This is a genomic window from Mesorhizobium sp. M0761 (assembly GCF_040320205.1).
Taxonomy (GTDB): domain Bacteria; phylum Pseudomonadota; class Alphaproteobacteria; order Rhizobiales; family Rhizobiaceae; genus Mesorhizobium.
Map to the genome: position 1 here is coordinate 111,483 of NZ_JAMYPF010000007.1, position 109,523 is coordinate 221,005.

The 109,523-nt window shown below is 63.0% G+C and carries 118 protein-coding genes, 3 tRNA genes, 4 pseudogenes and 1 riboswitch (2 of these 126 cut by a window edge); of the genes and pseudogenes, 52 read left to right on the forward strand and 73 right to left on the reverse strand.

Going from position 1 to position 109,523, the window contains the following annotated elements; all coding sequences use genetic code 11:
• A protein-coding gene (locus NKI32_RS14035) for a LexA family transcriptional regulator (RefSeq protein ID WP_353002860.1) crosses the window boundary here: on the forward strand, positions 1 to 389 show its 3' portion. The gene continues 274 nt to the left of window position 1, outside the view; the window shows 389 of its 663 coding nt (coding positions 275-663); the start codon falls outside the window, past its left edge; it ends in the stop codon at positions 387 to 389.
• A gap of 172 nt (positions 390 to 561) precedes the next feature.
• Here the strand turns inward: NKI32_RS14035 and NKI32_RS14040 are convergent, their stop codons facing one another.
• The 4 genes from NKI32_RS14040 to NKI32_RS14055 form a co-directional block, all read right to left on the reverse strand.
• A complete protein-coding gene (locus NKI32_RS14040) occupies positions 562 to 1,569 on the reverse strand; it encodes an ABC transporter substrate-binding protein (RefSeq protein ID WP_353002861.1) in 1,008 nt (335 codons plus the stop codon).
• Positions 1,566 to 2,348, reverse strand: a complete 783-nt coding sequence (locus NKI32_RS14045; protein ID WP_353002862.1) for an ABC transporter ATP-binding protein — start codon at positions 2,346 to 2,348, stop codon at positions 1,566 to 1,568. Before NKI32_RS14045 ends, NKI32_RS14040 begins: the two co-directional genes overlap by 4 nt.
• Positions 2,345 to 3,187 (reverse strand): ABC transporter permease, encoded by an 843-nt coding sequence (locus NKI32_RS14050; RefSeq protein ID WP_023735462.1) that lies wholly within the window; start codon positions 3,185 to 3,187, stop codon positions 2,345 to 2,347. Before NKI32_RS14050 ends, NKI32_RS14045 begins: the two co-directional genes overlap by 4 nt.
• Before the next feature lie 255 nt (positions 3,188 to 3,442).
• Positions 3,443 to 4,051, reverse strand: coding sequence for a YkoF family thiamine/hydroxymethylpyrimidine-binding protein (locus NKI32_RS14055; RefSeq protein ID WP_023670364.1), 609 nt, complete (start codon positions 4,049 to 4,051; stop codon positions 3,443 to 3,445).
• A riboswitch (TPP riboswitch) is annotated at positions 4,042 to 4,154 on the reverse strand. It overlaps the preceding gene by 10 nt.
• Before the next feature lie 210 nt (positions 4,155 to 4,364).
• On the opposite strand from NKI32_RS14055, the pseudogene NKI32_RS14060 reads away from it, so the two are divergent.
• Together NKI32_RS14060 and NKI32_RS14065 are read left to right on the forward strand one after the other, a co-directional pair.
• Positions 4,365 to 4,754 (forward strand): annotated as a pseudogene (locus tag NKI32_RS14060) (GSU2403 family nucleotidyltransferase fold protein); the annotation flags it as partial.
• A gap of 265 nt (positions 4,755 to 5,019) precedes the next feature.
• The gene (locus NKI32_RS14065; protein ID WP_023684826.1) at positions 5,020 to 5,271 is read left to right on the forward strand and encodes a hypothetical protein; all 252 of its coding nucleotides are present in this window, start codon (positions 5,020 to 5,022) and stop codon (positions 5,269 to 5,271) included.
• 156 nt (positions 5,272 to 5,427) lie between these two features.
• Here NKI32_RS14065 and NKI32_RS14070 read toward each other — a convergent pair whose 3' ends face one another.
• From NKI32_RS14070 to NKI32_RS14085, 4 genes are all read right to left on the reverse strand, one after another.
• Positions 5,428 to 5,667, reverse strand: a complete 240-nt coding sequence (locus tag NKI32_RS14070) for a DUF2934 domain-containing protein (protein WP_353002863.1) — start codon at positions 5,665 to 5,667, stop codon at positions 5,428 to 5,430.
• Positions 5,668 to 5,759: 92 nt separating this feature from the next.
• Positions 5,760 to 5,975 carry a hypothetical protein gene (locus NKI32_RS14075; RefSeq protein WP_023670360.1) on the reverse strand — a complete coding sequence of 72 codons (216 nt, stop codon included), beginning with the start codon at positions 5,973 to 5,975 and terminating at the stop codon, positions 5,760 to 5,762.
• Positions 5,976 to 6,073: 98 nt separating this feature from the next.
• Complete coding sequence (locus NKI32_RS14080; protein ID WP_023670359.1) at positions 6,074 to 6,403, reverse strand: DUF1236 domain-containing protein; 330 nt, start codon at positions 6,401 to 6,403, stop codon at positions 6,074 to 6,076.
• A gap of 341 nt (positions 6,404 to 6,744) precedes the next feature.
• Complete coding sequence (locus NKI32_RS14085) at positions 6,745 to 7,047, reverse strand: hypothetical protein (RefSeq protein ID WP_023684824.1); 303 nt, start codon at positions 7,045 to 7,047, stop codon at positions 6,745 to 6,747.
• A 160-nt stretch (positions 7,048 to 7,207) separates the two neighbouring features.
• Between NKI32_RS14085 and NKI32_RS14090 the strand changes: the two genes are divergently transcribed.
• Positions 7,208 to 7,537 (forward strand): hypothetical protein, encoded by a 330-nt coding sequence (locus NKI32_RS14090; RefSeq protein ID WP_023705173.1) that lies wholly within the window; start codon positions 7,208 to 7,210, stop codon positions 7,535 to 7,537.
• Positions 7,504 to 7,638, forward strand: a pseudogene (locus tag NKI32_RS31560) (PRC-barrel domain containing protein); the annotation flags it as partial. The gene NKI32_RS14090 and the pseudogene NKI32_RS31560, both read left to right, overlap by 34 nt.
• Positions 7,639 to 7,938: 300 nt before the next feature.
• Here the strand turns inward: NKI32_RS31560 and NKI32_RS14100 are convergent.
• The 3 genes from NKI32_RS14100 to NKI32_RS14110 form a co-directional block, all read right to left on the reverse strand.
• The gene (locus NKI32_RS14100) at positions 7,939 to 8,160 is read right to left on the reverse strand and encodes a hypothetical protein (protein ID WP_023670355.1); all 222 of its coding nucleotides are present in this window, start codon (positions 8,158 to 8,160) and stop codon (positions 7,939 to 7,941) included.
• A gap of 258 nt (positions 8,161 to 8,418) precedes the next feature.
• A complete protein-coding gene (locus NKI32_RS14105; RefSeq protein WP_023684822.1) occupies positions 8,419 to 8,826 on the reverse strand; it encodes a heme-copper oxidase family protein in 408 nt (135 codons plus the stop codon).
• Between the two features lie 154 nt (positions 8,827 to 8,980).
• Positions 8,981 to 9,217: a hypothetical protein gene (locus NKI32_RS14110; RefSeq protein WP_352762996.1), complete on the reverse strand. Its 237-nt coding sequence runs from the start codon at positions 9,215 to 9,217 to the stop codon at positions 8,981 to 8,983.
• 233 nt (positions 9,218 to 9,450) lie between these two features.
• Between NKI32_RS14110 and dinB the strand changes: the two genes are divergently transcribed.
• A complete protein-coding gene (dinB, locus tag NKI32_RS14115) occupies positions 9,451 to 10,692 on the forward strand; it encodes a DNA polymerase IV (RefSeq protein ID WP_353002864.1) in 1,242 nt (413 codons plus the stop codon).
• Positions 10,693 to 10,718: 26 nt separating this feature from the next.
• Here the strand turns inward: dinB and NKI32_RS14120 are convergent, their stop codons facing one another.
• Positions 10,719 to 11,681, reverse strand: a complete 963-nt coding sequence (locus NKI32_RS14120; RefSeq protein ID WP_353002865.1) for a LysR family transcriptional regulator — start codon at positions 11,679 to 11,681, stop codon at positions 10,719 to 10,721.
• 111 nt (positions 11,682 to 11,792) lie between these two features.
• Between NKI32_RS14120 and NKI32_RS14125 the strand changes: the two genes are divergently transcribed.
• From NKI32_RS14125 to NKI32_RS14150, 6 genes are all read left to right on the forward strand, one after another.
• Positions 11,793 to 12,416: an SDR family oxidoreductase gene (locus tag NKI32_RS14125; protein ID WP_353002866.1), complete on the forward strand. Its 624-nt coding sequence runs from the start codon at positions 11,793 to 11,795 to the stop codon at positions 12,414 to 12,416.
• Between the two features lie 11 nt (positions 12,417 to 12,427).
• Positions 12,428 to 12,703 carry a hypothetical protein gene (locus tag NKI32_RS14130; protein WP_352521046.1) on the forward strand — a complete coding sequence of 92 codons (276 nt, stop codon included), beginning with the start codon at positions 12,428 to 12,430 and terminating at the stop codon, positions 12,701 to 12,703.
• 2 nt (positions 12,704 to 12,705) lie between these two features.
• Positions 12,706 to 13,296, forward strand: coding sequence for a DUF924 family protein (locus NKI32_RS14135; protein ID WP_352443676.1), 591 nt, complete (start codon positions 12,706 to 12,708; stop codon positions 13,294 to 13,296).
• Positions 13,297 to 13,497: 201 nt separating this feature from the next.
• The gene (locus tag NKI32_RS14140) at positions 13,498 to 13,596 is read left to right on the forward strand and encodes a hypothetical protein (protein WP_023670351.1); all 99 of its coding nucleotides are present in this window, start codon (positions 13,498 to 13,500) and stop codon (positions 13,594 to 13,596) included.
• Positions 13,597 to 13,654: 58 nt separating this feature from the next.
• Positions 13,655 to 13,753, forward strand: a complete 99-nt coding sequence (locus NKI32_RS14145) for a hypothetical protein (protein ID WP_023684816.1) — start codon at positions 13,655 to 13,657, stop codon at positions 13,751 to 13,753.
• Between the two features lie 73 nt (positions 13,754 to 13,826).
• A complete protein-coding gene (locus NKI32_RS14150) occupies positions 13,827 to 13,919 on the forward strand; it encodes a hypothetical protein (RefSeq protein WP_023689018.1) in 93 nt (30 codons plus the stop codon).
• A gap of 90 nt (positions 13,920 to 14,009) precedes the next feature.
• On the opposite strand, the gene NKI32_RS14155 is transcribed toward NKI32_RS14150, so the two are convergent.
• The 8 genes from NKI32_RS14155 to minC all read right to left on the reverse strand — a co-directional run bounded on the left by NKI32_RS14155 (position 14,010) and on the right by minC (position 20,337).
• Entirely contained in the window at positions 14,010 to 15,179 is a 1,170-nt protein-coding gene (locus tag NKI32_RS14155; protein WP_353002867.1) for a hypothetical protein, read from the reverse strand.
• A gap of 144 nt (positions 15,180 to 15,323) precedes the next feature.
• Positions 15,324 to 16,205: an EamA family transporter gene (locus NKI32_RS14160; RefSeq protein ID WP_353002868.1), complete on the reverse strand. Its 882-nt coding sequence runs from the start codon at positions 16,203 to 16,205 to the stop codon at positions 15,324 to 15,326.
• Positions 16,206 to 16,369: 164 nt separating this feature from the next.
• Positions 16,370 to 16,951 (reverse strand): dihydrofolate reductase family protein, encoded by a 582-nt coding sequence (locus NKI32_RS14165; protein ID WP_353002869.1) that lies wholly within the window; start codon positions 16,949 to 16,951, stop codon positions 16,370 to 16,372.
• Positions 16,952 to 17,115: 164 nt separating this feature from the next.
• Positions 17,116 to 17,652 carry an SRPBCC family protein gene (locus tag NKI32_RS14170; RefSeq protein ID WP_353002870.1) on the reverse strand — a complete coding sequence of 179 codons (537 nt, stop codon included), beginning with the start codon at positions 17,650 to 17,652 and terminating at the stop codon, positions 17,116 to 17,118.
• Complete coding sequence (locus NKI32_RS14175) at positions 17,649 to 18,080, reverse strand: ArsR/SmtB family transcription factor (protein ID WP_050588166.1); 432 nt, start codon at positions 18,078 to 18,080, stop codon at positions 17,649 to 17,651. Before NKI32_RS14175 ends, NKI32_RS14170 begins: the two co-directional genes overlap by 4 nt.
• Before the next feature lie 292 nt (positions 18,081 to 18,372).
• Positions 18,373 to 18,645 (reverse strand): cell division topological specificity factor MinE, encoded by a 273-nt coding sequence (gene minE, locus NKI32_RS14180; RefSeq protein ID WP_023684809.1) that lies wholly within the window; start codon positions 18,643 to 18,645, stop codon positions 18,373 to 18,375.
• Complete coding sequence (minD, locus tag NKI32_RS14185; RefSeq protein ID WP_023670342.1) at positions 18,642 to 19,457, reverse strand: septum site-determining protein MinD; 816 nt, start codon at positions 19,455 to 19,457, stop codon at positions 18,642 to 18,644. The genes minE and minD overlap by 4 nt, the downstream gene beginning before the upstream one ends.
• A 49-nt stretch (positions 19,458 to 19,506) precedes the next feature.
• Entirely contained in the window at positions 19,507 to 20,337 is an 831-nt protein-coding gene (gene minC, locus NKI32_RS14190) for a septum site-determining protein MinC (protein ID WP_353002871.1), read from the reverse strand.
• Positions 20,338 to 20,583: 246 nt separating this feature from the next.
• Between minC and NKI32_RS14195 the strand changes: the two genes are divergently transcribed.
• Positions 20,584 to 21,636, forward strand: a complete 1,053-nt coding sequence (locus NKI32_RS14195) for a Bug family tripartite tricarboxylate transporter substrate binding protein (RefSeq protein WP_353002872.1) — start codon at positions 20,584 to 20,586, stop codon at positions 21,634 to 21,636.
• Positions 21,636 to 23,594, forward strand: a complete 1,959-nt coding sequence (locus NKI32_RS14200) for a tripartite tricarboxylate transporter permease (protein WP_352510901.1) — start codon at positions 21,636 to 21,638, stop codon at positions 23,592 to 23,594. The genes NKI32_RS14195 and NKI32_RS14200 overlap by 1 nt, the downstream gene beginning before the upstream one ends.
• Before the next feature lie 8 nt (positions 23,595 to 23,602).
• Here NKI32_RS14200 and NKI32_RS14205 read toward each other — a convergent pair whose 3' ends face one another.
• The 6 genes from NKI32_RS14205 to NKI32_RS14230 all read right to left on the reverse strand — a co-directional run bounded on the left by NKI32_RS14205 (position 23,603) and on the right by NKI32_RS14230 (position 31,982).
• The gene (locus NKI32_RS14205; protein ID WP_352510902.1) at positions 23,603 to 24,544 is read right to left on the reverse strand and encodes a class I SAM-dependent methyltransferase; all 942 of its coding nucleotides are present in this window, start codon (positions 24,542 to 24,544) and stop codon (positions 23,603 to 23,605) included.
• A complete protein-coding gene (locus NKI32_RS14210; RefSeq protein ID WP_023695521.1) occupies positions 24,493 to 25,500 on the reverse strand; it encodes a hypothetical protein in 1,008 nt (335 codons plus the stop codon). Before NKI32_RS14210 ends, NKI32_RS14205 begins: the two co-directional genes overlap by 52 nt.
• Positions 25,501 to 25,764: 264 nt before the next feature.
• Complete coding sequence (locus NKI32_RS14215; RefSeq protein WP_352510903.1) at positions 25,765 to 26,082, reverse strand: DUF2934 domain-containing protein; 318 nt, start codon at positions 26,080 to 26,082, stop codon at positions 25,765 to 25,767.
• An 87-nt stretch (positions 26,083 to 26,169) separates the two neighbouring features.
• Positions 26,170 to 26,769, reverse strand: a complete 600-nt coding sequence (locus NKI32_RS14220; RefSeq protein ID WP_352510904.1) for a BA14K family protein — start codon at positions 26,767 to 26,769, stop codon at positions 26,170 to 26,172.
• Between the two features lie 131 nt (positions 26,770 to 26,900).
• Positions 26,901 to 30,710, reverse strand: a complete 3,810-nt coding sequence (metH, locus tag NKI32_RS14225; protein ID WP_352510905.1) for a methionine synthase — start codon at positions 30,708 to 30,710, stop codon at positions 26,901 to 26,903.
• A gap of 150 nt (positions 30,711 to 30,860) precedes the next feature.
• Positions 30,861 to 31,982, reverse strand: coding sequence for a KamA family radical SAM protein (locus NKI32_RS14230; protein ID WP_352510906.1), 1,122 nt, complete (start codon positions 31,980 to 31,982; stop codon positions 30,861 to 30,863).
• Between the two features lie 201 nt (positions 31,983 to 32,183).
• Between NKI32_RS14230 and NKI32_RS14235 the strand changes: the two genes are divergently transcribed.
• The 3 genes from NKI32_RS14235 (at position 32,184) to NKI32_RS14245 (ending at position 37,844) form a co-directional block, all read left to right on the forward strand.
• On the forward strand, positions 32,184 to 33,830 hold the full coding sequence (locus NKI32_RS14235) for an acyl-CoA synthetase (protein ID WP_352626524.1): 1,647 nt from the start codon (positions 32,184 to 32,186) through the stop codon (positions 33,828 to 33,830).
• Between the two features lie 278 nt (positions 33,831 to 34,108).
• Positions 34,109 to 34,960 carry a hypothetical protein gene (locus NKI32_RS14240; protein WP_352626522.1) on the forward strand — a complete coding sequence of 284 codons (852 nt, stop codon included), beginning with the start codon at positions 34,109 to 34,111 and terminating at the stop codon, positions 34,958 to 34,960.
• 262 nt (positions 34,961 to 35,222) lie between these two features.
• The gene (locus NKI32_RS14245) at positions 35,223 to 37,844 is read left to right on the forward strand and encodes a bifunctional diguanylate cyclase/phosphodiesterase (protein WP_352534990.1); all 2,622 of its coding nucleotides are present in this window, start codon (positions 35,223 to 35,225) and stop codon (positions 37,842 to 37,844) included.
• Positions 37,845 to 37,889: 45 nt separating this feature from the next.
• Here NKI32_RS14245 and NKI32_RS14250 read toward each other — a convergent pair whose 3' ends face one another.
• Positions 37,890 to 39,512: an ABC-F family ATP-binding cassette domain-containing protein gene (locus tag NKI32_RS14250; protein ID WP_023670331.1), complete on the reverse strand. Its 1,623-nt coding sequence runs from the start codon at positions 39,510 to 39,512 to the stop codon at positions 37,890 to 37,892.
• A gap of 226 nt (positions 39,513 to 39,738) precedes the next feature.
• Here NKI32_RS14250 and NKI32_RS14255 point away from each other — a divergent pair, with 226 nt between their 5' ends.
• Entirely contained in the window at positions 39,739 to 40,053 is a 315-nt protein-coding gene (locus NKI32_RS14255) for an EthD family reductase (protein WP_023814884.1), read from the forward strand.
• Between the two features lie 52 nt (positions 40,054 to 40,105).
• On the opposite strand, the gene NKI32_RS14260 is transcribed toward NKI32_RS14255, so the two are convergent.
• On the reverse strand, positions 40,106 to 40,849 hold the full coding sequence (locus NKI32_RS14260) for a 2OG-Fe(II) oxygenase (protein ID WP_023705198.1): 744 nt from the start codon (positions 40,847 to 40,849) through the stop codon (positions 40,106 to 40,108).
• A gap of 65 nt (positions 40,850 to 40,914) precedes the next feature.
• Here NKI32_RS14260 and NKI32_RS14265 point away from each other — a divergent pair, with 65 nt between their 5' ends.
• Positions 40,915 to 41,373, forward strand: a complete 459-nt coding sequence (locus NKI32_RS14265; RefSeq protein WP_050586866.1) for a hypothetical protein — start codon at positions 40,915 to 40,917, stop codon at positions 41,371 to 41,373.
• A 46-nt stretch (positions 41,374 to 41,419) separates the two neighbouring features.
• Here the strand turns inward: NKI32_RS14265 and NKI32_RS14270 are convergent, their stop codons facing one another.
• Together NKI32_RS14270 and NKI32_RS14275 are read right to left on the reverse strand one after the other, a co-directional pair.
• Positions 41,420 to 41,959, reverse strand: coding sequence for a carboxymuconolactone decarboxylase family protein (locus tag NKI32_RS14270; protein WP_023684792.1), 540 nt, complete (start codon positions 41,957 to 41,959; stop codon positions 41,420 to 41,422).
• Positions 41,960 to 42,003: 44 nt separating this feature from the next.
• Positions 42,004 to 42,426 carry an OsmC family protein gene (locus NKI32_RS14275; RefSeq protein WP_023670326.1) on the reverse strand — a complete coding sequence of 141 codons (423 nt, stop codon included), beginning with the start codon at positions 42,424 to 42,426 and terminating at the stop codon, positions 42,004 to 42,006.
• A 200-nt stretch (positions 42,427 to 42,626) separates the two neighbouring features.
• On the opposite strand from NKI32_RS14275, the gene NKI32_RS14280 reads away from it, so the two are divergent.
• The 8 genes from NKI32_RS14280 to NKI32_RS14315 all read left to right on the forward strand — a co-directional run bounded on the left by NKI32_RS14280 (position 42,627) and on the right by NKI32_RS14315 (position 49,744).
• Positions 42,627 to 43,352, forward strand: coding sequence for a 3-keto-5-aminohexanoate cleavage protein (locus NKI32_RS14280; protein ID WP_023805623.1), 726 nt, complete (start codon positions 42,627 to 42,629; stop codon positions 43,350 to 43,352).
• Positions 43,353 to 43,421: 69 nt separating this feature from the next.
• Complete coding sequence (locus tag NKI32_RS14285; RefSeq protein WP_353002873.1) at positions 43,422 to 44,567, forward strand: acyltransferase family protein; 1,146 nt, start codon at positions 43,422 to 43,424, stop codon at positions 44,565 to 44,567.
• Between the two features lie 319 nt (positions 44,568 to 44,886).
• A complete protein-coding gene (locus tag NKI32_RS14290; protein ID WP_023670324.1) occupies positions 44,887 to 45,396 on the forward strand; it encodes an Lrp/AsnC family transcriptional regulator in 510 nt (169 codons plus the stop codon).
• Entirely contained in the window at positions 45,393 to 46,556 is a 1,164-nt protein-coding gene (locus NKI32_RS14295; protein ID WP_023733917.1) for a saccharopine dehydrogenase family protein, read from the forward strand. The genes NKI32_RS14290 and NKI32_RS14295 overlap by 4 nt, the downstream gene beginning before the upstream one ends.
• A 108-nt stretch (positions 46,557 to 46,664) precedes the next feature.
• Positions 46,665 to 47,453 (forward strand): ABC transporter substrate-binding protein, encoded by a 789-nt coding sequence (locus NKI32_RS14300; protein ID WP_023684789.1) that lies wholly within the window; start codon positions 46,665 to 46,667, stop codon positions 47,451 to 47,453.
• 143 nt (positions 47,454 to 47,596) lie between these two features.
• Complete coding sequence (locus NKI32_RS14305) at positions 47,597 to 48,274, forward strand: amino acid ABC transporter permease (RefSeq protein ID WP_023693902.1); 678 nt, start codon at positions 47,597 to 47,599, stop codon at positions 48,272 to 48,274.
• Positions 48,271 to 48,945: an amino acid ABC transporter permease gene (locus NKI32_RS14310; RefSeq protein WP_023684787.1), complete on the forward strand. Its 675-nt coding sequence runs from the start codon at positions 48,271 to 48,273 to the stop codon at positions 48,943 to 48,945. Before NKI32_RS14305 ends, NKI32_RS14310 begins: the two co-directional genes overlap by 4 nt.
• A 70-nt stretch (positions 48,946 to 49,015) precedes the next feature.
• Complete coding sequence (locus NKI32_RS14315; protein WP_023670319.1) at positions 49,016 to 49,744, forward strand: amino acid ABC transporter ATP-binding protein; 729 nt, start codon at positions 49,016 to 49,018, stop codon at positions 49,742 to 49,744.
• Between the two features lie 208 nt (positions 49,745 to 49,952).
• On the opposite strand, the gene NKI32_RS14320 is transcribed toward NKI32_RS14315, so the two are convergent.
• The 9 genes from NKI32_RS14320 to NKI32_RS14360 form a co-directional block, all read right to left on the reverse strand.
• On the reverse strand, positions 49,953 to 51,020 hold the full coding sequence (locus NKI32_RS14320) for a cyclic nucleotide-gated potassium channel (protein WP_023684786.1): 1,068 nt from the start codon (positions 51,018 to 51,020) through the stop codon (positions 49,953 to 49,955).
• 144 nt (positions 51,021 to 51,164) lie between these two features.
• On the reverse strand, positions 51,165 to 52,235 hold the full coding sequence (locus tag NKI32_RS14325; RefSeq protein WP_023821290.1) for an adenylate/guanylate cyclase domain-containing protein: 1,071 nt from the start codon (positions 52,233 to 52,235) through the stop codon (positions 51,165 to 51,167).
• Between the two features lie 3 nt (positions 52,236 to 52,238).
• Complete coding sequence (locus tag NKI32_RS14330; protein ID WP_023670316.1) at positions 52,239 to 52,733, reverse strand: Rab family GTPase; 495 nt, start codon at positions 52,731 to 52,733, stop codon at positions 52,239 to 52,241.
• An 11-nt stretch (positions 52,734 to 52,744) separates the two neighbouring features.
• The gene (locus NKI32_RS14335) at positions 52,745 to 55,423 is read right to left on the reverse strand and encodes an OmpA family protein (protein WP_353002874.1); all 2,679 of its coding nucleotides are present in this window, start codon (positions 55,421 to 55,423) and stop codon (positions 52,745 to 52,747) included.
• A gap of 7 nt (positions 55,424 to 55,430) precedes the next feature.
• Positions 55,431 to 56,096, reverse strand: coding sequence for a hypothetical protein (locus NKI32_RS14340; protein ID WP_023670314.1), 666 nt, complete (start codon positions 56,094 to 56,096; stop codon positions 55,431 to 55,433).
• Between the two features lie 196 nt (positions 56,097 to 56,292).
• Positions 56,293 to 56,694 carry a GFA family protein gene (locus NKI32_RS14345; protein WP_352497189.1) on the reverse strand — a complete coding sequence of 134 codons (402 nt, stop codon included), beginning with the start codon at positions 56,692 to 56,694 and terminating at the stop codon, positions 56,293 to 56,295.
• A gap of 21 nt (positions 56,695 to 56,715) precedes the next feature.
• Complete coding sequence (locus NKI32_RS14350) at positions 56,716 to 57,774, reverse strand: Gfo/Idh/MocA family protein (RefSeq protein WP_353002875.1); 1,059 nt, start codon at positions 57,772 to 57,774, stop codon at positions 56,716 to 56,718.
• Between the two features lie 103 nt (positions 57,775 to 57,877).
• On the reverse strand, positions 57,878 to 58,663 hold the full coding sequence (locus NKI32_RS14355) for a ThuA domain-containing protein (RefSeq protein WP_023701869.1): 786 nt from the start codon (positions 58,661 to 58,663) through the stop codon (positions 57,878 to 57,880).
• A gap of 173 nt (positions 58,664 to 58,836) precedes the next feature.
• Positions 58,837 to 60,399: a DUF2778 domain-containing protein gene (locus NKI32_RS14360; RefSeq protein WP_502897952.1), complete on the reverse strand. Its 1,563-nt coding sequence runs from the start codon at positions 60,397 to 60,399 to the stop codon at positions 58,837 to 58,839.
• 482 nt (positions 60,400 to 60,881) lie between these two features.
• Here NKI32_RS14360 and NKI32_RS14365 point away from each other — a divergent pair, with 482 nt between their 5' ends.
• The 3 genes from NKI32_RS14365 to NKI32_RS14375 all read left to right on the forward strand — a co-directional run bounded on the left by NKI32_RS14365 (position 60,882) and on the right by NKI32_RS14375 (position 62,384).
• Positions 60,882 to 61,433, forward strand: a complete 552-nt coding sequence (locus NKI32_RS14365; RefSeq protein ID WP_031201257.1) for a cytochrome c — start codon at positions 60,882 to 60,884, stop codon at positions 61,431 to 61,433.
• A 130-nt stretch (positions 61,434 to 61,563) separates the two neighbouring features.
• Positions 61,564 to 61,986: a hypothetical protein gene (locus NKI32_RS14370; RefSeq protein WP_023684778.1), complete on the forward strand. Its 423-nt coding sequence runs from the start codon at positions 61,564 to 61,566 to the stop codon at positions 61,984 to 61,986.
• A 212-nt stretch (positions 61,987 to 62,198) separates the two neighbouring features.
• Positions 62,199 to 62,384: an FCD domain-containing protein gene (locus NKI32_RS14375; protein WP_353002877.1), complete on the forward strand. Its 186-nt coding sequence runs from the start codon at positions 62,199 to 62,201 to the stop codon at positions 62,382 to 62,384.
• Between the two features lie 324 nt (positions 62,385 to 62,708).
• Here the strand turns inward: NKI32_RS14375 and NKI32_RS14380 are convergent, their stop codons facing one another.
• Together NKI32_RS14380 and NKI32_RS14385 are read right to left on the reverse strand one after the other, a co-directional pair.
• Positions 62,709 to 63,641, reverse strand: a complete 933-nt coding sequence (locus tag NKI32_RS14380) for a dimethylarginine dimethylaminohydrolase family protein (protein WP_023693913.1) — start codon at positions 63,639 to 63,641, stop codon at positions 62,709 to 62,711.
• A 19-nt stretch (positions 63,642 to 63,660) separates the two neighbouring features.
• On the reverse strand, positions 63,661 to 65,262 hold the full coding sequence (locus NKI32_RS14385) for a zinc-binding metallopeptidase family protein (RefSeq protein WP_353002878.1): 1,602 nt from the start codon (positions 65,260 to 65,262) through the stop codon (positions 63,661 to 63,663).
• 83 nt (positions 65,263 to 65,345) lie between these two features.
• Here NKI32_RS14385 and NKI32_RS14390 point away from each other — a divergent pair, with 83 nt between their 5' ends.
• The 6 genes from NKI32_RS14390 (at position 65,346) to NKI32_RS14415 (ending at position 71,019) form a co-directional block, all read left to right on the forward strand.
• Positions 65,346 to 66,242, forward strand: coding sequence for a LysR substrate-binding domain-containing protein (locus tag NKI32_RS14390; RefSeq protein WP_023705214.1), 897 nt, complete (start codon positions 65,346 to 65,348; stop codon positions 66,240 to 66,242).
• Positions 66,243 to 66,345: 103 nt separating this feature from the next.
• The gene (locus tag NKI32_RS14395; protein WP_023727814.1) at positions 66,346 to 67,437 is read left to right on the forward strand and encodes an ABC transporter ATP-binding protein; all 1,092 of its coding nucleotides are present in this window, start codon (positions 66,346 to 66,348) and stop codon (positions 67,435 to 67,437) included.
• Between the two features lie 83 nt (positions 67,438 to 67,520).
• Positions 67,521 to 68,636, forward strand: coding sequence for an ABC transporter substrate-binding protein (locus tag NKI32_RS14400; RefSeq protein WP_353002879.1), 1,116 nt, complete (start codon positions 67,521 to 67,523; stop codon positions 68,634 to 68,636).
• 21 nt (positions 68,637 to 68,657) lie between these two features.
• Positions 68,658 to 69,491 (forward strand): ABC transporter permease, encoded by an 834-nt coding sequence (locus tag NKI32_RS14405; RefSeq protein ID WP_353002880.1) that lies wholly within the window; start codon positions 68,658 to 68,660, stop codon positions 69,489 to 69,491.
• Positions 69,491 to 70,297 (forward strand): ABC transporter permease, encoded by an 807-nt coding sequence (locus tag NKI32_RS14410; RefSeq protein ID WP_023695543.1) that lies wholly within the window; start codon positions 69,491 to 69,493, stop codon positions 70,295 to 70,297. Before NKI32_RS14405 ends, NKI32_RS14410 begins: the two co-directional genes overlap by 1 nt.
• 137 nt (positions 70,298 to 70,434) lie before the next feature.
• Positions 70,435 to 71,019, forward strand: a complete 585-nt coding sequence (locus NKI32_RS14415) for a LysE family translocator (RefSeq protein WP_353002909.1) — start codon at positions 70,435 to 70,437, stop codon at positions 71,017 to 71,019.
• A 46-nt stretch (positions 71,020 to 71,065) separates the two neighbouring features.
• Here the strand turns inward: NKI32_RS14415 and NKI32_RS14420 are convergent.
• Both NKI32_RS14420 and NKI32_RS14425 read right to left on the reverse strand, forming a co-directional pair.
• Positions 71,066 to 71,955: pseudogene (locus tag NKI32_RS14420) on the reverse strand (alpha/beta fold hydrolase).
• Positions 71,955 to 72,290 carry an antibiotic biosynthesis monooxygenase family protein gene (locus NKI32_RS14425; RefSeq protein WP_031195175.1) on the reverse strand — a complete coding sequence of 112 codons (336 nt, stop codon included), beginning with the start codon at positions 72,288 to 72,290 and terminating at the stop codon, positions 71,955 to 71,957. Before NKI32_RS14425 ends, NKI32_RS14420 begins: the two are co-directional and overlap by 1 nt.
• A 130-nt stretch (positions 72,291 to 72,420) precedes the next feature.
• Between NKI32_RS14425 and NKI32_RS14430 the strand changes: the two genes are divergently transcribed.
• Positions 72,421 to 72,494 (forward strand) — tRNA-Cys (locus NKI32_RS14430).
• 20 nt (positions 72,495 to 72,514) lie between these two features.
• On the opposite strand, the gene NKI32_RS14435 is transcribed toward NKI32_RS14430, so the two are convergent.
• Both NKI32_RS14435 and NKI32_RS14440 read right to left on the reverse strand, forming a co-directional pair.
• A tRNA-Arg gene (locus tag NKI32_RS14435) sits at positions 72,515 to 72,591 on the reverse strand.
• 60 nt (positions 72,592 to 72,651) lie between these two features.
• Positions 72,652 to 72,957: an ETC complex I subunit gene (locus NKI32_RS14440; RefSeq protein ID WP_023670294.1), complete on the reverse strand. Its 306-nt coding sequence runs from the start codon at positions 72,955 to 72,957 to the stop codon at positions 72,652 to 72,654.
• A gap of 173 nt (positions 72,958 to 73,130) precedes the next feature.
• Here NKI32_RS14440 and NKI32_RS14445 point away from each other — a divergent pair, with 173 nt between their 5' ends.
• The 4 genes from NKI32_RS14445 to NKI32_RS14460 all read left to right on the forward strand — a co-directional run bounded on the left by NKI32_RS14445 (position 73,131) and on the right by NKI32_RS14460 (position 75,584).
• Positions 73,131 to 74,315: a flavin-containing monooxygenase gene (locus NKI32_RS14445; protein WP_023826949.1), complete on the forward strand. Its 1,185-nt coding sequence runs from the start codon at positions 73,131 to 73,133 to the stop codon at positions 74,313 to 74,315.
• Between the two features lie 51 nt (positions 74,316 to 74,366).
• Positions 74,367 to 74,443 (forward strand) — tRNA-Pro (locus NKI32_RS14450).
• A gap of 177 nt (positions 74,444 to 74,620) precedes the next feature.
• On the forward strand, positions 74,621 to 74,932 hold the full coding sequence (locus tag NKI32_RS14455; RefSeq protein ID WP_023689055.1) for a hypothetical protein: 312 nt from the start codon (positions 74,621 to 74,623) through the stop codon (positions 74,930 to 74,932).
• A gap of 391 nt (positions 74,933 to 75,323) precedes the next feature.
• Positions 75,324 to 75,584, forward strand: coding sequence for a hypothetical protein (locus NKI32_RS14460; RefSeq protein WP_023701878.1), 261 nt, complete (start codon positions 75,324 to 75,326; stop codon positions 75,582 to 75,584).
• Positions 75,585 to 75,592: 8 nt separating this feature from the next.
• Here the strand turns inward: NKI32_RS14460 and NKI32_RS14465 are convergent, their stop codons facing one another.
• The 5 genes and pseudogenes from NKI32_RS14465 to NKI32_RS14485 form a co-directional block, all read right to left on the reverse strand.
• Complete coding sequence (locus tag NKI32_RS14465; RefSeq protein ID WP_023819147.1) at positions 75,593 to 75,976, reverse strand: type II toxin-antitoxin system VapC family toxin; 384 nt, start codon at positions 75,974 to 75,976, stop codon at positions 75,593 to 75,595.
• Complete coding sequence (locus tag NKI32_RS14470) at positions 75,973 to 76,230, reverse strand: type II toxin-antitoxin system Phd/YefM family antitoxin (RefSeq protein ID WP_023711889.1); 258 nt, start codon at positions 76,228 to 76,230, stop codon at positions 75,973 to 75,975. The genes NKI32_RS14465 and NKI32_RS14470 overlap by 4 nt, the downstream gene beginning before the upstream one ends.
• Before the next feature lie 320 nt (positions 76,231 to 76,550).
• The gene (gene hdaA / locus NKI32_RS14475) at positions 76,551 to 77,255 is read right to left on the reverse strand and encodes a DnaA regulatory inactivator HdaA (protein WP_353002881.1); all 705 of its coding nucleotides are present in this window, start codon (positions 77,253 to 77,255) and stop codon (positions 76,551 to 76,553) included.
• Positions 77,256 to 77,257: 2 nt separating this feature from the next.
• Complete coding sequence (locus NKI32_RS14480; RefSeq protein WP_023695549.1) at positions 77,258 to 78,451, reverse strand: AI-2E family transporter; 1,194 nt, start codon at positions 78,449 to 78,451, stop codon at positions 77,258 to 77,260.
• Positions 78,423 to 78,967: pseudogene (locus NKI32_RS14485) on the reverse strand (CDP-alcohol phosphatidyltransferase family protein). Before NKI32_RS14485 ends, NKI32_RS14480 begins: the two are co-directional and overlap by 29 nt.
• 187 nt (positions 78,968 to 79,154) lie before the next feature.
• Between NKI32_RS14485 and purM the strand changes: the two are divergent.
• Genes purM through NKI32_RS14500 form a run of 3 tightly spaced genes read left to right on the forward strand, consistent with a single transcriptional unit; the run spans position 79,155 to position 81,470 of the window.
• Positions 79,155 to 80,234, forward strand: coding sequence for a phosphoribosylformylglycinamidine cyclo-ligase (purM, locus tag NKI32_RS14490; RefSeq protein WP_023738653.1), 1,080 nt, complete (start codon positions 79,155 to 79,157; stop codon positions 80,232 to 80,234).
• Positions 80,231 to 80,938, forward strand: a complete 708-nt coding sequence (purN, locus tag NKI32_RS14495) for a phosphoribosylglycinamide formyltransferase (protein ID WP_352510923.1) — start codon at positions 80,231 to 80,233, stop codon at positions 80,936 to 80,938. The genes purM and purN overlap by 4 nt, the downstream gene beginning before the upstream one ends.
• A gap of 7 nt (positions 80,939 to 80,945) precedes the next feature.
• Complete coding sequence (locus tag NKI32_RS14500) at positions 80,946 to 81,470, forward strand: SixA phosphatase family protein (RefSeq protein ID WP_353002882.1); 525 nt, start codon at positions 80,946 to 80,948, stop codon at positions 81,468 to 81,470.
• A gap of 192 nt (positions 81,471 to 81,662) precedes the next feature.
• Here the strand turns inward: NKI32_RS14500 and NKI32_RS14505 are convergent, their stop codons facing one another.
• The 6 genes from NKI32_RS14505 to NKI32_RS14530 form a co-directional block, all read right to left on the reverse strand.
• Positions 81,663 to 81,896, reverse strand: a complete 234-nt coding sequence (locus tag NKI32_RS14505) for a DUF680 domain-containing protein (RefSeq protein WP_352510925.1) — start codon at positions 81,894 to 81,896, stop codon at positions 81,663 to 81,665.
• Between the two features lie 237 nt (positions 81,897 to 82,133).
• Entirely contained in the window at positions 82,134 to 82,907 is a 774-nt protein-coding gene (dapB, locus tag NKI32_RS14510) for a 4-hydroxy-tetrahydrodipicolinate reductase (RefSeq protein WP_352510926.1), read from the reverse strand.
• Between the two features lie 63 nt (positions 82,908 to 82,970).
• Positions 82,971 to 83,774, reverse strand: coding sequence for an agmatinase (gene speB / locus NKI32_RS14515; protein ID WP_352510927.1), 804 nt, complete (start codon positions 83,772 to 83,774; stop codon positions 82,971 to 82,973).
• A 97-nt stretch (positions 83,775 to 83,871) separates the two neighbouring features.
• Complete coding sequence (locus NKI32_RS14520) at positions 83,872 to 85,044, reverse strand: amidohydrolase (protein ID WP_353002883.1); 1,173 nt, start codon at positions 85,042 to 85,044, stop codon at positions 83,872 to 83,874.
• Positions 85,045 to 85,056: 12 nt separating this feature from the next.
• Positions 85,057 to 86,283, reverse strand: a complete 1,227-nt coding sequence (locus NKI32_RS14525; RefSeq protein ID WP_353002884.1) for a Zn-dependent hydrolase — start codon at positions 86,281 to 86,283, stop codon at positions 85,057 to 85,059.
• 2 nt (positions 86,284 to 86,285) lie between these two features.
• Entirely contained in the window at positions 86,286 to 87,488 is a 1,203-nt protein-coding gene (locus NKI32_RS14530; protein WP_353002885.1) for a diaminopropionate ammonia-lyase, read from the reverse strand.
• Positions 87,489 to 87,591: 103 nt separating this feature from the next.
• Here NKI32_RS14530 and NKI32_RS14535 point away from each other — a divergent pair, with 103 nt between their 5' ends.
• A complete protein-coding gene (locus tag NKI32_RS14535; RefSeq protein ID WP_023689068.1) occupies positions 87,592 to 88,068 on the forward strand; it encodes an Lrp/AsnC family transcriptional regulator in 477 nt (158 codons plus the stop codon).
• Between the two features lie 58 nt (positions 88,069 to 88,126).
• Here NKI32_RS14535 and NKI32_RS14540 read toward each other — a convergent pair whose 3' ends face one another.
• From NKI32_RS14540 to NKI32_RS14565, 6 genes are all read right to left on the reverse strand, one after another.
• On the reverse strand, positions 88,127 to 90,235 hold the full coding sequence (locus tag NKI32_RS14540; protein ID WP_353002886.1) for a molybdopterin-containing oxidoreductase family protein: 2,109 nt from the start codon (positions 90,233 to 90,235) through the stop codon (positions 88,127 to 88,129).
• Between the two features lie 158 nt (positions 90,236 to 90,393).
• Positions 90,394 to 92,271, reverse strand: a complete 1,878-nt coding sequence (locus NKI32_RS14545) for an ABC-F family ATP-binding cassette domain-containing protein (protein WP_023743824.1) — start codon at positions 92,269 to 92,271, stop codon at positions 90,394 to 90,396.
• Positions 92,272 to 92,406: 135 nt separating this feature from the next.
• Positions 92,407 to 92,853 carry a Ros/MucR family transcriptional regulator gene (locus NKI32_RS14550; protein ID WP_023670270.1) on the reverse strand — a complete coding sequence of 149 codons (447 nt, stop codon included), beginning with the start codon at positions 92,851 to 92,853 and terminating at the stop codon, positions 92,407 to 92,409.
• A 166-nt stretch (positions 92,854 to 93,019) separates the two neighbouring features.
• Positions 93,020 to 93,253, reverse strand: a complete 234-nt coding sequence (locus tag NKI32_RS14555) for a hypothetical protein (protein ID WP_023733893.1) — start codon at positions 93,251 to 93,253, stop codon at positions 93,020 to 93,022.
• Positions 93,246 to 94,202, reverse strand: a complete 957-nt coding sequence (locus tag NKI32_RS14560; protein WP_245259943.1) for a DMT family transporter — start codon at positions 94,200 to 94,202, stop codon at positions 93,246 to 93,248. The genes NKI32_RS14555 and NKI32_RS14560 overlap by 8 nt, the downstream gene beginning before the upstream one ends.
• A gap of 25 nt (positions 94,203 to 94,227) precedes the next feature.
• Positions 94,228 to 95,061, reverse strand: coding sequence for a hypothetical protein (locus NKI32_RS14565; protein ID WP_023684748.1), 834 nt, complete (start codon positions 95,059 to 95,061; stop codon positions 94,228 to 94,230).
• A 111-nt stretch (positions 95,062 to 95,172) separates the two neighbouring features.
• Between NKI32_RS14565 and NKI32_RS14570 the strand changes: the two genes are divergently transcribed.
• Positions 95,173 to 96,141 carry a LysR substrate-binding domain-containing protein gene (locus NKI32_RS14570; RefSeq protein ID WP_023735479.1) on the forward strand — a complete coding sequence of 323 codons (969 nt, stop codon included), beginning with the start codon at positions 95,173 to 95,175 and terminating at the stop codon, positions 96,139 to 96,141.
• Between the two features lie 241 nt (positions 96,142 to 96,382).
• On the opposite strand, the gene NKI32_RS14575 is transcribed toward NKI32_RS14570, so the two are convergent.
• Positions 96,383 to 96,535 (reverse strand): hypothetical protein, encoded by a 153-nt coding sequence (locus NKI32_RS14575; RefSeq protein ID WP_023693936.1) that lies wholly within the window; start codon positions 96,533 to 96,535, stop codon positions 96,383 to 96,385.
• Between the two features lie 159 nt (positions 96,536 to 96,694).
• Between NKI32_RS14575 and NKI32_RS14580 the strand changes: the two genes are divergently transcribed.
• The 3 genes from NKI32_RS14580 to NKI32_RS14590 all read left to right on the forward strand — a co-directional run bounded on the left by NKI32_RS14580 (position 96,695) and on the right by NKI32_RS14590 (position 99,451).
• A complete protein-coding gene (locus tag NKI32_RS14580; protein ID WP_023684745.1) occupies positions 96,695 to 96,862 on the forward strand; it encodes a hypothetical protein in 168 nt (55 codons plus the stop codon).
• A gap of 50 nt (positions 96,863 to 96,912) precedes the next feature.
• Positions 96,913 to 98,994, forward strand: coding sequence for an ATP-dependent helicase (locus NKI32_RS14585; RefSeq protein WP_353002887.1), 2,082 nt, complete (start codon positions 96,913 to 96,915; stop codon positions 98,992 to 98,994).
• 154 nt (positions 98,995 to 99,148) lie between these two features.
• Positions 99,149 to 99,451 (forward strand): DUF982 domain-containing protein, encoded by a 303-nt coding sequence (locus NKI32_RS14590; protein ID WP_023684743.1) that lies wholly within the window; start codon positions 99,149 to 99,151, stop codon positions 99,449 to 99,451.
• Between the two features lie 34 nt (positions 99,452 to 99,485).
• Here the strand turns inward: NKI32_RS14590 and NKI32_RS14595 are convergent, their stop codons facing one another.
• The 4 genes from NKI32_RS14595 to NKI32_RS14610 all read right to left on the reverse strand — a co-directional run bounded on the left by NKI32_RS14595 (position 99,486) and on the right by NKI32_RS14610 (position 103,434).
• Positions 99,486 to 99,989, reverse strand: a complete 504-nt coding sequence (locus NKI32_RS14595) for a hypothetical protein (protein ID WP_353002888.1) — start codon at positions 99,987 to 99,989, stop codon at positions 99,486 to 99,488.
• A 647-nt stretch (positions 99,990 to 100,636) separates the two neighbouring features.
• Entirely contained in the window at positions 100,637 to 101,422 is a 786-nt protein-coding gene (locus NKI32_RS14600; RefSeq protein ID WP_023705331.1) for a GGDEF domain-containing protein, read from the reverse strand.
• 393 nt (positions 101,423 to 101,815) lie between these two features.
• On the reverse strand, positions 101,816 to 102,475 hold the full coding sequence (locus tag NKI32_RS14605; protein ID WP_353002889.1) for a hypothetical protein: 660 nt from the start codon (positions 102,473 to 102,475) through the stop codon (positions 101,816 to 101,818).
• Positions 102,476 to 102,921: 446 nt separating this feature from the next.
• Positions 102,922 to 103,434, reverse strand: a complete 513-nt coding sequence (locus NKI32_RS14610) for a DinB family protein (RefSeq protein ID WP_023673440.1) — start codon at positions 103,432 to 103,434, stop codon at positions 102,922 to 102,924.
• Positions 103,435 to 103,717: 283 nt separating this feature from the next.
• On the opposite strand from NKI32_RS14610, the gene bluB reads away from it, so the two are divergent.
• Positions 103,718 to 104,353, forward strand: coding sequence for a 5,6-dimethylbenzimidazole synthase (gene bluB / locus NKI32_RS14615; protein WP_352462883.1), 636 nt, complete (start codon positions 103,718 to 103,720; stop codon positions 104,351 to 104,353).
• A gap of 470 nt (positions 104,354 to 104,823) precedes the next feature.
• Positions 104,824 to 105,246 (forward strand): nucleoside-diphosphate kinase, encoded by a 423-nt coding sequence (gene ndk / locus NKI32_RS14620; RefSeq protein WP_023673443.1) that lies wholly within the window; start codon positions 104,824 to 104,826, stop codon positions 105,244 to 105,246.
• Positions 105,247 to 105,332: 86 nt separating this feature from the next.
• On the opposite strand, the gene NKI32_RS14625 is transcribed toward ndk, so the two are convergent.
• Complete coding sequence (locus NKI32_RS14625; RefSeq protein ID WP_353002890.1) at positions 105,333 to 105,788, reverse strand: MarR family winged helix-turn-helix transcriptional regulator; 456 nt, start codon at positions 105,786 to 105,788, stop codon at positions 105,333 to 105,335.
• A gap of 64 nt (positions 105,789 to 105,852) precedes the next feature.
• Here NKI32_RS14625 and NKI32_RS14630 point away from each other — a divergent pair, with 64 nt between their 5' ends.
• Positions 105,853 to 106,329: a cupin domain-containing protein gene (locus NKI32_RS14630; protein WP_023673445.1), complete on the forward strand. Its 477-nt coding sequence runs from the start codon at positions 105,853 to 105,855 to the stop codon at positions 106,327 to 106,329.
• Between the two features lie 3 nt (positions 106,330 to 106,332).
• On the opposite strand, the gene NKI32_RS14635 is transcribed toward NKI32_RS14630, so the two are convergent.
• The 5 genes from NKI32_RS14635 to uvrC all read right to left on the reverse strand — a co-directional run.
• Positions 106,333 to 107,100, reverse strand: a complete 768-nt coding sequence (locus NKI32_RS14635; protein WP_023814922.1) for a YbaY family lipoprotein — start codon at positions 107,098 to 107,100, stop codon at positions 106,333 to 106,335.
• Between the two features lie 69 nt (positions 107,101 to 107,169).
• Complete coding sequence (locus tag NKI32_RS14640) at positions 107,170 to 107,643, reverse strand: molybdenum cofactor biosynthesis protein MoaE (protein ID WP_353002891.1); 474 nt, start codon at positions 107,641 to 107,643, stop codon at positions 107,170 to 107,172.
• 4 nt (positions 107,644 to 107,647) lie between these two features.
• Positions 107,648 to 107,905 (reverse strand): molybdopterin converting factor subunit 1, encoded by a 258-nt coding sequence (gene moaD, locus NKI32_RS14645; RefSeq protein WP_352889447.1) that lies wholly within the window; start codon positions 107,903 to 107,905, stop codon positions 107,648 to 107,650.
• A 1-nt stretch (position 107,906) separates the two neighbouring features.
• Positions 107,907 to 108,503 carry a CDP-diacylglycerol--glycerol-3-phosphate 3-phosphatidyltransferase gene (pgsA, locus tag NKI32_RS14650; RefSeq protein ID WP_023831127.1) on the reverse strand — a complete coding sequence of 199 codons (597 nt, stop codon included), beginning with the start codon at positions 108,501 to 108,503 and terminating at the stop codon, positions 107,907 to 107,909.
• Positions 108,504 to 108,673: 170 nt separating this feature from the next.
• Positions 108,674 to 109,523 carry the final stretch of an excinuclease ABC subunit UvrC gene (gene uvrC, locus NKI32_RS14655; RefSeq protein ID WP_353002892.1) on the reverse strand. Its footprint extends 1,226 nt past the window's final position, so 850 of the gene's 2,076 nt are visible here — the last part of the coding sequence; its start codon lies beyond the right edge, outside the window — the gene reads right to left on this strand; the stop codon is at positions 108,674 to 108,676.

Sequence of the window (109,523 nt, forward strand, 5' to 3'; positions counted from 1 at the left end):
TGGCCACCGTCGACGTGCCCATTGTCTCATGGATCAGCGCCGGCGAACTCGGCAGCCAGGACATGGTGGTCAATCTCAGCGACTATCCGACCATCCCCACCACCGATCTGGAGCAGGGCCAATGGATTGCGCTACGCGTCGACGGCCCGTCGATGAACAAGATCTCGCCACCGGATTCGATCATCTTCGTCAACCTCAGGGACAAGCGGCTGGTGACCAATGGCTGCTACGTCATTTCGGACGAATCCGGCCAGGCCACCTACAAGCGCTACCGCCCCAACGAGAACCCGCCCTTCCAGCCGGCCTCCTACATGGACATCCCGCCGCCGGCGCTCGAAGGCGCCATCACCATCATCGGCCGGGTGAAGCGCTCGATGATCGATATGTGAGGGAGAAGGCGGTGAGGCGCAATCTCCCGCCTCGAGGGGGAGATGGCCGGCAGGCCAGAGGGGGTCGCGGCGCGTAAGGCGCTGACGTCCTCTGTCCGCGATAGGAAGTCGCGTCAGGACGTATCGACCCCCTCTGTCGCCTTCGGCGACATCTCCCCCTCGAGGGGAGAGATTACGCGCCCAAAAACTCGTTCGTGAAATACGCTCTAAAATCCGGCTTCTCCTTCAGAACCTTGCCATCGCCATCGAGCAATATGCTGGCGTTGAAGAGATAGGTTCCCATCGCCTCGATCTTGGCCCTGTCGATGGTGCCGATGACGCCGTCCTGGCTGCGCAAGAAATGCCCGTCGACGAGCATCTTCAGCGAAGCGTGGACCAGCGCCGGGTCGGTCAGCGCGTCCTTGTTGGACGCGATCAGCAGATCGCCGGCTTCCTGCGGGTGATCGCAGGCAAATTGGTAGCCGCGCCGCGTTGCCTCGACGAAGGCCGATGCGGCCTTCGGGTTTGCCTGGAGATATGCATTGCTGGAGGCGATCAAGGTGGTGTGCTCGTCGGGCACGCCGTAGTCGGCGTAGCGGAAGCTGCGCTGCCTGACGCCTTTCAGCTCGGCAGCGACTCCTTCCCAGGTCGAGACCTCCAGCGTGAAGTCGACCGAGCCGTTGGCCAGCGCCTCATAGGCCGAGGTGCCGAGCGTCACGGTCTCGAAAACGCCCTTGCCACCATCGTGGCGGATGATGGTCGAGATCAGCGTGTTTTCCCAGGCGCTGCCGAAACCGCCATAGGTCAGGCCGTCAAGGTTTTTCGGGCCTTTGATCTCACTACGGTCCGCGTTGAAGACCAGCCGTCCGGTCTCCTGCTGGACCACGGCGTAGACCGCTTTGAGGTCGGCGCCGGCGGCCCGCTGGGTGAACAGGCCGACGCCGGCAATGCCGAAATCGGCGATGTGGTTGGCGACCAGCGTGCCGGCGCCGGTATCGCCATAGGGCAGGATCTCAACATCGAGCCCAGCCTCGTGGTAGAACCCTTTGTCGCGGGCAACGAACAGGCCGACATGGTTGGTGTTGACCGTCCAGTCGAGCGCGACGGTGATTTTTTGCGCAGCCGCATGAGCGCGCGAGGCCAGCGGCAATCCGGCGGCCAGCGTCAGCAGCAAAGCCTGCCGGCGTGTGAATTCCGTCATGAAAAACTCCTTTGAGCGGTCTGCGGGAACAAGCCCCGGTCAGTCCCGGGATTGAGCAGCGTGTCGAGGATGTCGGCTTCGAGCGCGGCGGCCTGGCGCGCGGCATCGCTGCCGGTGGTGCGCGGGCGCGGCAGCGGCACGGCGATCTCGCCGGTGATGCGGGCCGGCCGCGCCGACATCAGATAGATTCGATCGGAGAGGTAGACGGCTTCGCGCACGTCATGGGTGATCAGCAGCGCGGTCCAGCGGTGGCGCTGCCACATGCCTTCCAGCCAGCGCTGCATACCCGCGCGGGTCAGTGCATCCAGCGCGCCAAAGGGCTCGTCGAGCAGCAGCATGTCGCGCTGCTGCACCACGGTGCGCAAAAGGGCGGCGCGCTGGCGCATGCCGCCGGAAAGCTCGGCCGGCCAGGCGCGCTCGAAACCGGCAAGGCCGAACTCAGCGAACAACGGCGCGACGCGTTCGCGCGCCGCCTTGCGGCCAAGACCCTGCACTTCCAGCCCCAGCGTCACATTGTCGATGACGCGCCGCCACGGCATCAGCGCGTCGCGCTGCGGCATGAAGGCGAAGGGGCTGCCCTGCAATGGCGCGCCGTCGAAGCGCATGTCGCCCTCGCCTTTCAGCGCGCCGGTCAGCAACTGGAACAGCGTCGACTTGCCGGCGCCGGAAGGGCCGAGGATGGAGACGAACTCGCCGGCCGCGACATGAAGCGAAATGCCGGCGAGCACCTCAAGCGCGCCGAAGTTCTTCCTGATGTCCCGGAGTTCGAGCCGCGTCATTGACGGTTCTCTTCTGCAGCTTCAACCTTGCCGTCGCGGCTTTCGCTCCCTGCATTCTCCCAAGGCATGGCGAAGCGCTGGACGAGCACCGCAATGGCGAACAAGACAAGCGTGAGCGCGGCGCTGACGGCGACCGCGGCGAGCACCAGATCGGGCCGAAAGTTGTTCTTGGCATTGAGCATGTAGATGCCCAGCCCCTTCGCCGCCCCCGCATATTCGGCGAAGATCGCGCCGACGACGGCGTAGGTGATGGAGATGCGCAGCCCGGCGAAGAAATAGGGCAGCGCCGAAGGCAGGCGCGCCAGCCAGAAGATGCGCCAGCGCCCTGCCCCCATGGTGGCGAGCATCTGCGAAATCGCCTTGCTGGTCGCGGCAAAACCCTCGACCAGCGCCACCATCATCGGGAAGAAGGTAACGAGCGCCACAAGCAAGATTTTTGGCATCAGCCCGAAGCCGAACCACAGTACGATGAGCGGCGCAATCGCGACCAGCGGCAAGGTCTGGCTGACAATCAGCAGCGGAAACAGCGCGCGGCGCAGCGGGGCCAAGAAATCGACCACCGCCGAAAGCACGAAGGCAGCGACCAACGAGCAGGCGAAGCCGGCTGATGTGGCGCGGATGGTGGGCAGCGTGTTGTCGGCAAGGGCAGCGCGATGCTCCCAGGCCTGCTGCAGCACGCGCGACGGCGCCGGCAGCATGGTGGGCGCAGCGCCACCATAGCGGGCGTAGAGCTCCCACGCCGCGAGGAGCAGGGCGGAGGCGCAGGCGGCGGGGATGGTCTTGGCGATGGCTGCGGCTAATCTCCCCCCTCGAGGGGGAGATGTCGCCGAAGGCGACAGAGGGGGTCGTCTCGCATAGAGCGCCCACGCCTTGCCGATGCGAAAAGGACGTCGGCGCTCCACGCGCTGGGACCCCCTCTGGCCTGCCGGCCATCTCCTGCTCGAGGGGGGAGATTCGTGGGCATCGCGGTCTTCGCCAATCGCCAATGGCTCCCCTCCTCTCTGTGCTGAGGGGTCAGAGGCATCTCCTCCACGCAATGGGTCAGATAAACCAGCCACGGCAATATCCTCAAGGAACGACGCTTGAGCCGCGGCTCAGACGGCGCTCGGGCTGTTCGCCGAGATCGTGATGTCGAGGGTGACGTGGCCGGCGCCGGGGCCGAAGCGGCAGAAGGCCTCGTTGAGCGTGGCAAACACCGCACCGGCATCGCCACGCAATTTGGTGCAGAAGTTCTTTGAGCGCTCAAAGACGCCGGACTGTTTCAGGAAATCGATGCAGCCGTAGATCTCGTCCATATGGTCGCCCGTGCCCATAACGTAGAGCGAGAACTGCGCCGCCACCGGCTGGCCGGTCGACGGCGTGGCCTGGACAGCGCGGATCGCGGCGATCTTGCGCTCGTCCAGCGGAATGGCGGGGCCGCCGGTCTCGTCGGAGCGGCAGATCGGATCGTCGGGCTCGCCCGGACAGCCGCGCGAGACCGCCGCCGAAAGCACGCAGTGCTTGCCGCTTTTGGCCGCCGCGACGAACAGGTCGCGCATGGCGGGAAACAGCACCTCGGGCGGCCCGACCATAAGGGTCGAGATGTCATCGGTTTCGATCCGCAGCCGGTCGCGCCAGGGATCGAGCGCGCCGAGCGCGCCGAGGATGACGCCGACGAAATCGTCGGTCATGGGATAAAGGGAAATCTGTGCGCCTGAAAACATCGCCCGCCTCGCTCCGCTGGTATTATCCAGATCAGCTTTAGGGTCCGAAGGCTTGCCGCCCTCATCTCAGCCCCGACGATACGGAGCACCCCTGTGGATGGGCGGGTTAAAGCACCGTTCGCGGCATTGGGGAAGCCGTTTGTTGAGGCACTGCGGGAAAGTGTTTTGGGCCAGACGTGCCGGGCGCCCGGGCGTTAACAGACGACTCGTCAGTTCGTTGCGTTATAACGTTTCCACGAACTTCTTATAACTGCGTTGAAATTCAAGCTGATAAACGTAATTATAAGAAAACGGCAGAGACTCCGCGCAGCCCTTACGGTTTCTGGATTTCCTTATCCGCGACCCCATCCGGACTGTGCTCCTGCATCGCTCGGGCTTGCCTGTGCTGGTCCCCTCGCCCCAGCGCTACGCCATCCACAAGCTGATCGTCGCCTCGCGACGCGGGCCGAGCGCTGGCGCCAAGCGGGAGAAGGATCTCCATCAAGCGCGCCTGCTGACCCAAGCGCTCGAAGCCACGCGTCGCCAGGACGACCTTGCCTTCGCCTTCATGGAAGCGTGGGACAAGGGCGAAAACTGGCGCGAGACGATCCGGGGCGGCTTGAACCTGTTCGACGCCGCCACGAGGGAAAACAGTCACACCATCCTGGGGAAATCCCTCCGCGAAATTGGTGCGACTCCTGAAGGATTCACGATGCGGGATTAGCTGAAGCGACCGCTGCTATATTCATTTCCATCGTCCCAACCGTACGAAATTGGCTTGACGCTTATTCGTACATAAAGTACGATATCTCTTTTCGCAGAGAGGAATGTCCTTGAGCACAGCGAACCATGTTGCCTTCGCCGATCTCTCTCGGCCTTTGCTGTCACCCCCGTCGTTGCCGCCGCCTTTGTTGCCGCCGCCTTTATTGCCGCCCCCTTTGTTGCCCTTGTCATTCGATCAGTGCGAACGCCTCGCCGGGGCTTGGCGAATGGCCAGCCAAGACATCGCCGACGACATCCGCTTCATCCGCCAATATCTGAAAGTCGTTGCCGAGAAGGACGAGAGGCTGTCGACCGGCACCCTTGTTCACAGCCGCGCCTATGTCGAGGCCTGCGCCGGCTGGCTGCCACAGACTGTAACGCGCTATCTGCGCCACCTGCGCCAGATCACCGAATGCGAACTGGCCATGACAGCTGCCGGCATTCGCTTTGCGCTGTCGAGTTATGCCTGGGAGGCATGAGGGCGCCTGTCGCCAAACACACGGAATTGCGCTGCCCGTCGCAGGCGCAATTCGTCAGGTTGAGAGGCTCGGGCGCGCCTGAACGGCGGGCGCCAAGGATGGCCCCGGCCAGCGAATTCCGGCCTTGCTTTATTTCGACTGGCCTTATTTCTGGCCTTATTTCGATTTGGCTTTGCCGGACTTTGCGGCGGCAGGCTTCGCCGCCTTTGGCTTGGCGGCTGCCTTGCGGGGCTTGGCGTCAGCTTTCTTCGCCGCCTTTTTGGGCTTGGCGACCGCGCCATCGACTTCAGCCGTGGCCTGCTCCCAGTGTTCCTGATGCGCGCCTTCAGGCCGGCCGGCCTTTTCCCAGATCTCGTGCGCGCGCTGGCGAATGCGGTCCTGTTTGTCGTCCGTCACTTAAGCCTCCGTGGTTGGGTCCGGTCGGTTGGTCCAGATTCCACGAAAACATTAGCCGAAAATTCGACCGGCGTCTTGAGTGACGAGACATCTCAGCGCGGGTCGGAAATCACCGCAACGCCGAGCAGCGCCGCTTTCTTGACGATCAGCCCGGCGAGGTCGGCATCCGAACGATCGGTGCCGGTGCGCTCCCGCAGGAGCGCGATCGCTTCCTTCATCGATAACAGCGCCGTGTTGCGCTCGGCCAGCAACTTGTCGCAACACGCCGCAACATTGGCGGAGTTCGGGGTCTCGACATGCGGCAACATGGCAATTCTCCTTTCATCATGTTCGTCATTCGGCCCTGCCGCCCTTTTGGGAAGAACGACAGGGCCGTATCACCGATGAATGGTTAGGTTGTCGAGCGTTACTCGACCACCTCGACAATCCTGCGCGTGCTGGGGTCGACCAACACGGTATGGTTGTCGACGACGGCGTATCTGTACTGAACGTCGGGAACCTCCTGCAGCTCGACAGTGTCAGGCAAGGCAGTGCCGACATTCAATTCGACGCCGAGCAGATTGACCGAGGCAAGCGGATGTTTCTTTACGTACTGGTGCACGACCGTGCGCTGTTCCGGGGTGATGATCACCTGCTGCTGTGCCGGCTGCGTGACGATGACCTCGTCGGCGGCGGCAATGCCGATACCAGCGATCATGGCGAGCCCGGCGACGGCGGGAATAAGGATGGTTTTCATCTTCGTCTCCTGTCGTTGTTGGCGAGCTCCGCCGTGTTCCCGCATGAGGCGAAAACAGCGCAGATCGAGGTGGCGGGCTCCTGGAGGCAAACGCAGCCGGTACGGTCTTGTTCCGCAAGCGGAGACTAAATTGATCGGCTTCCCGGTCATGCCAGCAGAACCCGCACCCGCAAGATTCGCATTGAAGCACAATCCCTCAGGAGACCTTCGACATGGATGATGCATGGCTCCAATTCCGGTGGCGATCGCGGCCGGCGCCGGCATTGATCCGGTGACCGCGTCGCCCGGCCAAGACCGGAACCGACCGCCTTCGTGCCACGCCGTGAAGTTTCAAGCAAAGGTCATTGCTTCGGCGGCTGCGCAGGCACCTCGCCAGGCTTGATCACCGGCGTCTTGCCCTGATCCGGCGGCGGCTGCGTCATACCCTGGTCACCACTGGGCGGCGGCTGCAGCACGCCGCCGCAGGGACCGAGCGTGCTGGTCGATTCGCCGCCGCCATTGGCGACCGGCGGCTTCTGACCATCGTCCTGAGGCTGCGCCTGGCAAGGCGCGGCAGGGCCGTGCTGGTCGCCATTGTCCTGCGCAGCCGCCGGGTCGGCCAGCGCCAAGAGCAGCACGCATGGGATGAGGGGGAAAGTCTTCATGGTCCAGCTCCTCTGGATTCATCTCCTTGGCAAAGCAGACTAGTCCTTGGCAAAGCAGACTGGCGGCAATTGGTTCCACGGAGATGGAGTGGTTGCCGGAACCTGACAGCCGGAAGTGAGTTCCACCTTCTCGACGCAAAGCCGCCCGGAGGAGGCAATCATGGAAGAACGAAACAGAAAACCCAATGACGAGGTCGAGGCGCCACCGAGCAAAAACGATGCCCGCGACAGGATCGCCAATGACGAGGTGGAAGCGCCGACGCCGCGCCGGCAGGATTGGGATGCGCTGCGTGGCGCAACGGTCCTGCCCGACGGAGCAGATGAGGAAAGCCTGCCGGACACCACCGGAGTCGAGAAGGAAGGCGAACTGCCCGAGGAGGATGACGACAACCCCTACCAGGACAGTGACGATGCCTTGCCCGACGACGCCGAGGAAGCCGCCATTGGTCACGACCTGGCGAGGCGCGGCGGCCCGTTCGACGACGTGTAAGGGCAGCGACCGCGGACTTTCGAGAGGTTTCCCGGGACGTCCACGCCGTCACCAGTTGGACCAAGGATGAGCTGAAGGCGATGCCGGAGCATCGCGATTGATATTTCGAAGGATCCGGCTGGTCGGATCCTTCGTTTAAGGCGCCTTGGCGGTTTGGTTGCTTTAGCCCTTGTGGTCAAGGACTGGACGGCGACGGCGACACACCTTCGACAGCCGCGAGGCAGCCGAGAGCACGAACGCGAAGTCCAATGTTCCAAGCGCCGTTGAGGCCGCTCGCCTGAAATCTTCAAAGTGCGCAAGAGATTGTCCGCCGCAGGCGGTGCGCACACGCTCCAGTATCGCAGACGACCGGCGTAACGGCCCATCGACCGCCGGCACTTAGTGCCGACGGGCGCATGGCTTCAATTCGACCCGGGATCGCCGAGCGCCTCGGTGACGAAGGACGCCGCGATCAGGTCGTCGGCGTCGAGGCGTAGGGAGCCTTCGACACCTCCCATGATGGCTGCGACCTTCTGGAAGGTCTGCATCTCGTGTTCAGTAACGCTGGCGTCTCGCATCCTGGCCTTCAGATCGGCGATGCGTCGGCCCAGCGAGGCCGACGTTCCGATTTCTCTGTTCGACATGGTGTCCTGCTCCTCCCCCAACCCATGCTGTGGACGTACTCAAGGCTGCCTATATATAAGGCAGCGCGAATACAGTCGCCGCAACGCGCGATATCTGGGAAGGTTCCGGCGCCAAATAGTCACGAAATAATACGTGTGGGGCTCAGTTATGGTCGCCCACGCGGCGGTAGACACCGCAAACCAGCGGCTGTCCATCGGGCTGGCCAACCCGCGTCGCGGGTCGCGAACGCGGGTCGGACTTGATCGCTGCGCGAACAGTCAGCGAGAAGCCGGCACCACGCCGGACACCGAGCGCGCCGTTTCGGGCGAAAACACCACGAAAGCAAAAACCAGAACGGCAGCGGCGACGATGAGCGAGCCGCCGGCGACGATCGGTTCAAGCGCCGGGTTTCCCTGCAGCATCACATACAGCGCCGGCAGCATGATCACCAGGCCGAGTGTGTAGAGCCCGTAGTGGATCATGGCGATGCGACGCGCCGCCTTTTGCGGATTGAGCGCGTAGTAGCCGCCGAAGATGGCGCTCGTCACCCAACCGAGCAGATTGATATGCGCGTGCGCCGGAAAAGCGGCGTGGTCACCCGAGATCGCCATCTGCAGGCCGGCCGCAATCCCCAACATCAGGAACAAGATGGCAGTTTTGAAAAAGAGTTCTGAAACCCTCGGCATGTCATTTCTCCCCCTATGCGGTCTGCGACCGCTTGCGACCTGGAGAATACACCCACGCGCAGAACTTTTCCACGCCCCGGTTATGGGGCCATGCCTGCACAGCTTTTTGCACGCTGTTCGACTTTTCTGGCTGCCACAACCCGGCGCCGCCGCGCTACGGCGTCAGCAAGATCTCGGCGCCCGCTCGCTCGTCGAACACCACCGCGCAGCCGCGCCCCAGCGCCACTGCCGACAGCGCGTTGGCCACCGTCTCGTCCGGCGATACGAAATCACCGGTCAGCACTCGCAACTCCTCCACCGCCCTGGCCATTGACACGCAGTGCCCGGCAACGCGATCGCTCGTGCAGGCGTCAATGACGCTGACGAGGTCGATCATCTCGAACTGGCCCATACCGGCCTCCACAAAAACAGCGTCCCGTCGCGGATATGAACGCCGAGGCGAGAGACAATGTTCCGCAGGTCCGATGCCCAGGCGGAGCACTCGACAGCCCGACCTGGAACGGGCCGGCCGGCGACAACCGCTTCGCTTGACAATAGGCCCTGTTTGTTCTCTATTTGTTCGGCAAAAACGCCTCTCACAACAGACGCGGCTAATGCTGCAACGCCGCAAAGGGAACGGTCGGGATGGAGCCCACCATCCTGCATGCGGATCTCGACGCCTTCTACGCCTCGGTCGAGCAGCTGCTCGACCCGGCGCTCAGGGGCAAGCCGATCGCCGTCGGCGGCGGCGTCGTGCTTGCCGCTTCCTACGAAGCCAGGGCTTTCGGCGTGCGCGGCGGCATGCCCGGACGACGCGCGCGCGAGCTTTGCCCCGGACTGATCTTCGTCGGCGGCCATTTCGCCGACTATCAGCGGCTGGGCGACGCCGCCATCAAGGTGCTCGACGATTTCACGCCGCTGGTCGAGCGGATTTCCATCGATGAAGCCTTTGCCGATGTGGCCGGCTGCACGCATCTGTTCGGACCGCCGGCCGAGATCGCCGCCACGGTGCGTCGGCGCGTCCGGGCAGAGCTCGGCCTGCCGATCTCGATCGGCGTGGCGCGCACCAAGCATCTGGCCAAGATCGCCTCGCAGGTGGCCAAGCCCGAGGGCCTGGTGGTGGTCGATCCGAACACCGAACTTGCCTTCCTGCATGATCTGCCGGTCGGCCTGATGTGGGGCGTCGGCCCGGCGACCAAGGCGCGGCTGGCCGAGATCGGCATCGAGACCATCGGCCAGTTGGCAAAGACGCATAGCGGGGCGCTGCGAAGGTTGCTCGGGCCCGCCACCGGCGAAAAGCTGGCGTCGCTGGCATGGAACCGCGACCCGCGAAAGCTCGAAACCCACAGGCGGTCGCATTCCGCCGGCGCGCAGTCGGCGCTTGGCAGACGGCCGGCCGAGGCGCGTATCTTCGGACCCGTGCTGCTGCATCTGGCAGACCGGGTCGCAAGCCGGCTCAGGGCGAAATCACGGCCCGGGCGCACGGTGACGGTGCGCGTGCGTTTCGCCGATCTGCACGCTGTCACACGCTCGCTGACGCTCGATCAGCCGATTTCGGCAACCGCGATGCTGGCCGAAATCGCCGGGGAGCTGGTGCGCGGCGTGCTGGCCGCCAACCCTCGGGAGAAGACCATCTCGCTGCTGGCGATCTCGGTGTCGCAGCTGGAAGAAAGTGCCGAGCTGCAGCTGGAGCTGCCGCTCGGGCTTGCCGATGAAAAGCAGCGGGCCGGCAGCAGGCAAGGCCTGGCGCGCTTTGGCGCCGACCGCGCCATCGACAAGATCCGCCAGCGCTTTGGCAGAGAGGCTGTCGGCTATGGCGCCGTGGCGCTGGAAGCCCGGCGCTCGGTTCCCGATGCCTTCCGCGAACTGGCGGAGAAGGAACTGTGAGTGCGGCGCGACGGCAAGGCCAATGTTTAGGCTGGGCCAGTCCGCGCTGCATTGCCGCTCTGTTTGAGCAGGCCGACCAACCAGGCCAGGCCGGCATCCATCAGCGCAACCTTCGGCACGATGCTGTTGATGTTGAAGTGGCCGAGCCGGATGGGCGTATCGACGCCGACGACACCGAAACGGCCGCCATACATGGCGAGGAACCGGCGCGGATAGGCCGATATCAGATCAGTCTGCGCAAGCACGGCCAGTCCGAACATGAAGTTGGGGACAGTCAGCGCGACGCGACGCGACAGGCCGCGTTCAGCCAGCACCCTGTCGACAAACCCGTTCGGATCGCCATTGCTCGAGACGACCATATGCTGCACGCTGCAATAGGCGTCGAGGCACGGATGGCCGGCGAAGCGGTGGCCGGCGCGCATGGCGACAACGAAATCCTCCTCATAGAGCTTGTCGACGGTGAAGCGTGCCGGCAGGCCGTCGAACGGAATCACCGCGACATCCATGGCGCGCGCTTCGAGTTCGGCGACACAGTCGCTCCAGGCAGTAGTGGGCGACGGTTCACCTTGGCGTGGCAGCAGTTGCCGGATGCCGATGTCGATGCCGGGGGCCAAAAGGCGGATCTGGTCGAGCAGCGGCGGCAGGAGCACCGACGACACCGCATCCGGCGCACCGATGGTGAAGCGGCGCGTCGAGCGGGCCGGATCGAACGGCTCGGCGCTGGCGATCACCCGGCGCACCCGCGCCAGGATCTCGGCCACCGGTTCGGCAAGCTCCGTTGCCCGGTCGGTGGGCACGACGCCGCGCGGCGTCTTCAGGAACAGCGGATCGCCAAGCACCTTGCGCAGCCGGCCAAGGCCATGGCTGACCGCCGAGGCCGACAGGTTTAGCCGCTCCGCCGAGCGACCGACATGCCGCTCCTCCATGATGGCCTGGAACAAGACCAGCAAATTGAGATCGGCGCGCGCCAGGTCAATTTTGTTCAGCATATTCCTGAAATCATATCACTGGATTCAGCAGAGTAAAGTTGCGAATGCCTTCTTCGACGCGAAGACGGTGGTGCCGGTTTCGTCGGCACTCATTCAGAGAGGAGCAAATCCATGCCAAACTTTCCCAATTCGGTTCTGGTCACCGGCGCCTCCGGCGCCCAAGGGTCGGCCATTGTCAGCGCTTGCCGCGCCGCCGGCGCCACGGTGGGTGTCCTGTTACGCAAGGGCTCGCCCGATCCGTTCGGCGATGGGGTCAACATCGTGCGCGGTGATCTCGCCGACCCCGGCCGACTGGCCCTCGCCTGCCTCGGCGTTGATGCGGTGGCGCTGACCTTGCCGGTCGGTGCAAGCCCTGAAGAGATCCTGCGCTACGGCCGCAACATTGCGGATGCGGCGCAGCAAGGCGGCGTCAAGCTTCTGGTGTTCAACACCAGCGGCCATGTGTCGGGCCATTCCGGCACGGCGGTGATGGACGCCAAGGCCGAACTCATCGACTACATCAAGACGTTCGGCCCGCCATCTATCGTCCTCAAGCCGACGCTGGCCATGAGCAATATCGCGGCGCCCTGGAGCGCGCCGGCGATCATGCATCAGGGCGTCCTCGCCTATCCGCTGCCGGCCAACTTCCAGACCTCCTGGATCTCCTGGCAGGATATGGCGGCCTACGTGTCGAAGCGCTGCGGCATCCGGAGCTTGCCGGTGCCAGCTTCGACATTGGCGGGCCGCAGGCGCTGACCGGACCGGAGATGGCCGTCATCCTGTCAGGCATTGTCGGCCGCGAAGTCAGCTATTATCCGGTGCCGCTGGCGGACTTCGCCGCCGCGCTCGAAACCGTGCTCGGCAAGGACGCCGCCGAACAGACTGCCGCCAGCTATGCCTGGATCCACAACCAGAAGCAGACCGTGCTTGCCGTCGATTTCGGCCAGACGACCCGTCTGCTGCCGGTGAAGCCGACCTCATTCGCCGATTGGGCAAGAGCGCTGGACTGGGCGGCACTGGCCGGCGATGCGAAGGCGGCCTGACAATGGACGCCATCGCAACCGTCGAACCGGGCGGCCTCGCCGCCCGGAAGAATGTGCCGGATGCCGCTGCCGCCGTGGTCGGCTTCTGGTGGCAGGCAGGACCTGCCGCGTGGTTCGCCAAGGATGCGGCCTTCGACCGCGAGTTTCGCGATCGCTTCCTGCGGCTGCATGAGGCCGCAGCGCGCGGCGACTGCGATGGCTGGATGGCGACGCCCTACGGGGCTCTGGCGCTGCTCCTGCTGCTCGACCAGTTCCCGCGCAACGCCTTTCGCGACACGCCGCGCATGTATGCCAGCGACGGGAAGGCCCGCGCGATCGCTACTGAGGCGATCGATGCCGGGTTCCAGCGGATGGTCGATCCCTCGCTGCGGCTGTTCTTCGGGCTGCCCTTCGCGCATTCCGAAGCGATTGCCGACCAGGACCGCTCGGTGGCGCTGTCGCGCGACATCGGCCCGTCCGACCTGAAGCGGGCCGAACATCACCGCGACATCATCCGCCGTTTCGGACGTTTTCCGCACCGCAACCCGATCCTCGGCCGCGCCATGCACGCCCAAGAACAACGCTTTCTCGATGAAGGTGGATTTGCGGGTTAGAGCATGATTCCAAAAAGCAGGCCCGGTTTTTGGAAAAGATCATGCTCCAACAAAGGGTTAGATCATGATGAGATTGCAACCAAATATCTCATCATGATCTAGTGCATCGGGACCAAGAAAACCCGGGGCGGGACGACGGCGCCGCGAAGGTTGACAGTGCCGATCCGTCTGGCATTATCGCGTAAGCTTGGAGGATTCACTATGAAGAAAACCTATTCGAAGCCTGTTCTGGTCAAAAAAGGCAAGCTTTCGCAGGTTACGGCGCTCGCCAATGGAGCGGGTTCCGGCCCGATCGAGTGAAGTTGTTGAGTCGGACTTTCGCCTGATCTGGCGGCCCGCCTGACACTGGAGATGCGGCATGAAGAAGACCTATTCGAAGCCGGTGCTGGTCAAGAAGGGCAAGCTCTCGCAGGTTACAGCCGACAATGGTAACGGCTCCGGGCCGGTCGCCGTCTAGCAGCCGATTATCCGACGCCTCGTGCCGTCTGGCCGGGAACAGGGCTTTGGGTGCCCGACGTGGAGAGTGGAAAATGAGGAAGACCTATTCCAAGCCAGTGCTGGTAAAAAAGGGCAAGCTCTCGCAGATCACCGCGAACGGCGCTTCTGCTCCTATTCCGGGCTAAACTCGTTCCCCGGTAGATCGAGATCCTCCTGGCAGAGTCGGGCGGCTTGATCGTTTCCGGAGCATGATCTCCCGCAGGCGGCGGGACCGTTCAGCGCACAACCACCAGATCGTCGAGCACTAGCTGCCAATAGTGGCTCGTGGAGAGGCGTACGCGCGTCACCGCCGCCAGCATCGGCGCATAGTGGACGGGCGCCAGTGCCGACAGGACGATCGTGTCGCTGGCGATCAGCCGGTCGCCAAGCCAGCTCTCGACCAGTGCGGTTTCGCCTTCGGACTTCAACCATGCCGCCGTCAGCATCACGGAATGGAACCCGAACGGTTTGTCGCTCGAGAATTCGGCCGGGTGTCCGCTGCTCGTATAGCAGACATGGTCTCCCGAGATATTGCCGTTGACGTAGCCTTCGCTGCCTTCGGTGTGATCGCGCGCCAGTGCGTTCAGGTTGAACCAGGTCAACCCGGCATAACCGGACGGCACCTTGCGCAGGCCGCGCGTCGTGACATCGTCGAAACCGATGGCCTGCAAGGACGCGGCGCTGTCGACTGCCGCATTCTCGGGCGACAGCAGACCGAGCTCGGTCGGGTAGGCCGACAAGGCCAGTCGTCGTTCCATGCCACCGCCGGTGATTTCGATCGCGTCGGCGTCATCGGGCAGATCGAGGCGGAAGCCATCGCTGAGCGGATGCACCGCCACCTCTTGCCCTTTCGCCATCACCGAGATGCTCGTCGAAACACCGTCCGCTACGCGGCCGCTGAGCCGGCGTATCGCAAACAGGCCGACCGGCTGCAGCATTGCGTCCGACACCAGCCCGGTGGGCGAGCCCGGCAGCGGCCGGAGGTGCTGCGACTGGACCTCGTTGGCGCTGCTCGAGCGCCAGCCGGGCGGAACCGACACGGTGAAGCGGTAGCTGCCCGGCACATGGATGGGCGCGGCCCGACGTTTCGTCGACGCCAGGAAATTGGCAAAGCCGCCGCGATTGCTCCGCGCCGCGGCGACGAAGCGGCCGTCGCCATCATGCAGTCTGACCATGATGCCAGCCATCGGGCGGTCGCCGAGCCCGTAGCGACCGTCGCGATCGGCATCGAAATAGACAAAGGTCGAATGATTGAGCTTGCCGTGGTTGCCCGACCAGTTCCGGCGCACGGCGTAGTCGTTGGCCGGATCTTCACGAAGCCGGGCCTGGCGACGCGACCGCGCCAGCCGCCAGGCGAGAGCCGCAACGACAGCGGCGATCCCGACAAGGAGTATTGCCTTGATCACGGACGGCTCAAGCAATGCTGTCGGCCCTGCTCATCTGGATCTCCTGCGCATACATCGATCATATATCGATGCTGCAGGCGCTTGAGCAACCGGACACGGGACCGGCGGACCACGGCATCGGCGTCACATACCCATTTCAGGCACCTATTCCGGCGATGGCACCGGCGGCCTGGTGGTCAGCGCGGCTCCGAAGGCGGCGACGACCACGGCGGCGATGCCCGCGCATTGCAACGGGCTCAGGATCTCGTGCAGGAACAGGAAGCCGGCCAGCGCGCCCAGCGCCGGCTCCAGACAGGTCAGCGTGCCGTAGAGCCTGGCCGGCATCCGGGTCAGCGCCACCATCTCCAGCCAGAACGGCAAGGCGCTGGAGAACAGCCCGACCAGCAGCGCGCTGACCAGGATCGCGGGTGCGATGAGGTTCGTGCCCGCCTCGGCCAGACCGAACGGCAGGCCGACGGCAGCGGCAATGACCAGCCCGTAAGCCGTGGTCTGGCTGCCAAGCTCGGCGCCGGCCTTTTGCGCAAAGACGATGTAGAGCGCCCAGCAGCAGCCGGCGGCCAGCGCCAGCATCACGCCGACCGGGTCGAGTGCACTGCCGGAGTGGATGAAGGGCGACAACAGCAATATGCCGGCAACGGCCAGCACCACCCAGACGAAGTCGGTGGCGCGCCGCGACGACAGCGTCGCCACGAGCAGCGGGCCGGAGAATTCGAGCGCCACCGCGACGCCGAGCGGGATTCTGGCGAGCGCTGCATAAAACAGCAGGTTCAGCGCCGCGAGGTTGACGCCATAGGCGATGAGCCAGGGCAGCACGGCGCGCGACGGCCGCACCCGCCACGGCCTCAGCACCGCCGCCAGCATCAGCGCGCCCACGGCCAGCCGCAGCGCCGTGGTGCCATTGGCGCCGATCAGCGGAAACAGGCTCTTGGCGAAGGTGGCGCCGATCTGGATCGACACCATGGCGCCAAGCAACGCGCCGATCGGCAAGGCCTTCGCTTCAGCTGCGGCAATCGACGTCGACGTCAATTCCAGTCCCTCCCCACGCGACCAGCAGGCCGTAGCGCAGGCTGGAGATAGGGATAAAGGGCCTGGCTGTCGTGTGGCACGAGCGGGCTGTTGATAGGGCAAGGGTGGGAGGCGAACGCCGACGCATTTCCTCTCCCCCGTCGATCGGGGGAGAGGAAAAGAAGCTAGCTCGCCAGCCCATACACCAGGCTCACACGTCCATCCGACAGCGCCTCGGCCTTGCGCAGCTCCAGTCCGTGCCGGGCGTGCACCGTGCCGAACAGCGCCTTGCCTTCGCCGGCGAGCAGCGGATAGACGATCAGCCGCATTTCATCCACTAGCCCCGCCTCGATCAGGCTGGCGGTGATGCTCGCGCCGCCCATGAGGTAGATGTTCTTGCCGGGCTCGCGCTTCAGCGCCGCGATGTCGTCGAGGCTGCGCAGGAAGCGCGTCGAGGCCCAGGCGGCCGAAGTCATGGTGTTCGACAACACATAGTGCGGTGTCTTGGCGGCAAAGCGCGCCCATTCGAGTTCGGCCGGGTCGACCAGTCTGCCGGTCATCGGCAATGGCTGGTCCGGCTCGTTCTCAAGGATCGCGCTCCAGTAGCGCTCATAGCCGGCATACATCACGCCGCCGAGCAGGCAGGCGTCGATCTCGGGCATCAGGCCGTATTCCTCCGACCAGTTGTCGACCCAGTCGGCGAAGCCTTCGGGGCCTTCCATCTTGCCGTCGATGGAGATCTTCATTCCGGTGATCAATTTACGCATGACTTCCTCCTTCGGGCTTGCGGGATGCAAGCACGTTGCCCGTTTCACTTCTGATGACGCGCCGCGGTGTCTGGCGAAGGCGCGTGTTTCGCCGGCCCTTGCGCCGGCATCCGGCGCAAGGGATCGATGGTGCCCGGTTGGACCGGGCGATGCGTTAGGTCAGGTCAGGCCGGCAGGCGCCGGTCGTATTCCGCCACGATACGGCTAAAGCTGTCCCAGAACGGTTCGGGCTTCTCGGCCGCCACGCGGGCAACCAGGAGGTCGAGATGCACGTGCCAGCCTGCGGCATGCATCATCAGGCTCGAGCGGTCCGGCAGGCGGCGGTGGATCAGGGTGAGCAGAACGTCGTCGCCGCGCTGCGCCAATTCGAAGGTGACATTGCCGCTGCCGTTCCAGGTGATGGTGAGCTTGCGCGGCGGATCGCACTCGACGATCTGGTTGTGCATCCGCTGCTCGCCGCCACTGAAGCTGGCCGGCCTGTCGCCGGGCGGGTCGGTCAGTTCGTCATTGCGCCAGACCAGCTCGAAGGAAGAGCCTTCCTCCATCTCCATGTCGCCGGCCGCCAGCCATTGGCGGCGCAGATCGCTCTGCGTCAGATATTCCCAGACGCGCTCCCTAGTTCCGGGCAAAAGCCGTTCGATCCTCAAAGTGGCCGGCTGGATCAGCTGGGCGTAGCCGTCGAAGCTGTTCATCTGGTTCATCGGTCGTCTCCCTTGGAAGGTGTTGGCCTGGGTGATTCCGGCTTCGATGGTTCTGGATTTGCCGGTGCCGGCGTTGTCTGCGCTGCCGGCGTTTTGCGCCCCGCCTCCTCGCGCAAAAGCTGTTCGAGCACATCGAGGCGGCTGTTCCAGAAACGCGCGTATTGGCCGAGCCACTGATAGGCGGTGGCCAGCGGGCGGGCCTCGAGGCGGCAGACATGGGTGCGCCCGCGCACTTCGCGCCGGATCAGCCCGGCATGCTCCAGCGCCTTGATGTGCTTGGAGGCGGCGGCCAGCGACATGGCAAAGGGCTGCGCCAACTCGCTCACCGTACGCTCGCCGCCGGCGAGGTGGTTAAGCATGTTCCGGCGCGTGGCGTCGCCAAGGGCGTGAAAAACCTGGTCCATCTGGGGCGCCTCTAATTCAACCATGTAGTTGAATATAGAGGCGAGATTTTAGATAGTCAACTAGTTGGTTGAATGTTTTTGGAGAGGGTGGCTGATCGGCGAAGCCGCGAAGGAGTGCCCAATCTCCCCCCTCGTGGGGGAGATGTCCGGCAGGACAGAGGGGGGCGCGAAGGATCGCTACGTTCGACAAGTCGTGTCGGCTAGGACCGACTTCGGCCCAAGCCGTTGCCAAACAATCGACAGGCCGGCGGGACAGCGGCTCCCTCTGGCCTGCCGGCCATCTCCCCCACAAGGGGGGAGATCAGCAGCTTCAATCTCACCCCGCCATGGCCAGCGGCACCGCGCTCTTGTTGGGGATCTGGATGTCGATCTCCAGCGTCGACATGGTCTCGCCGCGGTCCATCGAAACTTGCAGATAATCCTGGTCGATCTGCACATGCTTGGCGATCACCGCCATGATCTCCTCGCGCAGGATGGAGACGAGATCGGGCTGGCTGCGGTTGCGGCGCTCATAGGCGAGAAGCACTTGCAGCCGTTCGCGCGCCACCGGCGCGCTGGTGCGCCGCTTGAAGATGTCGAGCAGGTTCATGCCGCCCTCCTTCCCAAAAGACGATCGAGGAAGCCCTTGCGCTCGAAGGGCACGATGACCGGCAGCTGTTCGCCCTCGAGCCGCTTGGCCGCGTCGATGTAAGCCTTGGCGGCGGCGTTCAGCGGCTCCGACAGCGTCACCGGCGAACCGAGGTTGGAGGCGCGCAGCACATCCTGGCTTTCCGGAATGATGCCGAGCAGCGGCACCGACAGTATCTCCAGCACATCGTCGATCGACAGCATTTCACCGCGCGCGGCGCGTCCCGCATCGTAGCGCGTGACCAGCACATGCTTGGCGATCTGCTCGCCCTCCTCGGCCCGCAAGGTGCGGGAATCGAGCAGGCCGATGATGCGGTCGGAATCGCGCACCGACGACACTTCCGGATTGGTGACGATGACCGCCTCGTCGGCAAAGCGCATGGCGAGTTGCGCGCCGCGCTCGATGCCGGCCGGGCTGTCGCAGAAGACATAGTCGAACACCGAGCGCAGCTTGCCGATGACCTCGGCCACGCCCTCCTCGGTCAGCGCATCCTTGTCGCGCGTCTGCGAGGCCGGCAGCAGGAACAAAGTCTCGACCCGCTTGTCGCGGATCAGCGCCTGCGACAGCTTTGCCGAGCCCTGGATGACGTTGACGAGGTCGAACACCACGCGCCGTTCGGCGCCCATGATCAAATCGAGGTTGCGCAGGCCGACATCGAAATCGACCAGCGCCACCTTCTTGCCGGTCTTGGCGACCGCCGCCCCCAGAGCCGCGGTAGAGGTCGTCTTGCCGACGCCCCCCTTGCCCGAGGTGACCACCACTACCTTGCCCATCAATAAAGCCTCCGTTGTTGTTCGTTATGTCGTTGTCGGGCGAGACGCATTAGCTGAAAGGGGCGATGCGCAGCATGCCGTTGTCGAGAAATGCCTGCACAGGCTTGCCCCGGACTGACGGGTCCATCTCCTCGGCCGTGCAATACCAGCCATCCACGGACAGAAGCTCGGCCTCATTCCTGCGGCAGAAGACGCGCGCCGCCGTGTTCCCTTGAGCGCCTGCCGAAGCGCGGCCGCGCAGCGTGCCATAGACATGGATCGAGCCGGTGGCGACGATCTCGGATCCGGACGCGACCGAGCCCAGCACGATGACATCGCCATGCGGATGGAAGATGAGCTGGCCCGAACGGATCGGCGAGCGGATCATCAACGTGCCGGCGTCGGGTGCGGCAATTTTGGCGTCTTTCGGCTGTGCCCTGGCATCGCTCGCCGGTTTCAAATCGCCCGCCTTCAAATCGCCGGCCTCTGCCTTGATGTCACCGGCCGCCTTCGTATCGCCTGCCGGCGTGGCGTCCTCCGCCCTGCCCGCCTTGCGGCTCGGCTGCAGCAGACCGTCGGTGGTCGCCTCCTTGGCGCCGACCAGCACCGGCGGCAGATGCGCGCCAAGCTCAGTGCCGCCGTCGAGTTCGATGGCATAGATGCGGATGCCGCGCTGGCCGAGCAGATCGACCAGCGCTTCGATGGCCACGACATCGGGCTTCAGCGTGTTCAGATCGAGCACCACCGGGCGCCCGGCAAAATAGCCCGGCGAATTGCCGACCCAGCGATCGAGGCTCTCCAGCCAAACATCCAAAGGCGCCTCCGGCGTCAGCGTGAAAGCGACGAAGGAGCGGGCGCGAAAGCGAATGGATTTGGCCTCTAGGGGAGCGGCAAAGGTCACGGCGGGCGATTCCTTACTGAGAGGTAAACGCTAGCGGTGGTATGGTTAATGAAAGGTTAATGGACTGAATAACCGCATGGCAGATCGCAAGAAATTTGAAGATCGGGGTAGACGCCGGTTGCGGACGCCAATTGGCCACACAGACCGCGACATTCACGAACCTAAGCGCGATTGCTAAGGAACAACGCTGGCGTTGCAAGGGCTTTCTAAAGTAACACCACTGGGTGAAATGTGGGGCTTGGCGAGATGAACTTCTTTCGTGTGGCGTTGGCGGCAATCGCCGCCGCGGCAATCTACCTGCCGTCCGCGGCAAGCGGCGGCGAGATCGCTTGCGCAACCACCTACGCCGGCCGGCGAATCACCCTCGTTGTCCCCAACGCTGCCGGCGGCGGCTATGATACCTATGCCCGTGCATTTGCGCCGGCCCTTGCCAGCACGACCGAGCTCGATGTCAGGGTCGTCAATATGCCTGCGGCAGGCGGATTTGCGGCGCTAAAGCGTGTAACCAATGCCCCGTCCGACGAACTGGTCCTTATGATTGAAAGCGTCTCAGACATAATTTCGCAAGGTGACATTCCGGCTGGCGTCGACAACTGGATGAATCGGCTAAATCCGATAGGACTGATTCACATCGATCCCGAAGCGTGGATTGTTCGGAACGATGTCGATTTGCAAAGCGCCAAACATCTGGTCGCGTCGGTTTCATCGCTTGAAGCCGGCATCCTGCCGATAGTGCTCACCGCGCACCTCCTCGATATCAAGGTCGACGTGGTCTCGGGCTATGAAGGCAGCGGCGCACTCATGTCCGCGCTCCTGCGTGGCGAAGGCGATATGACATCCAATTCATTGACGACAGGCTTGCGCTCGACCGCCGCAGGCGAAGCCAAAGTCGGTCTGGTTCTCACGGAGGGACCTGACCCGAACGCGCCAGGCGTGGCTTTCCTGGCGGGTGAAGGAGGGTTGGTGTGGCAGCGCAGCCAAGGCCTTTCCAAGGAGAAGCAGGAAGAACGATTGCGGTTGGCCATCGCCGTCGCGAAAGCTTCGGCGACAGCGCGGGGATTTTTTGCCCCTGCCGACATGGAGCAGAAATCGCTAGGTTGTCTTCGTGACGCCGTCTCCGCCGCGGTCAAGAGCGATGGGTTCAAGGTGGCGCTTGAAGCTCAGAAACGTCCAATCGAGCCGCGCGACGCCGACCAGACCGTCATCGTGATCAACGATATGCTCAGTGCCTTCCATGAGGCGGAAGCGTATCTGAAAAAACACCCGGAACTCGAGCGGGATGCGCGAGCAACGCGCTGATGACCGGATATTGGGCTGCCCTCGGCACTGGACTGGGCAATGTATTCTCCTGGCCGAACATACTGATCCCGGTGCTTGGCACCTTGGTTGCCATGGCTACGTCCTTTCTTCCAGGGATTGGCGGCGCCAGCCTTGCAACCCTTCTGCTGGTCGCAACCGTGCATTGGGATCCGGTATCGGTGTTGTTGCTGTTTGGCGCCCTGACCGGCGGCGCGACCTTCATGGGATCTATAACGGCTATCCTCTTCAACATACCTGGCAACGCGCCAAGCGCGGCAACCCTGCTCGACGGCCATCCGATGTCCAGGGCCGGCCTGCCTCGCACCGCGATAGCCGCCGCGGCAACGGCCTCGGCCGTCGGATCGGTTTTTGGCGTCCTCGTCCTCATAGCGCTCATGCCGATCATTCGGCCGTTCATCCTGCAATTCGGACCGTTTGAATACGTGCTGCTCGGCGTGTGGGGCCTGTCGACGATCATTGCGGTTCCAAGCGCGTCCCGTCTGAAAGCGCTGGCGATGGCGCTGCTGGGACTTTTGGTCGGTCTTGTCGGAACTGATCCGACCTATGGCCAACCACGCTGGACGTTTGGGAGCATCGCTCTCTTCGACGGCGTCGACATGGTCGCGCTGCTGCTTGGCTTTTTCACCGTTTCTGAAATCATCTCGTGGCGAAAAAGATTGCAGCTTGAAAAAGCGGCTGGCCTGGAAAACGCGAACGACTCGATCTGGACCGGTATGCTTGCTGTCTTTCGTCATTGGGGACTGACAATGCGATCGTCGGCCATCGGCGTGTTGGTCGGCATCATTCCAGGTGTTGGAGGAACGGTCGCCAGCTTCGTTGCCTACGGGCAGGCGATCCAGACAACCCCCAAGGACCAGCGCTCAAGGTTCGGATCTGGTGACATCAGGGGCATCATTGCGCCGGAAGCGGCCGTCGATTCGAAGGACGGAGGCTCGCTTCTGCCGACCGTTGCCTTCGGCCTTCCCGGCAGCGAGGGCGGCTTGATCCTGCTGACAGTCCTGACGGTACACGGCATCGTTCCGGGCATACCGATGCTGACGACCGGCTTGCCCCTGACGTTCACGTTGATTACCGCGCTGCTGGTGTCGAACCTGCTGACGTCCGCAGTGGGATTGGCGTTGACACCATATTTTGCGCGCCTGACTGCTCTCAGGATCGACCGCATCGCGCTCCCGATCATTGTCGTCAGCTTCGTGACGATCGTGCAGCTAAACGGGCTGCTGATCGATCTGTACGTAGCCGTCGCTTTCGGGCTGGCCGGCTACATGCTGAAGCGCCTCGACTGGCCGCAAATTCCTTTTGTCATATCATTCGTCCTGGGCGGCTTCATCGAGCGAAACCTGGCGCTCAGTGTGGAGTTGGCCCGTGTCGGCAGGCTGAACCCTCTACAACGGCCGGCGTCGTTGACGATCATGGTCATAATCGCGCTTTCCCTCGCATGGATCGTGCGCGGTGGTGTTTTGCCGCCGCGACGTGTCAAGCCAAAGCGTGCCGATGCCGCAGTCGCATGGCTGTTGACCGGTGGATGCGCTGTGCTGGCAGCGATATCGCTCCAAGGGCAGCCAGGCTATTCGATCTTCGCGCAGGCCGTGGCCTGGTGTTGTCTGTTTGCGATGCTCGCGGTCGCCCTTGTGCAAACGATCTCGCTTGTTGGCCACGAGAAACAGGGAGGCGAACGGACCTATACGATCCCGGAAAGCCATCGTGTGCCGTTGATGATGATGCTCCTGTTGCCGGTCGCTGTCTGGCTGGCGGGCGTCCCGGCGGCGCTGTCCCTGTTTACCCTGGCATGGATTGCAGCCGGTCAGAAGCTGACCTTGAAGTCGGCGACACTGGCATCTTGCACCTCGGTTGCGGTCGCAGTGGCGACCTGGTTTTATCTCGATCGGATAGCCGCTATCGACCTTCCCGCTTCTGCGATGTCGCACTTATTCTAGTGGTCGGGCTACATCCTGACGGCGACGATTTCGTATCTTGGAATTGTCTGGACGCTGTCGGCAGCGGCAAGCGGGGAAACGCTTTTCCCGGTATGATGCTGCTCCGAGCCGACAATCGTCAGGTTGGATTGCTTCAGCATATCCGCAAGGTCTGAATATGTAGTGCGATCTTCATGCAGCGGTTCACCCCAGAGCGCTTCGACGGCCGTCTTCAGCTCCGCCACGGCAGCGGCAGGAAAATGCGCCGCGACGGCGGCCTTCTCGATGGTCGAAAGCCTGCGGCCGATTTCAGCGCTGCCGCGAGGCCCCCTCGGCTGGTCTTTTTCCGATAGCAACCTCTGGGAGAGAAGCAGGCGTCCGCCAGGCTTGAGACTACGCGCCCAACTGTCGACCACCTGCTGGCGTGCGCTGCGGTCGAAGAAATTAAGAACGCTATGGGCGACAACTGCCTGCACCGGCGCACAGTCGCAACCGCGAATGTCGGCGCGGTGGGTCTCGAGCGCAAAACCGGCGGAGCGGGCAAACAGCCTGTTCTGTTCGACCGTCGTTTCACAGCGATCGATCAGCACAAATTCGGGCTCGATGCCGACCGGCCTCGTTTGGCCCAGAACCATTGCCGCCAGGCCGGTGTCGGCCGCGCCCGACAGGAGAATCCGACAGCGTCCCTCCTGGGCCACGGCAGCCAATTCACGTCCAAAGAACGCCCCGCCGGCCGGCTTGGCACCTTTCGATTCCAGCAGGCGGATCATGCTCCACGTGCGATGGTAGGGCATACACCCATGGCTCGGGTCACACAGCACCTCAGCCCAATCAAACGAAAAACGGGCAAGTTGCGTGAGTGGTTCGTCGGTGTAAATCGAGAGCCGTTGTCCTGCCGGTGGGCTTTCTCGCGGGCCGTTCATTGCGATTGCATCTTCCTTCGCCGGGCCATTCTTGTTCTCCAAAGCCATCTCACCGGCCATATCCAGCGGCCCGACTGAATGAATTGGTAAGATCCGGCTGAAGGCAGGAAGTCGATTCTCCCGGTGCCGGAACTGTCGATTGCCTCGAATGCAACTTTCAACGCCGCGATAATGTGGCCACGTCGTTCCTCACGGGCGGCTGCGCCACCTTTGAACTTCGGAAAAGTCGGATTGGGGTTGACCTCGAATATCACCAATGCGCCGTCTCGCAACGTGTAGTCCACGCGGCCGAACTGGATATGGCCCGTATTGCAGGCGCGAAGCAGGTCCTCAGCGTGCGGATTGTCCTTTACGAAGGCGAGTTCCTCGCGCACGAAATCCGGGTCGGTGCTGCTTGCCGATGACTTAACGTTCCAGTCGACGGACCTAAGTATGTGCTGGGACACAATCGCGTCCCCAATGCGGAATGCGCCATACTTTCGATAGTAGCCGTTCGAATCGCGATCGGCTTCAAAGGAGACGGCGATGCGCCGCTTCATCGGCTTGGCGTTGCCCTGGAGCACGGCGATCGCCTCTTCAAGTTGGCGTGGGTTTTCCAGAAGCTTGGTTTCCGGCCCCCAAAAGCCATCTTCCATCCGGATAAAAACAGGGTAACGGGTTGGTCGCTCATCCTGCTCCAGACGCGATACTTCGACCGGGTTGATTCCTCTAATACGAAGCCGGCGGAGCAGGGCGAACCGCTCCAGGACAGTCGCGGGATGGTTTAGAATTCGAGCATCAGGGTCGGCGCGCTTTGCGGCTTCGGCAATATCCGCCGCCGCCATCATTTCCATGCCATTCAGATACTCAAAATCAGTAAAAACCAAGGTACCCGCGGGAAAGTTTAGTCGGCGGAAGACTGACTGATAGGTTTCCATGCGCAAAAGCGGCAACAAGTGCCCTGCCGACGAAATCAGCCGCCGCATCGGCGTCTGATTCAACTCGTGCACCAACACTGTGATCATCGTTGCTCGCCACCCCGTCTCGACGTCGTATAGAGAAAGTGGCGAGAGTGTCTACAGGCACGCTGGTGCCGCGAAGTGGTTGGCACTTCGTATCGCGGCATCTGGGCTGCTTCGCCGGCATCGGCACCGTCCGCTTACGGATGTTGCTATGGCCAGCACGGATCAATTTAGGCGCAAAGCTGTCAGAGAATGACGGCCTCTGTCGCGACTGCCAAAGTGATAAGTGTCAACAAGACACTCTGAAAGATCGTCCTAGGCCTCTGATCAGGACGTCGCCCGCCTCTTTCCCTCAATCCCCCGCGCCGCCTGCTCAACCGCCGCCCTGTCCGCGCCCAGCCTGTCGATCAGCTCCTGTGCCTCGTCGCCCGATATGCCGGTGCGCACGGCGAGTTCCTCGACGGTCAGCACGTCGGTGCTGGCGATCTCGCGCGGCAGGGCGTCGTCGGTGGTCAGCGGCAGAGCGGCTTCGCGGTCGATTTCGGCCTCGGCCCGGTGCCAGTGGTGCTCGGGGTCGCCAGTGCCTTCGCGCTCCCAGATCTGGTAGGCGCGCTGCTGTATCTTATGATGGCGGTCGTCTTCCATGGTGGTTCCTCCCCTGGGCTTTGAGGACGATCCGAACGACCCCAGAAATCGCGCGGTCGCAATCGTTCGCGGCGCCCTTCGCGCTGGCTATTCGCATTGCCGTCTCGGCCCGCCGGAATATGGCTGGTAGCTGTTGTCTTCCGGACGGTAGGAGCGATAGCGGCTGAAGCAGGAGGCGACATGGTCGCCGCTGGTGGCCGCGTAGGCGCCCGCGCCCACGACATAGCTTGCCTCCGTGGCACGCGCCTCAGGGGCTCGCGGCGCGGCGCGCTCGGCGCCGAGATAGGGCGAGACGCAGGTGCGCTGCTGTCCGCTATAGGACGTGTAGCTGTTGTCATCAGGGTTGTAGGAGCGGTAGCGGCTGACGCACCAGGCGAGATGCGGCGGCGGCAGCTCGACCGGCGCGATAGCGCCGGTGACGGCGGGATCGGGCTGCTGCTTGTCCTGCTCCGGTTCCATGACGGCGATGTCCGCAGGCGCGGGCTGCTCGGCCGGCAGACGTTCAAAGTCCTGCGCCCCCTTGTTGACCGGAAGCGCTTTCCGGGTCCACAGCTCCGCCACGCTGACGGTGGGTCTTGCCTCGCGCGGGGGCTTGGCGGCAAGCAGCCAAGTGGCAAAGGCCAGCCCGCTGCTGAACACCGCCAGGGTCAGCACGAAGCCGCCGACCAATCCGAGAACGGCTTTCATTCGACACTCCTTCTGTCCCTGCTGATAGAATGCGGGACATCAGCGCTTGTTCCAGAGATGTGAGCGCGACGGACTAAGGTCTGACCGACCTTGCGCGTCCGGATTCGTCGAGCCGGCCAGAGCGCCGCCGCCTACTCCGCCGCCTCCGCATAATCCACCGGGATATAGTTGAGGATTGGGCCGAGCCAGCGCTCGACTTCGGCGAGCGGCATGTCCTTGCGGCGCGCATAATCCTCGACCTGGTCGCGCTCGACCTTGGCGACGCCGAAATAATAGCTTTCGGGATGGGCGAGATAGATGCCGGACACAGACGAGCCCGGCCACATCGCATAGCTTTCGGTCAGGCTGACGCCGGCATTGCGCTCGCCGTCGAGCAGCCGGAACAAGGTCGCCTTCTCAGTATGATCGGGCTGCGCGGGATAGCCGGGCGCCGGGCGGATCCCGCGATAGGGCTCGCCGATCAGTTCGTCGGGGGCCAGCTTCTCGTCTGATGCATAGCCCCAGAAATCCTTGCGCACCTTCTCGTGCATGCGCTCGGCAAAAGCTTCGGCGAAACGGTCGGCCAGCGCCTTGACCATGATCGAGGAATAATCGTCATTGGCGCGCTCGAAGCGCTCTGATATCGCCACCTCCTCGATCCCGGCGGTGACGATGAAGCCGCCGATATAGTCCGGCTTGCCGCTGTCGGCCGGTGCGACGAAATCCGACAGCGCGACATTGGCCTTGCCGTCGCGCCTGGTCAGCTGCTGGCGCAGCGTGAAGAAAGTGGCAAGCTCCTGCGAGCGCGCCTCATCCGTGAACAGCCTGATGTCGTCGCCGACGGCATTGGACGGCCAGAAGCCGATGACGCCGCGCGGCGAGAACCATTTTTCCGCGATGATTTTTGTCAGCATCGCCTGCGCATCCTCGAAAATCTGGCGTGCCGCCGGTCCCTGCTTCTCGTCGTCGAGGATCTTGGGGTAACGCCCCTTCAGCTCCCAGGTCTGGAAGAACGGCGTCCAGTCGATGTAGCGCGCGAGCTCCGTCAGGTCCCAGTTGCCGAAAACCTTGACGCCGGTGAAGGACGGCTTCGGCGGCTCATAGGTCGACCAGTCGACCTTGTGCGCATTGGCCCTGGCCTTGGCCAGCGGCAGCCGCTGCTTGTCGGCCTCGGAGCGGGCATGCGCGTCGGCGACCTTTTTGTACTCGGCCCGCACTGTGTCGACGTAGCCGCCCTTGGTCTCGTTCGACAGCAAGGATGACACGACGCCGACGGCGCGGCTGGCGTCATTGACATAGACCGTCTGTCCCTTGGAATAGCGCGGGTGGATCTTCACCGCCGTGTGCACGCGGCTGGTCGTGGCGCCGCCGATCAGCAGCGGAATGTCAAACCCTTCACGCTCCATCTCGGCGGCCATGTGCACCATCTCGTCCAGCGACGGGGTGATCAGGCCGGACAGGCCGATGATGTCGACATTTTGCTCGCGAGCCGTCTGCAGGATCTTCGCTGCCGGCACCATGACGCCGAGATCGATGATCTCGTAATTGTTGCACGCCAGAACGACGCCGACGATGTTCTTGCCGATGTCGTGGACATCGCCCTTTACAGTCGCCATCAGGATTTTGCCGGCCGTCTGGCGCTCGCCATTGTCGATGCCATTGGCGGCGTTGGCCAGTTTTTCGGCCTCCATGTGCGGCAGCAATCCGGCCACCGCCTGCTTCATCACGCGCGCCGACTTCACCACTTGCGGCAGAAACATCTTTCCCGCGCCGAACAGATCGCCGACGACATTCATGCCGGCCATCAGCGGGCCTTCGATGACATGCAGAGGCCGCTCGGCCGCAAGCCGCGCCTCTTCGGTGTCGGCGTCGATGAATTCGGTGATGCCGTTGACCAGCGCATGCGAAATCCGCTGCTCGACTGTCCAGTCGCGCCAGGCGAGATCGCGCTCCCTGGCTTCCTTGCCGGCGGTGCCCTTGAAGCGCTCGGCGATCTCCAGCATGCGTTCGGTGGCGGTGCCGCCGGCCCTGGGCGCGCGGTTGAGCACGACGTCCTCGCAAGCCTCGCGCAGTCCCGGTTCGATCGTGTCGTAGACGGCAAGCTGGCCGGCATTGACGATGCCCATATCCATGCCGCGCTGGATGGCATGGTAGAGGAACACCGCGTGCATCGCCTCGCGCACCGGCTCGTTGCCGCGGAAGGAGAAGGACAGGTTCGAGACGCCGCCCGAGATATGGACATGCGGCAGCGTGGCGGTGATCTCGCCGGTGGCCTCGATGAAGTCGACGCCGTAATTGTCGTGCTCCTCGATGCCGGTGGCGACCGCGAAGACATTGGGGTCGAAGACGATGTCTTCGGGCGGGAAGCCGGCCTGTTCGGTGAGCAGCTTGTAGGCGCGGGTGCAGATCTCGACTTTGCGCGCCTTGGTGTCGGCCTGGCCGGCCTCGTCGAAGGCCATGACGACCACCGCCGCGCCGTAGGCGCGCACCAGTTTCGCGTGATGCAGGAACGCTCCCTCGCCTTCCTTCATCGAGATGGAATTGACCAGCGGCTTGCCCTGTACGCATTTCAGCCCGGCCTCGATGATCTCCCATTTCGAGGAGTCGACCATGACCGGAACACGGGCGATATCAGGTTCGGCGGCGATCAGGTTGAGATACTCGACCATCGCCTTCTTCGAATCGATCAGGCCTTCATCCATGTTGATGTCGATGATCTGGGCGCCATTGGCGACCTGGTCGCGCGCCACGTCGAGCGCGGGGACATAATCGCCCGCCGTGATCAGCTTTCGGAACCTGGCCGAGCCGGTGACGTTGGTGCGCTCGCCCACATTGACGAAGGGAATCTCGTCGGTCAGCGTGAATGGCTCCAGCCCGGACAGCCGCATCTTGCGCTCGATCTCGGGAATGGCGCGCGGCGGGTATTTTTTCACCGCTTCGGCGATGGCGCGGATGTGCTCCGGCGTCGAGCCGCAGCAGCCGCCGACGACATTGACCAGCCCTTCCCTGGCGAAATCCTCGATCTGTGCGGCCATGAAGTCCGGGCTCTCGTCATAGCGGCCGAATTCATTGGGCAGGCCGGCATTCGGATACGCGCAGACGAAGGTGTCGGCGGCGCCTGAAATTTCGGCCAGATGCGCGCGCATCGCATTGGCGCCGAGCGCGCAGTTGAGGCCGATGGTGAAGGGGTTGGCATGGCGCACCGAATGCCAGAAGGCGGTCGGCGTCTGGCCCGACAGCGTGCGGCCGGAGAGATCGGTGATGGTGCCCGAAATCATCACCGGCAGGCGCACGCCCTTTTCGAGGAAAATCTCGTTGCAGGCAAAGATCGCCGCCTTGGCGTTCAGCGTGTCGAAGATGGTCTCGATGAGAATGATGTCGGCGCCACCGTCGACCAGGCCGCGCAACTGCTCGCTATAAGCCAGGCGCAATTCATCGAAGGTCACCGCGCGGTAGCCGGGATTGTTGACGTCGGGGGACATCGAGGCGGTGCGGTTGGTCGGCCCGAGCGCGCCGGCGACGAAGCGCCGCTTGCCGTCTTCCTGCTGTGCCCTCGCCGCTGCCCGACGCACCAGTCGCGCGCCGTCCCGGTTCAGCGCGTAGACGGCATCCTCCATGCCGTAGTCCGCCTGGGCGATCGAGGTCGAGGAGAAGGTGTTGGTCTCGAGGATATCGGCGCCAGCGATGGCGTATTGATAATGGATTTCCTCGATCGCCTTCGGCTGCGTCAAGATCAAGAGGTCGTTGTTGCCCTGCTGGTGGCAGGTGCAGCCGGCAAAAGCCTCGCCGCGGAAATGCTCTTCGTCGAAGCCGAGACCCTGGATTTGCGTGCCCATGGCGCCGTCGAGGATGAGGATGCGCTCGCGTGCCGCTGCCGTCAGCGCCGCAAGCACTTCGGACCCATCGGGTCTGGCCGCGACGGGGCCGAACAATGCGTCCAGCGATGCAGAATTCTGCGACATTTTTTATCCTTGAGGCGACAACCATCACATAAGGATATCTTTATGTCAACATACGGAATGCAAGCGAACGCGTCGTGGCGAGAGTTTGGTGCGATGGTCATCCCGATCGACAATGTGACGGCGGCGGTCATCGTCGCCGCTGCGCCGTGCCTACACCACCACGTCCCGATATACCCTCACCTCGCCATCCTGGCCGCGGATGCGCCAGTCCTGCCCGTCCCGGCCCTCGACATGGCATGGCCCGAGCGGCACCTTGCCACCGCCTTCCGGCAGGTCCAGCACATAGACCGGATTGCAGATGCCCGACAGGCGGGCGCGCAGCGCGCCGGCCAGCGCCTGTCCCTGCGCAATCGTGGTGCGCCTGTGCGCCATGCCGCGCGCGAGGTCGCCATGGTGCAGGTAATAGGGTTTGACGCCGAGCCGGTACATCAGTTCGCGGCAGAGTTCCTCCAGCACTTCGACCGTGTCGTTGACACCCTTGAGCAGGACACTCTGGTTGAGCAGCACGAAGCCTGCCTGGCGCATGACGCGGCAGGCCAATTCGGTGGCCGGCGTGATCTCCCGCGCATGGTTGAAATGGGTGACGATTGTGACCATCAGCCGGCCCTGCAACGCGCCAACCAGCCCCGGCGTGATGCGCGCGGGCAGTACGACAGGCACGCGCGTGTGGATGCGCAGCAGCCTGACATGCGCGATCGCCTCGATGCGGGCGCGGATTTCAGCCAGCGCCTTGTCGGGCAGCGAAAGCGGATCGCCGCCGGTCAGGATCACTTCGCGGATTTCGGTATGGGCTTCGATATAGGCAAAGGCGTCTTCGAGCGCCTCGCGCGTATAGCCGCGGCCGATCGAGGTCAGAGACTCCTTGCGGAAGCAGAAGCGGCAATAGACCGCGCATTGGTAGGTCGCAAACAACAGCACGCGGTCGGCGTGGCGGTGCGTCAGTCGCGGCACCGGACTGAAGGCACGGTCGGCGATCGGATCGTCGAGCTCGCCTTCCGTTTCCGTCAGCTCATCCGGCGATGGAATGACCTGGGCGCGGATCGGATCGGCGGGATCGTTCCAGTCGATCAGGTCGAGATAGGTTTTGGGGGCACGCACCTTGTGGCGTACGACCGCCTCCTGCGCCGCCGCGCGCTCGGCGGGTGACAGCGGCAGGGAGGCGAGATCGCGGACGTGGCGCACGCCCGCGCGGATGTCGTTTTGCCAGGCGGTGTCGGCATCGCGTCCTTCGTCGGCGATGGCCGCGTCATCGAAAGTTGAGTCTGGGGTCATTGGGGCCTCGGGGCAATTCTGGCGGTGCTATCGGCCGGATGGACGGTTCGGTCAACAGCAGTGGCTCGGCGCGGATTGTCGCTGCGCTGCGATCCTTCGCATCCCCCGACTATCGCCGTAATCGACCAGCGCAGCAATTTCAGGCAATCTCACCGATAAGGCGCTCCAAGGGGAGATGGGCGCCGCCTAGGGAGGATCGCCATGAGCAAAATGCCGCGTTATGAGGATGCCGTTCAGCGCTTTCGCATCGAAGATGAGATCGCGCGGTTGTATGGCAACCCTGGAACCGGCATCAATGCCTATGTCGAATGCTGCGGCCGCTACACCGGAGAAGACCGGCTGGCGCTGCGCGCGATCTCGGCCGGCGGCGAGCTTCGCGAATTCAGCTTCGACGATCTCGCCTATATGTCGGGGCGCGCCGCCAATGTGCTCAAGGCCGCCGGCGTCGGTGCCGGCGATGTCGTCGCCGGCATGCTGCCGCGCGTCCCCGAACTGGTGGCGCTGATCCTCGGGACGTGGCGCATCGGCGCGGTCTACCAGCCGCTGTTCACCGCCTTCGGTCCGAAAGCCATCGAGCACCGCCTCGGCTATAGCGGCGCCAGGATCGTGGTGACCAACCCGGCCGATCGCGGTAAGCTCGACGAGGTCGAGACATCAGCGCAAATCGCCACCATTCTTGGCAATGGCGATGTGCTGCCTGCAGGCGACATCGATTTCCGCGCCGCGCTTGCCGCCGCCTCGCCCGACTGCCAGCCGGTGATGCGCAAGGGCGACGACTTGTTCATGATGATGTCGACGTCGGGAACGACCGGCCTGCCCAAGGGCGTGCCGGTGCCGCTCCGCGCCCTGCTCGCCTTCGGCGCCTATATGCGTGACGCCATCGGCTTGCTGCCCGACGACATCTTCTGGAACATCGCCGACCCCGGCTGGGCCTACGGCCTCTATTACGCCATCACCGGCCCGTTGCAGCTCGGCATCGCCACGACCTTCCATGAAGGCGCCTTCAACGCCAAGAGCACTTACGACATCATCGAGCGGCTCGGCGTCACCAGCCTTGCCGGCTCGCCGACCGCCTATCGCCTGCTGATGGCGGAAGGCGCGGAAGCTGCGGCCCGCGTCAAAGGCAGACTGCGCGTGGTGAGCAGCGCCGGCGAGCCGCTCAACCCGGAAGTCATCCGCTGGTTCGACGCAAATCTCGCCGCGCCCATTCACGACCATTACGGCCAGACCGAGAACGGCATGATGGTCAACAACCATCATGGGCTCTCGCATGTCGTTCGCGCGGGCTCGGCCGGCTTCGCCATGCCCGGATATCGCATGGTGGTACTGGACGAGGCCGGCAACGAGCTCGGCCCCAACCAGCCCGGCATCCTCGCCGTCGACATCGCGAAGTCGCCGCTGCGCTGGTTCGACGGCTATCACCAAGCCGAGACGCCGGCGATCAGGGGCGGCTACTACCGCACGGGCGACACGGTGGAGTACGAGCCGGACGGTTCGGTCTCCTTCATCGGCCGCGCCGACGATGTCATCACTTCGGCCGGCTATCGCATCGGCCCGTTCGACGTCGAAAGCGCGCTGATCGAGCATCCGGCGGTCAACGAGGCGGCCGTCGTCGGCGTACCCGATCCGCAGCGCACAGAGATCGTCAAGGCCTTCGTCGTGCTGGTGCCGGCTTACAAGGGCAACCCCGACCTCGCCGAAGAGCTTGCCCAGCACGTCAAGAAACGGCTGTCGGCGCACGCCTACCCGCGCGAGGTCGAGTTCATCACCGAACTGCCGAAGACCCCGAGCGGCAAGATCCAGCGCTTCCTGCTGAGGAAGGCGGAGGTGGAGAAGCGCAAGGCGTGACTAGGCGCCAATCTCCCCCCTCGAGGGGGAGATGTCGCCGAAGGCGACAGAGGGGGTCGTTGCGCGTGAAGCGCTAACGTCGTCTCGCGCTGCAAAAGGAGTCAGCGCTTCACGCGGGGCGACCCCCTCTGGCCTGCCGGCCATCTCCCCCTCAAGGGGGCAGCTCCAACGCCGTCTTTTTTCAGCCCAATGTTGTCATGTATCCTTGGAATCGAACGTAGAGCAGGGTTTATATCATGCGGTGGGTCTGGACGTTTCTGTTTGCACTGGTGAGCAGCGTGGCTTTCGCGGCCCCGCCGGAGGACGACTATGTGGCCGCGCGTGACAAGGCGATTGCTGATATCGCAGCGCTGAACAGTGCGAACGCGGCAATCGAGACCATCGACGCTGAGAACGAGAAGGCGCTGGCCGACCTCCAGCAGCGTCTTGCCGGCATTATCGGGCCGCTGGCGGTCAAGGACTTTCCGCCAACCGGCACAATCAATATCGAAAGCCTCAGCGACTCCGATATCGGCTATGGCATGCTCGATGGGCTGCGATACACCAAGGGCGACGACGGCCCCAGCCTGGTGGCAACGACGCGAGGGCTGCTGGAGCGGTGGCTCCAGTCCAGAACCGCCGAGACCGACGAAAGTTTCAAACTGCCCGCCGGCATCGATGAGGCGCTTAAGCTGGATGCCTTCTATACCCAGGCGATCAACAGCGACGCCGCCTTCGAGGGAACGCTCGACTTTCCATTGAAGAAACCCGAAGGCGCCGACATCGCCTTCGCACGGCTCGGCGGCTGGACGCAGGACGTCGGGCCGATCTATGAGCAGGAAGTCATCGTTACGCTCGTCAAAGGCAACAGCGTGAGAATTATCGCAGCGCCGGCAGCCCCTGCCGTTCCGAAGATCGCCGCCTGCGACGCCGTGTGGGCTGCTGCGGACGCCGCCGCGCAGAAATTCCAGGAGGCCTACCAGGCATCGGACCTGAAGGACGAAAAAGCGTTCGAGTCCTCCAACGCCGCCTGGGACAAGGGCGACAGCGACTACCGGGCCTGCATGGCGCAGCGCCTGCCGGCTGACCCGGCTTTCCCGGCGCTGCTCGCCCAGGCGCAGGCGCTGGCCGATCAAATGGCTGGGAAGTAAGCCTCCCGCAAGGGCCCGCGCGGCAAGATCAGGCGGCTTGTTGCAATCTGAGGCGAATATGACTTCGCCGCTGGGTTGCAGAACTCTGCAACCTGGCGTCCTACTTTCGGACACTCATTCAGATTTCGGCTGGACCCTGGCAACCAAAAGCTTACCGTTTGTTCTCGGATTCGTCTCGAAGCTCAAATTTAAGCTTTAGCTACTATGGTCGACCGAAGGACTACTGTCCTGGAAAGGTCTTCGGATCGAGTTGGCAGGCGCAATGCTCAATTCCGGCCGGTTGAAACGGGCCGTTTTTTCTTCCGCCAACTTGCCGGCGGCGATTGCCTTTGTCGTGCTTCTCGTCTGCGCCCTGGTTGCCGACCAGAGGAACAGAGAAGTCTCCGATCAGCTGGCGCGGGCCGACGTCCTGGCCAAGGTCAACATCATACGCGCCAAGCTCGAAGGCAACATAGGCGGCAATCTCCAGCTGGTTCAGGGTCTCGTTTCGACAATCGTTACCGAGCCCTATATGGGCCAGCAAAGATTTGCGGCACTCGCCCGTAATCTGTTCGAGCAAAAATCGCAGTTGCGCGATATTGCCGGCGCCCCCGACCTCGTCATCGCGCTGATGTATCCGCTGGAAGGCAATGAAAAAGCCATCGGGCTGGACTACCGCAAGAGCGATACGCAACGCATGGCCGCGCTTCGCGCCCGTGACCAGCGCGCGCTGGTGCTCGCCGGGCCGGTTAAACTGGCGCAAGGCGGACGTGGCTTCATCGGCCGTATCCCCGTCTTCGTGCCGACGGCGGGTGGCGGCGACCGTTTCTGGGGTATCGTCTCGGCCGTGATCGATGTCGATCGGCTCTACGCTGCCAGCGGACTGACCGACCCTGATCTGGATATCGATGTGGCGCTTATCGGCAAGGATGCGCTCGGCGGCGGCGGGGAACTGTTCTTCGGCGGCGATAATGTCGTGTCCGGCAATCCGGTGATGGCAGAGGTGCAATTGCCTTCAGGCTCCTGGCAAATTTCAGCCATACCGAAGGGCGGCTGGCCGACCGCTCCGAAAAATGAGTGGCTGTTGCGTCTGCTCATGGCGCTTGCCGGCGCGCTGGTGGTGCTGCCGATCCTCGTGGCAGGACGTCTTTTCGGTGAGCGGCAGAAAAGTGACGCCGAGTTGAGGCGCCTGTCCCGGCGGCTGGAGTTGGCGTTGGAAGCCTCTGCTATAGGCGTGTGGGAGCACGATACCGTCAGCAACGAACTCGTATGGGACGACCGCATCAACGAAATCTATGGCAAACCCGGCGGCGGCAAGACCCGTAGCTATGACGACTGGGCGCTGGCGATCCATCCCCAAGACTTCGAACGGGCTAAAGCAGATTTCGATTCGGCTGTTGCAACACAAGGCCCCTACTCTTCGCAGTATCGGCTCCTGCGGCCGGACGGCACCATTCGCCATGTGCGCACCCGCGCCAGTTTCTTCCGGGACATCGACGGCACGCCAAAAATGATCGGCGCCGAATGGGATGTGACAGGCGACGTGCTGCTCAACGAGAATCTCATGCGTGAACGTCGCCTTTCAGAATCGAAAAATGCCGAACTGAACCTGGCCAAAGCCCGCATCGAGCATGTCGCGATGCATGATTCGCTGACCGGTCTGCCCAACCGTCGGTATCTGGACGAGATGCTTGCCGAAAACCGCGAAGCCGACGGCCGTGCGGCGTTGCTGCATCTCGACCTTGACCGGTTCAAGCAGATCAACGACACGCTCGGCCATGCAGCGGGCGATGCATTGCTGGTGCATGCTTCGAAAGTCATCAAGGCCAGCGTCGGCAGTGCCGATTTCGTTGCGCGCATCGGCGGCGACGAGTTTGTCGTGCTGAGCCATGGACGCGACGACAAGGAACTCGCCGCGCTGGCCGACCACATTATCGATGCGATGCGCCAGCCGGTCGACTATCTGGGTCACCAGTGCCGATTCGGCGTCAGCATCGGCATTGCGGCCAATAGCGGCGTCGATGCAAGGCAGTTGCTTGTCAATGCCGATCTGGCGCTGTACCGGGCGAAAGGCCGCGGCCGCAACCGCTACGAGTTTTTCAACGAAGAGCTGCAGAGCGAGATCGTGCGGACCAAGCAGACCGCCGACGAGATTCTGGGCGGGCTCGAGCGGAACGAATTCATCGTCTACTATCAGCCGCAGTTCGACGCCAAGACGCTGGAGATCGTCGGCGTCGAGGCGCTGTCGCGTTGGGATCACCCGCAACGCGGCATGCTGACCCCCGACGCCTACATCAAGGTGGCTGAAGAACTCAATGTCGTGGCGCTTATCGACCGCACCGTCCTGGAGCAGGCGCTCGATAATTTCGAGCGTTGGTCGCGCAGCCACCTCAACATCCCGCGCGTCTCGGTCAACGTTTCCGCACGGCGCCTGGAAGACAGGGACCTGATCAAGGGTTTGCGCAAGCTTCCCATCAAGGAAGGGACCGTGTCGTTCGAACTGGTGGAGTCGATTTTCCTCGACGAAAACGACGAGCTGGTCAGCTGGAACATCGAACACATCAAGGGGCTCGGCATCGACGTCGAGATCGACGATTTCGGCACCGGGCATGCCTCGATCGTCTCGCTGTTGAAGTTGCGGCCCCGTCGCCTCAAGATCGACCGCCAACTGGTCACCCCCATCACCAGCTCAACCGCACAGCGGCAGCTTGTGTCGTCCATCATCGACATCGGCAAGTCGCTCGGGATCGAAGTGATCGCCGAGGGCGTCGAGACGATGGAGCACGCGCGCATCCTGAAAGAGCTTGGCTGCGACATCCTGCAAGGCTTCCTGTTCGGCTACCCGATGGACGCCAAAGCCTTCAAGGCCTTCGCGCAGTCGCGCAAATGGCTGGCGGCGAGCTGACAAATCCTGGCTTTGCTCGACGCAAATGCGGACGCAGGACCTGCGTCAGGTCCGCAGCCCCGGCGCCTCGTGCCCGGTCCTCTCCACATATTCGGTATAGCCGCCGCCATAGGTGTGGATGCCTTCGGGCGTCAGTTCCAGCACGCGGTTGGAGAGTGCGGCCAGGAAATGGCGGTCGTGCGAGACGAACAGCATGGTGCCTTCGTACTGCGACAGCGCCGTGATCAGCATCTCCTTGGTCGCGATGTCGAGGTGGTTGGTCGGCTCGTCGAGCACCAGAAGATTGGGCGGGTCGAACAGCATCAACGCCATCACCAGGCGCGCCTTTTCGCCGCCCGACAGCACCCGGCATTTCTTCTCGATCTCGTCGCCGGAAAAGCCGAAGCAGCCGGCGAGTGCCCTGAGCGGCGCCTGGCCGGCTTGCGGAAACGCGTCCTCCAGCGTCTGGAACACGGTGCGTTCGCCCTCCAGCACCTCCATGGCGTGCTGGGCGAAATAGCCCATTTTCACGCTCGGCCCCCGCGCGACCGTGCCGGTGTCGGGATCGGAAGCGCCTGCCACCAGCTTCAGCAGCGTTGACTTGCCGGCGCCGTTGACGCCCATGATGCACCAGCGCTCGCGGCGGCGGACCTGGAAATCCAGCCCCTCATAGATCGAGCGACTGCCATATCCCTTGTGGACGTTCTTCAGCGTCACGACATCCTCGCCGCAGCGCGGCGCCGGCTGAAAATCGAAATTCACGATCTGGCGGCGCTTGGGCGGCTCGACACGATCGATCTTGTCGAGCTTCTTCACCCGGCTCTGCACCTGGGCGGCGTGTGACGCCCGCGCCTTGAAGCGCTCGATAAAAGCGATCTCCTTGGCCAGCATGGCCTGCTGGCGCTCGAACTGCGCCTGCTGCTGCTTGTCGGCGATCGCCCGCTGCTGCTGGTAGAATTCGTAATTGCCGGAATAGGCGGTGAGCGAACCGGCGTCGATCTCGACCACCTTGTTGACGATGCGGTTCATGAACTCGCGGTCGTGCGAGGTCATCAGCAGCGCGCCCTCATAACCCTTCAGGAACTGCTCCAGCCAGATCAGGCTTTCGAGATCGAGATGGTTCGACGGTTCGTCGAGCAGCATGACGTCGGGCCGCATCAACAGGATGCGGGCGAGCGCCACGCGCATCTTCCAGCCGCCGGACAGTTTGCCGACGTCGCCATCCATCATCTCCTGGGAAAAGCCGAGGCCGTCGAGCACTTCGCGGGCGCGGCCATCGAGCGCATAGCCGTCGAGCTCCTCGAAACGATGCTGCGCCTCGCCGTACTTCTCGATGATCTCGTCCATCCGGTCGGCCTGCTCGGGATCGGCCATGGCCGCCTCGAGTTCGGCCATTTCGGCCGCCACGTCGCTGACCGGCCCGGCGCCGTTCATCACTTCGGCCACAGCACTATGGCCCGCCATGTCGCCGACATCCTGGCTGAAATAGCCGATGGTGACGCCGCGATCGACCTGCACCTGGCCCTCGTCGGGCTGCTCCTGGCCGGTGATCATGCGAAACAGCGTCGTCTTGCCGGCGCCGTTCGGCCCGACAAGGCCGACCTTCTCGCCCTTCTGTAGCGAGGCCGAGGCCTCGATGAAGACAAGCTGGCGGCCGTTCTGCTTGCTGATGCTTTCAAGACGGATCATGAGGCGGTCCGGGGGAGTTGGTGCAAAGTTGAGGGATTTGCCCGGGGCCATACGCGAATGAGCGCAAGGAGGAAAGAGGCAGAAGCGCCACAGATGGTGGCGAGGACCCGTCATCGCGCCCGAAACAAAAATCCAGCGATTGTCGAAAACCGCCCTCGCGGAACGACATTGGCACGGCGGCCTGCATGGCCCCCAAACAGCGACACCAACAGGCAGGAATATGACGATGGCCAAGATGCTCGTGATCTACAAAACCCCGGCTGATCCGGAGGCGTTCGACCGGCACTATTTCGAGGTTCATGTGCCGCTGGCCAAGAAGCTTCCCGGACTGCGGCGCTACGAAATCAGCAGGCGGCCCATCATCAAGCGCTCGGCGGGCGAGATTCCGTATCTGGTCGGGACACTCTATTTCGACAGCCTCGCCGATATGCAGAGCGCATTTGCCACCGAAATCGGCATTGCCTGCGCCGCTGACCGGCGTATACTCGCCCCAGGAGACGATGACTTGACGATGCTCCTGTTCGACGTCGACCAAGTGTGAATCTTAGCCGATCTCGGAGTGGAACGAAGGAGCCGCGCCGAAGCGGACGACGTTACTTCGCGTCGTGGAAGATGATTCCCACCGTATGCCGCCGTCCCGAGCGCAGGCGGCTGACGCCGTGCCGGAGATTGACGCGGTAGTGCCCTTTCGTACCTTGCACCGGGCGATTGTGGACAGCAAAGATCACTGCATCGCCCCGGGTCAGCGGCACCACTTCGGCACGGCTTTGCATGCGCGGGCGCTGCTCGGTCAGCACGAATTCGCCGCCGGTGAAATCCTCGCCCGGCTGCGACAACAGGATCGCGACCTGCAGGGGAAAAGCGAGGTCGCCATAGAGATCCTGGTGGAGGCAGTTGAAGTCGCCGGGGCCATATTGGAGGAGAAGCGGCGTCGGCCGCGTTTGGCCGCCTTCGTGGCAAAGCTGGAGGAAGGCGGCGTGGTCATCGGGATAGCGCCGTGCCGCGCCCATGCGATCGTTCCAGTCGTTCGCGACGCCGGCCAGCCTGGGATAGAGCGCGGTGCGCAGGCCACCGACCAGATCCGGCAGCGGATAGCGGAAATAGCGGTACTCGCCCTTGCCGAAGCCATGGCGGGCCATCACCACATGGCTGCGGAAATGGTCCTCATGCGGATAGAGACCGGCGATCTCGGCGCACTCCTCGGGTGCAAGCAACGCCGGCATGACGGCGCTGCCGTGGCTGTTCAGTTCGCCGATCAGAGCACTCCAGTCCTGCGCTGCGACGCGCGCTTCGGCCGAATGGGCTGCCCGTTTGGTGCTTATCGAATGGATGGTCATGGATGCCTCCTTTGCTTGCGGTCAAAGTGGGGCGAACGAGGCGCCTGGGCCACCCGATTCCTGCGATGAACATTGTCATCTGCTGCCGGCAGCGATTAACTGTGTACATGCATCTTTCGATCGAACCGCTAAATGGCGTCAAAGGGCTTCCTCTCGGATCGTCTAAGGCGACTGTCAGATCCTTCTTTTCAGGAGAGCTCAAGGTCTTTCGGCGGAGCCCAACCAGCGTTCCGGCCGACTATTGGCCGGACCTTGGAGTATTCGCCTATTACAAGGCCGATGGCGCACTCGAAGCGCTAGAATTCACCTCGCCTGCGATCTTGGAACTGGGTGGCGCGTCGCTGTTTCCGATTTCCATGGAGGTTGCGCTGAGGTTCTTGAGACAAACCGACCCCAATGTGAAGGTCGAGATCGATAGCGCGATTTCGAATGCTCTCGGCATCAGCATCTGGACAGCCATAGGAAAAGAAGCGGACTCCCAGGTGGAAACACTTTTGCTGTTTGGAGCCGGCTACTACGGCTGATCCTTCCGGGCGATATCCACTGCAGATCGACTGCGTATCGATCGCATCAGACCGGATCGGCACCCTTGCGGCGATACGCCTCCAACTCAGGGTCCAGATCGACCCTCACCGCGTTTGTGAACAGGCAGGTCGCCACCATGATGCCGGCGAAGGCGACGAGGTTGACCAGCAGCGTGTCGTCATAGCGAGCCTTCAGCGCTGCCCAGATGTCGTTCGGAATGACATTGGCATCGGCGGCGACTGCCTTGCCAAATTCGATCAGCAACGCCTCGTCGGAGGTTGGCTGGATTGCCTCGGGATCAAGGCCACCATCGATCAGCGCGCGGCGGAAGAAGGTAAGCGGTATCTCGGCGCGGCATCTCTCGGAGATCGCCAGCGACAACAGCCAGACAGCGCGGTCGTCGAGTGCGGGCTTGAGCAGATCGCGCAGGGTGAACCATTCGGCATAGATGCGGTGGGCCGCCGGTGAATGCAGCAGGATGCGCTTCATGTTGGTCATGCGTCCGCGCAGGCCAAGCTCCCTGTCGTGCTCGGCGCGGATGTCATGCGATGCCGAGGCGTAGTCGATCGGCGGGATCATGGCCATGGGACGGTCCTTGGTTGGTGGCAGCGAGGCATTCTGCGAAGCCCTCACCCAAGCGTCGTATGCAATTGCGGCGCGGCGCGCAGCGTGTTGGACACCGTGCAGATCGCTTCGGCGTCCTCGACGATCCGCTGCTTGGTCGCAGCGTCGAGATCGCCTGAGATGTCGAGCCTGATGTTGAGCCTTTCGACGCGCGACGGCTCGTCCTTGGCCTTCTCGCCGCTGACCTCGGCGCGCACCTCGCCAAGCGCGGCGGCAACCCCGAGGCGGGAGGCGGCGATGCGCGCACTCAGCACCATGCAGGCGGCGAGCGAGGCGTAGAGCAGGTCGAGCGGATTGAAGCCCGGCGCGCTGACGCCGGTGACGACATCGACTGCACCGCCGGTCGGAGTGGTGATGGAAGGCAAGCCGCCGGGCTGCAGCGTCGCCGTCGCGCCGGTGACGCGGGTTCTGACCTTCAACTCAGCCATCGCAAATCCTTCTGGCCGGCAGTCCGGCAAAGGGGTAAGGATCGCCCGTGGCGTGTCCTGTCCCGCTATATGGTATGTCCTGGGCCGATACCGCAACCTCCGCAGAAGCGGCACCCTGTCAGCAATCTTCACCACGCCCGTTCCCTCTCCGCCCTGCCCTGCGGTAGGCTCGCGCGATCCGCAACAGGATCGCGAGAGCCATGATCGTCCAGGCCTGTATCAATGGCGCGCGCGCCGCCGATTTTCACCCCACACTGCCGCTCGACTCCGACGCTATGGCGCGCGACGGGGCGGCTTCGATTGCCGCGGGCGCAGCTGAGCTGCATGTCCATGCCCGCGGAGCGGACCGCCGCGAGAGCCTTGCGCCGGCAGCGATGGACCTGACGATCGCAGGGCTGCGCCGTGCCTGCCCCGGTACGCTGATCGGCGTCTCCACCGGCGCCTGGATCGAGAATGACGATACAAGCACGCTGGTCGCCATCGCCGGCTGGCGCGAATTGCCGGACTATGCCTCGGTCAATCTCAGCGAGGCGGCGGCACCGATCGTCATGGAGAGCCTGCGCCAGCGCGGCATCGGCATCGAGGCGGGTCTGGCGTCGGTCGCCGACGCCGAGCGGCTGGTCGGCCTCGACCATGGCGGGCGCGTGCTGCGCGTGCTGATCGAGATTTCCGAGCAGACGCTAGACGAGGCTTTTGCGGTCGCCGACGGCATCGAACAGGTCCTGGAGCGCGCCGGCATTCGCCGTGCCATCCTGCTGCATGGCGAGAACGCGACGGTGTGGCCGTTCGTGCGCCGTGCCGCGGATCGCGACTGGTCGACGCGCGTCGGGCTGGAGGATGGGAAGCATCTGCCGGATGGCACGGTTGCGGCCGGCAATGCCGCGCTGACGGCGGCAGCGGTGGCGATCTTCCAGGCCGGGCGATAGCGCATACAAGCAGCGCGCCAAGGCATCGCCGAGACGATGGCGATCGCAAGGCCCGGGCCGCGAAAGTCGGTGAAGCTATTCAAATTTTATGTATTAATTAAACCGGCAGTTAATCGTCGCATCAACGATCTCATCTGTGTTAATATTCTCCGGCATCGGGGACATTTTTTAATGAACGTCATTCCGGATAATGATCACGCTGCGCCGCGTCGGATTCAACAATATACATCGATACAGACCCTGCGGGGACTAGCAGCCCTAATGGTTGTTATCTATCATCTTCCGGCCGCACTAGGCGTGCTCGATTTGCCTATTCCCATTCTAAACAGCGGCGTCGACCTGTTTTTCGTCATCAGCGGTTTTGTCATGGTTCTCTCGACGGAGAACAGACATCGCGACCACCGTGCTTTTTTGATGCAGCGGTTCACGCGCGTCGTTCCGTTCTATTGGGTCATGACCTTCCTCATGGTCGCCGCACTTTGGCTGTTTGCCGGTCGTGGAGTGTCCTTTGAGCAGATTACCAATAGCCTGCTTTTCGTGCCCTATCTCGATACGGCCACAGGCTATGTCCAGCCAGTGCTTGGCGTGGGTTGGACGCTCAATCTGGAAATCCTGTTTTACATTCTGTTCGCGGCGACTATGGGTTTTGGTGCGCTGACGCAAATGGCCACGATTGGCGTTGTCTTTGCAATCGCCGTAGCCGCACGCATTATCTTCAAACCCGCCGCCGACACTGTGCTGTTTTTCTATACCACGCCAATCCTGTTTGAGTTCCTTGCCGGCATGGCTGTCGGCCATCTGGTCGGCAGACTGATGCGTTTGCCCGCTTTCCTGGGTGCCTCGGCTGTCGGGTTCGCTATTGTGTCCACACTGGTGATGGTACTTGGCTTCAACTTGCCGCGAACCCTTGCTCAAGGTATCCCGGCGCTGATCCTTGTCGCGGGTTGCATCAGCCTGGAGAGCTACTTCCGACTTTTTGCTCCTCGCGTGCTGGCAAGGCTGGGAGATGCTTCCTACTCTCTCTATCTGACCCATCCTATCGTGCTGCTCGCGATCGCTCCTGTCGTTGCAACCGCCAATGTGTCACCATGGCTTGCAAGCATAGCTATTGTCACCGCCTGCATCGCCGTGTCCCTGGCGAGTTATAGTTTTATCGAAAGGCCGCTTTTGGCCATGTCGCGAATGAGCCTCTCCGCTTATCAGGTGAAGGCGTGAGTTGCGGCTACGCCGCAGCTCGGTCGGCCTGCCATTCGGGTGCGTTGCTCACTACGACCTACCGTCGCGTTCAAGCGACCACGGCCGCGGCAAGATCGTCTTCGAACTCCGTCACCTAGTGCTGTCGCGCACATCCTCGACTGCCCCAAAATGTGCAGCGGTTTTGGGACGACATGCATCCTGTCTTGCCTGAACGCACACGGGAACTGGCACAGAGGGATGACATAGCTCTTGCTGCTGTTAAAAATTTCCCATAAGGTATTTTTCATATCCGAAAGAAAATCCCATCGTTTCTTTCCCTTTATGAAAGCCTTGCCTTTTGCGTGAGCATCTCGATCAAACCGATCGACGGCTGGTAAAGCTGTTGTCGCAAGATGCCCAGCCCGGCATCAACCGGCTCGCCGAGACGATGGCGATCTCAGTGCCGACGGTGCGCTCAAGGTTGCGCAATCTGCTCGACCGCAACCTCTTGAAGATCGTCGGGCTGCTCAATCTGACCGAACGCCCCGAGCTGATCTCGGCCATTGTCGGCATCAACGCTCAGGGACGTGGCCGCGCCCGGGAACTGGCGCAGCGCATTGCCGAACTGCCTTTCGTCAACTCGGCCTCGGTGGTTACCGGGCGCTTCGACATCATCGTCGACGTGACCGTCGCCGGCGATGTCGCCGACCTCTACCGCATCACCAGCGAGCTGATTCCGGGCGCCGGCATTCCCGGGGAAGTCGTGCGCAGCGAAACCTTCGTCGTCATGGCTTCATGCAACAAATGGGTCAGCCTTCCCGAAGGCTGCTGGTCGGAAGAAACACCGTCACGCAAGGAGCCGGCATGAGAATAGCTGTTCTCGGCGGCCTCGGCCTGCAGGGACGGGCGGCCATCGCCGATCTCGTCGCCAGCGCCGGTGTCGAGGAAGTCGTCTGCGTCGATACGTCGGCTGACGGCCCTGCCCGGCTTGCCGGGCTGACCGACCTTTCCCGCGTGCGTTTCGTCATGCCCGAGGGCGCGATCGGTCCGGCGCTTGCCACCGTGCTGGCGGATGTCGACGCCGCCATCGATCTGTTGCCGCAGCCATTGATGCGCGAGGCGGTGCAGGCCGCGATCGCAACGCGCACGCCGCTGGTCACTACCAATTACGGCAAGGCGATTGCCGATCTGGCGCCGGAGGCTGAACAGGCCGGCGTTTCGATCATGACCGAATGTGGGCTCGATCCCGGCATCGACCTCGTGCTCTATGCGCGCGCCGCAAAGCAGTTCTCTACGATCTCCTCGATCGATTCCTATTGCGGCGGCATCCCCGAACCGAAGGCGATGGCGAAGCCGCTTTGCTACAAGGTAAGCTGGAATTTCGACATGGTTCTGGTCAGCCAGAACCGCGACAGCGTGATGATCGAGCATGGCAAGCGCGTCGAAGTGCCGGCCGGCCGACAGCACGACAATGCCTTCATCCACGAGATCGAGGTCGCGGGCCTCGGCCGGCTGGAAGCTTTCCCCAATGGCGACGCTCTGCACTATGTCGAGATGCTGGCAGCCGCCAAGGGATTGCAACGCTCGGGCCGCTATACGCTGCGCTGGCCGGGATGGTCGGCGTTCTGGGCGCCGCTGAAGGAACTCGGCTTCCTCTCCGAAGACAAGGTGCCCGGCACCGGCGCCAGCCCACGCGAATTTCTCGGCCGTCTGCTCGGCCCGCAACTGCAATATGGCGCCGACGAGAAGGACCTTTGCGTGATGCGCAATGTCTTTTCCGGTCTCGAAGGCGGCCGCGCCAAAACGGTGACGTCGGACCTGATCATCGAACGCGACCTGGCATCAGGCCTGTTCGGCATGAGCCTTGGCGTCGGCTATCCCGCCAGCATCGTGGCGCAGATGCTGGCGCGGCGCGAGATCGCCACACCAGGGCTTTTGAACCCGCTGCTGCATGTGCCGGACGGGCCGTTCTTCGACGAGCTGGCCAGGCGTGGCATCAAGGTTGCCGAGACGGTGGCCTGGGACTGAGGATTTTCGAACGGTGGCTGCCGCCGGCAAACGGTGCCGCCGCTCAAAAAACACCCAATAGGGTGGAATAACAAAGTGGAACAACAACGATAACAGGAGGAATGCCAAATGAAGATTGCCAAGCTTTTCATCGCCGGACTTGCGCTTGCGGGCCTGACCGCTGCTGCCAGTGCCGGAACGCTCGACGAGATCACCAAGCGCGGCGAACTGCGCGTCGCGGTACAGACGCAAGGACCTCCCTTCTCGCTGGTCGGCGCGGCCGGCGAGCGCACCGGCAGTTCGGTCGAACTCGCCGAACTGATGGCCAAGGAAATGGGCGTCAAGATCACCTTCCTCGACTATGATTGGGACGGGCTGATCCCGGCGCTGCTTTCGGGCAAGGCCGACCTGCTCGTCGCCGACATGACGCCGACGCTGGCGCGCGGCATGAAGGTCGCCTTCACCACACCTTACATGTATACGGGCAGCACCGTCTTCACCAAGGCCGACAGCAAGTTCAAGACAACCGAGGACTGCAAGGCCAAGGGCACCAAGATCGCCGTGCTGTTGGGCGCCACCGGCGAAAAGGAAGCCAAGAACGCCTTCCCGGATGCCGACATCAAGAGCTACAAGGGCGGCGGCCCGCTGCTGCTCGACGCAGTCAACAACGGCCAGGCCGATTGCGGCGTCAACGACGTCTCGGCGGTCAAGGGTCAGTCGACAGCCTATCCCGCCGGCACCTTCACCATCATGCCGGACCTGTTGTCGAAGGAGCCGCTTGCCTTCGCCACCCGCTACGACGAGCCGGACCTGTTGATCTGGATGAACCTGTTCCTCAACCAGGTCAGCATCGACGGCCGCCTGCAGAAGAACCTCGACTACTGGGTCAATTCCGACGCCTGGAAGAAGGATCACTAAGCAGAGGTAAGCAGGGAGTAGTGAGTAGGAAGTAGTGAATGGTGAATGGTGAATGGTGAATGGCCATTCCGGACGCTACTCACTACTCACTACTCACTACTCACTACTCACTACTGCCCATTCAGCATTCACCATTCACCGCCATGCTCGAAAATTTCAGCTTCCGCACCATCATCGAATATCTGCCTTTGTTCGGGCAGGGTCTGATCACGACCGTGTGGCTGTCGGCGCTGTCCTTTGCGGGCGCGCTGGCCGTCGGCATCGTGCTCGCCGCCATGAACCTGCAGCGCGGCCAGCTGTTTCGCGTGCTGGCCAAGGGCTATATCGATGCCGTGCGCGCCACGCCGTTGCTGGCGCAGCTCTACTTCCTCTATTTCGGCCTGCCGCGTCTCGGCTTCGTCCTGCCCGAGCTGGTCGTCGGCATCATCGCTCTGTCGCTGAACAGCGGCGCCTATGTCGCGGAAATCATCCGCGCCGGCATCCTGTCGATCCCGCGCGGCCAGGTCGAGGCCGGCGTCGCCTCGGGGATGACCTATGTCCAGCGCATGCGCCTGGTCATCCTGCCGCAAGCCTTCAAGGTGACGATCCCGCCGCTGCTCGGCCAGGCGATCGTGCTGGTCAAGGATTCCGCGCTTTTGTCGCTGATCTCGGTTTCCGAACTGACGCGCGCCGGCCAGTTGCTGGCGTCCGACCGCTTCATGCCGGCGGAAGGTTTCATCACCATCGCCGCCTTCTATCTGCTGCTCTATTACGGCCTCAAAGGACTGGCGGGGCTGTCCAGTCGCTGGCTCGGTCTGCAGCCGGCAAGGAGCAGCACATGATCTGGCAACAGCTGCAAAGCCTGGCCGGCAGCTACCCCCTCGCCTTGCGCGGCCTTGGCATGACCGTGATGCTGTCGGCGATCAGCCTGGTGCTGGGCACGCTGCTTGGCTTCGGCCTCGGCATATTGCGCACCGGCGGCAACCGGCTGATCTCGAGCGTGATCGGGGCCTGGGTCGACCTGATCCGCGGCACGCCGTTCCTGGTGCAGATCTTTCTGATCTTCTTCATCCTGCCGGAATTCGGCATCGAGCTCGATGCCTTCACCGCCGGCATCATCGCGCTCACCAACCTCGCCGCGTGCTTCATCTGCGAGATCGTCGCCGCCGGCATCCGCTCGGTGCCGACCGGCCAGGTTGAGGCAGCTCTGGCGTCCGGCCTGTCGCGCTGGCAACGCATGCGCCAGGTGGTGCTGCCGCAGGCGATGCGCATCGTGCTGCCGCCGCTGGTCGGGCAATATGTACTGTTGATCAAGGATTCTTCCGTCGTCTCGGCGATCGGGCTGACCGACCTCACCCGCGTCGGCTGGCTGGTGGTGCAGCGTGTGCCCAACGGCCTGCTGGTCTTCTTCCTGGTCGGCGTCGGCTATTTCGTCGTCTGCTATCCGCTGATCATGCTCGCCCGCCGGCTGGAGCGCCGCATGGGCGCAGCGCATGGCGAGGTGCAGCTGTGACATCGAACCCAAAGGGCTGACCGCCATGACCAATCCAAGCCCGACCAAGACAAACCTGACCAAAACGGGCATGATCGACTTTCGCGGCGTCAACAAATGGTTCGGCTCGCTCAATGTGCTGAAGGACATCACGCTCAGCGTCGAGCCGCGCGAAGTGGTCGTCGTCTGCGGCCCAAGTGGTTCGGGCAAGTCGACGCTGATCCGCTGCATCAACGGCCTGGAAGCGATCAAGGATGGCGACCTCGTCGTCGACGGCCAGCGCCTCGGCGACCCCGCCACCAACATGACGCAGCTGCGCACCGAGATCGGCTTCGTCTTCCAGTCGTTCAACCTCTACCCGCACAAGACGGCGCTGGAAAACGTCACGCTGGCGCCGATCCATGTGCGCAAGATCCCCCGCGCCGAGGCCGAGCAGGCCGGGCGCGACTTGCTGGCCAAGGTCGGCCTCGCCGACAAGGTCAACGCCTACCCGTCACAGCTGTCCGGCGGCCAGCAGCAGCGTGTGGCCATCGCGCGCTGCCTCGGCATGCGCCCCAAGATCATGCTGTTTGACGAACCGACCTCGGCGCTCGATCCCGAGATGATTTCCGAAGTGCTCGACGTCATGGTCGCGGTGGCCGAGGAAGGCATGACCATGATGGTGGTAACGCACGAAATGGGCTTTGCCCGCAAGGTGGCGCAGCGCGTGGTGTTCATGGACGCCGGCGCCATCGTCGAAAGCGGCACGCCGGAGGCGTTTTTCTCCGACCCGAAGACCGACCGCAGCCGGGCTTTTCTAAGCAAGATTCTAAGGCATTAGAGTTTAGCCAAAGCCGGTCGTCCGAAAGGCCGCGGGGCAGGAACTGTCGACGCATAGCGCCAAACAACGAGCCGCCGGTAGAGTGGATCGGCTACGTTTAGGTCTCCGGCTACGCCTCTGGGAACTTCCACGTGCCGTCCATAACCTCAGCGCGTGGTCGATAGAGCCGTACCATCCAGTTCCAGGCGGGCCACCATCGGCTGTACGGTCAAGCCACCGGCGCCGCGCCGCGCCGCTCGAGCGCGGTCCTGCGGATGATTTCCGCGATTTCCGGGCTACTGCTGCACAGCATCTGGAAATCCGCCGCGTGCAGCGACAGGAGTGAGACAGAAGTCGCGGCAGTGACGGTCGCCATACGCGGTTCGCCGCTGATCAGCGCCATCTCGCCGAAGAAGGCGCCAGGGCCAAGCTCCACCGGGTTGGGCGTCGCGACGCTGACGCGGCCCTCCACGACGAAGAACATCCGATCACCGGTCTCGCCACTGCGGCAGATCACGGCGCCCGCCGGCACCGTGCGAGGCCTTAACGCGCGCACGATCTCGACCAGCGTGGCCGGGCCAAGCTTCTGAAACAACGGAACGCCGGCAATCAATTGCCAATTGCGGACGAAATCCTCGCGACGGACTTCTTGATAAAAGCCGGAGGCAAGAATGCCGGCCCAGAGCCCGAAGATGCCGATGCCACACATCATGACAGCCCCGGCAAGGACGCGGCCGGCGAAGCTTTGCGGAATGTCGTCGCCATAGCCGGTAGTGGACAGCGTGACCACCGCCCACCACATTGTCTCGGGGATGCTGCCGAACTTTTCCGGTTGGACGTCGCGCTCGATGACATAGGCCGCGAGTGCGACACCGAACAGAACCAGGCCGAAGACCGTGGTGACGCCGACCAGGTTGCGCGCTTCGTTGGCCAGAACCCTGCCAAGCAGCGGGAAGAAGGTCGAGTCGCGCAGCGGCTTCAGCAGCCAGACAGCACAGTAGAGGCTCCGGTCGGGCGTGCCGTCGAGCAGAAATGCGGCGACTGGAACCAAAACCGCGAGCACATCGATCGCGATTGCCGGCGTCCTGTCCCTGAGGTCTCCCGCCCAGCGCTTGAGCAGGGTCTCGGCCATCTGCAGAAGATAGGCGGCCCAAATGACAGCGAGCACGGCAGCCAGAGCCAGTCTGCTTCGTCCGGACATGTTCGGCATCGTGAGCGCAGCCACCGCCAGAAGCCCAGGCGCAGCGAGCACCGCATTTAGCGGTGCGTAGATTCTCAGAAAAGGCAGTACCGACATTCTATCCCACCAGCGGCCACTGTGCTCCAGAATAGAGGCCTTCCGGGCAAGCGCAAAGGGTGCTTTGCGATCGCAAGATCAGGTCACGCCAATGGCTTTCGGGCGTCGCTATCGGCGCTCCACGGTCGCACCGCAGGCGACGGATCAGCTCGGGAGCCGCCACATTCGCACGCGACCCGCACCGCGCAATTCCGTTTCCTCGAGTGGGTCGCAAGCAAATTTCGGTCCAAGCAGTTGGCAAGTTGCATCGGAAATACGGATTTCATCGGGCTCCGCGGACGTTTGAATACGTGAGGCGAGATTAACGGTCTCACCCCACAGGTCATAGGCGAACCGCCTCTTGCCTATGACGCCGGCGACGATCGGTCCTGAGTGAATTCCAATTCTCAGCCTTATCGGTTCTCCTGCGAAGCGTTCCCGCTTGACCGCTTTGCGCAGCTCAATCGCATAGCGCGTGAGGGCCTTTGCATGATCGGATCGCGCCGTGGGCAGGCCGGCGACCACCATCACACAATCGCCAATTGTTTTGATTTTTTCGCAGCCGTATCGCTCAGAGAGCCGATCCGCCGCCTTGAAGAAGTAGTTTAAAATAGCGAGCGTCGTCACCGCTCCGACGCTGCGCGCTCGTTCCGTAAAACCGACGATGTCGGCAAAAAGCACACTCACCTCTGCGTGGTTGTCGGCAATTTTCTTTTGCGCTTTCAATCGCTCCGCGATCGAGGCCGGGAGAATGTTGAGGAGCAGGTTTTCGGCGCGCTGATATTCACGCGCCAATCCCTCCTGGCTCTTCCTCAACGCCTCGTTCGTCGATTGCAATTTTTCATTGAGTTGACGCTCCCTCTCTTGCAGGAGCGTCATTTCATAGGCCTTCTGTTGAAGCCGCTGCCTGTTGTCTCGTTCGGCAGTGGCGTCCAGAAAAAGCAGCCACACGAACGCATTGTCAGCAAAAAAATGGAGGTCGGCGACACGCCCGCCGGGCAGTTCAACCATGTCCATGCGAAACGGAAGCTCCGGGCAAGGCAGCAAACCTTCCATGAATTCAAGCTGCTCCGCAACAGGCTTGCCGATGCGAAGCGATGACAGCCCGTAATGTTCAACATTACCGCCCTTGGCAGCTATGCAAAGCTCAGCGTCGATTTTCAGATAAGCGACAGCGTGCCCGTCGAAGAAGAAATTGAAAAACCAATTTCTGACTTCTTTTGGCAATTCATGCATGGTCTATTTGGTGACCATCAAGGCAAGTTGACGAAAGGCGTCATCGACCTGCTCGCCCGAAAGCGCACTTGTTAGATAGATTTGCCATCCACGTTGCCTCAACTCGTTGATCTCACCATCCGATATCGCCCACCGATCGGCCAGATCGGACTTGTTGAACAGCAATACGAACGGCATGGCGCCGAATTCGGCCTCGACCCGTTCGCGCAGCGTGAGTGCCACGGCAAGAGTAGCAGCGCGGGTTCCATCGACGACTAGCACGAGCCCGGTTGCACCTCGAACATAGCTGACGCGGAATGAGCCGATATCGTCCTCGCCGGCCAAATCCCACAAAATCAGATCCACGGTTTTGTCCGGGAGCGCGACGCTTTTCTTGTCGATTTTCACTCCGACGGTGGTCAAGTAGGTTTCTGAGAAGATGCTCTGCACAAACCTGCGGACCAGACTCGTCTTTCCGACGGCGAAGCCGCCCAGCATGCAGATCTTTTTTTGCAACATGTTGGGCTCCGCTAGTCCAGGTTTACCGTAATCGAAACCCGGCGATTGGTGGAGCTACCGGTTAGACTGTTTTCAGGTACAGCCGGCTCAAAAGTGCCCGCGCCCCGAACCAGCAGCAGTTCGGGAGCAACGCCGCGCTTGTTGAGAAGCGCACGAACTGTCTCGGCGCGGGCGGCGCTGATCGACGCGTTGGCCGTCTCACGGCCCGTGGTGTCCGAATGCCCGGTCAACATGAACCGCGCCGTTACGCCGGAATTGCGGGCACTCTGGGCGAATTCCTTTATTTGATCCGCCAACCTGTCGAGAACCGGCGTCTGCTCGGGTCCCGGCACAACCTTGCCGGAAGAGAAGAAAATATCGGTCGTCTGGATCGCCTGCCTCAAATGATTAAGTTCTGCGAGGTTCAGCTCACGCAGCTGCGAGACATCCAGAACCACTCCGTCCGCCGAAAGTTGTTCAGCGGCGGCCCGCGCGCGGTTGATCCAGCCGGCAGGAGCCTCACCCGCGGCCACAATGCGACCCTGGATGATCGAGAGCTGAACGGTTTTCGGCGGGGACAGCGCCGCCGTCAGCCGCTTCACCACAAACTTCGGATCAAGGCTCTGATAGAATTGCCACTGTGCATGAACGCGAGCAGGATCAACGTCCGTTCCGGACAGCAGGGCTTGCGGGTCGGCGGCAAGCGGGTCTCTCAAGCCGGAAATATAGAAATGTCCGCCCCTCGCCGTTTGTTGGGCGACGATGATTCCCGGTTGGGCCTCAAGTCGCGACACATAATACTGCCAGTGCTCCGCCGCGCGTGCTTCGGGGCTCACGTCACGAACCTTGGAGATGTCGAATTCGGGTCCGCCTGCCGAAAGCTGCCGGGCCGCCGCGCGCGCGCGATCGATCCAGGTGTCGGGAGCCTCACCCTCGGCAACGATGCGATCATCGACGATCGAAAGTCGTACTGTTTCCGGCGGATACAGTGACGCCGTCAGCCGCTTCAGCACGAACTCCGGCTCAAGGCTCTGATAGAACTGCCACTGCGCATGAACCCGGGCGGGATCGACCTCTGTTCCCGACAACAGCGACTGCGGATCGGCGCCAAGCGGGTCTCGCAGGCCGGCAATATAGAATTGGCCGTCGCTTATCTTTTGGTCTGCAACGATGATGCCCGGCTGGGTCTCCAGTCGCGACACATAGGCGTGCCAGCGCTCCGCCTCGCGCACTTGGGGACTTACGTCACGAACCCCCGAGATATCGAAGACCGGCCCGCCTGCCGAAAGCTGCTGGGCCGCCGCGCGCGCCCGGCTGATCCAGGTGTCGGGAGCCTCACCCTCGGCGACGATGCGGCCATCGACAATCGAAAGTCGCACTGAATCCGGCGGAGCCAGCGACGCCGTCAGCCGCTTCAGCACGAACTCCGGCTCAAGGCTCTGATAAAATTGCCATTGCGAATGAACCCCGGCCGGATCGACTCCCGTGCCTGACAACAGCGACTGCGGGTCGACGGCAAGCGGGTCCCTCAGGCCGGCAATATAGAACTGGCCATCGCGTACCTGCTGTTCGGCAACGATGATGCCCGGCTGGGCCTCCACTCGCGACACGTAAGCCTGCCAGCGCGACACGTAAGCCTGCCAGCGCTGCGCTGATTGCCAGGAAAGAAAGTACCAACCGCCTGCCAGACTCAAAAGCAGCAGGGCAACGGCCGCCACCAGCCACGGAAATCCGTCGTTTGATTCCTCCTGCTTCAGCTCGACGCAGGTCTGCAACTGCGCCTCTACGCTGGCCAGCTGCGAACCGTCGCCGTCAAACTGCTCTAAGGCCTGTGAGCTTTCCTCATGGATGCGAAGCAACACATCGCGAACGATTTCATGCAATTCCTCCGGCGGATTTCCCCGGATCACCGAAACCAGGGTCGCAAACGGTCCAACTTCCGACCAGAGACGAAGCTCGCCGAAACGGATTGTGTCCAGGCCGCTCTGCTCTTTCTCGTTAAATGAGTCTTTTACAAAATCCTGAATCGCACTGAGCATCGAAGAAATGAGCTGAGGATCTTCGCTCGTTGCATTGTCGGCCGTTACATGCGCTATCAAAAGGCCGGAATTCCGATGAATGAGAAACGCATGTTCCACACGGTAGACAAGGGAATGCTTCAGAACAACTGCCGAGAAGCTTGCCCCTGTTCTCCAGGCTTCAAGTCTCCACTTGAGCCCGTGCCAGGTGAATATGTGCCTTAGAGTTTCATTCAGCGACTGAAAGGTCTGGTCGATCTTTTCGCCGATCGACTTGCGAATTGCCGGCAGAAACACCGGGTACAATATGTCCGTCAGCGTGCGCGGGCTCTTCTGGATCGACCGTTGCACAGCCCGTTCGACAGCTGGCGCAAGCGCCTCGCCGAGTTGCGCGTAAGGCGCTCGTCCGGCAGCACTGGGAAGAACGTCGCCCACGGCCGCCGCAAGCTGCTCGGGTTCGTCGAGCAGATGCGTGACGCGTGAAAGCTCGGAGATTTCGCGGCTGACCAGCAACTGCCGCAGCGTTTCCATGCGCGGATCGGCGGTTGGAACCGCCTCGAACTGCGCACGGTAGTCCGGATCAACGTTCCGGGCAATTTCGATCAAAAGACGAGCCAGAGCCTCGCGATCAATCTCTGTATCGTTCGAGGCTGTTCTTTGCGGAAGGTTGAATGGGTCGACGGTGGACGTCAAGGTCCCATCAACTCACTTTCCAGCTACGGTCCGAGTTGCTCTTGCTCCCGACGGGATCCTGATTGAGACACTTTGCAACCTCGACAAACAGGCCAGCCAAAAGATTTCGGTCGGTCTTGACGTTGCTGAGGTCGGCAAACATCTTCTCGATCAGCATCTGAACGCCTTCATTCTTCTGCTTGATTTCCTCACGCAGCAAATGATCGTTTCGATTTATCCGGTCCGAAACATCGCGCTCGAGCGCGCTTAACTGATCCGACAACGTGCGCACCTGCTTTTCAAGAGCCTGGTTTTGCTCGCGAAGATTCCGGTCGATCTCCTTGTCGGCATCGGCTCGTGAATCTTTTTCGCTCCGCAATTGCCCTGCAAGCGAATCGATCTGCTTCTTTGCATTCGACTCGTACATTTCGAGATTGCGCTTGGCCTCGGATTCAACATCCTTGAAGCGCTGCAACACCCGTTCTTCAAGCTTGGAAAAACGGCGGTCATAGTCCTGCATCTGGTTGCCGAACAGCAGGTCACGGATCTTGTCGACACCGACGGCGTCGCCGGCGGTTCCGTTTTCGCGGGCCTGAACTCCCATGAAGTTCAGCCCGTTTCCTTCTGTGTTACCTATCAGATTTACATCCGCCTTCTTTTCTGAAGAAGCGGAATTCGAAGATTCCTTAGCCATCCATATACCCCCATTGAACACATGCCGTCAGGTAAGCATGTCAGCAATCGGGCCGCAAGCCGGATTCGTCTTGACTTATGCCTATTCATGGGGCAGCCGAGCGCGGTGGCTAACGGCTCGGCAATGGCAATCAGGGGCGATGCCCTCTTAAAGGCGCGGAGCGTGCGGACGGTTCCGGGTATTCAAAAAGCGGCCTTCAGTCGAACGTCGCCAGCGGCTCGGCATTGATCTCGACCCACTCACAGCGACGGCTTTCGTGGTAAAAAGACTGGAAGGGCGGCGGGAACGACGGGTCGGCGAAGGCGCCGACGGGAATGGCGATCAAACCGGGCTGCGTGTCGATGCGATAGTGGACGGCGGCGCCGCACTCCGGACAGAAATTGTAGATGACGCGGCCGCCCTCGTCGCCGGCGCGCGTGAACTGCTTCGCCCGCCCCTCGATCGATACATCAGCTTGCGCAAACCGGACATTGTAGCTGAAGGCGCTGCCGGTGCGGCGCTTGCAGTCGAGGCAATGGCAGACCGAGATGCGCACCGGCTCGCCCGAACAGACGGCTGAAAGCTGGCCGCAGAGACATTGCGCGCGGCGCGTGACCATTGTTTCTTCCTCCTCTTCACATCACTGCGTATCGGCGCTGGCCCTCAGTTCCGTCCGCTTCTGTTCCGAAACCATGGCTAGATCCAGCACCTTCTGCAGTTCGGCGGCATGGTGGAATGAAGGCTCGGCCTGCACGCCGCTGCGAACCGCATCGACGAAGCGCTGGTAATTGGTCGGCACCGTGCCGGCGTCGAGCACCTGCCATTTGGCGTTCTCGATATCCTCGCCGACACACGCCTTCAGTTCCGAACCCTCGAGATTGTGCACGACTTCGATGCCGCCCTTGTCGCCATAGATGCGCAGGCGCAATTCGTTGATGTGGCCGGTCGCCCAGCGGCTGGCGTGAACGACGCCAAAGGCGCCGTTGGAGAAATCCAGCGTCATGGCGAAGCTGTCATTGGCGTCGAGGTCGTATTCGCCGATACGGTTGCCTGGCGCCTTGTCGAAGGTGCGCAGCCGGCAAAACACGTGGTCGACGTCGAGTGCGGCGCCATAGCTGGCGAAATCGAGGATGTGGATGCCGACATCGCCGAGCACGCCGTTGGAGCCGTGGTCGCGCGACAGCCGCCACAGCCATTTCGGGTCGGTGCGCCAGTCGCCCCAGAATTTCGAGACCAGCCAGCTCTGTAGATAGGAGGACTCGACGTGGCGGACGGTGCCGATCTCGCCGGCCAGCACCATCTGTCGCGCCTTCTGCAAGGCAGCGACATTGCGATAGGTGAGGTTGACCATGTTGACGATGCCGGCGGCCTCAGCCGCTTTGGCCATCTCGCTTGCCTTGCCGAAGTCTTCGGCCAGCGGCTTTTCGCACAGTACCGGCTTGCCGGCCGCGATCAGCGCCATGGTGGTCGGGTGGTGAATGCGGTCGGGCGTGACGTTGGCGACCGCATCGAACTCGCCCCACGCCAGCGCGTCTTCCAGCGATGTGAATCGCTTCGGTATCTTGAACCCGTCGGCAAATTCGCCAACGCGCTTTTCATCGACGTCGACAGCACCGACGATCTCGACGCGGTCGATACCGCCGAAGCGGCGGGCATGCTCCTGCGCCATCCAGCCGGTACCCAGTATCAAAAGCCGCATTCTCTGCACTCCGAGCGAATTGGTTCGATTCAATCATATGGCGCAGATACGGTCTAGGAAACCCATGCGGAAAACCGCTACGCCTTTTTTCCTGGATTTTGCTTTAGCGGAAGCCGGCCTCGCCCGAAGCGTGCAGCTTGCCGCCGCGCTCGACGATCGGCTCCAGCGCCTTCTCGACCGGCACGTTCGGCGCCTCGAGGATCGCCGACTTGGTGCCCTGCGGATTGTGCGCCCACTTCACCGCATTGCGCAGCACCTTGTGCACATTGGCGTCGTGATAGGTCGGATAGGTCTCGTGGCCCGGGCGGAAGTAGAAGACATTGCCGGCGCCGCGGCGATAGGTCAGCCCAGAACGGAACACCTCGCCGCCCTGGAACCAGGAGATGAAGACGGTCTCCAGCGGTTCGGGCACGGCGAACTGCTCGCCATACATTTCTTCATTCTCGAGCTCGAAATATTCGCCGACGCCCTCGGCGATCGGATGGCTGGGACTGGTCACCCAAAGCCGCTCGCGCTCGCCCGCCTCGCGCCATTTCAGCGTGCAGGGCGTGCCCATCAGCCGCTTGAAGATTTTCGAGAAATGGCCGGAATGGAGAACGATCAGCCCCATCCCCTCCCAAACGCGGCGGGCGACGCGCTCGACGATCTCGTCGGCCACCGCGCCATGATCCTTGTGGCCCCACCAGACCAGCACGTCGGTCTCGGCCAGACGGTCGGCCGGCAGGCCGTGCTCCGGCTGCTCGAGCGTGGCGGTCGAGGCGGAGATCGCCTTGTCGGCATTCAGCGCCTTGGCGATGGTCGTGTGCATGCCCTCGGGATAGAGGGCTGCGACCACCTCATTGGTCCGCTCATGGATGTTCTCGCCCCAAACGACAGCGCGTATTGTCATGATGTCCTCGTGGTGAAGCCGACCCGCAGCGGTCACTCATAGTCTGCCTGGGGGTCAAAAGGGAATAGGCAGTGGGGAATAGGCTATAGGGGCAGAAAAACAAGGAACAGGCGATGGACGCTCCTGGGCCCTACTGCCTACTGCCTACTGCCTACTGCCTACTGCCTACTGCCTTACGCTCCCCGGCCTTCCTGAGCGACCCGCGTCAGCGGCTTGGTCAGGCGCGGCACGACGACGAGGCGCTTGATCTTGCCCTTCTTGTAGGCGGCAAGGAAGCGGGCATAGTCCTTGAAGACGACGCAGCCATTGGACTCCGCACGGCCTCCGCGCAGCATGTAGGTGTGGGCGAGCAGGCCGTCGCGGCCGTATTTGTTGCCGCCGCTGACGGGAGTGAGACGGAGCGCCTCGACGCCATGGAAGCGGGATTCGCGCAGTCGCAGATCATAGGTGTTGGGCGGCGTCGGGCCGACATTCTTCTTGTGCACGAAGCGCGGCTGGTCGACCATCGAACCCAGCCCCGAATGGGCCTCCAGCCGCGAGCCGTCCGGCATATAGACGGTCTTGGCCGAGATATCGTAGACGGCGACGCCGCCGCCCATTCCGGGCGTGGCGAACAGATCCTTGAAGGCGCGACCGACGCCGCCCGCCGGGGCGTCCGGCTTGGCATAGGCCAGCATCTCGCCGGCCTGTGTCTTCGACCGTTTGCCAGGCTTGATCCGGCTTGACTGGATGCTCTGGCTGTCTGGCACGCCAGGCAGTGCGGCGACCTCCGAAGTACTGCGTGGCGAGCGCGGCGACGAATTTCCCGACGACTGGGGTGCGGGGCTCTCGGCCGTCCTGTCGGTCTGTGGCTTGGCTGCCCTGGGTTTGCTGGCTTGCCGAGCCTCGGCAGGCTGAGCGGTTTCGGCGCGTGGACGCCAACCCGGCAACGCAATGTTGTCGGGCAGATCGTCCTGCGGCGGCAGCGAGGCGACCTGAACCTCGGCCTGCCCAGGATCTTGCGCACCGGCGATTGCTGCAACGGCGGGCGGCGGCGCCAGCATGTCAGCGTCTTCCGGCAAGCTGTTGGCCAGCGCCAGCGCCAGGCGCGACGAGCGTTCGATCTCAGCCACTTCCGGCCCAAAGCGTTCCGAAGCGGGGCCATGCTGATCGGGCAGCCGGACTTCGGCGAAACGGGCAGCGACCGGAAGGCTGGCAAGCATGAACGGCGCATTCGAGGCCTTGGCGAAGGCGGCAGCCAGCTTTTGCGGCGACAGCTCTGCCTTGGCCACCACGCCGTCGAAGCGCATGCCGCGCGAAGTGGCGAGAGCGACGCTGGTGTTTGGCGCAATGTTTGAGGCGACACTGCTCGGGGCCACAGCGTGCGTGGCCGGCTTCAGCCGCGCCATCTTGCCGTCATGCGCGAAGTTCGCGGCGGCATGCGCGCAGCCGGCGTCGCATTGGCTGAGCAGCGAGGCCTGTGATTTTTGCGCCGAAAGCCGCGGCGCCCACGAATTGGCGAGGCTGCGGCGCGAATCGGCAAGTGCTGCGTTCGGCAGAAGCAGACTGTGCGGAAGGCTGTTGGAGGCTGCGGTGAGCGAGGTACCGAGCGAATAGAGGCCGGCCATGGTTGCCACCGACCATAGCGCCAAGGCCGCGCCGACAACCGGCACCACCACCCAGCGCTGGCCGGATCTCTTCGAAGTCAAACCCCGTTCAGGAGTGTCGCCTCGGTCTTTCAAACGCAAAAACGCCATACAACCACTCTCAATCGGCATGCAGGCTTGCGACCCTCGCATCCGTGACATCCACAGTTCGCTGGTGCCCCCTGCACCTTTCGCGTCTGTTGCCGATTGAATCAAAAGATGGACAAAGTTGGTTAACCAATCCCTCCATCAGCCACCGATTATGCGGCGCCTGATACGAAAAAAAGAGCACTCCATGGTCTGCGCCACGGTAGAATGCTCTCCCTCACCCCCGCCTTGCTGCCCGTTTTTGCGATCCAAGTCAAGGAAACGCTGCGTCAGCTTGCTGCAAGCCTGTGCTGATTGCCCGCTGATCGGGCTTCTCAATCAGTTGACCTTCCGGTGGCTGGAAGGTCTATCCGCTCAGAGACGGAGACTTCCGGCGACGGAAATTTACCGATGAGAACCGGCATCACGACCGAAGAATCCGACTGCAGGTCGAACCCCTGCTGCGGCTGGCTGATCACAGATGGATGGGGCAAGGACATGGCGCCGTGAGATGGACTGTGAAAGCGGCGCTGCTGTGGCTGGTCTGTGCCCTTACGATGGCCGCCTCCGTCGGCGGCGGACCGATGGTCGCGGCCCGCCAGGCGTCGATGAAGGAGATGGCGGCGGCTGCGAAAACCATTGCCGGCATGTTCGACCGCAGGCAACCCTATGACGCCGCAGCCTTCAAGGCGGCAGCGGACACGCTGCGCGCTCGCACCGGCCCTGCCCTGATTGCCGAATTTCCGAGCGGCTCGCTTGGACCGCCGTCGCAGGCCAGGCTGGAGATCGATCAGTCACGGGCGGAATTCGAGGCGCTGGCAAATCATATCGGGGCGCTGGCGCGCGCGCTGGCCGCCAAGGCCCAAAGCGCGCCGGCCGTCATCACTGATGACATGCGCATGGGCACCGGCCCGGCAATGGGCGGCGGCAGCCTGCTCGGCAAGCGGCCGAGCACCGTGGAAGTCGATCCTACCAAAGTGCCGGCGGAGCATCTCCTGCACCTGATCCTGCAGGATTGCTCGAGCTGTCATTCGAAGTTCCGGCGGAAGCTGCAGTGAAATAGACTTACCCGCCGGAGCGATACCCTTTGCTGGCCTGCGCCCCAGCCGCTTGCATACAAGTAAATTCGTTCGTGCTAATATATCGAAGTCATGCATATCCATGCATGACGAGCATCGGGAGGATGCAATGAAAACCATGAATCGCAGGTCTGCAATTGCCCTCGGTCTGACGACCGCCGCGGTAGCGCCTTTGTTCACCTTGGCGGCATCGGCAAAAATCAAGAAATACGGCCCGAAAGAGGGCAAGGAGATTGCGCCCGGTGTCAGGGTGGTGGAGGTCGGCACCGGCAATGCAGACATTCCCGCCTACAAGAGCATCGCAATTATCGACGTTGTGTTTCAGCCCGGAGCACATGCTCCTCAAACCGTGATGGACAACGACATGGTGTGCACCATTACCTCAGGTGCATTCACGATCAAGAAAGCGGACAAGGAATTCAAGCTCAAGACGGGTGATATGTACACCTGCTCCAAGGGCAAGACCGATGAAGCGACGAATACAAGCAAGGAGGTCGGCGTGCATCGCATCGCCGTATTGATACCCGCATAGCAGATGGAATTCCGGCCGGACCACGCCGTCGCGAGTCCGGCCGGCCAGACGAGGCGATCTCGTTCCGTCGTCAGCGCGGCCATCTCACGCCAGCCACTCCCTGATCGCCGGGCGGGCGGGAACGGCGCGCATGTGGTCTTCGCGCTATGGCTTTGTTTGGGCATGATCTTTTGGGGAAGCTGGCTTGGTTTCAAAATCAACGGCTAGGTCGAATGGCTGATCAATCAGCGCATCCACGTGGCCAATACGGAGATCGAAACCGCACGAGTTTTGCCGGCCACCAGGCGGTGTTCGAGGCGATCGAGCGCCGCGACCCGGAAGCGGCCGGCCAAGCGATGCGGGCGCATCTGGAAAACGCCCGGAGCAAGTTCAATTCAGGTTCGGGCAGATTCGACTAGCCGGCAGACGCGGCAGCGCTCTGGCGCAAAGCAAAAAGCCCGCCGTTCAAAGCCGGCGGGCTCCCTTCAATCATACAGCGCGATCCGGTCGCCGATAACCAGGACGACCGAATTTCGGCCTTCAGCGGCTGGTTGCGCTCAGGGGGCGGGCTTCGACGGGTTTGAAGCGACCAGCGATCCGAGTTTGCCGGCTTTGGCCAGACTCGGCTTTTCGTAAGTTTTCTTCACAGAATCCCTCCTCTAATGGCATCAATTTCCTCTGCCAGGCCTGTTTTGTCAAATCTGGCAGCAGTCCGTCACAGGTCCCGGCGGCAATTCGTGCCGTTACGCCGGCTCGCGCTTGAGCGCCTGCGCCATGCAGTGAATGCCGCCGCCGGTCTTGGAAATCTCGCTCATGTCGACGGCAGCAACCTCGAAGCCGCGTGCCTTGAGCTGGCCGATCAGCGACTGGCTCGACGTCGGCGCGATGACCCTGTCCTTGCCCAGCGACATGAAGTTGCAGCCGAGCGCCATCGTGTCCTGGAAGGGCACGTCGATGATCTCGTGGCCCTTGCCCTTCAGCCAGTCGACGATGCCGGGCTCGGTGCAGGCGAGGCACACCGCGGTGAGCTTCTCGGCGATCGGCACCACCATCAGGTCGATATGGACGTAATATTCGTCGATGAAGGCGAGGCGCGTTTCCCAGCCTTCCTTTTCGAACCAGTCCTGCACCTGGCGGGCGCCCTCTTCCTGAGTGCGGGCGCCGCCGCAGCCGATCAGCACCACGCCCTCCTCGATGACGTTGAAGTCGCCGCCTTCGAAGGTACCAGCCGTGACCATGTCGTAGATGGGGATGCCGAGCTTTTCATAGGTGCGGATGGCGGCATAGTTCTCGCCGCGCCGCCACCAATTGGCCATGGCGGTGATGAAGGCGCCGTAGGGCGTCATGACGCTGGAGTCTCTGGAATAGACCTGCATCGGCAGTTCCGGCGTCGGCTCGTGCCAGTGGATGTTGACGCCGAAATGCTCATAGGCGGCGACGAGGTCCTTGTGCTGCGCCTGGGCGATCTGAACGTTGCAGGGCGCTTCGCGCAAATGCTTGCGCGACAGCGAGCTGGTCGAGAGGTGGCGCAGGAAGTTTGGCGAGCCGAGCAACACGTCTGTCAGCACGTCGGTCTCGTTGGCAAAGCCCCATGATGTCAGCGGCTTGGTGCCGCCGGCGGGATTGCGGCGCTGCAGCGAGAACGGTTCGGCGACGATGCGATCATGGACGGTCATAAGGTTCTCCTCGATTTGACTATGCAGCTTGATTGGATTGGCTGCTCGGAATCCACCAATCGCGTCCGCGCGCGGTGGTGACATATTCCGGCCAGCGGAAATTGATCGGCGGGTCATAGTCGCAAAGCGGCGCGATCCAGTTGGAGCCACCAATGCCGCCGCCGGTGCGGGTGACGAATTCGTCCATGGCCGCATCGCGCGCGGACTTGTCCTCGAGCAGGCGGAGGGCTGCAAGCGCAACCGTCTTGGCGGCGCAAATGACCATCGGGTCGATGGTGGCCGAGATACCGCCCAGCGCGTTCATCGCCCAGGATGGATAGGCATGGCCATTCGCCGAGCGCAGCGCCGGGCGGGCGACATAGAAGCGTGCGGTCGGCGTGTGCCACGACATGTCGGTGTAGTCGTCGGAGGTCGAGTTGATCTGCGACGGAGGCAAATCGCGGCGCAGGATTGCCTCGGCCTCTTGCGGCGCAACCAGCCGCTCCATCTCGTCGATGAAAGGGTTGTCGGTCGCGGTGCCGCCGGCATTGACCTGGACCTCGCGACCGATCGCTTTCGCCGCCTCGTCCCAGCTCGGAGCGCCAACGGTGGACAGCGCCTCACAGGCAATCCCCGCCATGGCGTGATTGGCGAGGCCCGGCCTCGACTTCGACACCCAATGGCGCTCATAGCGACAACCGCTGATCGCCGCGGCCGCGGCCGCATTACGGTCGAGCACCGCGGTGACCTGCTCTGCCATGGCAATGGTCGGCACGCGGATCATGTACTGGATCTCGGCCAGCCCCGCCGGCAGATTGTCGGCGGTCGCCTGCCCGGCGGTGAGGATCGCCTCGCTGATCGACCAGCCGCCCTGGTGGGGCAGCATGGAATCGCGCAGCGCCTTGGAGGTCATGTACATCGCCATCAGCGCGTCATTGGCACCGGGCGCCCGCACCGCCGAATGCGCCTGCGGGATCGGCGCGCCATCGCTTGCGCGAACCCAGTTTTCGGGTTCGTCGCAGACAAAACGGTAGATCATCGCGTAGGCCGCGCCGCAATGCGTGTCCCAGCGCGCCGTGTTGCAGAGCGGCAGCATATAGAAGGGGTGGAAGGAGATCATGCCGGCAAGGCCGTCATAGTAGCCCTTGGCCGCATGGATCGGCTTCGAGCCCCTGACCTTCTCGGCCGGCTCGCCGGTGAAGCGCAACGTCCCCTCGATGCCGTGGCGTTGCATTGCCGCCTTGGTGGCGAGAAGTCCGCCGAGGCCGGCAATGCCAAGCCCGGAATGCGGATCGGTGTGGCCGCCGGCCTCGCTGCCGAGGCCCGGCCGCGATCGCTTCACCGTTGCCGCGTCCTGGCAGTTGCCGGGCACGGCGTCGTATTCGCCGTACATGCCGATGGTCGGCCCCGGGCCGTTCGTCCAGTGGGCGCAAAAGGCGGTCGGCATGCCGGCCGACCCTTCCTCGACCGAAAAGCCCTCATGCTTCAGCCGCGCGACATACCAGGCCGCCGACTGGTATTCGCGCCAGGCTGTTTCGCCGAAATCGAAAATGGTGCGCGTCCACGCCGACAGCGACGGCTGGATGCCATCGAGACAGGCAAGCGCGGTGGCTTGCGCCGAGGTCGTCACCGGTTTCTCCATGCGGCCCAAGAAAGCAGTGAAGCGGCATTGCAAAAAGTGATATGTTTTTCCGGTTCATGCAAATTCGGTTCACCTGAGGCCTCTTGCGAATACCTTCCACACAGGCGCTGCGCGCCCTCGACAGTTTTGCCCGTCACGGCAGCGTCTGGCGCGCCGCCGACGAACTGCACCTCACCCGCAGCGCCGTCAGCCATCAGTTGCGGCTGCTCGAACGCGACCTCGGCTTCGACCTGCTGGAGCGCATCGGCAAGGGCGTGGCGCTGACACCGCGCGGCCAGCGCTATGCCGCCGATGTGAGAAAGGCGCTGACGGTGCTCGGCGATGCGGTGACGCGCCAGGCCGGCACGGGCGTCGGCGGTTCGTTCGCCGTTTCCTGCACGCCGGGCTTCGCCTCTCTGTTCCTGTGCACGCACATCGGCGAGTTCCGGCAGATGTATCCAGACGTGGCGCTGTCGATCCTGACGCCGCGGCGGCTGGACGATGTCAGCAATCCGGACGCCGATGCCTTCATTGCCTTCGGCGTCGGCAACTGGCCGAACCGCTCGGTGGAGTTGCTGTGCGAAATCTCGTTCACGCCACTTTGCAGCCCGACACTGCTCAACAAGGTCGGCGGCTTTTCAAAACCGGCCGACGTGCTGCGCGCCAATCTCCTGCATCTCGGCGACACCGAGGACTGGGCGCGCTGGCTGGCGCTGTCCAAGGTGGAAAACCCCGACACCGAAAGCGGTATCTTCTTCTCGGACATGAACCTCGTCTTCTCCGCGGCGATCGCCGGACAAGGCATCGCAATGGGCGACGAACTGACCAGCCGCCGCGCGCTCAGCGAAGGCCGTCTGGTGCGCCCCTTCGACATCGCGATCCCCTCGCCGCGCTCGTATTTCCTGGTGTCGGAACATGCCAAGGCCAGCCACCCGGTGCTGGAAGCATTCAATGGCTGGTTGAGGTCGAAGCTGTCGGAGAACCGGATCAGCCCGTACTAGCCTCCCATCCGTGAATCAAATTTGCCGATCAGGCGAAAACTATTCGGTTGCGGTGAGCCGGCGCACTGCCCTACGCTCAAGCCACGATCAAGGAAGAGGCAGGATGCAGCAACCCGGCCGGGCCGCAGAGATCAAGGCAATCGGGATCGGCAAGAGCTTCGGCTCGTTCCGGGCGCTGGACGACCTGACGCTCAATATCGGCCGCGGCGAGTTTTTGACGCTGCTCGGCCCCTCCGGCTCGGGCAAGACCACCTTTCTGATGATCCTGGCAGGCTTCGTGCAACCGACCGCCGGCAAGCTTTTCAGCGACGGTTTCGACATCACCGATCGGCCGGCAGAGCAGCGCGCCGCCGGCATGGTGTTCCAGGGTTATGCGCTGTTTCCGCATATGTCGGTCGAGGCCAACATCGCCTTCCCGCTCAAGGTACGCAAGAAATCGGCTTCCGAGATCAAGCGCCGCGTTGCCGAGATGATCGAGCGCGTCGGCCTCAAGGGCCATGAGACGAAACTGCCGGCGCAGCTTTCCGGCGGCCAGCAGCAGCGCGTGGCGTTGGCCCGCGCTTTGGTGTTCGAACCCGGCGTGCTGCTCCTCGACGAGCCGTTCTCGGCGCTCGACAAGAGCCTGCGCGGCCAGATGCAGGCCGAGATGAAGCGGCTGCATCAGGAGACCGGCACCACCTTCGTCTTCGTCACCCACGACCAGAGCGAGGCGCTGGCGCTGTCGTCGCGCGTCGCCATCTTCAACCACGGAAAATTGCTGCAGGTCGGAGCGCCGGACGAGGTCTACGACCGGCCGGACAACCGCTTCGTCGCCGAGTTCCTTGGCGAGATCAACATGCTGCCGTTGAAGGGGGTCAAGCCCGCCGACAATGGCTCGACGGGCCTCTGCGAGGACCGCGCGGTCAACATGCTCTGCAAGGCCGAGAAAGTCCGTGGCGATGCGATCCTGGCGATCCGGCCCGAGCATATGTCGATCGCGCGCGAAGCCGCCGCCGGCGAGAATGGCATCGCCGCCACCGCCATCGGCTCGACCTATCTGGGTGCGGCGACCAAACTCGATCTGACGACGCGCCAGGGCGCCAAGGTGACCGTCTCGGTGCCGAACGAGGTCGCCGCGGCTGCACTCAGCAAAGGCAATTCCGTCTGGCTGACCTGGCCGGCGGAAAAGGGTTTCCTCCTTCCGGACGGAGGATGACGACGAGAACGGCGAAGTCTTCCAGCAAAGAATCTGGAGCGCGCCATAACCACCGGAACCAACAACGAAAAAGGGGAACTAAAATGACAGACCAAAGCAAAAAACAAGCCATGGACGGGCTATCCGCCCGGGCTGTGCGCGGCGAGATTTCGCGCCGGCAATTCACCCAGCTTGCAGCCTTCGTGCTGGCCGGCACGCCGATGCTGCTGCGCTCGACCGGCGCCTTTGCACAAGCCAAGGAACTGGTGCTGGTCAACTGGGGTGGCGATGCCCTCACCGCTTATGACGCCGCCTATGGCCAGGCCTTCACCAAGGACACCGGCATCGCCGTCAAAATGGACGGTTCAGGCCCGACCGAAGGCGCGATTGCCGCACAGTTCAAGAGCGGCGCGCCGACCTGGGACCTTGTGGACGTCGACCCGTTCTCGGCCATCACGCTCGGCGCGCAGGGTGCGCTCGAGCCGATCGACTACGCCGTCGTCGACAAGAAGAAGATGCGCGAGGGGTTCGGCTGGGAATACGCGGCGTCGACCTATTTCTTCTCCTATGTCATCGCCTATGACTCGGAGAAATACGGCAAGGACGCGCCGACCGGCATGGCCGACTTCTTCGACGTGAAGAAGTTTCCGGGCAAGCGCTCGCTCTACAAATGGGGCGTGTCGAGTTGGGAAGCCGCACTTCTCGCAGACGGCATCGCGCCGACCTCGCTCTACCCGCTCGACCTGAAGCGCGCGCATGACAAGATCGCCGCCTTCAAGGAAAACGTCGTGGCTTACTGGGGCGGCGGCGCCGAGAGCCAGAGCGTGCTGCTCAACGGCGAAGCCTCGATGGCGATCGTGTGGTCGACCCGCGCCTCGCTGATCGAGCAGGACTCGGGCGGCAAGATCAAGTTCATCTGGGATCAGGGCCTGATTTCGCCCGGCGCGCTGGCCGTGCTCAAGGGCAACCCCGGCGGCAAGGACGCAGCGATGAAGTTCATCGCCAGCGCCCAGGATCCGGAGAAGCAACTGGTGATGTTCGACAAGCTTGGTCAAGGTCCGGCCAATCCGGCCGCCGACGCGCTGATCCCCGCCGACAAGAAGCGCATCAACCCGGTCGATCCCGAAAACATGAAGAAGCAGATCGCGCTCGACATGGATTGGTACGCCAAGAATTACGGGGCAGCACTCGACGAATACACCAAGATCATCTCGGCCTGACCAGGCGGGGCACGAGCTTCGATGAGAGGCACCCTCTCCGACAGGATGGGCGCGGCGGTGCTGATGGCGCCGCTGCTCCTGTTCCTTGTGCTGGCCTACGCCTGGCCGTTCCTCGGCGTCGTCAAGTGGAGCGTCACCTTGCCGACACCGGGGCTCGGCCAGTATGGCGCGCTCGCCACCGATGCCCTGGTGCAGTCTGTGTTCATCCGCACGCTGCGCATCGCGCTGATCGTCACCGTGGTTTCCGTGGCGGCGGCATACGCCATCACCATGGTGTGGGTGCGCGGCAGCCCGGCACAGCGCATAATCGCTGAATTCTGCATTCTCGTCCCCTTCTGGATCTCGGTGCTTACCCGCGCCTTCGGCTGGGTGGCGCTTTTGTCCAACCGCGGCCTGATCAACACCTGGCTGCAATCGATCGGCTTCATCTCCGAGCCGCTGGCGCTGGTGCGCAACGAGTTCGGCGTCATCGTCGGCATGACGCATTTCCTCATTCCCTTCGCGGTGTTCCCGCTGGCCTCCGCCATGCGCAGCCTCGACGAGCGCGTGCTGCTCGCGGCGCGCGGGCTCGGCTCCAGCCGTATGCGCACCTTCTGGACCGTGTTCGTGCCGATGACGCGCTCCGGCATCATCGGTTCGGCGATGATCGCGTTCGTCTTCTCGCTCGGCTTCTTCGTCACGCCGGCGATCCTCGGCGGCGGCCGCAGCGTGATGATCGCCGAGCTGATCTACCTCAGGATATTCCAAAGCCCCGACTGGGGACTGGGTGCGGCGATCAGCGTCGTGCTGGTGCTGTTCGTCGGCGCGCTCATGGCGCTGCTGTTCCGCTATGTCAGACCGAAGCAGCTGATCTGATGCCGACCTATCGCCCCGGTCCCGTCTCGCTGATCCTCGCCGTGCTGGTGGCGCTGTTCCTGCTGCTGCCGCTGCTGGCGGTCATCCCGGTGTCGCTGACGCCAAGCCGCATGCTGGCTATGCCGACGGGCGAACTGTCGCTGCGCCACTACCGCGCGCTGATCGAGGATCCGCGCTGGCTCGACGCCATCCTGCTGTCGGTCCGCATCGGCATCGTCAGCAGCGTCATCTCGACCGTGCTGGCGCTGTGCTTCAGCCTTGGCGTCTGGATGTTCCAGCCGCGCTTCACGGCCACCCTTGTCGGCTTCGTGCTGTTGCCGATGGTGGTGCCGCCGGTGGTCTCGGCGATCACGCTCTACTTCCTGCTGACGTCGATCTCGGGCATGAGCTCGTTCTTCGGCTACGACACCTGGCTCGGCGTCGCCATGGCGCATTCGGTGATGACGGTGCCTTTCGCCACGGTGCTGATCCTGGTCTCGCTCAGCCAGCTCGACCGCCGCATCGACCTTGCCGCGCGCGGCCTTGGCGCCGGCGTGTGGGAACGCGCCACGCGCATCATCATGCCCAACATCAAGTTCGGCATCGTCACCGCCGCGCTGCTGTCCTTCGTGCTGTCCTGGGAAGAGATCGGCGTCACCCTGTTCATCACCTCGGTCAACGCCATCACGCTGCCGCGGCTGATGTGGATGGGCCTGCGCGACAACATCGACCCGGCGATCGCCGCGCTCTCGGTGATCCTGATCATCATCACTGTGCTGGTGCTGGCGGTGAGGACTGTGGTGGTGAAGATGCGCGGCGGGCACTGAGCCAAGGTGGCCAACAACAATCGGCGATAGCCAAGCCGCTGTGTGAAGGGCGTTACGGACGGTGAGCGCCGGGTACATTACGCGGCGTCATGGGAAACCTGCCGCTGGTGACATTTGCCTTCGTGTCGGTGCTCGGAATGGCGGTTCCGGGACCGGACGTCGTGCTCGCCATCACCAACGGCTCCCGCTACGGTTTTCGACGCGCGTTTCTCGGCATGGCCGGCGTCGTACTGTCTGATTTCGTTCTTATCAGCATCGTCGCGCTGGGCTTCGGCGCTCTTCTGCTGGCTTCGGAATTCTATCTCTCGGCTCTCAGGATGTTCGGCGCGGGCTATCTGCTTTTCGTCGCCATCGGTACCCTGCGCGCCGCATCCCGACCTTCGTTCAACCCTAACCTTCCCGAAACACGCCATTCAGCCAAGGCACTCATTGGGCGCTGCTTCCTGGTGGCGGTCACAAATCCGGCGGCCTGGCTGCTTTTCCCCGCGATCCTGCCGCATTTTGTCCGCGTGGATGAGCCGATCGCGATCCAGTATGGCATCCTGGCCATTATCGCCGCGCTTGCCGATGTGTTTGTGCTGACGTTTTACGCAGCCCTTGGCGCGCGGGCTGCAAGGCTTCTGGCTGGGCCAAACGCCGTGTGGATCGACCGGTTTTACGGTATCGCCCTGCTTGGTCTTTCGAGCACTTTGATCCTGCAATCCCTCGGCCATCTGAGATAGTCGACACAGGAACACACAGGCCCGGATTTTAGCAATCGGTCCGCAGTCAGCTTGCGAAGAATCTCGACAGCCTTGCAGCCGTGTCTTCGGGTGCTCTTCCGGGAAGAAATGCCCACCCTTGACCGAGCCGCCTCCGACGTTATCAGCCCATTGCCGCCAGATCGCCAACGGGCCGCCCTCCTCCGCATACCAGTTCTCCAACCCGCCCTCGCCGCTCCAGAGCGCAAGCAGCGGGCATCTGATGCGACAGCCATTAGCCTGGTCCTGCGCGTCGTGCTCGCGGTCGATGCCTGCGGCGGCGCGATATTCCTCGCAGATGGCGTGGGCATGGGCGGGATCACGCAGCGCCTCGATATAGGCGGCCCTGACCTCAGCGGGAAAAGCATCTGGAGCCGAGCCCCAGCCGGCGATCGCATTGTCGACAACTGCGTCGGGTGCTGCGGACAACAGGCGCTCAGGCAGCGGTTCCGGCTGGGCGAGCAGGCTCCACGGCCAGAAGGCCAGCGCCAACCTGGCATCGGCCCGATCCCAGGCGGAGGTCGTGGGGACGATGTCGAGAACGGCGACTTTCGACACGGTTTCGGGATGGTCGAGCGCCAGCCGGTAGGCGACGCGACCGCCACGGTCGTGGCCGGCAACCATGAAACGGTCGAAACCGAGAACGTCCATAACCTGCACCATGTCGCGCGCCATCGCTCGTTTGGAATAGGCGGCATGATTGGCTCCGGAAGCCGGACAGGCGCTTTGTCCGTAGCCTCTCAGATCGGCGGCAACCACGCTGAAGTGCGGCGCCAATGCCACGGCGATGTCCCGCCACATAACATGCGTTTCGGGAAAGCCATGCAGGAGCAGCAGCGGCGGCCCTGAGCCACCGGCCCTGACGAAGATCGATGTCTCCTCCATTTGAACGGTCCTGGCGTCAAAGCCCGCAAACATCAGCTGCCGCCAACCATTCCGTGGCTGGAACGGATTCGCAGCACCTGGACACCCTTCGGCAATTCGATCAGGAACTCCTTGTCGCGGTCGAGATGGTGGATGCTTTGCGGATCGCCGCCGGTAAAGGCGGCCATCGCCTCGACGCTCTCCCAATAGGAGATGGTGATGAATTCCGAATGCGTCGGCGTGTCCTCGCGAAAAGTCTGCACGCCCAGCGCTTTCTCGATCAGCGGCTTGATACCAGCCTCGTAATTGTAGCGCTCATAGGCGTCGGCCTTGTCGGGCAAGGTCCTGCCGCGCCAGATGCGCGCAATGGTCGGGGTTGTCGGTGCCATCAGCAACAAACGCCTGAACGCGAGCCGCGTTCCGAACATCTCGACTGGTGGCAGCCGGATCGCGGTCCGAACCTGCGAGCAGAGGCCGGCCAAGTTGACTAGCTGTCGCGGTCAATGCACAAGGAGCCATGGTCTGAGGGCGGGACGGTGACGCATCGGTCTGCAAAACCGACGTAGTGGGTTCAATTCCCACTCAGGCCTCCACACTATCTCTTTGAAGTTGTTGGCGATCCCGACAGGATTCGAACCTGTGACCATCGGCTTAGAAGGCCGGTGCTCTATCCAGCTGAGCTACGGGACCGCTGGCCGGCATTTGATATCTTGGCCGGCTGGTGTCTATGTGCCAGGCGCTGACCGCCGGTCAATGCGTCCAGGGTATCCTGCGGTCATAGCGGAAATTTTCCGCATAGGAAATCTGCCGGCGCTTGGTCTCTTTCGGCTCCTCGACACGGAAGGCCAGCCCCTGCTTTTCGGCATAGGCCACCGCTTCTTCCCTGGTGTCGAAGGTCAGCCTGATCTGGCTCAGCATGTCGCCCGATGTGGTGTAGCCCATCAGCGGGTCGATCTTCTTGCGTTGGGCGGGATCGAATTCCAGCACCCAATGGCCGGTCTTGGCCTTGCCGGACTGCATCGCGGTTTTGGCTGGGCTGAAAATTCGCGCGGACATGGGCACCTCGTAGCTGCGTTGGCGGTAGCGCCGCCTTATTTCAGTCAATACTGTGCAACACTGCCGACGGCAAGGCCGAAGCGGCCTGCAACCAGGCCGCTTCGGCAGCGGCATCGGCCCGATACACTGGCGTAGCATCAAAAGTCATGGTCATGATGGCGACACAAAGAGGCATGGACGCAGGGATTTTGCACGCCGAGGCCGACAGCCAAGCGATTTTCGACGGCGCGATCGTGATCGGCGCCGGGGCAGCCGGCTTGACCGCAGCCCATGCGCTGCTCAAGACCGGCGTGCCTGTGATGGTGTTGGAAAAGGAAGCCCGGCTGGCCGAGCCATGGCACGGGCGGCACGAGCGACTGCATCTCAACACGCATCGCGACCTTTCGGCGCTGCCGGGCGTTTCCTTTCCTGCCGGCACCCCTGCCTTTCCGCACCGAAACACCATCATCGGCCATTTGAACGAATTCCACGCCATGCACCGGCTGCCGGTCGAGTTCGGCATCGCGGTCGAGGAGATTGGCTTCGAGGGCGACCACTGGCTTGTGCGGACCAGTGCCGGGCCGCGGCTGGCGCGCCATGTCGTCATCGCCACCGGGCGCGACCGGCAGCCCTTCATCCCGGCCTGGAAAGGCATGAAGGCCTTTGCCGGACGCATCATCCATTCGGCCGCATTCGGTAACGCCAAGGCCTATGCGGGCAAGAAAGTGCTGGTCGTCGGCGCCGGCAATTCCGGCTTCGACGTGCTCAATCACCTGGTGGCAGCCGACGCGGGACAGATCTGGCTGTCGGCGCGCAACGGTCCGGCACTGCTGCCCAAGCGCCTCGGCCAGATCGCCGTCCACCGGTTTTCGCCGATCCTGGCGCGGCTGCCGTTCAAGCTCGCCGATGCGGTGATGGCGGCGACGCAGCGATGGGCCTTCGGCGACCTCACGGCCTACGGCCTGCCGCCGACGCCTTCGGGCGGCGCAAGCCGGCTGGCGTCGGATTATACCGCCATCGCGACCGATGACGGCGCCGTCGATGCCATCAAGGACCGCAGGATCATCGTGCTGCCAACCGTGCGGGAATTTACCGGCGACACGGTCGTTTTCGACGATGGCGCGACGATCCAGCCCGATATCGTCATCGCCGCGACCGGCTACCGCACCGGGCTCGAGGCCATGCTGGGCAGGCTCGGCGTGCTCGACCAAAAGGGCGTGCCGCTGTTCAACGGCGCCGACAGCGACCCGAAACTGCCGGGCCTGTGGTTCACCGGCATGCGGCCAAGCATCCGCGGCTGCTTCGCCAATGCTCGCATCCAGGCCAAGGCGATCGCAGCCAGGATTGCGCGGGAGCGCAGACCGCCAAGCCCCGTTTGATGTTTTAGGGGTTGCGCGACAGGGTCCGGAACCGTATACGCCGCAGGGCCTCGGAGTGTAGCGCAGCCTGGTAGCGCATCTGGTTTGGGACCAGAGGGTCGGGAGTTCGAATCTCTCCACTCCGACCATTTTTTCCCACAAAGCCAGTCCTTGCCCAAGGTCACTCCCAAGGTCGCCAATGGCTGCCTCGCCGGTAGCGCATGGCGGCACGCATTGCCCAAGCAGCAGCCGCTCGCCGATCGGACCCTACATTGGAACACCAGTTCGCTCCGAGAGTTGTGTATGTTCAACCCAAGGAGCAAACAATGAAAACCCTTCTCATCGCCTCGATGATCGCGTTCGCCGGAACGGCGGCTTTGATCGCACCGGCGCAAGCCGCCAGTCTGACTATCCAGTCCGATGACGACGATCAATATTCGTCCGACGATGGCGATATACAGATTCTTCGCCATCACCAGCGCCACAAAGACTATAGCGACGACTATGGCGACGACTACAGCGACAACCAGGATGGCCAATGGCGGCGCCACCATCGCCATCACCGCTGCCATATCGAACTGGTCAGGCACTGGCGCCATCACCACAGGGTCGTCGAAGAGGTCAGGGTCTGCGGCTGATCCGATCGCTTTAGACCTGCTACGGCCGAGTTTGGCGACCGGAGCACCAATCTGACCTAAAGCGCGTCTCATTTGAACGGACTCACGCGACGCGCTTGAGGTCTTGTTTGATGCATGTTTGATGCATGCGGTTCTCTCAAAACCGGGGCCACTTGAGCGACATGCATCAGGCGCCCGTGTCATCGAACAGCATCCCTTCGGCGGGTTTGGCTAAAAATCGACGCAGGGATAATCCCCTCGCTTCCACTTCTATCGCCGGTCTAAAAGCGCGTCGCGCTGAAACGTATCCAGGCGACGCGCTTTGATTTTTGTTTTGATGCATGTCGTTCTCTCAAAACCGGGACCACTTTTGAGCGACATGCATTAGACTCCGGGCAAGGGGAGATTCTGGATGCTTGGTCTCGAGGCATGGCTTTCGCTGATTGGCCCTGCCTACTTCGCTTACATCGGCATCACGGTTCCGTTCGTCGTCGTCTGGGCCATTATCTGTGCGGCCCTGTGGATCTGGAACAACCGGCCGAGCAAGAGGCAAGGCCCTCCCCGCTCGTGGCCCGCCAGCGTGCTGTTCTTTGTCGTCGTTGCCGCGTGCTACGTGGCAGCGCATACGGTGGTCTATCTGCTGGTCCGGTATCTGGCGGCGTTGTGGGCATAAACGTAGCTCTATAGAGCGCTCTCGATATCGGTCTTCGAAAAATCGTCGCCAACATAGAGTAAGCGGCAGGCTCGATCCTTTGCCACTTCATAGGCAAAGCAATCGCCGAAATTGAGCCCGGCCGGATGAATACCCTTGCCCCATCGCCCATACGCCTCGGCTATGCGTCGGCCAGAGGCTGGTGTCACCGCCGTGACCTCGAAGCCGAGCCCGTCGATCAGGCCGGCCATTTCCTCACCGACATTGCGCCTATCCGCCACGATCAGCGCCTCGGCCACTGTGCCAGCCGAGATCAAAATATCGTCTTCGGCTTCCAGCGCCGCAATGCAGGCACTGGATTGAGGTTCGGCAAGAACGATCGCCATCAGGGCCGAGGTATCGACCACGATCATTCGGGCAGGCCATCAGCGCCATAGAGGAAATCCTGGCTCCGCGCGGCATCCGACCCGGCCTTTGCCTTGGCAGCGCCGGATGCTCGCATTGCCTCCAGCAATGCCCGGCGGCCTTTCCTGTCAGGGGCAGCCTTCACGGGAACAAGGCGCACGGCTGCATGACCATGGCGGGTCAGGATAATTTCATCCCCAGCCTCGGCACGACGCACCAGTTCGGTGAGCTGCCCCTTGGCGTCTGTAACGGATACCTGCATTGACCGCTCCTTTATGGACCATGCTCTGGTCCATATCCAAAAAGTAGACCATCTAATGGTCCATTTCAATGCAGGACGATGAGATCTTGCGGCTTGGTGAAGTCTGAATGACAGCTGGCGCGCAATCGTAGGCCTTGCGGCGATTCTATCTGAAGGTAAGCTCGCCGGGCGAGAACCCCAATCATCACTCCCGGCGAGCCTACAACCCGATCAGGAACGCGATCAGGACCGGGGTCAGCCGGCAAACGCAGTGTTGCAAGATGGATGCCAGAGGTTTCTTCTCGAAATGGGACAGGAGCGGAGTCTTCTCCTTCCACTGCCTAAACCTCGAACTCGCCCTGCCCTTCATCCATGGCGCTGACGATCTCGGCGGCGAGCGCCCTGGTGATCGGCGTCTTGCGCTCGAGCGCGGTGCGGTCGAGGCGCTCGACCACGCGCATGGCGGTGGCCAGCGAGCGCTCGATGCGGCGCACCAGATATTGCACGACGTGCGGCTCGACCTCGACTTGGCGGTCGGCGAAGAGTTTGGTGATGACGCCGGCCAGAAGCAAATCGTCCGGTTCGTGGATCTCGACTGTTGCCGCCGCCTTCAGCCGCGAGGCGAGATCGGGCAACGTCACCCTCCAGGCGGCGGGGAAGCGCCGCGCAGTCAACAGCAAGGTGGCCCCGGCGCCGCGCACTTCATTGATGAGATGGAACAGGCCCGCCTCGTCGATGGCTGTCTTGTCGACATCGTCGATCAGCGCGGGCCTGCCGCCAAGCCCGGTGATGGCATTGCCGATGCGCTGGGCATCGACCGCCACAGCGTTGGCCCGCGCCTGCCAGATCGAACCCAGATGTGTCTTGCCGGAGCCAGCCGGGCCAGCGAGCACGATCACCGGCGATGGCCAGTCCGGCCAGCGGTCGACAAGGGCTGCCGCCTCACGGTTGGTGGCCGACACCACCAGTTCGTCGCGCGAATAGCCGGTGCCATGCCCAAGGTCTAGCGGCAGCTGGCGCGGCGGTTCGGTCTTTTGATCCGCCACGTTCAGCCGCGCGGCGAGCGGTGGCCGCCGCCGCGATCGGCAGGCAGCGGCGGGACGGGCTCGGTGGAGTGTCCCTTGTAGAGCGGCGATTCGAGATAGCGGGCAATGGCAAAGCGCACCAGCACGGCAACCGCCGCCGAAGCAGGAACGGCGATCAAAAGGCCGACGAAGCCGAACAGGGCGCCGAAAGCGAACAGCGCAAACATCAGCCAGACCGGGTGCAGGCCGACGCTTTTTCCGACCAATCTGGGCTGCAGGATGTTGCCTTCGATGAACTGGCCGATGAAGAACACGACGGCGACAGCAACGATCATGGTCCAGTCCGGCCAGAACTGGACGAAGGCGACGCCGACGGCCAGGACCAGTCCGGTCAGCGAGCCGACATAAGGGATGAACGAGATCAGCCCGGCGAAGAGGCCGATGAGGATGGCGAAATTCAGCCCGGTCAGCGTCAGGCCGGTGGCATACATGCCGCCGAGCACCAGGCACAGCGTGCCCTGGCCGCGCACGAAGCCGGCGGTCGCGGTGTTGATGTCCCTGGAGATCGCCCTGACCGTCCCGACATAATCGCGCGGCACCCAGCTGTCGACGACCGCCACCATGCGATCCCAGTCGAGCAGCATGTAGAAAGCGACAACCGGAGTGACCACGAACAGGCTGACCACCGACACCAGAGCAACGCCGGAACTCCAGATCGAGGTGAAGACGGTGCTCAGCAGGCCGAAACCGGACGTGAGCAGCGAATTCAGCCCGTCGCGCAGGCCATTGGCATTGACGCCGAATTTCTGCTCCAGCCATTTCGGATCGAAGCTGGTGATCAGCGACTGCAGCCGGGTCAGATATTCCGGCAGCTTGCTGGCGAAATCGGCCATCTGCGTGGCCAGTACCGGAACCAGGATGACGAAGGCCAGCACCAAAAGGACGATGAAGGCAATCAGGATGACCACCGTCGCCATCAGCCGGGAGAGGCCGAGGCGTTGCAGCCGGTCGGCGACCGGGTCGAGAAAATAGGCCAGCACCATGCCGGCAACGAACGGCAACAGGATGCTGGAAAAAATGTAGAGGAACAGCGCCAGGAAGATTGCCGTGCCCAGCCAGAAGAAAATCTGGCGGCGAAACGCCAGGGACGCAGCCGCGTCTGCTAACGCGGCAGTCGCGGCATTCTTGTCAACTACCCGGGGTGGAGCCTTCGCCATAGCCGCTCATATGCCTCAGCCAAGCCACGAGATAGGCCGCGGCCGAAGCCATGGTCAAGACCCCGGACAGCAATATGAGCGCAGGCCTGAGCGGGTCGAGGTGGAGGCCAAGGGCAAGTTCGCCCAGCACCACGGCGCCAGCACGATCTGGGCGGCGGTGTTGGCCTTCGACACATAGAGCGGCTTCATCTCGACCGGATGCGCCATGACCGTGGACAAAAGCACGGCGCAGATGATCAGCGCATCGCGTGACACCATGGTCACCACCAGCCACAGCGGCAATTGCCCGATGAAGCCCATGACCACGAACACCGAGACCAGAAGCACCTTGTCGGCCATCGGATCGAGATAGGCGCCGAGTTTCGAATGCTGGTTGAAGCGGCGGGCGATGAAGCCGTCGACGCCATCGGAAATTCCGGCAACGAGAAATCCGGCAAAGGCCCAGTCCCAGCGCATGTTCAGCATCGCCAGCACCAGCACGAAGCGCAGGATGGTGATGAGGTTGGGAATGGTCAAAGGCATGTCCCGCCATGCTTGTTCTGCAGATAGATGATGGAGATGGATTGTGGCTGCAAGGACCAGCGGTGAAGGGGCGACTGTCCACGTATTTATCCTGGGCAAAAGCCCGGTATCCTGTCGTCATCCTTGCCCCCCGAAACCATTCATGCGAAGAGCCGCCGAGGGAAACAGGGATGCGCCGACGATGAGCAAGGGCGACCGGGCCAAGCGCAAGAACGGGCTCACCTATGCCGAGGCGGGCGTCGACATCGATGCCGGCAACCTCATGGTCGAGAAGATCAAGCCGCTGGTGCGCGCGACGCGCCGGCCGGGCGCCGATGGCGAGATCGGCGGTTTTGGCGGCCTGTTCGACCTCAAGGCGGCGGGTTTCACGGATCCGGTGCTGGTCGCCGCCAATGACGGCGTCGGCACCAAGCTGAAGATCGCCATCGATGCCGGCAAGCACGACACGATCGGCATCGACCTCGTCGCCATGTGCGTCAACGACATCGTCGTGCAGGGCGCCGAGCCACTGTTCTTCCTCGACTATTTCGCCACCGGCAAGCTCGACCCCGACCAGGGGGCGGCAATCGTCGGCGGCATAGCAATCGGCTGCCGACAGGCCGGCTGCGCGCTGATCGGCGGCGAGACCGCTGAAATGCCCGGCATGTATAACGACAAGGATTACGACCTTGCCGGCTTCGCCGTCGGTGCGGCCGAACGCGGCCAGTTGCTGCCGACCGACGATATTGTCGAAGGCGACGTGCTGCTTGGGCTGGCTTCCTCGGGCCTGCATTCGAATGGCTTTTCGCTGGTGCGCCGTATCGTTGCCGTCAGCGGGCTTGCCTGGAGCGATCCGGCGCCGTTCAACGACGAAGCGACGCTGGCCGAGGCGCTGCTCGAGCCGACCCGCATCTATGTGAAGTCGGTCCTCAAGGCCATCCGCAACACGCATGGCATCAAGGCACTGGCCCATATCACCGGCGGCGGCTTTCCCGAAAACATTCCGCGCGTCCTGCCCAAGGACTTTTCCGCAGAGCTCGATCTCAATGCCATCGATGTGCCGGCGGTGTTTTCCTGGCTGGCGAAGACTGGCGGCGTGGCGCCGGAGGAGATGATGCGCACCTTCAACTGCGGTATCGGCATGATCCTCGTCGTCGCCTCCGGCCAGGCCGCACAGGTCGCAGCCGTGCTGCAGGAGGCCGGCGAGACGGTGACGCCGATCGGCCGCATCGTGCCGCGCCGCGACGCCGGCGTCATTTATCGGGGCTCGATCGGCCTATGAGCAGGAAACGCACGGTTGTTTTGATCTCGGGACGCGGCTCCAACATGACGGCGCTGATCGCGGCGGCCAGCGACCCGGCCTATCCGGCCGAGATCGTTGGCGTCATTTCCGACCGGGCCAACGCCGCCGGCCTCGGCATCGCGGCCGCGCGCGGTATCCCGACCAAGGTCATCGTGCGCGCCGACCATGCCAGCAAGGAAGCCCATGATGCGGCGATCGACGCCGCGCTGATTGCATTCAACGCCGAGATCGTGGCGCTGGCCGGCTATCTGCGCATCCTGTCCCGCGGCCTGGTCGAGAAGTGGCAGGGGCGCATGATCAACATCCACCCTGCCCTGCTGCCGGCCTTCAAAGGCCTGGACACGCATGCGCGCGCCCTGCGCGCCGGCATTCGCATTCATGGCTGCACGGTGCATTTCGTCACATCAGAGATGGATGACGGCCCGATCATCGCGCAGGCAGCGGTGCCGGTGATGGTCGGCGACAACGAAGACACGCTGGCCGCCAGAGTGCTGAAGGCCGAGCACCGGCTTTATGCGCTGGCGCTCGGGCTGCTCGCCGACGGCAAGGCGCACATGGAAGGCGGTCGCACCGTGCTGGCACATTTCGCCGACGATGCCGAAAACGGAACTTCCGTGGTGATGGCGCCCGACCCGCTGCGCGAAGAACGCGATCTCGAACATCTGGCGCGGATCACGCCGTAGGCCGACATTGGCGACACCGAGACAATTGCTCCTGCTGCGCCACGCCAAGTCGAGCTGGGACGACCCGGCGCTTGCTGATTTGGACCGGCCGCTCGGGCCGCGCGGGCTGAAGACGGCGCCGCTGATGGGGCGCGAACTGGCGCGGCGCAGTTGGCCGCCTGACCTGGCGCTGGTGTCGCCGGCGCTGCGTACGCGCGAGACATGGCGGCTGGTCTCGGCGGAACTGTCGGCGAGCGTAACGGTGGAGTTCGCCGAGGCGCTTTTCGAAGCCACGGCTGGCGACATTCTGGCCGAGCTGCAGCAGGCAGTCGCATCGGCTAGCTGTCTCCTGGTGCTCGGCCATAATCCCGGCCTGGAGGACTTTGCCCGCCGGCTCGCCGGTCCGCGATCGGGTGTGGCTGCTCTCAGGAAACTTGAAGAGAAATTCCCGACCGGCGCCCTTGCCCGCTTTGTCATCGACGGCGACTGGGCGGATCTCGGCTTCGGCGCGGCCCGGTTGACGCATTGCATCCAGCCGAAGGATCTAAGCTAGACCAAGCTGCCTAACGGGCTAGCCGCAGGTGACAGCCGCAAACCGTGTTTTGAAAAGACCACGGTCAAACAAGGAGATAGGACCAATTGCTGGCGGATTGATTCAAGATCTTTGCGGCCCGAGTCGATTGCATAAAAACAAGAGCGGTGGGCCGGGCCCACCGCTCTTTGTGGTCGTAGATTTCTCAGAAAATCAACGACCCCAGATGCCCTGGCCGGATTGCGGCTGGTTCGAGTCGCCCTTGATCGTGAAATCGCCGAGGCTGGCCGGCTTGCGGATCGAGGCGGTATAATTGTGATCGATGTTGCCGGCGGGCGCTGTCACAGCAGGCTGGTTGACGCCGTCGGAGCCGTAGTGGTCGCTGCCTGCGAAAGCGGTGCCGGTGGCAAGGAGGATGGCAGCAGCGGTAAGTGCGATCTTGGTCATTTCAGGTAATCCAGATTTTTCAGTTCTGTCCGTCAAGTGGCGTGCCTTGGGAGGAATTCGCGTCGCTCGGACCACCCCGAAATGGGTGTGCGTTGCTGCCATTGCCAATCACAAAAATGTGCGAACCGAACCGTTCGGTTCGGTGTGGGAAGGCGCGAAATGGCGTAGTTGTTGCTATATTCTATTCTCTAGGCGGCTCCGACCTCGCAACGCCCCTCGTTGCGTTACCCTTGCATCTCAAAAGGTCGTGAAGCCCAGTACGTCGCGCATGTCGTATTCGCGGGGCGGCCGGACGGCGACCCAGCGTGCTGCCGCAATGGCGCCGCGCGCGAACATCGAGCGGTGGCCCGCCGAATGGGAAAGCGTGAGCGTCTCGCCCTCGGCCAGCAAGCTCACGCTGTGCTCGCCGACGATGCTGCCGCCGCGCAGCACGGCAAAGCCGATCTCGCCGGCAGGGCGTGGACCTGTAAGGCCGTCGCGGATGCGTTTCGCCACATCGTCCAGCCTGACGCCATGTCCGCGAGCGGCCGCCTCGCCCAGCATCAGCGCCGTGCCCGACGGTGCGTCGACCTTCATGCGGTGATGCGCTTCCAGGATTTCGATGTCGGCGGCGGGACCAAGTGCTCGCGCCGCCTGCTCGACCAGCCCGGTCAGCATGCTGAGCCCGAGCGAGTAGCTGCCGGAGCGAACGATGGCGACGGACTTCGAAGCAGCAGCGATGGCGGCGAGATCGGCCGGCTCGAAGCCGGTCGAGCCGATGACCAGCGCCGGGCCGCCGCGGGCCGCGCAAGCTTGTGCAAGATCGACGGAGGCCGCAGGCGTGGTGAAATCGATGACGACATCCGCAAGCGCCAGTGCTTCGTCGCGCTCGACCAGCCCCTCACCGATGCTGCCCGGCCTGTGAAAGCGGGCGACGAGCGTCAGCCTGGGATCGGCCTCGACGGCCAGCGCCATCTGGCTGCCCATGCGCCCGTTCGCGCCGGCTATGGCTATTTTCAAAGGATGCGGCATGGCGGCTTTCACTGGAAATGCGAGTCGCAACAATGATCTACCATGCCGCCCTGCCAGATTGATTCAGCCGGCGCCATGCGTCTTGAGCATCATGCCGGCGATGTCCTTGACCAGCTTGGCGGCAACCAGCGCGGTGAGATTGGAGACGTCCTGGCTTGCATTGTATTCGACGACATCGGCGCCGACGATGGGCTGGTCGATCCGCTGGATCAGGTTGATCACTTGCCGGGTTGTAAGACCACCGGGTTCGCGGTGCGACACGCCGGGCGCACAAGCCGGGTCGAGGCCGTCGAGATCGACCGAGAGATAGACCGGCGTCTTGAGATCGAGCTGCAGATCCTCGCTGAAATGCCGCGCCTCGATCATTTCGACGCCGAAGCGCTTGAGCTGGTCACGAAGCTCATCATTGAGGGTGCGCAGGCCGATCTGGATCAGCCGGTCAGCCAGCCCCTCCTCCAGGATGCGCGCGAAGGACGAGGTGTGGGACCGCCTGTTGCCCTGATAGGCATCGTAGATGTCGGGATGGGCGTCGATCTGGACGATCGTTAGCCTGGCATGGCGGCGGCGCACGGCACGCAGCACCGGCCAGGCGATGGCATGATCGCCGCCGAGGCTGATCAACGGGTGGCCGGCATCCAGCGCGCGGCCGACCTCGGCCTCGATTCGCTCCCACGGATCGCCGGCGCCTGAAAAGTCGATGTCGCCGTGGTCGACGAAACTGTCCGCCACATCGAAGCCGGTTTCGCTCCACGAGCTGTGCGCGTCGCTTTTGAGTTCCCGCCGGATCAGGGCCGGCGCTGCGGCCGCGCCCTTGAGATAGGACGAGTTCTCGTCATGCGGTATTCCCAGAAGCGAAACCCTGGTCATCGGCGTGCGATCTCCGGCAACAGGCAATCTCCCTAAACCCGGCAGCTGGCTTGGCGATAGCAGTGCCGCTTGGGCCAGTTGCGAAGGCGATCAGGCGTCATTTCCCGATCGCGCCGCCCAGTCTTTGCCTGACGATCGCGATATGGAAATCCGTGCCGTGCAACAGCCCGTCATCGTTGAAGTCGTAGCTGGAATTGTGCAGCGGCGGCGAGGTCTCGCCATTGCCGAGGAAGACGAAGCAGCCCGGTACGTGATCGAGGAAGCGGGCGAAATCCTCCGAGGCGGTCATCGGCTCCGCCGCGATGCCGGCGGCGCCATCGGCCAGCACGCGCCTTGCGGCGACAAAGGCCGCGTCCACCAGGTCGGCATCGTTCTGCAGCGGCACGAATTCCCTGCTATAGGTCACGTTGGCGGCGACATTGTAGGCGGCGGCGGTACCCGCTGTGATGACCCGCATCTGGCGCTCGATCTCGGCGCTGACCTCGGGACGAAAACTGCGGGCGTCACCGAGGATGCGGGCGAGGCCGGGCAATGCGTTGCGGGTGCCGTCGGTGATCAGTTCGGTCACCGAAACCACCGAAATGTCGGCCGGGCTCAGCCGGCGCGAGACGATGGTCTGCAGATTGGTGACCAGCGCGCAGGCGGCGACCAGCGTCTCGTTCCCGGAATGTGGCCGCGCCGCATGGCCGCCGATCCCCTTGAGCACGATCTCGAAATTGTCCTCCGCCGACATGAACGGGCCGGCGCGGGTCTCGAAATGTCCAATGGGCAGGCCCGGCATGTTGTGCAGGCCAAAGATCTCGTCGAAGGGGAAGCGCTGCAGCAGCCCGTCATCGAGCATTGCCAGCGCGCCCTTGCCCCACTCCTCGGCCGGCTGGAAAACGAAACGCACGGTGCCGTCGAAACCACCCTCGGCGGCCAGCAGCTTTGCCGCGCCGAGCAGCATGGTGGTGTGGCCGTCATGGCCGCAGGCATGCATGATGCCTGGGTTCTGCGAGCGATGGGCGGTCGCGGACTGCTCGGTGATGCGCAGCGCATCCATGTCGGCCCTGAGCGCAATCGCCCGGTTGCCGCTGCCGCGCTTCAATGTGCCAACGACGCCGGTGCCGCCGACCCCCTCTGCAACATCGTCCAGCCCGAATTCGCGCAGCTTCGCGGCGACAAAGGCAGCGGTGCGCTTTTCCTCAAAGCCGAACTCGGGGTGCGCGTGCAAATCGCGCCGCCAGCCGGTCATTTCCTGCTTCAGCACATCACGATCGAGCTCAGCCATTTTCTCCCCGACCTATTTTGCAAGCTCACTGGCGACATCAAGCAGGATGTTGGCGCCGGCGACAAGCTCGGCATCTTCAGTGTGTTCGCGCGGATTGTGGCTGATGCCACCGGCGCTCGGCACGAAGATCATTGCCGCCGGCGCGAGGCGGGCCATCATCTGCGCGTCATGGCCGGCGCCCGATGTCATGCGCCTGACGCCGAGACCGCGGTTCTTCGCGGCCGCCTCGATCAGTTCGACGATGCCGATGTCGAATAGCACCGGTTCGAAGCGGGCGAGCCGCTCGACCGAGATCGATACGTTCTCCAAAACCTCAAGCTCCTCGAGATAGGCAGCAAGGGCCGCCTCATGCGCCTGCAAGCGCTGTTCGTCGGGATCGCGCAGGTCGATGGTGAAGACGGCGCGCGCGGGAATGACGTTGATGGCGTTGGGTTCGAAGCGCATCGTGCCGACCGTGGCCACGGTTGGCCCATTTGAAGCCCTGGCCCGATCGTGCAGGAAGGTGATGATGCGGGCGGCGGCGTGGCCGGCGTCGCTGCGCATCGACATCGGCGTGGTGCCGGCATGGTTGGCGGCGCCGTCGATGGTGATGCGCTGCCAGGAAATGCCTTGCAAATTCTCGACCGCGCCGATCGGCACGCCTTCACGCTCCAGCACCGGCCCCTGCTCGATATGAAGTTCGAGATAGGCATGCGGCTTGAGGAAGCCGGGTTCGCGGTCGCCGGCATAGCCGATGCGGGCGAGCTCCTGGCCGAGCACGCTGCCATCCGTGCCGATGGCGGCCAGCACGGCCTCGGCGCTGACGCCACCGGCATGGCATAGCGAGCCCATCATGTCAGGCGTGTAGCGCACGCCTTCCTCATTGGTGAAAGCGGCGACCGCGACCGGGCGCGACGGCGAAAAGCCCGAAGCCTGCAGCGTCTCGATCACCTCCAGCCCGGCCAGCACGCCGTAGCAGCCATCATAGATGCCGGCATCAATAACGGTGTCGATATGCGAACCGATGAGCAGCGGCGCCTGCCCGGCATTGTCGGGGCTTTGCCAGATGCCGAAGATATTACCGACCCGGTCGATGGCGACTTCCAGCCTGGCCTGCCTGAGCCAGCCGACAAAGAGGTCACGGCCCTGTTTGTCTGTGTCGGAGGCGGCGAGCCGGATCAGCCTATCCTCACTGTCGCGGCCAACGGCGCCGAGTTCCCGGATGCGGCCAAGCAGACGCTGTGCATCGATCCCGATCATGGCTATGCCTCGGCCTTCAGCTTGACGGCCAGCACATCGGCGGGGCTCTGCCCGACCAGCTCGGTATAGCGATGCGGGTCTGTGGCGCCTTCGGTGTTGATTACAAGCACGCGGGATTTGTCGTCGAGCCCGAGCGCGGCCTTGTGGTCGGCCACCGCCCGGATCAGCCCGGCCAGACCGACGCCGCCGCTTTCGCCGGCGACGATCACTGGATCATTGCCAGCCGGCCGTGCCAGCCGCCGCATCACCGCGACCGCCTCCTCCTCATCCACCGTCATGAAGGCATCGGCAACCCGCGCCAGAACGCGCCAGGCAACTTGCGAGGCCTCGTAGCATTCGAGCATCGCCATCACCGTCGGCTGGTCGTGTGCGACCTTGACCACGTGGCCCGCCCGGGCGGCTGCGACAACGCAGGCGGCGCGGGCCGGCTCGACGACGATGAAGGTCGGCCTGGCGTCACCGAGCACGATGGAGAGATGGCCGGCCAGGGCGGCGGCAATGCCGCCGACACCGGCCTGCACGAAGACATGGGTCGGCGGCTGCGGCAACTGGCCCAACGCTTCGCGCACGATCGCCGTATAGCCCTGCATGACCAGACCGGGGATGCGCTCGTAGCCCGGCCAGGAGGTGTCGGACACCACGGTCCAGCCTTGCTCCGCTGAAACCTCGGCGGCCTGCCTGACCGAGTCGTCATAATTGCCGTCGACGCGGATCATCTCGGCGTCATAGCGGGCTATTGCTGCAATGCGCGCCTCGCTGACGCCGGCGTGAACGAAGATTGCCGCTTTCGCGCCAACCAACTGTGCACCTTGCGCGACCGAGCGGCCATGATTGCCGTCGGTGGCGCAGGCAACCGTCATGCCGGCAGCGACCGCCCGGACGTCGAACCGGTTGAGATCGGCCACGTCAACGGGCCGATGAAGCGATCGGCTCGCCTCCTCCAGCACCAGTCGAAAAACGGCATAGGCGCCGCCGAGCGCCTTGAAACTGCCGAGACCGAGGCGAAAGCCTTCATCCTTGATGTGGACGGCGCCGAGGCCGAGTTCCCCGGCCAGCGTCGGCAATGCATGCAACGGAGTTGCCAGGTGATTGTCGCGATGGGCCAGAAAGCGCTCGACCGTATCGGCGCCGGCATTCCCCAGCGTTTCGGCATCGACCGGATCGAGCGGCCGACGGTGCAAGGCATTGCTGTTGAGCAGGAACACGGGCGGCCTCCTTTGGGTGTGACGAAATCATATTGCAGCCGAGGCGCAAATAGCGCTGTTATTGGCGCTTCGAAATGCAAGTTTGTTTCCCCGGGATAGCGCTTTGCCTCGATCGCCTTCGCTCGACAGTTTCGACCTCGCCATCCTTGCCATCCTGCAGCGGGACAACACGACGCCGCAGCGGCTGATCGGCGAAGCCGTCAACCTGTCGGCGCCGGCGGTGCAGCGGCGCATCAAGCGCATGGAACAGTCCGGCGTCATTGCGGGCAATGTCGCCGTGGTCGACCCGGCGGCGGTCGGCCATCCCATCACCATCTTCGTCGAAGTGGAACTGGAGAGCGAACGCTCGGACCTGATCGACGCGGCCAAGCGGCAATTCTCGGCAGAGCCCGAAGTGCAGCAATGCTACTACGTCACCGGCGAGGCCGACTTCATCCTAGTCATCACCGCGGCCGACATGGGGGCCTATGAGGCCCTGACGCGCAGACTGTTCTTCGACAGCAAGAATGTCCGAAAATTCCGCACCTTCGTTGCCATGGACCGTGTCAAGGTGGGGCTGACGGTGCCTCTGCCGGGATAGCCAGTCACTTTTACGCAATTCCGGACGGAAAACCGCTCACACTTTTCCTGGAATTGCTTCAGCCAGCCGGCCGCAGCCAGACCTTGTTGTCGTGGAAGGCCGCACCGCCATAGGGCGCTGGTGCGTCGGCGCCGGTGAGCACATTGATGCCTTCGCCACGCTCATGGGCGCTGTTTGGCCAGATGCCCTCGGCGATCACCACGCCGCGCTTGAGGCCTTCGAACAGCTTTGCGTGCAGCACCACCTCGCCGCGCCGGTTGCCGACCTCGATACGGTCGCCGTCGCCCAAGCCAAGCGCGGCAGCGTCGTCCGGATGCAACAACAATTCCGGCCGGCCTTCCTTGGCCTTCGACACCGGCGTTTCCGAGAAGGTCGAATTGAGGAAGTTGCGCGCCGGCGATGTGGCGAGCCGGAACGGATGCTCGGCGTCCGCCACCTCGATCAGGTCGACATGGTCAGGGAATTCCGGGAGTTCCGCCACCGGCCCGAACAGGCCCATGCTTTTCGGCGGCCGGTTGGGCGCCGCCTGCCCGCTCCAATTGGCGCGGAAGTGAAATTTCTTGTCGGCATGGCCGAAGCCAGCGATGAAATGCGCGGCCTCGAAATCCGGCTGCAGGTCGACCCATTTGTCTTCCTTCAGGCTGGCGAAGCTGCCCAGCCCGCGCTTGCCCAGGATGATGTCGATATGCTGCTGCTCGGTCAGGCCAAAGCCCGGCCGGTCGGAGACGCCGAGACGCTGCGCCAATTGCTCGATGACGAAGTGGTTGGTGCGCGGCCCTTCCGGCGGGTCGATCAGCTTGGGACCAAGCGTGATGTGCTGGTTGCCACCGCCCTTGTAGACGTCGTCATGCTCGAGAAACATCGTTGCCGGCAAAACGACATCAGCGAGCTTTGCCGTGTCGGTCATGAACTGCTCGTGCACGCAGGTGAACAGGTCGTCACGCAGGAAACCCTGCTTCACCAGCCGCTGCTCGGGCGCGACATTCACCGGGTTGGTGTTCTGGATCAGCATCGCCGTCACCGGCGGGCCGCCATAGAGCGCGTCCGCTGCACCGGTCAGCACCGGGCCGATGCGCGACTGGTCGAGATGGCGAATATTGGGATCGCGCATCGCGGGGCCTTCCAGCACATCCTGGTTGAGCTTGAAGATGCCGGAATTGGAATGGAAGGCACCGCCACCCTCATATTGCCAGGCGCCCGTGACGGCGGCGATGCAGGATGCCGCGTGCATGTTGACCGCGCCGTTGCGCTGGCGGGCAAAGCCATAGCCGAGGCGGAAATAGGTTTTCCTCGTCGTGCCGACGAGGCGTGCGAAAGCCTCGATCTCGGTGACGGCAAGACCGGTGATGGCGGAAGCCCATTCCGGCGTGCGCGTCTCCAGATGCGCTTCCAGCCCCTTCGGATCGTCGGTGTATCTTTCGAGATAGGCGCGGTCGGCCATGCCTTCCCTGAACAGCACATGCATGACCGCGCAGGCCAGCGCGCCATCGGTGCCGGGCTTCAGCACAAGGCCTATATCGGCCTGCTTCATCGTCGCGTTCTCGTAGACATCGATGACGACGATCCTGGCGCCACGCTCCTTCCGCGCCTTGATGGCGTGGGTCATGACATTGACCTGCGTGACCACGGCATTGGTGCCCCAGATCACCACGCAGTCGGACTTCGCCATCTCGCGCGGATCGGGACCGCGCAAGGCGCCCGCTCCCATCATCCAGCCGGTCCAGGCCAGATTGGTGCAGATCGAGCCGAAGAAGCCGGAGTATTTTTTCGCATGGCGCAGCCGGTCGATGCCGTCGCGCTGCACCAGCCCCATCGTGCCGGCATAGAAATAAGGCCAGACGGTCTCGGAGCCGTATTTTTCCTCGGCCGCGATGAAGTTCTCGGCGACGACGTCGAGTGCCGCTTCCCAGCTGGATTCCTTCCAGACGCCGTCGCCCTTGGCGCCGGCGCGCATCAGCGGCTTCAGCAGTCGGTCCGGATGATGGACACGATCGGCATAGCGCGCGACCTTGGCGCAGACCACACCAGCCGTATACGTATTGGACTTGGCGCCATGGACACGGCCGATGCGGTTGCCATCGAGCAGTTCGACCTCGAGCGCGCAGGTCGAAGGGCAATCATGCGGACAGGCGGAGTGGCCGATTCTGAGCTTGGCGTGCTGGTTCATGCGGCGTTTTTAGCGGGTTTCGCGGGCGGCGTGTAGGGCCAGATCTTACCCTCCCCTTGATGGGGAGGGTCGGCGCGCAGCGACGGGGTGGGGTGCGGCGCGGACCCCCACCCCGCTCCGCTTCGCGGATCGACCCTCCCCACAACGGGGGAGGGTAATCACTCCACCGTGCCTTCCTCATACTCGGCCGACATGGTTAGCCATTTCTCCTCGTGACCGGCAAGCTGCTGTGCCAGCTGCGAGCGCTCCTTGGCGAGCCGGGTCGCGGTCGACGGATCCTTTTCGTACACCGCCGGATTGGCGAGTTCGTCCTCGATCAGGTCGATGCGCTTGCGGATGCGGTCCATCAGCGCTTCGGTGGCGCGTATTTCCTTGGCCAGCGGCTCAAAGGCGGCGCGGCGCGCGGCTGCATCGCGGCGGCGATCGGCCTTTGATGCCTTCTCGGCCTCGCGCTTGCCGCGTCGGTCGCCGGACACGCCGGTGACCAGCGTCTTGTAGTCCTCAAGGTCGCCGTCATACGGGTTGACCGCCCCGTCCTTGACCAGCCACAGCCGGTCGGCGGTCGCTTCCAGCAGATGGCGGTCATGCGAGATCAGGATGACGGCGCCGGGAAACTCGTTCAATGCACGGATCAGCGATTCGCGACTGTCGATGTCGAGATGGTTGGTCGGCTCGTCGAGGATGAACAGGTTCGGGCCTTCGAAGGCCGACAGGCCCATCAGCAGGCGCGCCTTCTCGCCGCCGGACAGGTCCTTGGCGGCGGTGTTCATCTTCTCGGTGGTGAGACCGAACTGGGCGACGCGGCCACGTACCTTGGATTCCGGCGCCTCCGGCATCAGCCGGCGGACATGCTCATAGGCGTTTTCATCAGGCCTGAGATCGTCGAGCTGATGCTGCGCGAAGATAGCCACTTTCAGGCCCGGCGCCACCGTCATGGTGCCGCTCTCCTGCTTCAACCGGCCCGACAGAAGCTTGGCGAAGGTCGACTTGCCGTTGCCGTTGGCGCCGAGCAGCGCGATGCGGTCGTCGGCATCGATGCGCAGCGTCATCTTCTTCAGGATCGGCTGGCCCTCGGTGTAGCCGACATTGACGTTGTTCAAGGCAATGATCGGCGACGCCACCGTTTTCACCGGCTCCGGGAAAGAGAACGGCCTCACCGTGTCGTTCACGATCGCCGCGATCGGCTTCATCTTCTCCAGCGCCTTGATGCGCGACTGCGCCTGTCTCGCCTTCGAAGCCTTGGCGCGGAAGCGTTCGACGAAGGACTCCATGTGTTTGCGCGCGGCTTCCTGCTTGACACGGCCCTTCTCCTGCAACTCCTTCTGCTCGGTGTACTGGCGCTCGAACTGGTCGTAGCCGCCGCGCCAGAAGGTCAGCTTCTTCTGGTCGAGATGAACGATGGAATTGACGGCGCGGTTGAGCAGGTCGCGATCGTGCGAAATCAGAAGCACCGTGTGCGGGTATTTCGAAACATAGTTTTCCAGCCACAGCGTGCCTTCGAGATCGAGATAGTTGGTCGGCTCGTCAAGCAGCAGAAGGTCGGGCTCGGCAAACAGCACGGCGGCAAGCGCGACGCGCATGCGCCAGCCGCCGGAGAAGGACGAGGCCGGGCGGCGCTGCGCGGCGTCGTCGAAGCCAAGGCCGGCGAGGATGGTGGCCGCGCGGGATTCCGCCGAATGCGCATCGATATCCGCCAGCCGCATATGGATGTCGGCAATGCGGTGCGCGTCGGTGGCGGTCTTTTCCTCCTCGAGCAATGCGGTGCGCTCGAGGTCGGCCTTGAGCACGATTTCGATCAGCGGCTCCTCGGTGCCGGGCGCTTCCTGCGCCACCTGGCCGATGCGGGTGTTCTTGGGCAGGCTTATCGAGCCGGTCTCGGAGGGAAAGTCGCCGGTGATGGCCTTGAACAGCGTCGTCTTGCCGGTGCCGTTGCGGCCGACGAGGCCGGCCTTGGTGCCGGCCGGCAAGGTCAGCGAGGCATGATCGAGAAGCAAGCGTCCGGCCATGCGGAGCGAAAGATCGTTGATGATAAGCATGCCGGGGCTTTTGCACGGGAGGGCGGCGCTTCGCAAGGGCCTGGGCGCTGGCGGGGGCATAAGGCATGAAGACGGCGCGCCTTAAGCGCGCCGTCCATTGCAAACAGCAGACTGACTTTTCAGAGGCTGCCTGGTTCAGGCTTTGGGTTTGCGCTTCGTCACCTTGGCCGCGGCGGCCGGAACGGCCGGCTTGCGGCCGAGGCCCGAGGACTTGGCCAGTGCCGAACGGGTCGCGGAGTAGTTCGGCGCCACCATCGGATAGTCCGACGGCAAGCCCCATTTGCCACGATATTCCTCCGGGCTGAGACCATGGTCGGTCATCAGGTGGCGTTTCAGCGACTTGAATTTCTTGCCATCTTCCAGACAGACGATGTGGTCGGGAAACACCGACCGCTTCGGATTGACAGCGGGGTTCAGCGCGGGGCTTTCCACGGCGGCAATGCTGCCCAGCTTGCGCACCGATGCGCTGACGCTGGCGATCAGATCCGGCAGGCCGGACGCAGGGAGAGGATTGTTGCCGACATAGGCCGAGACGATGTCAGCAGTCAGTTCAATAGCGGTCTTGCTGTCGATGGTGTGCAATTCTGTTTCTCCCGCCGGTCATGAAGTTGCCGGCTTTTTTTAAGACTTCTCTTGATGTATCGACCTAGCTGCACCCCCCAACGGGTCGCTAAGTCTCAATAAACGATCAAGAATCGGAACAGGAGGATGTTTCCACAACAGGTTGCAACGTTGCAAATTAGAAAATCTAATACTTGGAAACGGCCGACTTCGCGCCAGCAGATTTCAACTGCACGGACCCGGCAGGTTTGGAGTCGGCCAGTATCTCCAGAATGCGCTTCCAGCGGGCGCACCGGCCGAAATCTTTTTGCTCTATCGCCTTTTCGGCCTTCATGGCGGCGTAGAGCGGCGCCTCGGCGCCGAACTCCTTGAGCAGCCAGAATGCTTCCTGTCTGGCGAGGCGTTCATCGTCGTCAAGCATGTTCAGCCTCCGAGCGTTCTATGCCCACCGCAATACAGCTGCCGATGACGAGGACCGCACCGGCTATCGCGGTCAGCGTCAGCCTTTCGCCCGACAGCGTCAGCAGCAGCGTCGATGCGATCGGCGTCAGATAGGCGATGACCGCAACCTTGCCGCCGCCTTCAAGCTTCAAGGCGCGCGACCAGAAATAATATCCCAGCCCCATCGGGCCGGCGCCGAGATAGAGGCCAAGCAGGAGGTGCTCGCTGGATGGCCAGGCTGCGCCGTCGTGAATACACCATAGCAAGGTCAGGCCGACGCCGACCAATGCCGAAGGCAAAAGCAAACGCTCCGACGGTGTGGCCAGGCGGGCGACCGCAATCGAATAGAAGGCCATGCACAGCGCCGAGCCGAAGGCAGCGAGATAGCCGACGATGCTGCCCTGGAGAAAAGGCTGGCCGCGACCACCCGAGATCACCAGCGCCACGCCGACAAAGCCGAACACGGCAGTCAAACCCAGCAGCACGGGGCGTTGCCGCTTGCCCAGCACGATGACCGCCGCCGCGACCATCAGCGGCCAGGTGTAGGCGACGAGATTGGCCTCGATCACCGGCATGGAGGCAAAGGCGATGTATTGCAGCACCATGGTGCCGACCAGGCCAATAAAGCCGACCGCGACCGGCGCCAGGGTGCCGTCAGCACCCTTGGCAAAGGCTGCGTCTTGCGTGTCCCCCTTCCGGCTCGCCAGATGGATGACGGCGAACACCAGAGCCGCTCCACAAAACTGCAGCAACTGCACGAGCGACACCGGATGGCTGGCCAGCAGGGATTTGCCGACCAGCGCGTTGGTCGACCACAGGGCGACCGCGCCGGCGGCGAAGACCAGGGCCGACGGCGAGCCCGATCCACCCCGGAATCGCCGAGACGGTGCCTTGTCCTTATCGCCGACCATGATGTTACCGACGGCCAAACAGGCGTCCACTTCTATGCTCTGGCTACCATGATTCCCTTGATCCGCCCGGGACCGGCGCATCGGTCGCCGCCGCAACCGGACGCTCTTCCTCGAAGCGGCGATAGGCCGGCAGCTGGTTCGTCCAGACGTCTTCGGCCAGTTCGTTGACCCATTCGCGATCGTGATCATTGTCGGCTGCGAGATAGAACATGCGATTGTCGTCGACGTAGGGCTTGGCCACAGAGCGCTGGTTGAGGACCAGCGTGACGCGTGAGCCGAGCTGGATCGGCGCGGTGCGGTGCAGCACACCGAGAAACTGACCGAGTGTGGCGTAGTTCATCTTGTGGTCGATGCGCATGACCTGGTTGCGCGGAATCTCGCGGCCGGATTCAAGGATGGCGCGGCCGGTCTCGGAATCGTCGCAGTAGATTTCGAGATGGCCGCCGACCAGCGGATTGCTGATCGACAGCGGAATGAGTTCGGTGACCGGGACACCGTCGCAATGCCAATCGACGGCGCCGTCCTTGGGATTCATGAAAGTGACGGTCGAGCCGACGATCGACAGCGGATAGGGCTCGAGCTTGGTGCCCATCATGTCGGACAGACGTTCCAGGCGCAGCTTGTCATGCAGCAGTTCCTTGATCTCCGGGATGAAACGGTCGGCGCCGGTGATGAAGGTCAGATCGAGGTGCTTGTGCACGGCGTGGCTGGCCTTGAGCTTCAACGCCGCCTCTTCGATCGCCGCCAGCAGCGCCGGGTCGTAGCCATGCAGATACTGCGCAACGCCGAAACCCGACACTTTCCAGGCCGTCTCATGACCGATAATGGCTTCTCGGCTCATCGCGTAGCGCAGTTCAGGTATGGTATGGGCGTTCATTCTACTTCTCCAGGATGGGGGCATCACTTGGTAAACTGTCGATTAATTTCCCCACCCCTGTAAAATTAGGAATGCTGGTGCTAGTGTAAGCCCAGCTTAAGGTCGAAACGCGTGCGTCTGCTCAGTCAGGTCAACCTCAATTCGCTGAAGATTGTCGAAAGTGCCGCCCGGCACCGTAACTTCACGCGCGCCGGCGAAGAGCAGTTTATTACTGCTTCCGCCGTCAGCCAGCGCGTCAAAAGCCTCGAGGAACAGCTGCGCTTCAAGATCTTCCAGCGCGGCGGCAATGCGGTGTCGCTGACGCCCGAGGGCGAGACCTATGTGTCGCGCGTTCGCGAGGCGCTGGAGCGCATCGTGGCGGCCAGCATGGAGGCGACCGGACAGTCGCAGGCACATGTGCTGAAGATTTCGGTGCTGCCGACGTTCGCGGCGCGCTGGCTGTTTGCCCGCCTGCCGCTGTTCCAGCGGCAATATCCCGAAATCGAAATGCGGGTTTCGACCTCCTACGCCGCCAATGAGTTCGCCACCTCCGAGTTCGACCTCGAGATCCGCTATGGCGACGGCAGCTTTCCCGACCTCAAAGCGGACCTGCTGTTCAAGGAGGATTTGACGCCGGTGTGCAGCAGGAAGCTGTTCCACGAAGTTCTCGGCGACAGGCCGCCGTCAAAGGTGACGCCGGACGACCTCAGGCATTTCACGCTGCTGCATTCCGACACCTGCACGCAGAACTGGCAGTCGTGGCTGGGTTTTGCCGGCGCGAGTTCCGTGCTCGGCGAGACCAAGAGCATCTATTTCGATTCCTGCATGATGTCCTATGAGGCGGCCAATGCCGGCATGGGCTTTGCAGTCGCCAACCGCGCCTATATGGCGAGCGAGATCCGCGCAGAGAGACTGGTGGCGCCGTTTGCCGTGCATCACCCCAACACCGCCGGCTGGTATTTCGTCTGCCCGGTCACCGCGCCCTACACGCGCAAGGTGGAACTGTTCAAGCAGTGGATAATGGCCGAGGCGGCGCTGACGCAGTGCCAGCTGGACGCCGGGATTGCCGGCGGCCCGGTGCTGCGCAAGGCCATTGCCTGAGGTCGGATTCTTTCCGCGGCCTTGCGGGATTTGCGGCCGTTTCTGCTGGTTTTGCGCAGACGGCACGAGCAGAACCGGCACGAAAACTGCCACCTCATGACGCAGGCGAGAGACTCAGCTATCTTCGGTTGTTGCGGCGGACCTGATATCCGCCTGGCCGGCGCTATCAGCTCACCTCCCAAGCGGCGCCGGCCTTCTTCTCCCGAAGGCTACGTTCAGCCTTGTCGTCCCGCTAAAACGATCATTGCGCCGGCTGATCGCCGCTGGCCGCCGGCTTTGGCGCCGAATCCGTCTGCGGGGTTTGATCGAGCACCGGGGCTTTGGTTGGCTGGATGTCGCCGTCGCAGGCGGCGAGCGCCAAGCTGGCGGCCAACAGAATCAGAAGCCTCTTCATGGCGACCTCCTAGGTCTGCCCTCTCCTTCGTAAGGCAACGAGGTGGTTCTTCGTAAGGCAACGAGGTGGTTCGGCTTTGGTTGCACGCTCGCAAACGACGCCGCGTCGGCTGGAACCAAACGGCGGCTCTGAGGTTGGTTGCCCAAAGGAGATCGCGCCATGATCCGTCTGCTCATTACCGGCCTTTTCGCTTACGCGACCTATCGCATCGCCAAGGAGATCATCAAGGACGTGCCTGACAATTTCGATCCGTTGCCGGTGCCTGGCGACGAACGCGCCGCCTTGCGGCGCCAGTCGGCGGCAACGGGTGTCGCGCCACGGCGGTAAGGGCGACTTCCGCCCGTTGCGAACAAAGCGGAAACGATGCTTGATAGGCGATGACCATCGCCATCAATGATTCGTCCTTGCGGCCCGCCTATCTGGCGAAGCTCAACGCCGAGCAGCGGCTCGCTGTCGAACATGGCGACGGCCAGATCGCCGGGCCGCTGCTGGTGATCGCCGGCGCCGGCTCCGGCAAGACCAACACGCTCGCCCACCGGGTTGCGCATCTGATCGTCAGGGGCGCTGATCCCAGACGCATTCTGCTTATGACATTCTCGCGCCGCGCCGCCACCGAAATGGCCAGGCGGGTCGAACGCATCGCCGGCGAGGTGCTGGGCCGAGACGCGTCCGTCATCGCCGACGCGCTGAGCTGGGCCGGTACGTTTCACGGCATCGGCGCCAGGCTATTGCGCGACTATGCGCTGACGATCGGCCTCGACCCGGCCTTTACCATTCACGACCGCGAGGATTCCGCCGACCTGATGAATCTTGCCCGGCATGAACTTGGATTCTCGAAGACCGAAAGCCGTTTTCCGACCAAGGGCACCTGCCTGGCGATCTATTCGCGCGCTGTCAACGCGCAGGCGCCGCTTGGCGAGGTGCTGGGTTCGGCCTTTCCGTGGTGTGCCGGCTGGGCCGAACAACTGAAGGCTCTGTTCGCCCGATATGTCGAGGCCAAGCAGGCGCAGAACGTGCTCGATTACGACGACCTCCTGCTCTACTGGGCGCAAATGGCCGCCGAGCCGGAGATCGCGGCGCATCTGGGCTCGCGTTTCGACCATGTGCTGGTCGACGAATACCAGGACACCAACCGGCTGCAGGCCTCGATCCTTTCGGCGCTGAAGCCGGATGGCGCCGGACTGACAGTGGTGGGCGACGACGCGCAGTCGATCTATTCGTTTCGCGCCGCGGAAGTGCGCAACATCCTCGATTTCCCGCAACAATTCGCGCGAGCCGCCGATGTCATCATGCTGGAGCGCAACTACCGCTCGACCGTGACTATTTTGGCGGCAGCCAATGCGGTCATCTCGGAGGCGTCGGAGCGCTTCACCAAGAACCTCTGGTCGGAGCGCAAATCCTCGCAAAGGCCGAAACTGGTCAGCGTGCGCGACGAGGCCGAGCAGGCGAACTATGTCTGCCAGGCCATCCTGGCCGAGCGCGAGGCCGGCACGGTGCTGAAATCGCAGGCGGTGCTGTTTCGCGCCTCGCACCACAGCGGCCCGCTGGAGATCGAACTGACGCGCCGCAACATCCCCTTCGTCAAGTTCGGCGGGCTCAAATTCCTCGACGCCGCCCACGTCAAGGACGTGCTTTCGGTGCTGCGTTTTGCCGAGAACCCGCGCGACCGCGTCGCCGGCTTCCGCGTGCTGCAGCTCCTGCCCGGCATCGGCCCTTCGGCGGCGAGCACCATCGTCGAGACCATGGCGACATCGCTCGACGAGGAAATGGGGCTGGCCCGCTACCGGCCGCCGCAACGCGCGGCTGAGGACTGGCCAGCCTTCGTTGCGCTTTATTCCGGCCTGCGCGCCCGGTCGGGGAAATGGCCGGCCGATCTCGAACAGGTCAGGCTGTGGTACGAGCCGCATCTTGAGCGCATCCACGAGGATGCGACGACGCGGCGGGCCGACCTCATGCAGCTCGAGCAGATCGGTTCCGGCTATGCTTCGCGCGAGCGCTTCCTGACCGAGCTGACGCTGGATCCACCGGATGCCACCAGCGACCAGGCCGGGCCGCCGCACCGCGACGAGGACTATCTGATCCTGTCGACCATTCATTCGGCCAAGGGCCAGGAATGGAAGAACGTCTTCGTGCTCAACACCGTCGATGGCTGCATCCCGGCCGATCTCGGCGTCGGCACCAAGGAAGACATCGAGGAGGAGCGCCGGCTGCTTTACGTCGCGATGACGCGGGCCAAGGACGGCCTGCATCTGGTGACGCCGCAGCGCTTCTTCACCCACGGCCAGGCAGCGCGCGGCGACCGCCACGTCTACGCCTCGCGAACCCGTTTCATCCCGGCCTCGATCCTCGGCGCTTTCGAGCAGACCTCGTGGGCGAGCGTCCACGCCAAGGACGATCCGCGCCACAGACCTGAAGTCCGCGTCGACCTCGGCGCCCGCATGCGCGGCATGTGGAAATAGCCGCAACCGTGAATGCCGGCAGCGACCTCAAGAGCAAATCGTCCTGTCATGGCATCTCTCAGGGAACCTCGGGCCGCCGGCCGCGTTTTCTGGCGTCCAACCCGCGATCGGAGGGCGGCGGCCGCCGCCCTTCCGCCCATCCAGAGAGGCCAGAATGCACGACGCGATGTTCTTCACCCCGGTTGCCGTCAGCGTTGGCGCCGGCCACAAACGCATGCTCGCCTCGCTGTTCGACATGCATGATTTCCTGACCGAATTTCCGCCGTCACGCCGGCGCCTGAGCTATGGCGCGGCCGTGAGGGCTTGCGAGGCGGCGCGCGCCGGAGAAATCTCGACCGAGGCCGCACGCGATGCCCTGATCACCTTTGCGGTCACGGCAGGCATCCTCTGGCCCGCGGTCCAGCCGGCCGTCTCGGTCAAGCCGGTCGCACACGGTTATGGCGGCTACGCCGTCTGAGACGGCCGGGACCAGGCCTGCCCAGCAAAAAAGATCACTCGGACTTGCCGGCAGACGTCGAACGACAACACGTCTTGGTGATCCCACCAAGCGTCCACTTCATCTTGGAGTAACTCGGCATTGGAAGCGTCTTGAGATGTTTGATCACGAACCCAAGTTCCATGGCCATCATGCCGTATTCCTCAACCGCGATATCGGCCTGTTCACTGTTCAATGCAAACCGAAAGCCAAATTCACTCGGTACGTCTCCATTTGAAGAAAAGGCAGGGATCGCGAGCCGTGAGTTGTGAAAACCAGAATGCCACCAGGCCGCACAAAGCTGAACAGACGAACCGCCATCGCGCCCAGTTGTTATCGGCATGTGGGAAAAGAATGAAAGCGCAAGGACTGCATCATAGAGCCTGCCAAAACCCTCCTCCGGTATCGATCGCGACTGAATGGCTTTAATCTTGAATTCGTTAGCCAGGAAAGAAATCGCTTGTGGATAATCGGAACTGACGAGATCGATGTCTTCATCCTTTACAAGGTGCCGCGTCACGCATCCATACCTTGAGGCGAACTCGAGGAGTGAAAAGGCCCCCGGCCTAGATGCCGTGTTAAAATTCCTTTGAGTTTTTGCAGATGCTTGCCCATCTCTGAGATATTAACTGGCCTTTGAGACGTCAGACACAAATCCATTATGGCTGATCAGGAAGTTGAATATATCATGATCTTGATGAAAGGATGGAACAACGGAAACTCTACGGATTATTTGTTCTCTAAGTAATTGTCGTTCCAACAGTTTAGGCCGACTTCTGGATCACTGGCTCATCCGATCTATGAGCAGTGGATAACGGTACAAGCCGCCGAGGCGGGTACCACGCGCGATAGCGAGCGACGCTGCAGCCACCGTTTCGCCATCGGGTTGATCCACACCTCGAAGCAGAAATGGACGGCCAACCCGCAAGCAGCGGCGGACGCAGCAAGCGAGGACTATTTTAGGTACATCTGAAGGCATCATATCGATGCGGCAGGCCAACGGATCGCAGCGCCACCATTAGACCGAAACACTTGCGTTAAGGAACGAGGCCTGCTGCAGTCGACACCATGGAAGCTGACGGCGCCGCTGCGTGTTCCAGGTCGCATTGCCGCGATCCGTTTGAAAAGCGCCTGCGCCCGACCGGAGCCTCGCCTGGCGCCCGCATTTCAATGCAACGTCGGATCACCGGCCAGCAGGGCGCGCGGCCCGGTCGTTTCGAAACTGACCTGGTCGCGGCCGTTGGACTTGGCCTTGTAGAGGTGCCGGTCGGCCGTCAGGAACATGTCGGCATAGGTGGTGGGTCCGCTGAAGGCGACGCCACCGATGCTCACCGAGAGCGGACAGGGCCGTCCATCCGGGGCAAACTCGACCTCGCGGATGCGCCGCCGGATCCCCTCGGCAACCAGCCAGGACTGCGACGGGTCGGCGCCAGGCAGGAAGATGGCGAACTCCTCGCCGCCGATGCGACCGACGATGTCGGCGCCGCGCAGCTGGGCCTTGATCGTCTGCGCAATCAGCTTGAGCGCCTGATCGCCGCAATCGTGGCCCAATCGATCGTTGATGGTCTTGAAATGATCGGCGTCGACGATCAGCAGGGCGCCGGCATCGACGACGGCCTGGCTGCGCGCCTGTTCGAGATAGGCCTCAACCAGCATCGAAAACGCGCCGCGGTTGAACACCGCGGTCAGGCTGTCGGTCGCCGCGACGATGCTCAGATTCTTCTGGGCGATCGCCAGCTGGCGCATCTTGTACATCAGGAAAGAGAAGAACGATCCACCCAGCACGAGCGGCAGCAACAGGTCGGTGAGCTGCGCCCAGCGCAACGCTTCGGGCGACAGCGACGGAAAATTGTAGGAATCGACAAGGAAGGCCGCCGCGATACAGATCGCCGTGCCGACAACCGTGACTGCTATGACCCTGCCCAAGCTCGTGGGCGAAAGATCGACCCGCATGCCATTTCTCCCACTGTGTTCGCCATTTTGCAGCGGGAACACAAATGAAACCCTAAAATCTTACCTGCAATTCGAATGTGGTTAACCAGAACAATTCCAGGAAAGTGTGAGCAGCTTTCCCGGGAGAAGCGCGTGGGCGCTTTCCCTGAGAATTACCAAGACAAAGGGATAGCGCGTTTCATCGTTTCCGTTAAACGATAAAACGCTCCGGCAATCGAAAGGCGCGATCGGTTGCCTTGTGAGTGGCGACAAAAAGCCCGCCACTTGCGCGGCGGGCTTTCCGACTGGCCGGAGGCTTCTCGTCAGCGCATGTCCCTCGGGAAGTCTGGGCCATGCGGTAGGAGAGTGCCGTAAAGCCTCACGGCTGGCTCGACACTCCCGGCGAAACCTGTCTCAGCGACGCGAGATCATAAGGCATAGCTGCCGCAGATCGCTGTCGTAGGTGCCCTCGCTGGCGAGCACATCGACGCAGCGCTTCTTCATACGTGTCAGCTGGCTGTTCGACATGCTGGCGACGACACCGGGTGTCCCAGGGGTGCCTGGTGTTCCAGGAGTTCCTGGAGTGCCGGGGGTACCGGGCGTACCGGGCGTGCCCGGCGTTCCGCCAATGCCGACGCCGACACCGACGTTGATGCCGCTGCCGACGTTGACGCCGACACCGGCCTTGATACCTCCGCTGCCGCCGACCGTGGCCCCAACACCGGCCTTGATGCCACCGGCTCCGCCGACCGTCGCGCCAGCGCCGGCCTTGCTGCCGCTGCTACCGCCGACTGAGGCGCCGAGGCCCGCAGTAACGCCGCTATTGCCGCCGACCGTTGCGCCAGCACCCGCCTTGATACCGCCGCTGCCGCCAACCGAGGCGCCGGCACCGGCCTTGACCCCGCCGCTGCCGCCGATCGAAGCGCCAACACCGGCATTGATGCCGCCAGCACCGCCGATAGATGCGCCGACACCGACGCCAATTCCGCCGCCTGCATTCGCGGGAGCGGCAAAAATGACGATAATTGCACCCGCCGCCAGTGTTCTAGCGATTTTTTGAGTGATATTAACCATGACACTCTCCTTGTTGCCGTTCTGCTTTGTGCATTGCAACATGCCAGCAAACCAAAGCAGACATATGCTTATGCACTCACAGCTACGCACGAGTCTTCCTTATAGTTTCTTTATTTTTTCCAAGAATAAGGATTGTAGTTCTCAAGGCGTGCACTGGTCTGCTAAAAAAAAATATGTTTTTGCTTCAACATTTAAACTTTGTTTAATTCTCTAAACAGAAATTCCACCGGAGTTGGAGCGGGTTGTGGCTGCGGCGGCCTGGAGCCGAAGGCCCACAAAAGGCGGGCCACTGACAGCCCAGCCATCTGGCCCAGTCACCGGGCAGCGTTGTGCCGACAGGGTCCTCAAACCCGGCTTGGATCCAGAGCTGGTGCCGGGCATCGACGGCCGCGCAAATGCACCGGTTAACGCTCCCGTGCGTTTAAACGGGAAGCGCGGTCAGGAGATCAGGCGTAGGCGCGGCCTTCGTCGGTGCGTTGGAAAAACGCCAGGTCGAGCTGCACCGAAGGCCGGCCGAGAATGGTCAGGATGGTATGCGCCTGGCCGCGGTGATGGGTCTGGTGGTTGAAGACGTGTCCCAGCGCCGGCGCCAGCCGCTGCGAGACGGTGCGCATGTCGGAAACGGTCATGTAGGAGAAGCGGCCGGACAAAGCCTTTTCGGTCAAACCGCCGACCCAGTCGACGATCCGCCTGTCCTCGGCCTCACGCGCCAGCTTTAGACCAGGCAATGCGCGGTGCAGGATGGCGTCGAGCTTTGCCGGCGCGTCGCCCTCGCCGGTGAAGCGTTTCATCCAGATGCGGTCGGTGGCCAGCAGATGGTTGAGCGTGCCCATCATCGAGCCGAAAAATGCGCCGACATCGCGATTGAACTCTTCTTCGTCAAGTGCGGCGACGGCATCGTAGATGCGGCCATTGGCCCATTGATTGTAGGCCGCGAACATCATGAAATGCTGTTTCATCTTTTTCCCGCCGACGAGTTCCGCTTCAGCCGCAGGCGCCTAATTAGACCGCGAGGACGCAGCCGCCAATGACCATTCTGTTCTATGAACTCGCCGGACACGACGCGACCCGTCCGTTCAGCCCGCCTTGCTGGAAGGAGGCGGCGGCCGCAGCTTAGGGAATAGGCAGTAGGCAATAGGGTCTGAGGGCTGTACTGCCTACTGCCTACTGCCTACTGCCTACTGCCTACTGCCTACTGCCTACTGCCTACTGCCTCTTCCCCACACAAGTCTCCTGATCGCCATGCCACCACCCCCCGATTTCACCGATGATTTTCGCGCCGGGCTGGTCACGTTGCTGCGCTGGCGCCGGGATGTGCGGCGCTTCGAGCGGACGGCTTTGCCCGAGGGTACGCTGGAGCGGCTGCTGGAGCTTGCCAGCATCGCGCCGTCCGTCGGTCTCAGCCAGCCGTGGCGCTTCGTGGTGGTCGAGAGCGCCGAGCGGCGGGGCGCGGTGAGAGACTGTTTCGAGCGGTGCAATGCCGAAGCTCTTGAATGCTTTTCAGGCGAGCGCGCCGCTCTCTATGCCCGGCTGAAGCTCGCCGGTCTCAATGAAGCGCCCTGCCAGTTCGCGGTTTTCGCCGACCGCACGACGCAACAGGGCCATGGGCTCGGCCGCATGACGATGCCGGCAACCATCGACTATTCGGCCGTCATGGCGGTGCACACGCTGTGGCTGGCGGCGCGGGCGGAAGGCATCGGCATGGGCTGGGTGTCGATCCTCGACGCCGCCGAGATGGCCGCAATCCTGGACACCCCGCCTGAGTGGACGCTGATCGGCTATTTCTGCCTCGGCTATGCCAGCGAGGAGCATGATCTGCCGACACTGGAACGCGAAGGCTGGGAGCGGCGGCGGCAGCCGGTGGTGATCAGGCGGTAAAGCTGCCCATCACTTCGTCTCTTCCTTGGCGATGAGCTTGACGCAGATCGGGTCGCCCTTCGGCATCGGAGTGCACTGCCATCCAGGCCCGAAACCGAAATTCGTATCTGTGCGGCGACCCGAAAAGAGCAGCAGAACAAGGCCCACGGCAGCCAAGATGCCGATAATCCAAAGGCTCCCTTTTATGTCGCCCGGTCTGAGGTGGAGGTGGGGCCAGCGCGTCCCGTCAAACATGGTCCGATGTCTTTCCGTTCCGCTGATTTCCGTTCGAAACCGTGCGTGCCTGCGCAATCACCATTTTCCCGCAAGCCTTGCCTTTGACCAGAGCGTTGCGAACAGCCATGCTGGCGGTCGCGGCCGAATAACGCTGCCGGGGCGCGTCCCCTTGGCAATGGGCCGGGCGGCTTGTATAGAGCCCGCCACTCCACATTCCGATCTCAGACTTTCCATCTCAAGACAAGGACGACCCCATGGCGCTCGAACGCACCTTTTCCATGATCAAGCCGGACGCGACCCGGCGCAATCTTACCGGCGCCATCACCAGGATGCTGGAAGAGGCCGGCCTGCGCGTCGTCGCCTCACGTCGCGTGTGGATGAGCCGCCGCGAGGCCGAAGGCTTTTACGCCGTCCACAAGGATCGTCCGTTCTTCGGCGAACTGGTGGAATTCATGTCGTCGGCGCCGACCATCGTGCAAGTTCTGGAAGGCGAAAACGCCATTGCCAGGAACCGCGAAGTTATGGGCGCGACCAACCCCGCCAACGCCGCCGAAGGCACCATCCGCAAGGTGCACGCGCTGTCGATCGGCGAGAATTCCGTGCACGGCTCCGACGCGCCGGAAACCGCCGCGCAGGAGATCAAGTACTGGTTCTCCGACACCGAGATCGTCGGCTGAGCCGACGCGAACCAATGTATGCAAGAGGCCGGCACTTCGCCGGCCTTTTTCTTTGGTCAGGTCCCGGCTTCGGCTTCATGCCGCTTTCAACGGATGAGCGGCGTGTCCCAGAGGTCGCCGAGCAGCGTTTTCAGCTCCGTGAAACGCTTCTCGCCCAGTTCCTCGGCCCATTCCCGTTCGACGTCGAGCAGGATGTCGGCCATCTTCTGGTATGCGGCGCGCCCGCGGTCGGTGAAGTGGACGACGGTCCCGCCGCTCTCATCGGGTGCCGCCGAGCGAGTAATATAACCCATCGCTTCCAGCGTCTTCAGCAGTTGATTCATGGCCTGCTTGCTCATCCCGGCGCGCTCGGCGAGCGCGCTCGGCCGAAGGCCATCCGGGCCGGGATATTGGATCACCGCCATATGCGGCGGGCTGAGGTCCTCGAAACCCGACGCCCTGAGATCCCTGATCAGCTTGCGGTGAATGGCCATGGCCGGAACGCGCAGCAGTGCACCGATCAGCGGTGGCTTCTTTGGCGGTGCTTCCGCGGATAATGGCATTGACACTCTGGTAAATTGAGTTTACTCATTTCGGTAAATTCAATTTACCACGTGGGAGGATGAAATGCTAGACAGAGCTAGCCAGATCAGCGTCAATCCGGCCGACGAGACAATCAGCCATGGCGGCCTTGCCGTGCGCTTCCTGCTTACCGGCGACCAGTCGAACGGCAGCATCGCCGCCTTCGAACTGACGGTCGCCGGCTCGCAGCGCCTGCCCGCCCCGGCGCACAGCCACGATCACTATGAAGAGACGATGTACGGGATCGAAGGCGTGCTGATGCTGACCGTCGACGGACACCGGCACGATATCGGGCCGGGCCAGGCGCTGTGCATTCCGCGCGGCGCGGTCCATCGCTTCGACAACGACATTGCCGCGACCGCCAAGGTGCTGTGCGTGGTGACACCGGCGGCGATCGGCCCGGAATATTTTCGCGAGGCCTTCGCCATCTTCAGCACTGGCGGCCCGCCAGACCGCACCAGGCTGATGGACCTGATGCGCCGGTTCGGCCTGACGCCGGCGCCGCCGCCGCCGCAGTCTTGATTCTTAGCTCGCTGCGTTGAAGCGCAAGATATCGTGGCCGTCCTTGTCGGCGATGATCAGCTTGCCGCCATCGACACGGTATGACGCCGCCTTGGCGAGCGCCTCGAACAGCGCCTTTTCCTCGGCCATGATCTCCGGCGCGCAGGCCTTGTAGGTCGAGCCGATGTCGCTGATGACGATGGTCTCGCCATCGACCTTGGCGGTGGCGAAATAGGCGTTGCACGGGCCGCTGCCGCCCGCCTTGCCGGCTTCGCTGACCCGGAACGTCGCCTGCGGCTCCGAAATCACGCCGATACCGTCGATATATTCGACTAGCCAGCTCTGGCCGAACAGCGAGGCCGAGGTCGGCTTGTCGCTCGGCGCCACCATTTTCAGCACAATGGCCTGCGGCGCCTCGCTGAGCGGATCGACCTGATAGCGCGAGTCCGTGACGAACAGCAGCTTGTCGTCGGCGGTGATGCGCGCCTGCAGCGCATAGGTCATGTTGGGCCGGATCACCGTTGGATCGAAGCTGATCTCGAACTTGATCGGCACCTGGCCGGCCGGCGCTACCTTGCGCTCGCCGACAATGGCGGCCGGCGCATCGGCCAGCGATACATCGGCAAGTTGAACCGACAGCACGGCGTTGGGCGGCAGCGCGATGCGCTCGCGATACATCACCTCGCCCTTCAGGGTTTTCTCGGCGGCGACGGAAGGCTCGGGAACGGCCAGAACGCCGATAACCAGCGGCACAAAACCGAAGACGAAGAATTCGGCGATCCTGTCCAGCATGCCCTTGCTCCCTTTTTGCCGATGCGATTTGGCCAAGGGAATGCGGTCAATACATGGCTGCGCCGAGATTTATTCGGGCCGCGCCTTCCAGCGCGCCACAGCCTGGTCGTCGGCGTCCTTGGCCTCGACCCAGCCGCCATCGGTGCCGTCCACGCGGTGCTCCTTCTTCCAGAAGGGTGCACGCGATTTCAGGAAATCCATCAGGAAATTGGCCGCCTCGAACGCCGCCTGCCGGTGCGAGGACGCCGCCACCACCAGCACGATGTTTTCGCCCGGTGCGATCTTGCCGTGGCGATGGATGACGGTCAGCCCTTGCAGCGGCCAGCGCTGAAGTGCCTCGCGGGCGATGCGGGTGATTTCGGCCTCGGCCATGCCTGGATAGTGCTCGAGTTCCAGGGCCGACAGCTGGCCCTGCTCGTCGCGGCAAAGTCCTGAGAAGGACACCACGGCGCCGATGTCGGCGCGACCCCCGGTCAGTTTCGCGGTCTCGGCGGCAACGTCGAAATCGTCGCGCTGGATGCGCACCGTCGGCGCGCCGGACATGGTGTCAGCCCCCGGTCATCGGCGGAAACAGCGCGATCTCGCGCGCGCCGGCTATCTTTTCGCGATGCTCGACATGTTCCTGATTGATGGCGACGCGGATTACATCAGGATATTGCAGCGCGTGCCCATATTCCTCGCCGCGCGATTTCAGCCAGCGCAGGAGGTCGGCCACCGTCTCGATACCGGCGGGCAGTTCGACATCCTCTTCCGGCTTGCCGATCCGTTCGCGCACCCAGGCGAAATAAATGAGCCTGGTCGACATCTCACTCGTCCATGATGTGCTTGAGGCCGGCGCGGAAATAGTCGTAGCCGGTGTAGAGCGTGACGAGGGCTGCGATCCACAGCAGCACCAGTCCGGTCTGCGTGGTCAGCGGCAAGATCTTGTCGCCGGCAGGCCCGGCCAGCAGGAAGGCGATGGCGACCATCTGGATGGCGGTCTTCCATTTGGCCAACTGCGTCACCGGCACCGAGACTTTCAATGCCGCCAGATATTCGCGCAGGCCCGAGACCAGGATTTCGCGGCACAGGATGATGATTGCCGCCCACAGCGACCAGCCTGCGATGCCGGCATGGCGGTCGGTATCGGCGGCGAGCAGCAGCAGGCAGGTGGCGACCAGCAGTTTATCGGCGATCGGGTCCAGCATCTTGCCGATGTTGGACGTCTGCTGCCAGGCGCGCGCCAGATAGCCGTCGAGATAGTCGGTGATCGAAGCCAGCAGGAAGATGATCAACGCCGACCAGCGGGCGAAGTCGCTCGATTTCAGATGCCCCTCGAGAAAAAAGCACAGCACCACCAGCGGCACCGCGACGATGCGGGCATAGGTAAGCATGTTAGGCAGGTTGAACGCGCGCTTGGCCATATCTCAGGGACTCTTTCTGCCTGCGTACTCAAATCAGAACCGGATGTAGGGGGTCAACAGGCGAGATTCGATTGGCCAGACGAAAATAGCGCGCGATTGCCGGGATTCGAGTGGCCTGCGAGAAAAGAACGGCTGCTGCCATTTGATCGGGACAGCGGCGTCACCGGCGCTCAGCTCTCATGGAAATGATTGTAGACGAGCTTGGCGACCTGCTCTGAAATACCGTCGACCTTGACCAGATCCTCGACTGCCGCGCGGCTGACCGCCTTGGCAGTGCCGAAGGCCAGCAGCAGCGCGCGCTTGCGGCCGGGACCGATGCCGGCGATCTCGTCGAGCGGGCTCTTGACCAATTCCTTCTTCCGCCGCGCGCGGTGCGAACCGATGGCGAAGCGATGCACCTCGTCGCGCAGCCGCTGGACGAAATAGAGCACGGGATCCCTCACGGGGAGCGAAAACGAGTCCCTGCCTCTGACGAAAAAACGCTCGCGGCCGGCATCGCGGTCCTGGCCCTTGGCGATGCCGATGGCCGCCACGCGATCCTCGATGCCGAGGTCGGCGAGGATCTTGCGCACCGCGCTCATCTGGCCCTGGCCGCCATCGATCAGGATGACGTCCGGCCAGGCCGGGAAGCTGCCGGAGATGTCTTCCTCGATGTCGTCGCCTGCTCCACCGGCTGCCGCGTCGTCGGGAACGACATCGCCATGTTCCTTCAGCAGCCGCGAAAAGCGCCGTTCCATCACCTCGCGCATCATGCCGAAATCGTCACCGGGCGTGATCTCGGTCGAGCGGATGTTGAATTTGCGGTACTGGTTCTTCACAAACCCTTCCGGCCCCGCAACGACCATGGCGCCAACGGCGTTGGTGCCCATAATGTGCGAATTGTCGTAGACCTCGATGCGCACCGGCGGCTTCGGCAGGCCGAAGGTCTCGGCAAAGCCGGCGAGCAGCCGGCCTTGCGTGGAGGTTTCGGCCAGGCGGCGGCCGAGCGCCTCGCGGGCATTCTGCAGCGCGTTGTCGGTC

Coding starts and splice junctions, on each gene's coding strand:
- NKI32_RS14040 (WP_353002861.1), bottom strand. CDS start 1,569: ATGACGGAATTCACACGCCGGCAGGCTTTGCTGCTGACGCTGGCCGCC.
- NKI32_RS14045 (WP_353002862.1), bottom strand. CDS start 2,348: ATGACGCGGCTCGAACTCCGGGACATCAGGAAGAACTTCGGCGCGCTT.
- NKI32_RS14055 (WP_023670364.1), bottom strand. CDS start 4,051: ATGTTTTCAGGCGCACAGATTTCCCTTTATCCCATGACCGACGATTTC.
- NKI32_RS14065 (WP_023684826.1), top strand. CDS start 5,020: ATGGCCAGCCAAGACATCGCCGACGACATCCGCTTCATCCGCCAATAT.
- NKI32_RS14075 (WP_023670360.1), bottom strand. CDS start 5,975: ATGTTGCCGCATGTCGAGACCCCGAACTCCGCCAATGTTGCGGCGTGT.
- NKI32_RS14080 (WP_023670359.1), bottom strand. CDS start 6,403: ATGAAAACCATCCTTATTCCCGCCGTCGCCGGGCTCGCCATGATCGCT.
- NKI32_RS14085 (WP_023684824.1), bottom strand. CDS start 7,047: ATGAAGACTTTCCCCCTCATCCCATGCGTGCTGCTCTTGGCGCTGGCC.
- NKI32_RS14090 (WP_023705173.1), top strand. CDS start 7,208: ATGGAAGAACGAAACAGAAAACCCAATGACGAGGTCGAGGCGCCACCG.
- NKI32_RS14100 (WP_023670355.1), bottom strand. CDS start 8,160: ATGTCGAACAGAGAAATCGGAACGTCGGCCTCGCTGGGCCGACGCATC.
- NKI32_RS14105 (WP_023684822.1), bottom strand. CDS start 8,826: ATGCCGAGGGTTTCAGAACTCTTTTTCAAAACTGCCATCTTGTTCCTG.
- NKI32_RS14110 (WP_352762996.1), bottom strand. CDS start 9,217: ATGGGCCAGTTCGAGATGATCGACCTCGTCAGCGTCATTGACGCCTGC.
- dinB (WP_353002864.1), top strand. CDS start 9,451: ATGGAGCCCACCATCCTGCATGCGGATCTCGACGCCTTCTACGCCTCG.
- NKI32_RS14120 (WP_353002865.1), bottom strand. CDS start 11,681: ATGCTGAACAAAATTGACCTGGCGCGCGCCGATCTCAATTTGCTGGTC.
- NKI32_RS14125 (WP_353002866.1), top strand. CDS start 11,793: ATGCCAAACTTTCCCAATTCGGTTCTGGTCACCGGCGCCTCCGGCGCC.
- NKI32_RS14130 (WP_352521046.1), top strand. CDS start 12,428: ATGGCCGTCATCCTGTCAGGCATTGTCGGCCGCGAAGTCAGCTATTAT.
- NKI32_RS14135 (WP_352443676.1), top strand. CDS start 12,706: ATGGACGCCATCGCAACCGTCGAACCGGGCGGCCTCGCCGCCCGGAAG.
- NKI32_RS14140 (WP_023670351.1), top strand. CDS start 13,498: ATGAAGAAAACCTATTCGAAGCCTGTTCTGGTCAAAAAAGGCAAGCTT.
- NKI32_RS14145 (WP_023684816.1), top strand. CDS start 13,655: ATGAAGAAGACCTATTCGAAGCCGGTGCTGGTCAAGAAGGGCAAGCTC.
- NKI32_RS14150 (WP_023689018.1), top strand. CDS start 13,827: ATGAGGAAGACCTATTCCAAGCCAGTGCTGGTAAAAAAGGGCAAGCTC.
- NKI32_RS14165 (WP_353002869.1), bottom strand. CDS start 16,951: ATGCGTAAATTGATCACCGGAATGAAGATCTCCATCGACGGCAAGATG.
- NKI32_RS14170 (WP_353002870.1), bottom strand. CDS start 17,652: ATGAACCAGATGAACAGCTTCGACGGCTACGCCCAGCTGATCCAGCCG.
- NKI32_RS14175 (WP_050588166.1), bottom strand. CDS start 18,080: ATGGTTGAATTAGAGGCGCCCCAGATGGACCAGGTTTTTCACGCCCTT.
- minE (WP_023684809.1), bottom strand. CDS start 18,645: ATGAACCTGCTCGACATCTTCAAGCGGCGCACCAGCGCGCCGGTGGCG.
- minD (WP_023670342.1), bottom strand. CDS start 19,457: ATGGGCAAGGTAGTGGTGGTCACCTCGGGCAAGGGGGGCGTCGGCAAG.
- NKI32_RS14195 (WP_353002872.1), top strand. CDS start 20,584: ATGAACTTCTTTCGTGTGGCGTTGGCGGCAATCGCCGCCGCGGCAATC.
- NKI32_RS14200 (WP_352510901.1), top strand. CDS start 21,636: ATGACCGGATATTGGGCTGCCCTCGGCACTGGACTGGGCAATGTATTC.
- NKI32_RS14205 (WP_352510902.1), bottom strand. CDS start 24,544: ATGGCTTTGGAGAACAAGAATGGCCCGGCGAAGGAAGATGCAATCGCA.
- NKI32_RS14210 (WP_023695521.1), bottom strand. CDS start 25,500: ATGATCACAGTGTTGGTGCACGAGTTGAATCAGACGCCGATGCGGCGG.
- NKI32_RS14215 (WP_352510903.1), bottom strand. CDS start 26,082: ATGGAAGACGACCGCCATCATAAGATACAGCAGCGCGCCTACCAGATC.
- NKI32_RS14220 (WP_352510904.1), bottom strand. CDS start 26,769: ATGAAAGCCGTTCTCGGATTGGTCGGCGGCTTCGTGCTGACCCTGGCG.
- metH (WP_352510905.1), bottom strand. CDS start 30,710: ATGTCGCAGAATTCTGCATCGCTGGACGCATTGTTCGGCCCCGTCGCG.
- NKI32_RS14230 (WP_352510906.1), bottom strand. CDS start 31,982: ATGACCCCAGACTCAACTTTCGATGACGCGGCCATCGCCGACGAAGGA.
- NKI32_RS14235 (WP_352626524.1), top strand. CDS start 32,184: ATGAGCAAAATGCCGCGTTATGAGGATGCCGTTCAGCGCTTTCGCATC.
- NKI32_RS14245 (WP_352534990.1), top strand. CDS start 35,223: ATGCTCAATTCCGGCCGGTTGAAACGGGCCGTTTTTTCTTCCGCCAAC.
- NKI32_RS14250 (WP_023670331.1), bottom strand. CDS start 39,512: ATGATCCGTCTTGAAAGCATCAGCAAGCAGAACGGCCGCCAGCTTGTC.
- NKI32_RS14255 (WP_023814884.1), top strand. CDS start 39,739: ATGGCCAAGATGCTCGTGATCTACAAAACCCCGGCTGATCCGGAGGCG.
- NKI32_RS14260 (WP_023705198.1), bottom strand. CDS start 40,849: ATGACCATCCATTCGATAAGCACCAAACGGGCAGCCCATTCGGCCGAA.
- NKI32_RS14265 (WP_050586866.1), top strand. CDS start 40,915: ATGAACATTGTCATCTGCTGCCGGCAGCGATTAACTGTGTACATGCAT.
- NKI32_RS14270 (WP_023684792.1), bottom strand. CDS start 41,959: ATGGCCATGATCCCGCCGATCGACTACGCCTCGGCATCGCATGACATC.
- NKI32_RS14275 (WP_023670326.1), bottom strand. CDS start 42,426: ATGGCTGAGTTGAAGGTCAGAACCCGCGTCACCGGCGCGACGGCGACG.
- NKI32_RS14280 (WP_023805623.1), top strand. CDS start 42,627: ATGATCGTCCAGGCCTGTATCAATGGCGCGCGCGCCGCCGATTTTCAC.
- NKI32_RS14295 (WP_023733917.1), top strand. CDS start 45,393: ATGAGAATAGCTGTTCTCGGCGGCCTCGGCCTGCAGGGACGGGCGGCC.
- NKI32_RS14300 (WP_023684789.1), top strand. CDS start 46,665: ATGAAGATTGCCAAGCTTTTCATCGCCGGACTTGCGCTTGCGGGCCTG.
- NKI32_RS14305 (WP_023693902.1), top strand. CDS start 47,597: ATGCTCGAAAATTTCAGCTTCCGCACCATCATCGAATATCTGCCTTTG.
- NKI32_RS14310 (WP_023684787.1), top strand. CDS start 48,271: ATGATCTGGCAACAGCTGCAAAGCCTGGCCGGCAGCTACCCCCTCGCC.
- NKI32_RS14315 (WP_023670319.1), top strand. CDS start 49,016: ATGATCGACTTTCGCGGCGTCAACAAATGGTTCGGCTCGCTCAATGTG.
- NKI32_RS14320 (WP_023684786.1), bottom strand. CDS start 51,020: ATGTCGGTACTGCCTTTTCTGAGAATCTACGCACCGCTAAATGCGGTG.
- NKI32_RS14325 (WP_023821290.1), bottom strand. CDS start 52,235: ATGCATGAATTGCCAAAAGAAGTCAGAAATTGGTTTTTCAATTTCTTC.
- NKI32_RS14330 (WP_023670316.1), bottom strand. CDS start 52,733: ATGTTGCAAAAAAAGATCTGCATGCTGGGCGGCTTCGCCGTCGGAAAG.
- NKI32_RS14340 (WP_023670314.1), bottom strand. CDS start 56,096: ATGGCTAAGGAATCTTCGAATTCCGCTTCTTCAGAAAAGAAGGCGGAT.
- NKI32_RS14345 (WP_352497189.1), bottom strand. CDS start 56,694: ATGGTCACGCGCCGCGCGCAATGTCTCTGCGGCCAGCTTTCAGCCGTC.
- NKI32_RS14350 (WP_353002875.1), bottom strand. CDS start 57,774: ATGCGGCTTTTGATACTGGGTACCGGCTGGATGGCGCAGGAGCATGCC.
- NKI32_RS14355 (WP_023701869.1), bottom strand. CDS start 58,663: ATGACAATACGCGCTGTCGTTTGGGGCGAGAACATCCATGAGCGGACC.
- NKI32_RS14360 (WP_502897952.1), bottom strand. CDS start 60,399: ATGGCGTTTTTGCGTTTGAAAGACCGAGGCGACACTCCTGAACGGGGT.
- NKI32_RS14370 (WP_023684778.1), top strand. CDS start 61,564: ATGAAAACCATGAATCGCAGGTCTGCAATTGCCCTCGGTCTGACGACC.
- NKI32_RS14375 (WP_353002877.1), top strand. CDS start 62,199: ATGGCTGATCAATCAGCGCATCCACGTGGCCAATACGGAGATCGAAAC.
- NKI32_RS14380 (WP_023693913.1), bottom strand. CDS start 63,641: ATGACCGTCCATGATCGCATCGTCGCCGAACCGTTCTCGCTGCAGCGC.
- NKI32_RS14385 (WP_353002878.1), bottom strand. CDS start 65,262: ATGGAGAAACCGGTGACGACCTCGGCGCAAGCCACCGCGCTTGCCTGT.
- NKI32_RS14395 (WP_023727814.1), top strand. CDS start 66,346: ATGCAGCAACCCGGCCGGGCCGCAGAGATCAAGGCAATCGGGATCGGC.
- NKI32_RS14400 (WP_353002879.1), top strand. CDS start 67,521: ATGACAGACCAAAGCAAAAAACAAGCCATGGACGGGCTATCCGCCCGG.
- NKI32_RS14405 (WP_353002880.1), top strand. CDS start 68,658: ATGAGAGGCACCCTCTCCGACAGGATGGGCGCGGCGGTGCTGATGGCG.
- NKI32_RS14410 (WP_023695543.1), top strand. CDS start 69,491: ATGCCGACCTATCGCCCCGGTCCCGTCTCGCTGATCCTCGCCGTGCTG.
- NKI32_RS14415 (WP_353002909.1), top strand. CDS start 70,435: ATGGCGGTTCCGGGACCGGACGTCGTGCTCGCCATCACCAACGGCTCC.
- NKI32_RS14425 (WP_031195175.1), bottom strand. CDS start 72,290: ATGGCACCGACAACCCCGACCATTGCGCGCATCTGGCGCGGCAGGACC.
- NKI32_RS14440 (WP_023670294.1), bottom strand. CDS start 72,957: ATGTCCGCGCGAATTTTCAGCCCAGCCAAAACCGCGATGCAGTCCGGC.
- NKI32_RS14445 (WP_023826949.1), top strand. CDS start 73,131: ATGGACGCAGGGATTTTGCACGCCGAGGCCGACAGCCAAGCGATTTTC.
- NKI32_RS14455 (WP_023689055.1), top strand. CDS start 74,621: ATGAAAACCCTTCTCATCGCCTCGATGATCGCGTTCGCCGGAACGGCG.
- NKI32_RS14460 (WP_023701878.1), top strand. CDS start 75,324: ATGCTTGGTCTCGAGGCATGGCTTTCGCTGATTGGCCCTGCCTACTTC.
- NKI32_RS14465 (WP_023819147.1), bottom strand. CDS start 75,976: ATGATCGTGGTCGATACCTCGGCCCTGATGGCGATCGTTCTTGCCGAA.
- NKI32_RS14470 (WP_023711889.1), bottom strand. CDS start 76,230: ATGCAGGTATCCGTTACAGACGCCAAGGGGCAGCTCACCGAACTGGTG.
- NKI32_RS14480 (WP_023695549.1), bottom strand. CDS start 78,451: ATGGCGAAGGCTCCACCCCGGGTAGTTGACAAGAATGCCGCGACTGCC.
- purM (WP_023738653.1), top strand. CDS start 79,155: ATGAGCAAGGGCGACCGGGCCAAGCGCAAGAACGGGCTCACCTATGCC.
- purN (WP_352510923.1), top strand. CDS start 80,231: ATGAGCAGGAAACGCACGGTTGTTTTGATCTCGGGACGCGGCTCCAAC.
- NKI32_RS14505 (WP_352510925.1), bottom strand. CDS start 81,896: ATGACCAAGATCGCACTTACCGCTGCTGCCATCCTCCTTGCCACCGGC.
- dapB (WP_352510926.1), bottom strand. CDS start 82,907: ATGCCGCATCCTTTGAAAATAGCCATAGCCGGCGCGAACGGGCGCATG.
- speB (WP_352510927.1), bottom strand. CDS start 83,774: ATGACCAGGGTTTCGCTTCTGGGAATACCGCATGACGAGAACTCGTCC.
- NKI32_RS14520 (WP_353002883.1), bottom strand. CDS start 85,044: ATGGCTGAGCTCGATCGTGATGTGCTGAAGCAGGAAATGACCGGCTGG.
- NKI32_RS14525 (WP_353002884.1), bottom strand. CDS start 86,283: ATGATCGGGATCGATGCACAGCGTCTGCTTGGCCGCATCCGGGAACTC.
- NKI32_RS14540 (WP_353002886.1), bottom strand. CDS start 90,235: ATGAACCAGCACGCCAAGCTCAGAATCGGCCACTCCGCCTGTCCGCAT.
- NKI32_RS14545 (WP_023743824.1), bottom strand. CDS start 92,271: ATGCTTATCATCAACGATCTTTCGCTCCGCATGGCCGGACGCTTGCTT.
- NKI32_RS14555 (WP_023733893.1), bottom strand. CDS start 93,253: ATGCTTGACGACGATGAACGCCTCGCCAGACAGGAAGCATTCTGGCTG.
- NKI32_RS14565 (WP_023684748.1), bottom strand. CDS start 95,061: ATGAACGCCCATACCATACCTGAACTGCGCTACGCGATGAGCCGAGAA.
- NKI32_RS14575 (WP_023693936.1), bottom strand. CDS start 96,535: ATGAAGAGGCTTCTGATTCTGTTGGCCGCCAGCTTGGCGCTCGCCGCC.
- NKI32_RS14580 (WP_023684745.1), top strand. CDS start 96,695: ATGATCCGTCTGCTCATTACCGGCCTTTTCGCTTACGCGACCTATCGC.
- NKI32_RS14585 (WP_353002887.1), top strand. CDS start 96,913: ATGACCATCGCCATCAATGATTCGTCCTTGCGGCCCGCCTATCTGGCG.
- NKI32_RS14590 (WP_023684743.1), top strand. CDS start 99,149: ATGCACGACGCGATGTTCTTCACCCCGGTTGCCGTCAGCGTTGGCGCC.
- NKI32_RS14600 (WP_023705331.1), bottom strand. CDS start 101,422: ATGCGGGTCGATCTTTCGCCCACGAGCTTGGGCAGGGTCATAGCAGTC.
- NKI32_RS14605 (WP_353002889.1), bottom strand. CDS start 102,475: ATGGTTAATATCACTCAAAAAATCGCTAGAACACTGGCGGCGGGTGCA.
- NKI32_RS14610 (WP_023673440.1), bottom strand. CDS start 103,434: ATGAAACAGCATTTCATGATGTTCGCGGCCTACAATCAATGGGCCAAT.
- bluB (WP_352462883.1), top strand. CDS start 103,718: ATGCCACCACCCCCCGATTTCACCGATGATTTTCGCGCCGGGCTGGTC.
- ndk (WP_023673443.1), top strand. CDS start 104,824: ATGGCGCTCGAACGCACCTTTTCCATGATCAAGCCGGACGCGACCCGG.
- NKI32_RS14625 (WP_353002890.1), bottom strand. CDS start 105,788: ATGCCATTATCCGCGGAAGCACCGCCAAAGAAGCCACCGCTGATCGGT.
- NKI32_RS14630 (WP_023673445.1), top strand. CDS start 105,853: ATGCTAGACAGAGCTAGCCAGATCAGCGTCAATCCGGCCGACGAGACA.
- NKI32_RS14635 (WP_023814922.1), bottom strand. CDS start 107,100: ATGCTGGACAGGATCGCCGAATTCTTCGTCTTCGGTTTTGTGCCGCTG.
- NKI32_RS14640 (WP_353002891.1), bottom strand. CDS start 107,643: ATGTCCGGCGCGCCGACGGTGCGCATCCAGCGCGACGATTTCGACGTT.
- moaD (WP_352889447.1), bottom strand. CDS start 107,905: ATGTCGACCAGGCTCATTTATTTCGCCTGGGTGCGCGAACGGATCGGC.
- pgsA (WP_023831127.1), bottom strand. CDS start 108,503: ATGGCCAAGCGCGCGTTCAACCTGCCTAACATGCTTACCTATGCCCGC.